This window comes from Actinosynnema sp. NPDC050801 (assembly GCF_040673975.1).
In the GTDB taxonomy this organism is placed as follows: domain Bacteria; phylum Actinomycetota; class Actinomycetes; order Mycobacteriales; family Pseudonocardiaceae; genus Actinosynnema.
In genome coordinates this window covers 451,414-565,647 of the sequence record NZ_JBFAQZ010000002.1, presented here as the reverse complement: position 1 = coordinate 565,647, position 114,234 = coordinate 451,414, and the positions used below count along the sequence as shown (strand labels likewise).

General features: G+C 73.0%; 104 protein-coding genes and 1 riboswitch (2 of these 105 cut by a window edge). Of the genes, 58 read left to right on the top strand and 46 right to left on the bottom strand.

Annotated features, from left to right (window positions below; genetic code table 11):
* Positions 1-1,997 carry the 3' portion of an NHL repeat-containing protein gene (locus tag AB0K14_RS07095; protein WP_360463786.1) on the top strand. The gene continues 1,141 nt to the left of window position 1, outside the view, so the window shows 1,997 of its 3,138 coding nt (coding positions 1,142-3,138); its start codon lies off the left edge, out of view; its stop codon occupies positions 1,995-1,997.
* Positions 1,998-2,251: 254 nt separating this feature from the next.
* Positions 2,252-3,082 carry a methyltransferase domain-containing protein gene (locus tag AB0K14_RS07090; protein ID WP_360463783.1) on the top strand — a complete coding sequence of 277 codons (831 nt, stop codon included), beginning with the start codon at positions 2,252-2,254 and terminating at the stop codon, positions 3,080-3,082.
* 177 nt (positions 3,083-3,259) lie between these two features.
* Here AB0K14_RS07090 and AB0K14_RS07085 read toward each other — a convergent pair whose 3' ends face one another.
* Both AB0K14_RS07085 and AB0K14_RS07080 read right to left on the bottom strand, forming a co-directional pair.
* A complete protein-coding gene (locus AB0K14_RS07085; RefSeq protein ID WP_360463811.1) occupies positions 3,260-4,687 on the bottom strand; it encodes an ATP-binding protein in 1,428 nt (475 codons plus the stop codon).
* A gap of 5 nt (positions 4,688-4,692) precedes the next feature.
* Positions 4,693-6,372, bottom strand: a complete 1,680-nt coding sequence (locus AB0K14_RS07080; protein ID WP_360463780.1) for an FAD-dependent oxidoreductase — start codon at positions 6,370-6,372, stop codon at positions 4,693-4,695.
* A gap of 45 nt (positions 6,373-6,417) precedes the next feature.
* Between AB0K14_RS07080 and AB0K14_RS07075 the strand changes: the two genes are divergently transcribed.
* The 7 genes from AB0K14_RS07075 (at position 6,418) to AB0K14_RS07045 (ending at position 18,278) form a co-directional block, all read left to right on the top strand.
* A complete protein-coding gene (locus AB0K14_RS07075) occupies positions 6,418-9,393 on the top strand; it encodes a BTAD domain-containing putative transcriptional regulator (RefSeq protein WP_360463777.1) in 2,976 nt (991 codons plus the stop codon).
* Between the two features lie 58 nt (positions 9,394-9,451).
* A complete protein-coding gene (locus AB0K14_RS07070; RefSeq protein ID WP_360463774.1) occupies positions 9,452-10,933 on the top strand; it encodes a bifunctional 3-(3-hydroxy-phenyl)propionate/3-hydroxycinnamic acid hydroxylase in 1,482 nt (493 codons plus the stop codon).
* Positions 10,934-11,098: 165 nt separating this feature from the next.
* Entirely contained in the window at positions 11,099-11,872 is a 774-nt protein-coding gene (locus AB0K14_RS07065; protein ID WP_360463771.1) for an AfsR/SARP family transcriptional regulator, read from the top strand.
* Between the two features lie 83 nt (positions 11,873-11,955).
* Complete coding sequence (locus tag AB0K14_RS07060) at positions 11,956-12,147, top strand: DUF6229 family protein (protein WP_360463768.1); 192 nt, start codon at positions 11,956-11,958, stop codon at positions 12,145-12,147.
* Positions 12,084-14,969, top strand: a complete 2,886-nt coding sequence (locus AB0K14_RS07055) for a type 2 lanthipeptide synthetase LanM family protein (protein WP_360463765.1) — start codon at positions 12,084-12,086, stop codon at positions 14,967-14,969. The genes AB0K14_RS07060 and AB0K14_RS07055 overlap by 64 nt, the downstream gene beginning before the upstream one ends.
* Before the next feature lie 65 nt (positions 14,970-15,034).
* Positions 15,035-16,909, top strand: a complete 1,875-nt coding sequence (locus tag AB0K14_RS07050; protein ID WP_360463762.1) for an ABC transporter ATP-binding protein — start codon at positions 15,035-15,037, stop codon at positions 16,907-16,909.
* A complete protein-coding gene (locus AB0K14_RS07045) occupies positions 16,902-18,278 on the top strand; it encodes an FAD-binding oxidoreductase (RefSeq protein ID WP_360463759.1) in 1,377 nt (458 codons plus the stop codon). Before AB0K14_RS07050 ends, AB0K14_RS07045 begins: the two co-directional genes overlap by 8 nt.
* A gap of 110 nt (positions 18,279-18,388) precedes the next feature.
* Here the strand turns inward: AB0K14_RS07045 and AB0K14_RS07040 are convergent, their stop codons facing one another.
* A complete protein-coding gene (locus AB0K14_RS07040; RefSeq protein WP_360463757.1) occupies positions 18,389-18,802 on the bottom strand; it encodes a hypothetical protein in 414 nt (137 codons plus the stop codon).
* 189 nt (positions 18,803-18,991) lie between these two features.
* On the opposite strand from AB0K14_RS07040, the gene AB0K14_RS07035 reads away from it, so the two are divergent.
* Positions 18,992-22,057 (top strand): discoidin domain-containing protein, encoded by a 3,066-nt coding sequence (locus tag AB0K14_RS07035; RefSeq protein WP_360463754.1) that lies wholly within the window; start codon positions 18,992-18,994, stop codon positions 22,055-22,057.
* A gap of 211 nt (positions 22,058-22,268) precedes the next feature.
* Here AB0K14_RS07035 and AB0K14_RS07030 read toward each other — a convergent pair whose 3' ends face one another.
* From AB0K14_RS07030 to AB0K14_RS07015, 4 genes are read right to left on the bottom strand one after another with little or no spacing between them, the layout of a single operon-like run.
* Positions 22,269-22,742 carry a hypothetical protein gene (locus AB0K14_RS07030; protein WP_360465289.1) on the bottom strand — a complete coding sequence of 158 codons (474 nt, stop codon included), beginning with the start codon at positions 22,740-22,742 and terminating at the stop codon, positions 22,269-22,271.
* 45 nt (positions 22,743-22,787) lie between these two features.
* Positions 22,788-23,489 (bottom strand): response regulator transcription factor, encoded by a 702-nt coding sequence (locus tag AB0K14_RS07025; RefSeq protein ID WP_360465291.1) that lies wholly within the window; start codon positions 23,487-23,489, stop codon positions 22,788-22,790.
* A complete protein-coding gene (locus tag AB0K14_RS07020; protein WP_360465294.1) occupies positions 23,486-24,691 on the bottom strand; it encodes a histidine kinase in 1,206 nt (401 codons plus the stop codon). The genes AB0K14_RS07025 and AB0K14_RS07020 overlap by 4 nt, the downstream gene beginning before the upstream one ends.
* A 35-nt stretch (positions 24,692-24,726) precedes the next feature.
* Complete coding sequence (locus AB0K14_RS07015; protein ID WP_360465297.1) at positions 24,727-25,275, bottom strand: hypothetical protein; 549 nt, start codon at positions 25,273-25,275, stop codon at positions 24,727-24,729.
* 309 nt (positions 25,276-25,584) lie between these two features.
* Here AB0K14_RS07015 and AB0K14_RS07010 point away from each other — a divergent pair, with 309 nt between their 5' ends.
* The 4 genes from AB0K14_RS07010 to AB0K14_RS06995 all read left to right on the top strand — a co-directional run bounded on the left by AB0K14_RS07010 (position 25,585) and on the right by AB0K14_RS06995 (position 29,917).
* Positions 25,585-26,724 carry a 3-deoxy-7-phosphoheptulonate synthase gene (locus tag AB0K14_RS07010; protein WP_360465300.1) on the top strand — a complete coding sequence of 380 codons (1,140 nt, stop codon included), beginning with the start codon at positions 25,585-25,587 and terminating at the stop codon, positions 26,722-26,724.
* Positions 26,725-26,739: 15 nt separating this feature from the next.
* Positions 26,740-27,738 carry an FkbO/Hyg5 family chorismatase gene (locus tag AB0K14_RS07005; protein ID WP_360465303.1) on the top strand — a complete coding sequence of 333 codons (999 nt, stop codon included), beginning with the start codon at positions 26,740-26,742 and terminating at the stop codon, positions 27,736-27,738.
* The gene (locus AB0K14_RS07000) at positions 27,735-29,357 is read left to right on the top strand and encodes a hypothetical protein (RefSeq protein WP_360465306.1); all 1,623 of its coding nucleotides are present in this window, start codon (positions 27,735-27,737) and stop codon (positions 29,355-29,357) included. Before AB0K14_RS07005 ends, AB0K14_RS07000 begins: the two co-directional genes overlap by 4 nt.
* 68 nt (positions 29,358-29,425) lie before the next feature.
* The gene (locus AB0K14_RS06995; protein WP_360465309.1) at positions 29,426-29,917 is read left to right on the top strand and encodes a DoxX family protein; all 492 of its coding nucleotides are present in this window, start codon (positions 29,426-29,428) and stop codon (positions 29,915-29,917) included.
* An 82-nt stretch (positions 29,918-29,999) separates the two neighbouring features.
* On the opposite strand, the gene AB0K14_RS06990 is transcribed toward AB0K14_RS06995, so the two are convergent.
* Together AB0K14_RS06990 and AB0K14_RS06985 are read right to left on the bottom strand one after the other, a co-directional pair.
* Positions 30,000-30,326, bottom strand: coding sequence for a DUF1540 domain-containing protein (locus tag AB0K14_RS06990; RefSeq protein ID WP_360465313.1), 327 nt, complete (start codon positions 30,324-30,326; stop codon positions 30,000-30,002).
* Between the two features lie 195 nt (positions 30,327-30,521).
* Positions 30,522-30,980 carry an SRPBCC family protein gene (locus AB0K14_RS06985; protein WP_360465316.1) on the bottom strand — a complete coding sequence of 153 codons (459 nt, stop codon included), beginning with the start codon at positions 30,978-30,980 and terminating at the stop codon, positions 30,522-30,524.
* A 102-nt stretch (positions 30,981-31,082) separates the two neighbouring features.
* On the opposite strand from AB0K14_RS06985, the gene AB0K14_RS06980 reads away from it, so the two are divergent.
* The 4 genes from AB0K14_RS06980 (at position 31,083) to AB0K14_RS06965 (ending at position 35,941) form a co-directional block, all read left to right on the top strand.
* Positions 31,083-31,976, top strand: coding sequence for a sigma-70 family RNA polymerase sigma factor (locus AB0K14_RS06980; protein ID WP_360465319.1), 894 nt, complete (start codon positions 31,083-31,085; stop codon positions 31,974-31,976).
* A gap of 109 nt (positions 31,977-32,085) precedes the next feature.
* Positions 32,086-33,474: a glycosyl hydrolase family 18 protein gene (locus tag AB0K14_RS06975; RefSeq protein WP_360465322.1), complete on the top strand. Its 1,389-nt coding sequence runs from the start codon at positions 32,086-32,088 to the stop codon at positions 33,472-33,474.
* Positions 33,475-33,562: 88 nt separating this feature from the next.
* Positions 33,563-34,507, top strand: a complete 945-nt coding sequence (locus tag AB0K14_RS06970; protein ID WP_360465325.1) for an ATP-dependent DNA ligase — start codon at positions 33,563-33,565, stop codon at positions 34,505-34,507.
* A gap of 165 nt (positions 34,508-34,672) precedes the next feature.
* A complete protein-coding gene (locus AB0K14_RS06965) occupies positions 34,673-35,941 on the top strand; it encodes a M28 family metallopeptidase (RefSeq protein WP_360465327.1) in 1,269 nt (422 codons plus the stop codon).
* A gap of 63 nt (positions 35,942-36,004) precedes the next feature.
* On the opposite strand, the gene AB0K14_RS06960 is transcribed toward AB0K14_RS06965, so the two are convergent.
* Complete coding sequence (locus AB0K14_RS06960) at positions 36,005-36,409, bottom strand: VOC family protein (protein WP_360465330.1); 405 nt, start codon at positions 36,407-36,409, stop codon at positions 36,005-36,007.
* Positions 36,410-36,566: 157 nt separating this feature from the next.
* Between AB0K14_RS06960 and AB0K14_RS06955 the strand changes: the two genes are divergently transcribed.
* Complete coding sequence (locus tag AB0K14_RS06955) at positions 36,567-37,256, top strand: TetR/AcrR family transcriptional regulator (RefSeq protein ID WP_360465332.1); 690 nt, start codon at positions 36,567-36,569, stop codon at positions 37,254-37,256.
* A 9-nt stretch (positions 37,257-37,265) separates the two neighbouring features.
* Here the strand turns inward: AB0K14_RS06955 and AB0K14_RS06950 are convergent, their stop codons facing one another.
* Positions 37,266-37,976 carry a hypothetical protein gene (locus AB0K14_RS06950; RefSeq protein WP_360465335.1) on the bottom strand — a complete coding sequence of 237 codons (711 nt, stop codon included), beginning with the start codon at positions 37,974-37,976 and terminating at the stop codon, positions 37,266-37,268.
* Between the two features lie 156 nt (positions 37,977-38,132).
* On the opposite strand from AB0K14_RS06950, the gene AB0K14_RS06945 reads away from it, so the two are divergent.
* Genes AB0K14_RS06945 through AB0K14_RS06935 form a run of 3 tightly spaced genes read left to right on the top strand, consistent with a single transcriptional unit; the run spans position 38,133 to position 41,090 of the window.
* Positions 38,133-38,678, top strand: a complete 546-nt coding sequence (locus AB0K14_RS06945) for a PadR family transcriptional regulator (RefSeq protein WP_360465337.1) — start codon at positions 38,133-38,135, stop codon at positions 38,676-38,678.
* Positions 38,675-40,690, top strand: a complete 2,016-nt coding sequence (locus AB0K14_RS06940) for an NADPH-dependent 2,4-dienoyl-CoA reductase (protein WP_360465340.1) — start codon at positions 38,675-38,677, stop codon at positions 40,688-40,690. Before AB0K14_RS06945 ends, AB0K14_RS06940 begins: the two co-directional genes overlap by 4 nt.
* A gap of 13 nt (positions 40,691-40,703) precedes the next feature.
* Positions 40,704-41,090: a nuclear transport factor 2 family protein gene (locus AB0K14_RS06935; RefSeq protein ID WP_360465343.1), complete on the top strand. Its 387-nt coding sequence runs from the start codon at positions 40,704-40,706 to the stop codon at positions 41,088-41,090.
* A gap of 4 nt (positions 41,091-41,094) precedes the next feature.
* Here AB0K14_RS06935 and AB0K14_RS06930 read toward each other — a convergent pair whose 3' ends face one another.
* Entirely contained in the window at positions 41,095-41,961 is an 867-nt protein-coding gene (locus AB0K14_RS06930) for a DUF4082 domain-containing protein (protein ID WP_360465345.1), read from the bottom strand.
* Between the two features lie 145 nt (positions 41,962-42,106).
* Between AB0K14_RS06930 and AB0K14_RS06925 the strand changes: the two genes are divergently transcribed.
* Positions 42,107-42,709 carry an HD domain-containing protein gene (locus tag AB0K14_RS06925; protein WP_360465348.1) on the top strand — a complete coding sequence of 201 codons (603 nt, stop codon included), beginning with the start codon at positions 42,107-42,109 and terminating at the stop codon, positions 42,707-42,709.
* Positions 42,710-42,743: 34 nt separating this feature from the next.
* Here AB0K14_RS06925 and AB0K14_RS06920 read toward each other — a convergent pair whose 3' ends face one another.
* Complete coding sequence (locus AB0K14_RS06920) at positions 42,744-45,968, bottom strand: S8 family serine peptidase (protein ID WP_360465350.1); 3,225 nt, start codon at positions 45,966-45,968, stop codon at positions 42,744-42,746.
* Between the two features lie 121 nt (positions 45,969-46,089).
* Positions 46,090-46,950, bottom strand: coding sequence for a fructosamine kinase family protein (locus tag AB0K14_RS06915; RefSeq protein WP_360465352.1), 861 nt, complete (start codon positions 46,948-46,950; stop codon positions 46,090-46,092).
* A 109-nt stretch (positions 46,951-47,059) separates the two neighbouring features.
* Between AB0K14_RS06915 and AB0K14_RS06910 the strand changes: the two genes are divergently transcribed.
* The 3 genes from AB0K14_RS06910 (at position 47,060) to AB0K14_RS06900 (ending at position 50,810) form a co-directional block, all read left to right on the top strand.
* A complete protein-coding gene (locus AB0K14_RS06910) occupies positions 47,060-48,193 on the top strand; it encodes a hypothetical protein (RefSeq protein ID WP_360465355.1) in 1,134 nt (377 codons plus the stop codon).
* A 371-nt stretch (positions 48,194-48,564) separates the two neighbouring features.
* Positions 48,565-50,259 carry a PHP domain-containing protein gene (locus tag AB0K14_RS06905; RefSeq protein ID WP_360458490.1) on the top strand — a complete coding sequence of 565 codons (1,695 nt, stop codon included), beginning with the start codon at positions 48,565-48,567 and terminating at the stop codon, positions 50,257-50,259.
* A complete protein-coding gene (locus tag AB0K14_RS06900) occupies positions 50,259-50,810 on the top strand; it encodes a hypothetical protein (protein ID WP_360458493.1) in 552 nt (183 codons plus the stop codon). Before AB0K14_RS06905 ends, AB0K14_RS06900 begins: the two co-directional genes overlap by 1 nt.
* On the opposite strand, the gene AB0K14_RS06895 is transcribed toward AB0K14_RS06900, so the two are convergent.
* The 3 genes from AB0K14_RS06895 to AB0K14_RS06885 all read right to left on the bottom strand — a co-directional run bounded on the left by AB0K14_RS06895 (position 50,730) and on the right by AB0K14_RS06885 (position 53,290).
* Positions 50,730-51,176: a DUF6010 family protein gene (locus AB0K14_RS06895; protein ID WP_360458496.1), complete on the bottom strand. Its 447-nt coding sequence runs from the start codon at positions 51,174-51,176 to the stop codon at positions 50,730-50,732. The two genes, AB0K14_RS06900 and AB0K14_RS06895, sit on opposite strands and share 81 nt — an antisense overlap.
* Positions 51,177-51,293: 117 nt before the next feature.
* Positions 51,294-52,835 (bottom strand): MDR family MFS transporter, encoded by a 1,542-nt coding sequence (locus tag AB0K14_RS06890; protein ID WP_360458499.1) that lies wholly within the window; start codon positions 52,833-52,835, stop codon positions 51,294-51,296.
* Positions 52,832-53,290 carry a MarR family winged helix-turn-helix transcriptional regulator gene (locus AB0K14_RS06885; RefSeq protein ID WP_360458502.1) on the bottom strand — a complete coding sequence of 153 codons (459 nt, stop codon included), beginning with the start codon at positions 53,288-53,290 and terminating at the stop codon, positions 52,832-52,834. Before AB0K14_RS06885 ends, AB0K14_RS06890 begins: the two co-directional genes overlap by 4 nt.
* Before the next feature lie 292 nt (positions 53,291-53,582).
* Between AB0K14_RS06885 and AB0K14_RS06880 the strand changes: the two genes are divergently transcribed.
* Positions 53,583-54,371: an MBL fold metallo-hydrolase gene (locus AB0K14_RS06880; protein WP_360458505.1), complete on the top strand. Its 789-nt coding sequence runs from the start codon at positions 53,583-53,585 to the stop codon at positions 54,369-54,371.
* A gap of 5 nt (positions 54,372-54,376) precedes the next feature.
* Here the strand turns inward: AB0K14_RS06880 and AB0K14_RS06875 are convergent, their stop codons facing one another.
* The 5 genes from AB0K14_RS06875 to AB0K14_RS06855 all read right to left on the bottom strand — a co-directional run bounded on the left by AB0K14_RS06875 (position 54,377) and on the right by AB0K14_RS06855 (position 59,671).
* The gene (locus AB0K14_RS06875; RefSeq protein WP_360458508.1) at positions 54,377-54,976 is read right to left on the bottom strand and encodes a TetR/AcrR family transcriptional regulator; all 600 of its coding nucleotides are present in this window, start codon (positions 54,974-54,976) and stop codon (positions 54,377-54,379) included.
* Between the two features lie 174 nt (positions 54,977-55,150).
* Entirely contained in the window at positions 55,151-56,686 is a 1,536-nt protein-coding gene (locus tag AB0K14_RS06870; protein ID WP_360458511.1) for an MDR family MFS transporter, read from the bottom strand.
* Between the two features lie 71 nt (positions 56,687-56,757).
* Entirely contained in the window at positions 56,758-57,360 is a 603-nt protein-coding gene (locus tag AB0K14_RS06865; RefSeq protein WP_360458513.1) for a TetR family transcriptional regulator, read from the bottom strand.
* Between the two features lie 97 nt (positions 57,361-57,457).
* A complete protein-coding gene (locus AB0K14_RS06860) occupies positions 57,458-58,699 on the bottom strand; it encodes a glycosyltransferase (protein ID WP_360458516.1) in 1,242 nt (413 codons plus the stop codon).
* 156 nt (positions 58,700-58,855) lie between these two features.
* The gene (locus AB0K14_RS06855; protein ID WP_360458519.1) at positions 58,856-59,671 is read right to left on the bottom strand and encodes a metalloregulator ArsR/SmtB family transcription factor; all 816 of its coding nucleotides are present in this window, start codon (positions 59,669-59,671) and stop codon (positions 58,856-58,858) included.
* Between the two features lie 296 nt (positions 59,672-59,967).
* Between AB0K14_RS06855 and AB0K14_RS06850 the strand changes: the two genes are divergently transcribed.
* Positions 59,968-60,252, top strand: coding sequence for an isoamylase early set domain-containing protein (locus AB0K14_RS06850; RefSeq protein WP_360458522.1), 285 nt, complete (start codon positions 59,968-59,970; stop codon positions 60,250-60,252).
* Here AB0K14_RS06850 and AB0K14_RS06845 read toward each other — a convergent pair.
* Both AB0K14_RS06845 and AB0K14_RS06840 read right to left on the bottom strand, forming a co-directional pair.
* On the bottom strand, positions 60,233-61,633 hold the full coding sequence (locus AB0K14_RS06845; RefSeq protein ID WP_360458526.1) for a carotenoid oxygenase family protein: 1,401 nt from the start codon (positions 61,631-61,633) through the stop codon (positions 60,233-60,235). The two genes, AB0K14_RS06850 and AB0K14_RS06845, sit on opposite strands and share 20 nt — an antisense overlap.
* 56 nt (positions 61,634-61,689) lie before the next feature.
* Positions 61,690-62,007 carry a helix-turn-helix domain-containing protein gene (locus AB0K14_RS06840; RefSeq protein ID WP_360458529.1) on the bottom strand — a complete coding sequence of 106 codons (318 nt, stop codon included), beginning with the start codon at positions 62,005-62,007 and terminating at the stop codon, positions 61,690-61,692.
* Positions 62,008-62,101: 94 nt separating this feature from the next.
* Between AB0K14_RS06840 and AB0K14_RS06835 the strand changes: the two genes are divergently transcribed.
* From AB0K14_RS06835 to AB0K14_RS06825, 3 genes are all read left to right on the top strand, one after another.
* Positions 62,102-62,713 (top strand): NAD(P)-binding domain-containing protein, encoded by a 612-nt coding sequence (locus tag AB0K14_RS06835; protein ID WP_360458532.1) that lies wholly within the window; start codon positions 62,102-62,104, stop codon positions 62,711-62,713.
* A gap of 45 nt (positions 62,714-62,758) precedes the next feature.
* The gene (pip, locus tag AB0K14_RS06830; RefSeq protein WP_360458535.1) at positions 62,759-63,682 is read left to right on the top strand and encodes a prolyl aminopeptidase; all 924 of its coding nucleotides are present in this window, start codon (positions 62,759-62,761) and stop codon (positions 63,680-63,682) included.
* Between the two features lie 71 nt (positions 63,683-63,753).
* Positions 63,754-64,557: a Clp protease N-terminal domain-containing protein gene (locus tag AB0K14_RS06825; protein WP_360458538.1), complete on the top strand. Its 804-nt coding sequence runs from the start codon at positions 63,754-63,756 to the stop codon at positions 64,555-64,557.
* Here the strand turns inward: AB0K14_RS06825 and glyA are convergent.
* Together glyA and AB0K14_RS06815 are read right to left on the bottom strand one after the other, a co-directional pair.
* A complete protein-coding gene (glyA, locus tag AB0K14_RS06820; RefSeq protein WP_360458542.1) occupies positions 64,533-65,789 on the bottom strand; it encodes a serine hydroxymethyltransferase in 1,257 nt (418 codons plus the stop codon). The genes AB0K14_RS06825 and glyA overlap by 25 nt on opposite strands.
* 28 nt (positions 65,790-65,817) lie before the next feature.
* Positions 65,818-65,904, bottom strand: a riboswitch (ZMP/ZTP riboswitch).
* A gap of 9 nt (positions 65,905-65,913) precedes the next feature.
* Positions 65,914-66,489, bottom strand: a complete 576-nt coding sequence (locus AB0K14_RS06815) for a hypothetical protein (RefSeq protein ID WP_360458545.1) — start codon at positions 66,487-66,489, stop codon at positions 65,914-65,916.
* 200 nt (positions 66,490-66,689) lie between these two features.
* On the opposite strand from AB0K14_RS06815, the gene AB0K14_RS06810 reads away from it, so the two are divergent.
* From AB0K14_RS06810 to AB0K14_RS06800, 3 genes are all read left to right on the top strand, one after another.
* Positions 66,690-67,541 (top strand): hypothetical protein, encoded by an 852-nt coding sequence (locus AB0K14_RS06810; RefSeq protein ID WP_360458548.1) that lies wholly within the window; start codon positions 66,690-66,692, stop codon positions 67,539-67,541.
* The gene (locus AB0K14_RS06805) at positions 67,538-68,197 is read left to right on the top strand and encodes a hypothetical protein (RefSeq protein ID WP_360458551.1); all 660 of its coding nucleotides are present in this window, start codon (positions 67,538-67,540) and stop codon (positions 68,195-68,197) included. The genes AB0K14_RS06810 and AB0K14_RS06805 overlap by 4 nt, the downstream gene beginning before the upstream one ends.
* Before the next feature lie 269 nt (positions 68,198-68,466).
* Positions 68,467-69,987 (top strand): acyl-CoA carboxylase subunit beta, encoded by a 1,521-nt coding sequence (locus AB0K14_RS06800; protein WP_360458601.1) that lies wholly within the window; start codon positions 68,467-68,469, stop codon positions 69,985-69,987.
* A gap of 81 nt (positions 69,988-70,068) precedes the next feature.
* On the opposite strand, the gene AB0K14_RS06795 is transcribed toward AB0K14_RS06800, so the two are convergent.
* The 3 genes from AB0K14_RS06795 to AB0K14_RS06785 are packed head-to-tail and all read right to left on the bottom strand — an operon-like array spanning position 70,069 to position 71,878.
* Complete coding sequence (locus AB0K14_RS06795; protein WP_360458554.1) at positions 70,069-70,458, bottom strand: VOC family protein; 390 nt, start codon at positions 70,456-70,458, stop codon at positions 70,069-70,071.
* Positions 70,455-70,751 (bottom strand): metalloregulator ArsR/SmtB family transcription factor, encoded by a 297-nt coding sequence (locus tag AB0K14_RS06790; protein WP_360458556.1) that lies wholly within the window; start codon positions 70,749-70,751, stop codon positions 70,455-70,457. Before AB0K14_RS06790 ends, AB0K14_RS06795 begins: the two co-directional genes overlap by 4 nt.
* Positions 70,752-70,783: 32 nt before the next feature.
* Positions 70,784-71,878, bottom strand: a complete 1,095-nt coding sequence (locus tag AB0K14_RS06785) for a VanZ family protein (RefSeq protein WP_360458559.1) — start codon at positions 71,876-71,878, stop codon at positions 70,784-70,786.
* Positions 71,879-72,001: 123 nt separating this feature from the next.
* Here AB0K14_RS06785 and AB0K14_RS06780 point away from each other — a divergent pair, with 123 nt between their 5' ends.
* A complete protein-coding gene (locus tag AB0K14_RS06780; RefSeq protein ID WP_360458562.1) occupies positions 72,002-72,451 on the top strand; it encodes a hypothetical protein in 450 nt (149 codons plus the stop codon).
* Here AB0K14_RS06780 and AB0K14_RS06775 read toward each other — a convergent pair whose 3' ends face one another.
* Both AB0K14_RS06775 and ligD read right to left on the bottom strand, forming a co-directional pair.
* Entirely contained in the window at positions 72,452-72,928 is a 477-nt protein-coding gene (locus tag AB0K14_RS06775) for a DinB family protein (protein ID WP_360458565.1), read from the bottom strand.
* Between the two features lie 64 nt (positions 72,929-72,992).
* Positions 72,993-73,985: a non-homologous end-joining DNA ligase gene (gene ligD, locus AB0K14_RS06770; protein ID WP_360458568.1), complete on the bottom strand. Its 993-nt coding sequence runs from the start codon at positions 73,983-73,985 to the stop codon at positions 72,993-72,995.
* Positions 73,986-74,191: 206 nt separating this feature from the next.
* Between ligD and AB0K14_RS06765 the strand changes: the two genes are divergently transcribed.
* From AB0K14_RS06765 to AB0K14_RS06740, 6 genes are read left to right on the top strand one after another with little or no spacing between them, the layout of a single operon-like run.
* The gene (locus AB0K14_RS06765) at positions 74,192-74,554 is read left to right on the top strand and encodes an MmcQ/YjbR family DNA-binding protein (RefSeq protein WP_360458604.1); all 363 of its coding nucleotides are present in this window, start codon (positions 74,192-74,194) and stop codon (positions 74,552-74,554) included.
* A 33-nt stretch (positions 74,555-74,587) separates the two neighbouring features.
* Positions 74,588-75,277 carry a helix-turn-helix domain-containing protein gene (locus AB0K14_RS06760; RefSeq protein ID WP_360458570.1) on the top strand — a complete coding sequence of 230 codons (690 nt, stop codon included), beginning with the start codon at positions 74,588-74,590 and terminating at the stop codon, positions 75,275-75,277.
* Positions 75,278-75,988 carry an MIP/aquaporin family protein gene (locus AB0K14_RS06755; RefSeq protein ID WP_360458573.1) on the top strand — a complete coding sequence of 237 codons (711 nt, stop codon included), beginning with the start codon at positions 75,278-75,280 and terminating at the stop codon, positions 75,986-75,988.
* Complete coding sequence (locus AB0K14_RS06750; protein ID WP_360458576.1) at positions 75,985-76,398, top strand: arsenate reductase ArsC; 414 nt, start codon at positions 75,985-75,987, stop codon at positions 76,396-76,398. The genes AB0K14_RS06755 and AB0K14_RS06750 overlap by 4 nt, the downstream gene beginning before the upstream one ends.
* Before the next feature lie 9 nt (positions 76,399-76,407).
* Positions 76,408-77,139 carry a spermidine synthase gene (locus AB0K14_RS06745; protein WP_360458579.1) on the top strand — a complete coding sequence of 244 codons (732 nt, stop codon included), beginning with the start codon at positions 76,408-76,410 and terminating at the stop codon, positions 77,137-77,139.
* Positions 77,139-78,716 carry a protein kinase gene (locus tag AB0K14_RS06740; protein ID WP_360458583.1) on the top strand — a complete coding sequence of 526 codons (1,578 nt, stop codon included), beginning with the start codon at positions 77,139-77,141 and terminating at the stop codon, positions 78,714-78,716. The genes AB0K14_RS06745 and AB0K14_RS06740 overlap by 1 nt, the downstream gene beginning before the upstream one ends.
* A gap of 13 nt (positions 78,717-78,729) precedes the next feature.
* On the opposite strand, the gene AB0K14_RS06735 is transcribed toward AB0K14_RS06740, so the two are convergent.
* Both AB0K14_RS06735 and AB0K14_RS06730 read right to left on the bottom strand, forming a co-directional pair.
* Positions 78,730-79,125: an ATP-binding protein gene (locus AB0K14_RS06735; protein ID WP_360458586.1), complete on the bottom strand. Its 396-nt coding sequence runs from the start codon at positions 79,123-79,125 to the stop codon at positions 78,730-78,732.
* A 150-nt stretch (positions 79,126-79,275) separates the two neighbouring features.
* Positions 79,276-80,928 (bottom strand): sigma-70 family RNA polymerase sigma factor, encoded by a 1,653-nt coding sequence (locus tag AB0K14_RS06730; protein ID WP_364337608.1) that lies wholly within the window; start codon positions 80,926-80,928, stop codon positions 79,276-79,278.
* A 244-nt stretch (positions 80,929-81,172) separates the two neighbouring features.
* On the opposite strand from AB0K14_RS06730, the gene AB0K14_RS06725 reads away from it, so the two are divergent.
* A complete protein-coding gene (locus tag AB0K14_RS06725; protein WP_360466573.1) occupies positions 81,173-82,210 on the top strand; it encodes a LacI family DNA-binding transcriptional regulator in 1,038 nt (345 codons plus the stop codon).
* A 134-nt stretch (positions 82,211-82,344) separates the two neighbouring features.
* On the opposite strand, the gene AB0K14_RS06720 is transcribed toward AB0K14_RS06725, so the two are convergent.
* Positions 82,345-83,502, bottom strand: a complete 1,158-nt coding sequence (locus tag AB0K14_RS06720) for an aminotransferase class I/II-fold pyridoxal phosphate-dependent enzyme (protein WP_360466570.1) — start codon at positions 83,500-83,502, stop codon at positions 82,345-82,347.
* Positions 83,503-83,565: 63 nt separating this feature from the next.
* Here AB0K14_RS06720 and AB0K14_RS06715 point away from each other — a divergent pair, with 63 nt between their 5' ends.
* The 4 genes from AB0K14_RS06715 (at position 83,566) to AB0K14_RS06700 (ending at position 87,901) form a co-directional block, all read left to right on the top strand.
* Positions 83,566-84,966, top strand: a complete 1,401-nt coding sequence (locus tag AB0K14_RS06715; protein WP_360466568.1) for a PLP-dependent aminotransferase family protein — start codon at positions 83,566-83,568, stop codon at positions 84,964-84,966.
* A 283-nt stretch (positions 84,967-85,249) separates the two neighbouring features.
* The gene (locus tag AB0K14_RS06710; RefSeq protein WP_360466565.1) at positions 85,250-86,389 is read left to right on the top strand and encodes a sensor histidine kinase; all 1,140 of its coding nucleotides are present in this window, start codon (positions 85,250-85,252) and stop codon (positions 86,387-86,389) included.
* Entirely contained in the window at positions 86,386-87,054 is a 669-nt protein-coding gene (locus AB0K14_RS06705; RefSeq protein WP_360466562.1) for a response regulator transcription factor, read from the top strand. Before AB0K14_RS06710 ends, AB0K14_RS06705 begins: the two co-directional genes overlap by 4 nt.
* Positions 87,055-87,229: 175 nt before the next feature.
* On the top strand, positions 87,230-87,901 hold the full coding sequence (locus AB0K14_RS06700) for a DUF2306 domain-containing protein (RefSeq protein WP_360466559.1): 672 nt from the start codon (positions 87,230-87,232) through the stop codon (positions 87,899-87,901).
* A gap of 224 nt (positions 87,902-88,125) precedes the next feature.
* Here AB0K14_RS06700 and AB0K14_RS06695 read toward each other — a convergent pair whose 3' ends face one another.
* The 3 genes from AB0K14_RS06695 to AB0K14_RS06685 form a co-directional block, all read right to left on the bottom strand.
* Positions 88,126-89,394 (bottom strand): SGNH/GDSL hydrolase family protein, encoded by a 1,269-nt coding sequence (locus AB0K14_RS06695; RefSeq protein ID WP_360466556.1) that lies wholly within the window; start codon positions 89,392-89,394, stop codon positions 88,126-88,128.
* An 18-nt stretch (positions 89,395-89,412) separates the two neighbouring features.
* Entirely contained in the window at positions 89,413-90,081 is a 669-nt protein-coding gene (locus AB0K14_RS06690) for a polysaccharide deacetylase family protein (RefSeq protein ID WP_360466553.1), read from the bottom strand.
* A gap of 197 nt (positions 90,082-90,278) precedes the next feature.
* Positions 90,279-94,001, bottom strand: coding sequence for a S8 family serine peptidase (locus AB0K14_RS06685; RefSeq protein ID WP_360466551.1), 3,723 nt, complete (start codon positions 93,999-94,001; stop codon positions 90,279-90,281).
* Between the two features lie 148 nt (positions 94,002-94,149).
* Here AB0K14_RS06685 and AB0K14_RS06680 point away from each other — a divergent pair, with 148 nt between their 5' ends.
* On the top strand, positions 94,150-95,988 hold the full coding sequence (locus AB0K14_RS06680; protein WP_360466548.1) for an ABC transporter ATP-binding protein: 1,839 nt from the start codon (positions 94,150-94,152) through the stop codon (positions 95,986-95,988).
* 204 nt (positions 95,989-96,192) lie between these two features.
* Here the strand turns inward: AB0K14_RS06680 and AB0K14_RS06675 are convergent, their stop codons facing one another.
* A complete protein-coding gene (locus AB0K14_RS06675; protein WP_360466651.1) occupies positions 96,193-97,212 on the bottom strand; it encodes a carbohydrate-binding protein in 1,020 nt (339 codons plus the stop codon).
* A gap of 471 nt (positions 97,213-97,683) precedes the next feature.
* On the opposite strand from AB0K14_RS06675, the gene AB0K14_RS06670 reads away from it, so the two are divergent.
* Positions 97,684-98,298: an RICIN domain-containing protein gene (locus AB0K14_RS06670; protein ID WP_360466648.1), complete on the top strand. Its 615-nt coding sequence runs from the start codon at positions 97,684-97,686 to the stop codon at positions 98,296-98,298.
* A gap of 149 nt (positions 98,299-98,447) precedes the next feature.
* Complete coding sequence (locus tag AB0K14_RS06665) at positions 98,448-99,605, top strand: oxygenase MpaB family protein (protein WP_360466645.1); 1,158 nt, start codon at positions 98,448-98,450, stop codon at positions 99,603-99,605.
* 6 nt (positions 99,606-99,611) lie between these two features.
* On the opposite strand, the gene AB0K14_RS06660 is transcribed toward AB0K14_RS06665, so the two are convergent.
* Together AB0K14_RS06660 and AB0K14_RS06655 are read right to left on the bottom strand one after the other, a co-directional pair.
* A complete protein-coding gene (locus AB0K14_RS06660) occupies positions 99,612-99,950 on the bottom strand; it encodes a hypothetical protein (protein ID WP_360466642.1) in 339 nt (112 codons plus the stop codon).
* Positions 99,951-100,098: 148 nt separating this feature from the next.
* Positions 100,099-101,127 (bottom strand): hypothetical protein, encoded by a 1,029-nt coding sequence (locus AB0K14_RS06655; protein ID WP_360466639.1) that lies wholly within the window; start codon positions 101,125-101,127, stop codon positions 100,099-100,101.
* A 195-nt stretch (positions 101,128-101,322) separates the two neighbouring features.
* Here AB0K14_RS06655 and AB0K14_RS06650 point away from each other — a divergent pair, with 195 nt between their 5' ends.
* Positions 101,323-102,282 (top strand): lamin tail domain-containing protein, encoded by a 960-nt coding sequence (locus AB0K14_RS06650; protein ID WP_360466637.1) that lies wholly within the window; start codon positions 101,323-101,325, stop codon positions 102,280-102,282.
* 232 nt (positions 102,283-102,514) lie between these two features.
* On the opposite strand, the gene AB0K14_RS06645 is transcribed toward AB0K14_RS06650, so the two are convergent.
* Positions 102,515-102,730 (bottom strand): DUF2945 domain-containing protein, encoded by a 216-nt coding sequence (locus AB0K14_RS06645; protein ID WP_360465084.1) that lies wholly within the window; start codon positions 102,728-102,730, stop codon positions 102,515-102,517.
* A gap of 141 nt (positions 102,731-102,871) precedes the next feature.
* Here AB0K14_RS06645 and AB0K14_RS06640 point away from each other — a divergent pair, with 141 nt between their 5' ends.
* From AB0K14_RS06640 to AB0K14_RS06615, 6 genes are all read left to right on the top strand, one after another.
* Entirely contained in the window at positions 102,872-103,387 is a 516-nt protein-coding gene (locus AB0K14_RS06640; RefSeq protein ID WP_360465081.1) for a DUF664 domain-containing protein, read from the top strand.
* Positions 103,388-103,518: 131 nt separating this feature from the next.
* Positions 103,519-104,634: an ATP-binding protein gene (locus AB0K14_RS06635; RefSeq protein WP_360465078.1), complete on the top strand. Its 1,116-nt coding sequence runs from the start codon at positions 103,519-103,521 to the stop codon at positions 104,632-104,634.
* The gene (locus tag AB0K14_RS06630) at positions 104,627-105,724 is read left to right on the top strand and encodes a hypothetical protein (RefSeq protein WP_360465075.1); all 1,098 of its coding nucleotides are present in this window, start codon (positions 104,627-104,629) and stop codon (positions 105,722-105,724) included. The genes AB0K14_RS06635 and AB0K14_RS06630 overlap by 8 nt, the downstream gene beginning before the upstream one ends.
* Positions 105,709-106,377, top strand: a complete 669-nt coding sequence (locus tag AB0K14_RS06625) for a response regulator transcription factor (protein ID WP_360465072.1) — start codon at positions 105,709-105,711, stop codon at positions 106,375-106,377. Before AB0K14_RS06630 ends, AB0K14_RS06625 begins: the two co-directional genes overlap by 16 nt.
* A gap of 125 nt (positions 106,378-106,502) precedes the next feature.
* Positions 106,503-107,351, top strand: coding sequence for a polysaccharide lyase (locus AB0K14_RS06620; RefSeq protein ID WP_360465087.1), 849 nt, complete (start codon positions 106,503-106,505; stop codon positions 107,349-107,351).
* Between the two features lie 198 nt (positions 107,352-107,549).
* Positions 107,550-108,281, top strand: coding sequence for a hypothetical protein (locus tag AB0K14_RS06615; protein WP_360465069.1), 732 nt, complete (start codon positions 107,550-107,552; stop codon positions 108,279-108,281).
* 69 nt (positions 108,282-108,350) lie between these two features.
* Here AB0K14_RS06615 and AB0K14_RS06610 read toward each other — a convergent pair whose 3' ends face one another.
* From AB0K14_RS06610 to AB0K14_RS06590, 5 genes are all read right to left on the bottom strand, one after another.
* A complete protein-coding gene (locus AB0K14_RS06610) occupies positions 108,351-108,857 on the bottom strand; it encodes a M15 family metallopeptidase (protein ID WP_360465066.1) in 507 nt (168 codons plus the stop codon).
* A 207-nt stretch (positions 108,858-109,064) separates the two neighbouring features.
* Positions 109,065-110,531, bottom strand: a complete 1,467-nt coding sequence (locus tag AB0K14_RS06605) for a HAMP domain-containing sensor histidine kinase (protein WP_360465062.1) — start codon at positions 110,529-110,531, stop codon at positions 109,065-109,067.
* A 62-nt stretch (positions 110,532-110,593) separates the two neighbouring features.
* Positions 110,594-111,283 carry a response regulator transcription factor gene (locus AB0K14_RS06600; protein ID WP_360465059.1) on the bottom strand — a complete coding sequence of 230 codons (690 nt, stop codon included), beginning with the start codon at positions 111,281-111,283 and terminating at the stop codon, positions 110,594-110,596.
* Positions 111,284-111,350: 67 nt separating this feature from the next.
* On the bottom strand, positions 111,351-112,040 hold the full coding sequence (locus AB0K14_RS06595) for a class I SAM-dependent methyltransferase (protein WP_360465056.1): 690 nt from the start codon (positions 112,038-112,040) through the stop codon (positions 111,351-111,353).
* A complete protein-coding gene (locus AB0K14_RS06590) occupies positions 112,037-113,179 on the bottom strand; it encodes an ABC transporter substrate-binding protein (protein ID WP_360465053.1) in 1,143 nt (380 codons plus the stop codon). Before AB0K14_RS06590 ends, AB0K14_RS06595 begins: the two co-directional genes overlap by 4 nt.
* Positions 113,180-113,293: 114 nt before the next feature.
* Between AB0K14_RS06590 and AB0K14_RS06585 the strand changes: the two genes are divergently transcribed.
* Both AB0K14_RS06585 and AB0K14_RS06580 read left to right on the top strand, forming a co-directional pair.
* On the top strand, positions 113,294-114,043 hold the full coding sequence (locus tag AB0K14_RS06585) for an ABC transporter ATP-binding protein (RefSeq protein WP_360465050.1): 750 nt from the start codon (positions 113,294-113,296) through the stop codon (positions 114,041-114,043).
* Positions 114,040-114,234: the beginning of an ABC transporter permease subunit gene (locus AB0K14_RS06580; RefSeq protein WP_360465047.1), read on the top strand. It continues 579 nt past the right edge of the window; only the first 195 of its 774 coding nucleotides appear in the window; the start codon lies at positions 114,040-114,042; its stop codon lies beyond the right edge, outside the window. Before AB0K14_RS06585 ends, AB0K14_RS06580 begins: the two co-directional genes overlap by 4 nt.

The window sequence follows — 114,234 nt, the reverse complement described above, 5'->3', positions numbered from 1 at the left end:
TCCCGGCGACGCGGCCGCTCCCGGCGCGGACCCCCGGCGCGTCGGGCATCGCGGTCGGCCCGGACGGCGCCGTCTACGTCGCCGAGCCGAGCCGGAAACGGGTGCGGCGGATCGACCGCGACGGCCGGGTCCACGAGTTCGCCGGAACCGGCGGAAGTGGTGTCCACGGCGACGGCGGGCCGGCCGGGCAGGCCGAGCTGCGGCACCCGCAGGCGGTCGCGGCCGACGCCGCGGGCAACGTCTACATCGCCGACACCGCCAAGGGCCAGATCCGCCGGGTCGACCCGGGCGGCGTCATCAGCACCTTCGCGACGATCGCCGAACCGCGGGGGGTGGGCGTCGGACCGGCGGGCACGGTGTTCGTCACCGCCGGCGAGGTGGTGCACAGGTTCGACGCGCAGGGGAACGCGGTCGTGGTCGCCGGCGGCGGCGAGCTGTGGGCGGACCGCGCGGACGACGCGCCCGCCGGCCAGGCGCAGCTGTGGAAGCCGGAGTCCGTGGCGGTCGGCCCGGACTCGACGGTGTACTTCGTCGAGCAGAGCACACCCGCGGTCCGGGCGATCCGCCCGGACGGGATCCTGGCCACCGTCGCGGGCAGCAGCTACCGCCGCGACGACGAGGGCGGTTTCGCCGGCGACGGCGGTCCCGCACCCCTGGCGGAGCTGAACACCCCGAGCGGGCTCGCCGTCGGCCCGGACGGTTCCCGCTACGTCGCCGACACCTTCAACAACCGGATCCGCCGGGTCGCTCCGGACGGCACGATCTCGACGGTGGCCGGCACCGGGGAGCGGGCCGACAACGGTGACGGCGGACCCGCGACCAAGGCCGCGGTGAAGGAGCCGACCGGGGTCGCGGTCGGCGCGGACAACACGCTGTACGTGACCGGGTCGTCGACGAGCCTGGTCCGCCGGATCACCCCGGACGGCACGATCTCCACCCTCGCCGACCTGGCGTCCGCGGACGAGCGGGAACAGCCCGCCGCCGCACTCGGCGCGGTCGGCTCCTTCGCGGTCAGCCCGGACGGCGCCGTCCACCTCTCGGACGCGAACGGGGCCGTGCACAGGATCGCCCCCGACGGGGCCCTCGCCCCGGTGGACATGAACCCGCTGGGCGAGAGCGTGCGGCCCGGCGTCCTCGCCAGCGGTCCGGACGGGTCGCTCTACCTGGCCGCGAACGAGGTCGTCCGGGTGACCCCCGACGGCGCCGAGGTGGTGGTCGCGGGCAGCCGGTCCGCCCAACAACCGCCGTCCCCCGACCAGCCCGCCACCAACGCCGCGCTCCGCGTCGAGGACCTCGCGGTCGGCCCGACCGGCGAGCTGCACCTGACCAGCAGGGGTTCCGTCTACACCCTGCGCGACGACCGGTTGGTGGAGGTGCTCGGCGCCGGCGGCGAGGACGAGCGGCCCGGCCGGATCACGGTCGGCCCGGACGGCGTGCTCTACGTGGTGGCCGGGCACCGGGTGCTCGCCGTGCGCGACGGCAGGGCCGAACCGGTGGCGGGCAACGGCCAGTCGACCTCGCCGAGTTCCGCGGAGGAGGACGAGGACGGCGGGCCGGCGCTGGAGGCGTCACTGAGCCACCCGACCGACGTGGCGGTCACCGCGGACGGCACGCTGTTCGTCAGCACCTCCGACGGCATCCGCCGGGTGACCACCGACGGCGACATCGACACCGTCCTGCCGCCACGCTCCGACGGCCAACCACCCGCGTCCACCCTGGCCGTCGGCCCCGGCGAGGACCTGTACTTCCTCGACCGGAACCGCAACGAACTCGGCGTCCTGGTCCGCCCCGCGGAACTCGACACCCCGTTCCGCTTCCCGTGGGTCGTGCTGTGGATCGCCGTCGCGGCGGTCGTGCTCGCGGCGGCCGCGGTGCTGGTGATCCGGCGACGCTCGCGGAAGCAGGCGCAGGAGCAGGCGCAGGAGCAGGCGCAGTCTGGAGAGCGGTCCGAGGAGCAGCCGCAGGACCATGGAGAAGCCCCTGCCCCGCAGGCGTGACTGCGGGGTATCGACACTCTGCACCAGGCCACCGGAATGCGGAGATCCTGCACCGTGGACCATGTACCCGGAAGGGTTGTTCAGCTGGCCCGAAGCCGCGAGCAGTGCCGTGATCCGGCTTCGTGTGCCTCGCTCATAGCCGAAGTCGACCCATTGCCTGGCACCGGTCGGCGCTCGGCGGCCCCAGGGAGCGCGGGACGGAGTGGCCGGGGTGGCGGGAACGCGGTCGCCGGGGCGGCGGTAGCGTCCGGTGGATGACCGTGCGGGTGGATCCGACCAACTCCGACCAGCTCACCGCGTGGGACGGCGACCAGGGCGCGTTCTGGGCCGACCACGCCGACCGCTTCGACGAAGGTGCCGCCCGGTACCACGAACGGCTGCTCGACGCCGCCCGGGTGGACCCCGCCGACCGCGTCCTGGACATCGGGTGCGGCACCGGCAAGTCCACGCGCGACGCCGCCCGGCGCGCCGCCCACGCCCTCGGTGTGGACCTGTCGTCCAGGATGATCGAAGAGGCACGGCGGCGGGCCGGGCTCGACGGGATCACCAACATCGCGTTCGAGCAGGCCGACGCCCAGGTGCACCCGTTCCCCGAGGCCGCGTTCGACCTCGTGATCAGCCGCCACGGGGTGATGTTCTTCGGCGACCCGGACAAGGCCTTCGCCAACATCGCGACCGCCCTGCGACCCGGCGGCCGGATGGCGCTGCTGACGTGGCAACCGTTGGCGCGCAACGAGTTCGCGTCCACGTTCCGCACGCTGTTCGCCGCCGGCAAGCCCCTGCCCACAGGGGCGCACCCGTTCTCGCTCAGCGACCCCGACCGGGTGCGCGCGCTGCTGACCGGCGCGGGCATGACCGACGTCGAGCTGCACCCCGTCAGCGAACCGGTGTGGCTCGGCCACGACGTGGAGGACGCGTTGACGTTCATCACCGCCCGGCAGGCCTCTCAACTGGCCGAACTCGACGAGGACGGGCGCGCACGGGTCGTCCAGGCCGCACGGCAGGACATCGCCCGGCACCTGGACAAACACGGCGTGCGCTACGCCTCCGCCGCGTGGATCGTGCAGGCCGTCAAGCAGCCGTAGCCAGATCAGATGGCTCCGCACGAGCGAGAACGCCGGTGAACGGATCGGAACAGGACGACCACGGACGGCCCACCCGCTCCCCCCGCAGCGCGTCGACCGCCTCCCGCCGAAACGTTCGGCGAACTCCCTCCTCTTGTGGTCGTGCCCCAGGAGCAACCCCGACGGGCAGCAAGTCCGTCACCGCTCCGCAGGCGGCAGCAACGGTAGGTGGACCAGGAAGCGGGTGTCGCCGGGTTCGGACACCACGCGGATGTCGCCGTGGTGGCGTTCGACCACGATCCGCCACGAGATGTCCAGGCCGAGGCCGGTGCCCTCGCCGACCGCCTTGGTGGTGAAGAACGGTTCGAAGATCCGCCCCTTCACCTCGGCCGGGATGCCCGTGCCGGTGTCGGCGACCTCCACCACGAGGTCGTCGCCGGCGCGGGACGTGCGCACGGTCAGCGTGCCGGTGCCGTCCATCGCGGCCACCGCGTTGTCGACCAGGTTGGTCCACACCTGGTTGAGCTCGGCCGGGTACGCGGGCAGTGGCGGCAGTGAGCGGTCGTAGTCCTTGACCACGCGCACGCCGTCGCGCAGCTTGCCGCCGAGCATCACGAGGGTGGAGTCGAGCAGTTCGTGCACGTCGACCACCTGGAACGGCGCGCGGTCGACCTGCGAGTACTGCTTGGCCGCGCCCACCAGCGTGGACACCCGCGTGGTGGCGTCCTCGATCTCGTTCATCAACGTCTCGGTCTCGACCGTGTAGGCCAGCCAGCGCACGGCCGCCTCGGTGGCCGTCTCCGGGCACACCGCGGCCGCCCGGTCCAGCCAGTCGACGTCCAGCCCTCCGGCGACCAGCACCGGCGCCAGGTCCCAGCCGCCGCCGACGCCGTGCGCGTCCAGCCAGTCGGTGACCTCGTCCTCCAGGTCGGCGGTCTCCATCGGACCGAGCTTCGGCGCTTTCGCGACCCGTTCGACGGCGCTCTCCTGGAGCTTCACCAGCACGGGCAGGGTGGCCGGGTCGAGCGAACCGCTCGCCAACAGCGCCAGCTTGTGCCGCATCCCGGCGACCCGCTCGCGCAGCGCCCCGGTGGCCCGCACCGCCGCCGCGGCGGGGTTGTTCAGCTCGTGGGTCAGCCCGGCCGACAGCGAGCCGAGCGCGAGCAGCCGTTCCCGCTGGCTCACGATCCGCTCGGTGTTGCGCATGCCGAAGAACAGGCCCTCCAGCAGGTGGATGGCCATCGGGAACCACGAGCGGAACATCGCGCCGAAGTCGTGCGCGGGCAGCTGGTACAGCCGCACGTCGGTCACCGCGTCGGCGGTCATCTGGTAGACCGTCCTGGCTTCCACGTCGGCGCCCAGGTACGCCTGCGTGGCACCGAAGTACGCGCCGCGGTGGTCGGTGCGGTGGGTCTCCACGCGTTGGCCGCCGATGACGCGGCTGAGCGTCACCGTGCCGGCCAGCAGCACGTAGAAGCAGGTCGCGGGCTGTCCCTCGCGCAACACCTGCGCGCCCGCGTGGTGCGTCTCCACCTGGCCGTGCGCGACGAGCCACGCCAGCTGGTCCTCGGACAGGTGCTCGAACAGGAACAGCCCGCGCAGGTCCTCGACCGTCAGGTTCTCCACGTCCGTCACGACCTCTCCAGGTACCGGTGCACGAGTGACACGGCCATCGCGCCGTCGCCGACCGCCGAGGCGACCCGCTTGACCGAGTCCGCGCGCACGTCACCGGCCACGAACACCCCCGGCAGGCTGGTCTCCAGGTGGTACGGCGGCCGGTCGAGCCGCCAGCCGTCGGGCAGCCGGCCGTCGGCGACCAGGTCCGGCCCGGCCAGCACGAACCCGCGCTCGTCACGGGCGAGCGTGCCCGCGAGCCAGTCCGTGTGCGGCGCGGCGCCGATGAACGCGAACAGCCACGACGTCGGCACGGTCGTCGTCCCACCGGTCTGGTTGTGCCGCAACGTCACCGTCTCCAGGTGCTGCTCCCCCGTGCCGCCGACGACCTCGGTGCAGGTGAGGACCTCGATGTTGGGCACCCTGGCGAGCTGCTCGACCAGGTAGTGCGACATCGACCGCTCCAGCGAGTCGCCGCGCACCACCAGCACGACGCGGCGGGCGTGCGCGGCGAAGTAGAGCGCCGCCTGGCCCGCCGAGTTGGCGCCACCGACCAGGTAGACGTCCTCGCCCGCGCAACCGGGGCCTTCCGTGGTGGCCGCGCCGTAGAACACGCCCCGGCCGGTCAACGCGCCGAGACCGGGCGCGTCGAGCATCCGGTAGGACACGCCGGTGGAGAGGATGACGGTGTGCGCGGCCAGCTCCGTGCCGTCGCCGAGCCGCACCACCCGTGCCGCGCCGCGCGCTTCCAGCCCGACCACGTCGCAGGCGGTCAGCACCTCGACGTCGAACTTCAGCGCCTGTCTGCGGGCGCGGTCGGTCAACTGCTCGCCGGACACGCCGTCGGGGAAGCCGAGGTAGTTCTCGATCCGACTGCTGGTGCCCGCCTGACCGCCGGTGGCGCGCCGCTCCACCAGCACCGTGCGCAGGCCTTCCGAGCCGCCGTAGACGGCCGCGCCGAGCCCGGCGGGACCGCCGCCGACCACGATCAGGTCGTAGAAGTCGGTGGACGGCCGCGTGGTCAGGCCGACCCGGGCGGCGAGCTCCGCGTCGGACGGCTCGACCAGCGGCTCGCCGTCGGCCGTGATGACCACGGGCAGCCGTGCGCCGTCCTGGCCGCACGCGGTGAGCAGCCGACCGGCCTCGGTGTCGCCGTCGTCCAGCGCGTGCCAGCGGAACGGGACGGAGTTGCGGGCCAGGAAGTCGCGCACCTCGTAGGACCGCGACGACCAGCGGTGCCCGACCACCCTGACCTGGCGCGCCGGGCCGCGATCGGCCGCCGACCAGGCGCGCAGCAGCTCGTCCAGCACCGGGTACAGCTTCTCCTCCGGCGGGTCCCACGGTTTGAGCAGGTAGTGGTCCAGGTCCACGACGTTGATGGCGCGGATCGCGGCGTCGGTGTCGGCGTAGGCGGTCAGCAGCACCCGACGGGCCGCGGGGAACAGGTCCATCGCGGCCTCCAGGAACTCGATCCCGCTCATCCCGGGCATCCGGTAGTCGGCCAGCAGCACCGCGACCTCCTCGCCGCGCAGCTTGATCTCGCGCACCGCGTCGAGGGCCTGCGGGCCGGACTCGGCCCGCACGATCCGGTAGGTCTCGCCGTACTTGCGGCGCAGGTCGCGCGCCACGGACCGGGACACGCCCGGGTCGTCGTCCACGGTCAGGATCGAGGGCCGCGCGACCTGAGGAGTCGTCATGTCCACAGTGAACCAGCATCACCCGGACTGGTTAGGCTCCTGCGGGTGCGTTGGGAGATCCTCGGGCCGATGCGGGTGGTGCGCGCCGGCGAGCCGGTGGCGTTGGGCGGGCCCAGGCAGCGCGACCTGCTGGCGCTGCTGGTGCTGCGGCACAACCGGGTCGTCACGGCGGACTGGCTGGTCGAGGCGCTGTGGGACAGGCGGCCGCCCGCCGGTGCGCACACCACGTTGCGGTCCTACGTGGTCGGTCTGCGCCGTGCCCTCGAACCGGGGCGCGGACGCCGGGCGCCCGCCGAGGTGCTGCGCGGCCACACCGGCGGGTACGAGCTGAGCGTGTTACCGGGCACCGTCGACGCCGTCCGCTTCACCACGCTCGCCGAGACCGGTGCGCGGGCGCTGGCCGACGGTGACCCGGGCGCCGCCGAGCGGCACTTCGCCGAGGCGCTGGCCCTGTGGCGGGGCGAGGTCGCCGCCGCCGACCTGACCGCTGTCCGCCCCGACGCGGCGAGGTTGACGGAGGCCCGGTCCGCCGCGACCGAGGGGCGCTTCACCGCCGCGGTCGCCGCCGGCCGCCACGCGGCCGTGCTGCCGGAGCTGCGCCAGTTCGTCGACGCCCACCCCGAGCGCGAGAACGCCCGCGCGCAGCTGATGCTCGCGCTCTACCGGGCGGGCAGGCAGACCGACGCGCTGGCCGTCTACGACGAGGGTCGCCGGGTGCTGGCCGACGAGTTCGGCGTGCGACCGGGCAGACACCTGCACGAGCTGCGCCGGCGGATCCTGGCCCACGACGTCCCACCGGCCACCGGGACGGCCCGACCGGACCGCGTCACCGCCCACCCGGACCACCGGTACCACCTCGTCGGCCGCGAAGCGGAACTCGCCGTCCTCACCGAACTGCTCGCCGCGTCGGGACGGACCGGCGGCCGGTTCGCCGCGATCGTCGGCGAGGCGGGCATCGGCAAGACGAGCCTGGCCGACGCCGTCGCCCGCCGGGCCGCCGCCGCGGGTGTTCCCGTCGTGTGGGGTCGCTGTCCCGACATCGGCCAAGCCCCGCCGTTCTGGCTCTGGGCGCAGGTGGTGCGCGCTCTCGTGCCCCTGGCGGGCGACGCGGGTACCGCCCGCGCGCTGGCGGTCTTCGGCGCCGGACCTCCCGCCGAGGCCGACACCGACGTCGACCCCGCCGCCCGGTTCCGCGCCTACGACGCGGTCTCGACGCTCGTGCACGCGGTCTCCCGCCCGGCCGGGCTGGTGCTGGTGCTGGACGACCTGCACGCCGCCGACGCCGACTCGCTGCTCCTGCTGCGCTACCTGGCCACCACCGTCCACACGTCCCGTGCGCTGGTGATCGCCACCCTGCGCCCCTACGAGCACGACCCCGACCTGGTCGCGACCCTGGTCGACCTGGCCCGCGCGCCCGGCCACCGCCGGTTGCGCCCCGCCGGGCTGGACGACGACGCGGTGGCCGACCTGGTGCACGGGCACACCGGCACGCGCCCGCCCGCCGACGTCGTACGCGACCTCGTCACCCGCACCGGCGGCAACCCGTTCTTCCTCACCGAACTGCTCGCCTCCCCCGACGGCGCGCCGCCGCCGAGCGTGCGCGACACCGTCCGCCTCCGGCTGCACGCCCTGGACCGCGCCACCCGCGACTGGCTCGACGTGCTGAGCGTCGCCGGTCGGGAGCTGGACGTGGACCTGCTGGCGGGCGTCACCTCGACCGAGGTGCGGCTCGACCACCCGGTGACGCACCTGGTCACGGAGGTGGACCCGGGCGTGGTCCGGTTCCGGCACCCGCTGTTCGCCGAGGCCGCCTACGCCGACCTCACCCCGACCCGCCGCGCCGACCTGCACGCCCGCCTCGCGGACGCGGGCCGGCACACCCTCACCCCGGCGGAACTGGCCCACCACTACGGCCGGGCCCGCGGCCGATCGGACGACCACCTGCGCTGGACCCTCGAAGCCGCCGACGACGCCACCCGCCGCCTCGCCTACGAGGACGCCCTGGCGCACCTCGACCGGGCCGCCGCCCTGCTCACCACGCCCGACCGGGAGCTGGCCGTGCACCTGCACCGCACGTCGCTGCTCCAGATCACCGTCGGCATCGGCAGTGACGCCGTCGAGTCGGCCGCCTCCCGCGCCCGCGAGCTGCTCACCCGGGTCGACGACGACGCGGACGTGCGCCCCGCGTTGTGGACGCTCGGCGAGCTGGCCTGCAACCGCGCCGAGTTCGGCATCGCCGAAGACCTCGCCGGCCGGCTCGCGGCGGACGACGGCGTGATCGGTGCCGCGGGCCACTACCTGCTGGGCGCGGTCGGCTACTTCACCGGCCGCCTGGCCGAGGCCGACGACCACCTGACCGCCGCCATCGACCGGCTCAACGAGCTGGACCCGCCCGAGCTCGTCGGGCGGGTCGGTCGCACGCCCACGCTCGCGACCTACGACTTCCGCGCCCTGGTGCGTTCCCTGCGCGGTGACGCGGCGGCGGCCCGAGCCGACATCGACGCCGCGCACGCCCTCGCCGAACGCGCCGACGACCCGTACGGGCGGGCCAACGCCGCGCTGTTCGCCGCGTGGACCGCCATGCAGGAGCACGACGTGGCCACCGCCCTCGCCGCCGCCCGCCGCTGCCGCGAGATCGGCCTGAGCCGACAGATGCCGCACTTCGTCACGACCGGCGACTTCTTCGCCGAATGGGCCGCTGTGCGCGGTGGGGACGGCGACCGCCTCACCGCCATGCGTGCCGCCCGGGAGGGCATCCACCGGCTCGGCCTGCGCTCGACCCGCACGATCACCCTCGCCGCGATGGCCGACGCCCACCTGGTCGCCGGGCACCGCGCCGCGGCGGGGGCGTTGGCCGACGAGGGCCTCGCCGTCGCCGAGGAGGTCGGCGAACGGGTCCTCGCCGCCGAACTGCTGCGGGTGCGCGGCCTGGCCAACGACGACCCGGCCGACCTGGACGCCGGCGCACGACTGGCCGAACGGCAGGGCGCCCACCTGCTGCGGTCCCGGTTCCCACGCTAGTTCCACAGAACTCCAACAGCCGTGCGCTGGCATGTGTCCCTCACCCGGAGGAGGACGCATGGAGTTCGACGTCGTAGTGGTCGGTTGCGGGCCGGTCGGCGCGCTGACCGCCAACCTGCTCGGCGCCAGGGGCGTGCGCACCCTGGTCGTGGAACGCGACACCGCGCCGCACCGGCAACCACGCGCGTTCTCCTGCGACGACGAGGCGTTGCGGATCTACCAGCAGGCAGGTCTGCTGGACGAGGTCGCGAAGGACATGTACCCGCCCGACCGCGCCGAGTACGTCAACGCCAAGGGCCGGGTGTTCGCCACCATCGCCCTGGACGAGGTCGACTTCGGCCTGGGCAGCGGTCCCCTGCACTTCTTCGACCAACCACGCCTCGAAGCGGCCCTACGCGCCGGGCTCGACCGGTTCCCGCACGTCACCCTGCGCACCGGTGTCGAGCTGGTGCGGCTCACCCAGGACGAGGAGGCCGCCACCGTCGTCCTGCGCGACCTCGGCAGCGGCGAGGAGTCGCACGTGCGCGCGAGGTACGTGCTGGGGTGCGACGGCGCCCGCAGCACCACCCGGGTCGCGGCCGGCATCGCGCTCACCGGCACGTCCTACGCCGAACCGTGGCTGGCGGTCTCCGGCGACGTCGCCCCCGGCGCGGTGCGGGTGCCGCGGACCACGTTCGTGTGCGACTGGCGGCGGCCCGCGTTCGTCTCCCCCGGCGCGTTCGACACCTACCGGCTGGAGTTCATGCTGCGCCCGGACGAGGTGCCCGCGGACATGACCGACCCCGGTACGGTCGCCCGGCTGGTCGCGCCCTACGTCGACCCGGACCGGTTCACCGTCACGCGTGCGATCGTCTACACGTTCCACCACCTGGTCGCCGAGCGCTGGCGCGACCGGAGGGTGTTCCTGCTCGGCGACGCCGCCCACCAGATGCCGCCGTTCCTGGGCCAGGGCCTGTGCAGCGGGCTGCGCGACGCGGCCAACCTGACCTGGAAGCTCGCCCTGGCACTGGGATCGGACGCCCCCGACGCTCTGCTGGACACCTACGAGGCCGAACGCCGCCCGCACACCGAGGCGATGGCCCTGACCAGCGTGCGGCTCGGCCGGGTGTTCCTGGTGCGCAACAGGTTCGGCGCGTTCCTGCGGGACGTGGTGCTGCGCGCCGTGCAGACCGTGCCGCGGGTGCGGCGCCTGGTGCGCCACTTCGAGTTCAAGCCGCTGCCCGCGCTGCCGGACGGGCGCGTCATGTTCCCCCAGCCCGAGGTGGTGGTCGGCGGGGTGCGGCGGTTGCTCGACGACGTGCTCGGGCCCGACTTCGCGGTCATCGGACCGGGTGTGGGCGCGAGCACGGCGCGGGGCTGGTCGGGTCCACGCGCGCGGTTCCTCCGGGTGATGGCCGACGGCGAACCCCACGCCGAGGACGACCTGGTGGACGTCACCGGCGTGCTCACCACCTGGTTCGCCCGCCACCGCACCGACGTCGTCGTGCTGCGCCCCGACCGGTTCGTGCACGCCGATCGGACTCCCGCGGCAGCCCCGTGACCCGACGACCGACCCTCCGGCACCGCCGTGCGGACGCGGCGGCCGACGCGGTGCCGACGCGGTGCCGAACGCTGCGGCCGAAGCGGTGCGAACGTGCGGCAACGTCGGTGTTCGCGGCCTCGACCTCCTGGTATATCGGGGGGTTCTGCCGCGAAGGGGTGTCGGATGGCGGTCTTGGTGCTGGGACGGCCCGTGGTGCGGACCGGCGGGGTGTCGCGGCACCCGGCGCGACGGATGGCGCGGATCCTGCTCGGCGTGCTGGCGTTGCGGGCCAACCGGGCCCTGCCGCTGGAGTGGATCGTCGAGGCATTGTGGCCGGGCCGGCCGCCCACGTCGGCGGCGGCGAACGTCCGCAACCACGTGGCCGACCTGCGCCGGCTGTTGCGCGAGGCCGGGCCCGGTCAGCCGGGCATCGTCACCTCACGCGACGGGTACGTGCTGGTCACGCCGCCGGACGGGGTGGACGTGACGTTGTTCCAACGGCTCCTGGTCGAGGGGCACGAGTTGCGCGGCCGTGGCGGCGACTTCGCCGCGGCCGGGTGCCTGGCGCGGGCCGTGGGCCTGTGGCGGGGGCCGGTGATGGCCGGCGTGCCGGTGCCCGAGGCGGTCCGGCCCGACGTCACGGTGCTGGACGAGCAGCGGCTCGGCGCGATCGAGGACCTGGTCGGCGTGCGGCTCGCGCTCGGGCTGCACGACGGGCTGGTGCCCGCGTTGGCCGGTCTGGTGGTCGAGCACCCGTTGCGGGAACGGCTCTGGCGGCACCTGGTCGCCGCGTTGGCCGCGGCGGGCCGCCGCACGGAGGCCGTCGCCGTCTACCGGCGGCTGGTCGAGGTGCTGGACTCCGAACTCGGCGTCACCCCCAGCGCGGCCACGACCGCGCTGTACGAGTCCGTTCGGCGCAACGAACCGGCCGCGCCGGAACTGGGTGGGCAGAACTGAACGGCGGAACGCCGCCTTTCGTGTGCGCGCCCGTGTGCACGGCATTTTTACACTCCACGCCCCCGCCAAGGAAGGGAGCGTTCATGACCACCGCAATGCTGCTCGACGCCGAGGAGACGGTGGCGCGCTGGCGCGCCGGGCTCGACGAGTGGGACAACCCGGCCGGTCCGCTGTTCGCCAACGGCGAGTTCGCCGAGGGCGACATCGTGGCGTGCAACCCGCCGGGCAGCCGCTGCTCGTCGTGCACGGCGTCCCGACCGGTGTACTGCTGCTGACGATGGCACCCGACGAGGTCGGCGAGCTCGACCGAACCCTGGACTGGCTGCTCGGTCCCGCACTGGACCGGCTGGCCCGCTGTTTGGCCGAGGTCGCCGACCTCGGCGCCGCCGAGGCGGACGCCGTGCTCGACGCCGCCCGCGACGCGCTGCTGGACACCGTGCGTCGCAAGGTGATCCGCGTGATCGTGCTGGAGCTGAACGCGGCCCGCGTGACGGGCAGGCTGGTCGCCGACGACCCGGCGGGCCGCTGGGCGGAGTTCCTCGCGCAGGCCGCCGCACCGGCGTTCTGGCACGACCTGACCCGCCACTACCCGCACCTCGTGACCCGGCTGCACGCCGTGGTGGACAACCGGGTGAGCGCCGTGCACGCGATGGCGTCGCGGTTCGCCGCCGACCGGCACCGGCTGCGCGAGCTGCTCGGCGCGGACGCGGGCGAGCTGCGCGAGGTGGAGTTCGGCGCGGGCGACAGCCACCGCGGCGGCCACACCGTCACGCTGCTGCACTGCACCGGCGGCACGGTGGTCTACAAGCCGCGTCCCATGCGGGTGGACCAGCGGTTGGCCGACCTCCTCACCGTGCTGACCGACGGTGAGCACGCCATCCGGGTGCCGCGCGCGATCGTGGCCGACGGCTACGGCTGGGCCGAGCACGTGGTTCACCGGTACTGCGAGACCGACGCCGAGCTGGACGCCTTCTACCGCAACCTGGGCCACTGGCTGGCGGTGATGCGGCTGGTGTCCGGCACGGACCTGCACGCGGAGAACATCATCGCCTGCGGCCCGGTGCCGGTGGTCGTGGACTGCGAGAGCGTCTTCACGCCGCGGCCGCCGCACCCGCCGACCGGCGCGGGCGAGGCCACCGACCTTATCGCCGAGCAGCTCAACGGGACCGTGCTGCGGACCGGTCTGCTGCCCGGCCGGGGCGCGGGCCTGGGTTGGCGCGGCGTGGACGGTTCGGCCATGGGCGGGTTGCCCGGCGAGCAGCCCGACATCGGGTTGCCGGACCTGGTGGGCGCTGGCACCGACACCGCGCGCGTCGCGATCGTGCCGCAGCAGTTGCCGCCCACGCGGAACCTGCCCAGCCCGCAGCCCCGACTGGCCCGCCACTGGCCGCGGGTCGTCGCCGGGTTCGACGAGATGGCCGACCGGATCACGCGCCTGGACCGCGAAGGGCGGCTCGCGCCGCTGCTCGCGACCTTCGCCGACTGCGTGGTGCGGGTGATCGTGCGCGACACCGAGTCCTACACCGAGCTGGCGCGGATGCTGTGGCACCCGGCGGGTCTGCACGACCAGGACGCGGCGGAGCGCAAGGCGCGCGCGTTGCTGGCGCGGCACTCGATGAACACGCGCGGGCCGGGCGACCCGGACGTGCACGCCGCCGAGGTGGCCGAGCTGCTCGACGGCGACATCCCGGTGTTCACCACGACACCCGCCGAGGGGTGGCTGCACACACCCGGTGGTCTGGTCTGCGGGCCCCGGGTCGACCAGGTCGAGCTGGCGCTGCGCAACTGGCGCACGGCCGACCTCGCGCTGGAACGCCGCGTCACGCACGCCGCGCTCGTCAGCGCCTACCTGAACCAGGGCGCGGAACCCGATCTCCGCCGGATGACCGCACCACCGCCCGATCCGTCCTCTGTGGATGGTCGACGCCGGGCGCTGGCCGCGCGGCTGGTGCGTGAGCTGGCGCAGGAGGCGGTGCGCGGCGGTGACGGCACGGCCACCTGGTTCGCGCCGATCCTGGACCGCTCCGGGTGGCAGACCACTCCCCTGACCCCCGACCTGTACGGCGGCACGTTGGGGGTCGCCGTGCTGCTCGCGGCCTACCGCCGGGAGGTGGCGGCGGGACGTGCCGACTCGGTCGACGGCGTGTCGGACCTGCTGGACGCGACCGTGCGGACGGCCGGGCTGACCCAGCGGTGGTGGGCCGCGCAGGCAGAGCACACCCGCCGTCGCCCCGATCCGGTCGGCGGGTACATCGGCCTCGGCTCGCAGGTCTGGTGCTGGCTCACCCTGCACCGACTGGGCCTGGACTGCCTGGCGGACGCGGAGTTCCTGGCCGCGCAGATGCCCGCCGCGATCGCCGCGAGCGAAGGCCCGGACCTCGTGGTGGGCACGGCGGGCGCGATCGTGCCGCTGCTGGTGCTCGCGTCCCGCGCCGGCGAGGCGCGGTGGGTGGACCTCGCGCTCGAAGCGGGCAACCGGCTGGCCGCCGAGGCCCGCACCGACGGCGGCCGGACCCGGTGGGCCGCGCCGAACTGGCCCGACGGCATCGGCGGGTTCGCCCACGGCGCCACCGGCATCGGCTGGGCGTTGGGCAGGCTGGCCGAGGTCACCGGCGAACGCCGGTTCGCCGCGCTGGCCGAGGGCGCGGCGGCGTACGAGGAGACCTGGTACGACCCGGCGCGCGAAGCCTGGGTGGACCCGCGCGAGCCGGACACGATCGCCGCCGCCTGGTGTCACGGCGCGATCGGCGTCGGCCTGGCCACCGACGACCCGGACGTGCTGCGGCGGGCGGCGGCGTCGGGGCTGCGCGACGGCACCGGTTGGACCCACACCCTGTGCCACGGCGACCTGGGCACGTGGGAGCTGCTGGCGAAGGCGCTCGACGCGGGCGTCGCGCCGGCGGGGCTCGACCGGGCGACGGTGGACGCGATGGCGATCGGCAGCCTGGAGGCCAACGGCCCCACCACGGGGCTGGCGCGCGAGGTGTACTCGCCGAGCATCATGTCCGGCTCGGGCGGCATCGCCTACCAGCTGCTGCGGCTGCACCCGGACTGCGACCTGCCGTCCGTGCTGCTCCTGGCCGACGGCCCGTCATGACCTCGACCGGGGCGGCCGGGGCAACGGGGGTGGCGGGGGCAACGGGGGTGGCGGGGGCAACGGGGGTGGCGGGGGAACCGGACCCGCGCGACGGCGCGCTCGTCACCCCGCACTGGCAGCTCGACGACACCGCCGCCACCGCGCCCCGCCGCGTCCTGCGCGGCCTGCCGTCGGCGACCTGGCCCGTCCTGCGCATGATCCGCCAAGCCGCGCCCGTGCCCGCCGTGGCCGTCGTGGTGATGCAGGTCGTGTCCGGGCTCGCGGCGGCGTTCGGGTTGTTCGCCACGACCGGTGTGCTCACCGAGCTGCTGGCCAGTGGCGCGGCGACCGAACGCGTGCTGGCCGCGTTGCCGGACCTGCTGCTGGTCGGCGCGGCGTTCGGGCTGCGCGGCGCGATGGACGTCGGCGTCTCGCTGGCCCACGCGCGGATCACGCCCGCCGTGCGGCGGTTGGCCGAGGAACGGCTGTACGCGGCCAGCCTCGCCGCCGACCTGGCCGCGTTCGACGACGCCCGGTTCCACGACCGGATGCACCGCGCCCGCGACCGCGGTCTGTTCTTCCTCGAACGCGCGGCGGACAACCTGGTCGAGCTGATCGGCGCGGTGCTCGGCATCGTCGCCGCGACCGGCAGCCTGGCCGTGCTCCACCCGGTCCTGGTGCCCGTGCTGCTGCTGGCCGTGCTGCCGGACGGGTGGGCGGTGCAGCGGGCGGCGAAGCTCGCCTACGCCAGCGTCGGCCGGACCGTGGCGCTGGACCGGCGCGTGCAGATGGTGTCCGACCTGGCCACCGAGCGCGAACCCGCCGCCGAGATCCGCGCCTACCAGGCGGAGCCGTTCGTGCTGCACGAGTACCGGGTGGCCGCGGACCCGTTGCGGGACGAGGACGTGCGGCTCGCCGTCGCGCAGGCGCGCGTGCGGGGCATCGGCCGTGCGTTCGCCGGGCTCGGCCTCGCCCTCACCTACGTGGTGCTGGGCGGCCTGGTGCGCTACGGCTGGGTGCCGCTGGCCGTCGCGGGCACGGCGGTGATCGCCATCCGGGTCGCCACGACCGCGTTGAACCGGCTGGTGCTGGCCGCCAACCAGCTCGTGGAGCAGGGCATGTACGTCGCCGACTACCAGGGGTTCCTGGCCTCCGCCGAACGCTCCACCCACCGTGACGGCCTCGACTCCCCGATCGACCCCGGCCGGGTGGCGCTGGACCGCGTCACGTTCCACTACCCCGGCAGCGCGCGACCGGCCGTGCGGGACGTCTCGCTGGCCGTCCGGCCCGGCGAGACGATCGCCCTGGTCGGTGAGAACGGCTCGGGCAAGACGACGTTGGCCAAGCTCATCGCCGGTCTCTACGCGCCGACGTCGGGCGCGGTCCGGTGGGGCGACCACGACATCGCGCTGGTCGACCGAAGCCGCCTCGCCGACCGGGTCATGATGGTGCTCCAGGACCCGGTCCGCTGGCCGCACACCGCCCGGGTGAACGTCCGGGTCGGCCGGCACGACCGGCTCGACCCGGACGGGCTGGCGCTGCGGGACGCGGCGGCGCAGGCGGGCGCGCACGAGGTGGTCGACCAGTTGCCGGACGGCTGGCACACGTTGTTGTCGAAGCAGTTCCGGGGCGGGGTGGAGCTGTCCGGCGGCCAGTGGCAGCGGCTCGCCGTCGCCCGCGGCCTGTACCGGGACGCGCCGCTGCTGATCTGGGACGAGCCGACCGCGCCGTTGGACGCCAAGGCCGAGTTCGCCGTCTACGAGTCGTTGCGCGCGCTCGCCGAGGACCGGACGGTCGTGCTCATCACGCACCGGCTGGCCAGCGTGCGGCACGCGGATCGGATCCTCCTGCTGCACGACGGAGAGCTGACCGAGCAGGGCACGCACGCCGAGCTGCTCGCCCTGGGCGGTCGGTACGCGGACCTGTACGAGTTGCAGAGCCGGATGTACGCCGATGCTTGAGCTGGTCGGGCCGGCCGACCCCCGGTACGGGTGGTCGCGGAGCCAGTTCATCGGACGCTCGCACGAGGTGTTGCCGCGCGAGGTGGCCCGCTGCTCCTCGGCCGCCGACGTGGTCGCCGCGCTCGCGCTGGCCCGTGACCGCGGGTGGCCGTTCGCCGTCCGGGCCGGCGGGCACAGCAACGCCGGTCACTCCAGCACCACCGGCCTGCTGCTCGACCTCACGCCGTGCGATCGGATCCAAGTGGCGGATGACCTGGTCACGGTCGGTGGTGGTGTCCGGATCGGTCGGTTGTCCGCGGCGTTGGCGGCGGTGGGCAGGCTGGTCCCGGTCGGGTCGTGCCCGTCGGTCGGCGTGGTCGGCGCGGCGCTGGGCGGCGGGTTCGGCAGTCACGGCCGCCTGCACGGGCTCACGTGCGACGCCCTGGTGTCCGCCGAGGTCGTGTTGGCGTCGGGGCGGGTCGTGACGGCGTCCGAGCCCGAGGAGCCCGACCTGTTCTGGGCGTTGCGCGGCGCGGGCGGCGGCAACTTCGGCGTGGTGACCCGCGCGACGTTCCGCACCGTGCCCGCCCGGCCTCGCACGCACCTGCGCCTGGCCTGGGACTTCGGCCACGCCGCCGCGCTCGTCCGGTGGTGGCAGCGGTGGGCTCCGGACGCGCCGGACGCGGTGTCGGTCGAGCTGGTCGCGCTCGGCCCCGAGTTCCCGGACGAGGAACCGGTCGCGATGCTGGTCGGTGCCGCACCCGACCGTGCCGCGGTGGATGCGCTGGTCGCTTCCTTCGGCGTGGCACCGGCGTTCGCCGAGGTGGTCGACGTGTCCGCCGCCGACGCCGTGCTGCGGCACGCCACCCCGCACTCGGCCGTCGCCCTCGACCCGGACGGCATCCCGCTCGTGCACGACCGGCCCGGCATGTCCACCGCCAAGACCGAGTTCTTCGACCGACCGCTGCCCGACGACGTGGTGGCGGACCTGCTGGCGCACTTCGTCGCCGACCGCGAGCACGGCGAACTGCGGGAGATCGCGTTCACGCCGTGGCGCGGCGCCTACGGTCGGATCGCGCCCGACGCGACCGCGTTCGCGCACCGCGACCCGGCGTTCCTGATCAAGCACACCGTGCTGGTCGGTCCGAACGGCGCGGCCCGGCGCGGGCCGGAGGTGCTGGACCGGCTCGCCGCCGCGTGGGCCATCACGCACCCTTGGGGCACGGGTCGGGTGTACCCGAACTTCCCCGACCCCGCTCAAGTCGACTGGCTGACCGCCTACTACGGCGCCAACGCGGACCGCCTGCGTGCCGTGAAAGCCCACTACGACCCGGACGACGTGTTCCGGTTCGCCCAATCCGTCCCGGGCGCCCCGGCGACCCGCCGCTGACACTCCGGCGTGGCGGTCAGGTCACCGGACCGCCGTCGCCCGGGTCACCGGACCGCCGACGTACCGCCGCCGGCCCGGTCGTCGGCTCAGTTGTCGGCTCAGTCGTCGGCTCAGTCGTCGGAGAGGTCGATGTCGGCGAGGTCGTCCACGCCGACCACGTCCTTGTCGTTGAACACGACCACCACGCCCAGCTCCGTCAGACCGGGCACGCGGCACTCGGCGAACCGGACCAGCCAGTCGCGGCCGGGGTGGAAGGTGAACTCGGGGTCGGCGACGGCGTCGGGACCGTAGCCGGGGCGTTCGCGGAGGTGGTCGTCCACGGCCTCGCGGGCGGTGGCGAGCAGGCGTTCGCGGTCGTCCAGGACCGACCCGATGAACGCCAGGTCGAGGTCGGCGGTGGTCGCCGGTTCCTCCACCAGCACGCTGACCGCCGTCCCGGCGGCGGTCGTGTTCCAGCACAACACGCCGTAGGGGGTGTCGTCCACCGGGGACAGCTCGCCGAAACCGGGAATCGTGATCGTCACCCCGCGATCCTATGCGCCGCTCCCGGGCCGGACCGGAACCGGGCCGCCGACCGCGCGAGAACCGGTCGCCCGCTCCCTTGACGGCGGCACGACAGGTGAAGTTCGCTGTGGGAGAGCGCTCTCCCACAGTTTGTCGACGACCCGCGGCCGGGGCACACCGGCCGCGGGCCACCCCTGCCTGGAGTCGCCATGCCCGAAGCGCTCGCCCGGCACCGCCGCCGGGTCCTGCCCCTGCTCGCCGTCCTCGTCGCCCTGACCGCCGGGCAGCTCGCCGCGACCTCGCCACAGGCGCGGGCGGCCGGGGTCCTGCTGTCGCAGGGCAAACCCACCACCGCCTCCTCCACCGAGAACGCGGGCACCGCCGCGTCCGCCGCCACCGACGGCAACACCGGCACCCGCTGGTCCAGCGCGTTCACCGACCCCCAGTGGTTGAGCGTCGACCTGGGCGCCACCGCGGCGCTGGACCGCGTGGTGCTCACCTGGGAGGCCGCCCACGCGACCGCGTTCCAGTTGCAGACCTCGGCCGACGGCGTCACGTGGACCACGATCCACACCACGGCCAACGGCGCCGGCGGCACGCAGGACATCCCCGTCACCGGCACCGGTCGGCACGTGCGCCTGTTCGGCACGGCCCGGGCCACCGGCTACGGCTACTCGTTGTGGGAGTTCCAGGTCTACGGCACGACCGGCACCGCCGCGGGCACGCCGATCTCCCAGTACAAGCAGGTCACGGCCTCCACCTGGGAGGGCGGCAACGCGCCCGCCGCGGCGCTCGACGGTCGCACGAACACCCGGTGGTCCAGCCAGTTCGCCGACAACCAGTGGCTGCGCGTCGACTTCGGCGGCGTCGCCACCGTCAACCAGGTCGTGCTGAACTGGGAGGGCGCGTACGCCAAGGGCTACCGGATCGAGCTGTCGAACGACGCCGTGACCTGGACCCAGGTCTACGCCACCACCACCGGCGCGGGCGGCACCGAACGGCTCGCGGTCGGCGGCACCGGCCGTTACCTGCGGTTGTTCGCCACCGCACGCGCCACCGGCTACGGCGTGTCGCTCTGGGAGTTCCAGGTCTTCGGCACCGTGGACACCTCCGCCGCCACGCCGCCGTTGCTGTCGCCGCCGACCAAGGCGCCCGCGGTGACGGGCCGGTTCGCCCTGTCCGCGCCCGCCGACCAGGCGATGATCACCGGCACCCGGCGTCCCGCGTTCTCGTGGGCGGCCGTGCCGGGTGCGGTGCGGTACCAGGTGTGGCTGAACGTCAGCCGCACCGACTACGACTTCACCGCGTCCGGCAACCTGATCGACCTCTACACCAAGGTCGCCGAGCCGACGGGCACCGGTTACACGCCGTCGTGGGACATCGCCGACCGGTGGACGTACAAGTGGTTCGTGGTCGCGGTGGACGGGTCCGGGGCGACCAGCGCGTCGAACATCCGCACGTTCAGCGTGTACCTGCCCGCGGTGACGGCCGTGGCCGACGGTGTGCGGGTGGTGAACGGCAGCCGTGACCTGAACAAGAACGGCTCGGTCGAGCCGTACGAGGACTGGCGGCAGCCCGTGGAGACGCGGGTGAACGACCTGCTCGGTCGGATGACGATCGAGGAGAAGGCGTACCAGATGTTCTACAACGCGCAGGTGTTCCCACGATCGGGGTGGCACTTCGGGCCAGCGGAGGCGCAGGACCTGCACACCGCGCTGCTCGGGTCGAGCGGGACGCGGCTCGGCATCCCGTTCGTGTCGGCCGGTGACACGATCGCCGGGTACAAGACGACGTACCCGTTGCAGAGCGCGTTGGCCGCGGCGCGGAACTACCCGTTGGACTACAAGCTCGGCGACATGCAGCGGCGTGAGCAGCTGGAGGTCGGCACGCGCGGTGTGCTGGGGCCGTTGGCCGAGGTGGGCACGAAGGTGCTGTACCCGCGCATCCAGGAGGGCAACGGCGAGAGTTCCGAGGTCGCCTCGGCTCAGGTGCGGGCGCTGGTGGCGGGTCTGCAGGGCGGGCCGGAGCTGAACCCGGCGTCGGTGCTGGCGACCGTGAAGCACTGGCCGGGTGAGGGTGCGGGCGGTGAGGCGTTGATCGTGTACGACGCCGTGACGATCAAGTACCACCTGGCGCCGTTCCGGGCCGCGATGGAGGCGGGCGCGGTCAACATCATGCCGGGGTACGCGGGCAGTTCGCTGCTCGATCCCGGCGGTCCGGGCGCGGGTGACAGCGCGAAGATCCTCGCGTACCTGCGGCAGAACCTCGGGTACACCGGTCTGATCACCACCGACTGGTTGCCGTCCGGCTCGTGGGTCGGTGCGGCGAACGCCGGTTCGGACGTGATGGGCGGCGCCGACCCGGGTGCGCCGGGTTTCACCATCGGCGGGTTCACCTCGGCGGTGCCGGCGGCGCGGATCGACGACGCGGTGCGGCGCGTGCTGCGGCTGAAGTTCAAGCTCGGCATCTTCGAGAACCCGTACGGCGACCCGGTCAACGGGCCGTACCGGTTCCACAAGCCCGAGTACGCGGCGTTGGCCAACCAGGCGTCGCGTGAGGCGATGACGTTGCTGAAGAACACCAACGGCGTGCTGCCGGTGCGGCTCAACCGGGGTGACAACATCGTGGTGGCCGGACCGCGTGCCGACGACACGGCCGCGTGCTGCATCTGGACCAGCTACTTCCACCAGGAGTACGGCTCGCAGACGATGTTGGAGGCGATCCACACCCGTGCCGCGCAGGCCGGGGTGAACGTGCACAAGGACACCGGCCCGTCGCCGAAGCTGGCGATCGTCGCGGTGGGCGAGACGTCGTACACCCACGCGACGAGCTGGCCCAAGGAACAGCCCTACCTGCCGCCGGACCAGTTGGCCCTGATCCGGGACTTCCACCGGCAGGGCATCCCGGTCGTGGTCGCACTGGTCCTGCCCCGCCCGTACGAGATCACGGAGTGGCACGACCTGGCGAGCGCGATCGTCGTGACCTACCGGGGCGGCGAGGAGATGGGTCCGGCCCTGGCGTCCCTGCTGTTCGGCGACTACACCCCCACGGGCAAGCTGCCGTGGCAACTGCCCCGCGCCCTGACCGACGTCCTGCGCCCCGGCGGCACCGACGTCCCGGCCGATGCCGTCGAGCACTGGGACGTCCCGTACGACCTGGGCGCGACAGCCGCCGAACGTGCCGACATCCGCGCCCGCATCGACTCGGGCGCACCCGTCCCGTCCACCTACGGCACCCCGCTCTACCCCTTCGCCTCGGGCCGGACCACCTTCTAACCCGCGAGTCGAACACTCAGGTCCCGCGAGTCCTACGTTCGCGTCGCGCGTGTCCTACGTTCAGAACACCCGAGTTCAACGCTCAGAACACGACCGGCTGTTCTGAGCGTTGAACTCGGGGTACGCGAACGTAGGACACGCGCGTTCTGAACGTAGGACACGCGCGTTCTGAACGTAGGACACGCGCGGGGTGGAGGTAGGACTCTCGGGGTTAGGTGGAGAGGGTGGCGATGCGGGTGCGGAGGGTGGATTCGGCGTCGCGGAGTTCGCGGGCCGGGGTGCCCAGGCCCGTCATGGCCAGGCGGCGGCGTTCCAGGCGGTCGGAGCGGTAGCGGGGGAAGGCGAGTTTCAACGCGCAGTCGAGCATGCCCAGGTGGTAGCGGAGGAGTTCCACGATCCGCTGCGGCGGTGGTGGTCGGTCGGTCTGCCACACGAGGTCCGCCGCCCAGCCGCACAGCCTGCCGTACTGGGCCGCGACGGCACGGCCGCTGCGCGCGACCTCCCACGGCGTGTCACCCGGCTGGGCGCAGTCGACGATGATCGCCTCCGCCCGCTCCTGCAACGCCACGGCCTGGACCACGACCTCCAGCAACGCACCCAGCCGCACGAGTTCCGCCGTTGCCGGGTCGAGCACCACGCTCGTCGGTTCGGCACGGCCGTGTGCCCTGCGCAGGCGTATGCGCACGCCTCACGGTACCGCGCACACCGGCCGGCCGACCCACCGTAACGATCAAGACGCCCGCCCGGCCGGCGGTGGCGGGTGGCTGCCCGGCGTGACCAGGCCGCTGTGGAACGCGGCGGCGATCGCCTGGGCGCGGTCGCGCAGCCCGAGCTTCATCAGGATCCGCCCCAGGTGCGTCTTCACCGTCGCCTCGCCCACCACGAGGTGCACGGCGATCTCCGGGTTCGACAACCCGTGCGCCACGAGCACCAGCACCTCCCGCTCCCGCGCCGTCAGCTCGCCCATCTCCGCCGACGTCGGCAGCTGGTGGCGCGGCCGGGCGGCGAACTCGCGGATCAGTCCTTTCGCGACGGTCGGGTCCAGCCACGCCTCGCCGGACGCCACCGCGCGCACCGCGTCGACCAGTTCCCGCGGCACCGCGTCCTTGAGCAGGAACCCGGACGCGCCCGCGCGCAACGCCGCGTACACGGCCTCGTCCACGTTGTAGGTCGTCAGAATGATGATCCTGGTGGCGTGGTCCTCGCCCGCCGGGTCGGCGTCGATGATCCGGCGGGTCGCCTCCACCCCGTCCACGCCCGGCATGCGCACGTCCATCAGCACCACATCGGGGTGCAGCTCACCGGCCCGGGCCACGGCGCCCGCGCCCTCGTCGGCCTCGGCCACCACCTCGATGTCCGGCTCGGCGGCGAGCAGCATCGCCAGACCGGCGCGCACCAACGGCTGGTCGTCCACCAGCATCACCCGGATCACCGGTGTTCCCGCACGACCTCGCCGGTGGCCGGACCGGCAACCGGGCCGGCCACCGGCAGCACGGCTGTCACCCGGAACCCGCCCGCCGACGACCGCTCCGCCGCCAACCGCCCGCCCACGATCGCCAGCCGCTCCCGCAGCCCCGCCAGACCGTGGTTGGTGGACAGCGCCCGCTCGGGCCTGCGCCCCCGGCCGTCGTCGCTGACCTCCACGGTCAACTCCTCCGCCGCCCACCTCAGCCGCACGTCCGCCTCCGCGCCCGTGCCGACGTGCTTGGTCACGTTGGTCAACGCCTCCTGCACGACCCGGTACGCGGCGAGGTCCACACTGGCCGCCAGCCGACGCGGCTCCCCCTCCACCCGCGTGTGGACGCGCACCCCGGCCGCCGCGATCGTGCCGATCAGGTGCTCCACGTCGGCCAGGCCGGGCTGCGGCCGTCCGGTCACGCCGCCGGCCGCCTCCTCGTCCTCGTCGCTCAGCTGCAACGCGGTCAGCATCCGGCGCAGCTCGCCCATCGCCTGTTCGCCGGCGTCCTCGATGTGGCCCAGCGCGTGCCCGACGCGCACCGGGTCGCTGTCGAGCACCCGCCGCGCGCCCGCCGCCTGGAGCACCATCACGGTCACCGCGTGCGCCACGATGTCGTGCAGTTCGCGCGCGATGCGGGTGCGCTCGCCCATGACCGCCTCGTGCGCCTCGACGCGGCGGCGGAACTCCAGGTCATCCGCGTGCTGCCGGCTCAGCCGGGCCCACCGCCCGCCGGCCCACACGCAGCCGTACACCAGCAGGTAGAACACGAGCGTGGCGTAGGTGGCGACCATCCACGCGTCGGGCGGCCGGGACGCGGCCTCGCGCAGGCCGGCCAGCACGGCGAGCACGGCGCACGCGAGCAGCGCGCCGGCCGACACCCGCGCCTGGCCGTAGAGGGCGACGGTGAACAGGGCGACGCACGGGATCGCGGTCGGCTGGAACTCCAGCTCGCTCGTCGGCGTGACGAGCACCGCCCACACCCACACGGCCCCGAACACCACCACCGGGTGACGGCGGCGCACGAGGAGCGCCGCGAACCCGATCACGACCAGGGCGACGAAGAACCACATCCCCGCGCCCACCGGTTTGCGGCTGCTCACCGCGGAGAACAAGAAGACGTCCACCGCGGCGGCCGACGCCGCCAGGGCGACGTCGACCACCGCGGCGCGGGACAACCACCGAGGCCGCCCCTCCCGGAGCACGCGCCCGGCTACTTCCGGCACGTCGGCAGGAGGTCGCACGGGTCGCCCGGCACGAGACCGTCCTCCGGCTCGTCGAACACCGGCCTGCGCTGGTCGGCCTCCACCTCGGGCACCAGCCGCAGCAGTTCCGGGGTGACGGCGTCACGCGAGCCGGCCGGGACGGCGCCCAGCGACTCCAGGGCGGCCCACAGGTCGCCCTCGTGCTCCTTGAGCGCCTCCTCCAGCCGGCACTCGGTGAACTCGCCGACGGTCGGCTCGTGCCGCGAGTCGTTCGCCGTCCGGATCAGGGCGAACCGATGGCCCCTCCCGCCGGGCAGCGTGCCGATCACCACGTGTTCGGCGACGAGCCGTTCGACCCGGCCGCCCTTGCCCAGCGGCAGCGGCAGGACCAGGAGGTCGATGCCCTCGATCGCCTCGGCGATGCCGTCGGTCGAGAGCGGGACGAGCACGCAGGCCGGTTCGGTGAGCAGCCCGGTGGCCAGGTGGCCCTCCCCGGGCTTCTCCTCGAAACCGCGTGCCTGGACCGACACCACGAGACGCACGTTGGAACTGGTCACTATTCCTCCCCTTGGTCACGCGTTCCCGCGTTCGACGCGCACCCATTTCCCCACGCGCCGCGAACAAGGGAACCACCCCCTCCCACGGATATCGTCCACCCTGCGTCGGAGCTTGACGATCCCCCTCCCGGCTTACCTCGATCGGGCGACGCAGCACGGGAAAGCGGACCCGGTGAATCCACCCGGGGACCGACGAAATACCCCTGCCGGAATCGGAACCATTGCCGTCGAAAGCCACTGGGGGAAAGCGGATCACCAACGGAGGTCCATGTGTCCACGGAACCTGTTCCGCGCGGTCGTGCGAGGGCGTTGTCCGAATGGGAGACGGCGCACTGGAAATCACTGCCCGCCGCGCAGCAGCCGCCGTGGCCCGATCGCCGGGCGCGGGCATTCCGCGCTCGGCTGGCACGGCTGGACGGTCTGGTCACGGTGGCCGAGGTGGCGGCGCTGCGCGCGGACCTGGCCGAGGTGGCGGCGGGTCGGCGGCTCGTCGTGCAGGCGGGCGACTGCGCCGAGCCGTTCGCCGAGTGCGGGCCGGCGCACGTGACGCGCAAGGCGGCGCTGGTCGACCGGTTGGCCGAGGCCCTGGGCGGGGACCGGCCGGTGGTGCGGGTCGGCCGGTTTGCGGGGCAGTTCGCCAAGCCGCGGTCCCGGCCGACCGAGGTGGTCGACGGGGTGGAGCTGCCGGTCTACCGGGGCGACCTGGTCAACGCGCCGCAGCCGGACGCGCGGGCCCGGCGGGCGGACCCGGCGCGGCTGGTCGCGGGCTACCACGCGGCGCGGACGGTGACGGAGTTCCTGCGCCGCGCGCACCGGGGAGTGTGGACCAGCCACGAGGCGCTGGTCCTGGACTACGAGCTGCCGATGGTGCGGCGGGACGAGAGGGGCGTCCCGCTGCTCACCACGACGCACTGGCCGTGGGTCGGCGACCGCACCCGTGCCGTCGACGGCGCGCACGTGCGGTTGCTGGCGTCGGTGGCGAACCCGGTGGCCTGCAAGGTCGGCCCCGGCACGGGCCCGGACGAGCTGCGCGCGCTGTGCGAGCGGCTCGACCCGGAGCGCGAGCCGGGTCGGCTGACGCTGATCGCCCGCCTCGGCGCGGACCGGGTGTCCGCGCTGCTGCCGCCGCTGGTGGCCGCGGTCCGGGCGGCGGGCCACCCGGTGATCTGGCTGTGCGACCCGTTGCACGGCAACACGGTCACCGGTGCCGGTGGTCGCAAGACCCGGTTGGTCGACACGGTCGTCCGCGAGGTGGCGGACTTCCTGGCGGCCGTGCACGTCGCCGGCGGTGTGGCGGGCGGACTGCACCTGGAGACCACGCCGGACGAGGTCGCGGAGTGCGGTTGGGACGACTTCCCGACCGGCTCGTACACGAGTCTCTGCGACCCCCGGCTCAACCCCGGACAGGCGCTCGCCGTGATCGCGGCGTGGCGGTCGGTCCGGCTCTGAGGGGGGAGAACAACCATGCGCAACAACGTGATCGTGACGCCGCCGTGCACGTTCCGCACGGCGGAGGACTTCGCCGACCTGGCCGGCGACACCGTGCTGGGCGCGGTCCGCTACGCGAACCGGGCCGGTCCACCGCGCTGGGAGCACGGCCGCCCGGTCCTGCGACTGCACATGGCGCGGCCGGGTGAGCCCGAGGTGGTGGAGGTGTGGTCCACCGAGGGGCGGCAGGTGCGGGCCGGCGAGCACAAGGGCCTGCTCTACGCGCACGACGACGAGGTGCTGTTCTGCGCCGGGTGGATCGGCCCGTCGGAGAACTGCGGCGAGGCGGCGCACGCGGCGTACCTGGCGGCGTTCGAGCTGGTCGAGCGCCTGGGCTACCGGAACGTGTTCCGGATGTGGAACGTGCTCGAAGGCATCACCGACCTCGGCGCCGACGGCACCGAGGTGTACCGGGAGTTCTGCGCCGGCCGGGGGCGGGCGTTCGACGAGCGCGGCCACGCCATGCCGGCGTCCACCGGCATCGGCGCGCTCGGCGGCGGTGTCGCCTTCTACTTCCTGGCGCACCGGTCGCACGAGGCCGTGCACCTGGAGAACCCGCTCCAGGTGCCCGCGCACGAGTACCCGGCGGAGTACGGGCCGAGGTCGCCGAGCTTCGCCCGGGCCACGTACCTGAGGCCCGCGCACGGCCGGGGCCCGCTGTACGTGTCGGGCACCGCGAGCATCCTCGACCACGCCACCGTCAGCCCCGGTGACGTGGCCCGCCAGGTCCAGGTGACGCTGGCCAACATCGCCGCCCTCATCGGCGCGGACAACCTCGCCGCGCACGGGATCGAGGGCGGTCACCGCCTCGACGACCTGCGCGCGATCAAGGTCTACGTCAAGCGCCCCGAGGACGTGCCGACCGTGCTGCGGCTGTGCCGCGACGAGTTCTCCCGGCGCGCGGACCTCGCCGTCTTCACCGTCGACGTCTGCCGCCCGGACCTGCTGGTCGAGATCGAAGGGATGACGCCGTGAACCGAGAGGAACACCCCATGCCGACCGACCCGCCCGCCGTCCGGATCCTGGTGGTCACCGACGGCACGGCGAGCTTCGACCGGGCCGACTTCGGCCTGGCCGCGCTCGTGGACGTGCTGCTGACACCGCCCGGGCCCTGGGCCCGGTTCGAGGTGACCAGGGCGCACCGCGAGGACAACCTGCCCGCGCTGTCCGCCGACATCGCGGAGTTCCGGTTCGACGCGCACGACCTGGCCGAGTACGACCAGATCTGGCTGTTCGGCGTGGCCAGGGCACCGCGGCCGCCGTTGGACGAGACCGAGCTGCGGGCGATCGCGGAGTTCATGGACGGCGGTGGCGGCGTGTTCGCCACCGGCGACCACGAGGACCTGGGCGTGTCGATGTGCGGCGACGTGCCGCGGGTGCGGAGCATGCGCAAGTGGCACTGGCCGGACCCCGGGCCGAACGGCGAACCGGTCGCGCCGTCGATCGACGGTCCGGACCGCAACGACACGCTGTCGGCGGGCCACGACCCGCTGTTCCGGCTCAACGACCAGTCCGACGACATCCCGCAGGTCATCACGCCCCGGATGTACGCCACGTCGGACTCGCCGAGGTGGGCTCACCGGGCCTTCCCGCACCCGCTGCTGTGCGGGCCGCGAGGCACGATCCGCGTGCTGCCGGACCACCCGCACGAGGGCGAGTGCTACGTCCCGGACGACCTGACCCGGTCGTTCACCTTCGCCGGGTACGAGACGACCGAGTACCCGGCGGGTCTGGCGCCGGAGGTCGTGGCGTGGTCCACGCTCAACGCCCGGGCCGCGGAGCTGGACCCGCGCAAGGGCCGGTTGAACGCGGGCACGTTCGGCGCGATCGGCGCCTACGACGGGCACCAGGTCGGCGTGGGCCGGGTGGCGGTGGACGCCACGTGGCACCACTTCTTCAACGTCAACCTGGTCGGCGACCCCACGGTGCCGCAGGACCCGGTCAAGAGCGTCGGGTTCGCCGCGTCGGAGGCGGGCCGGGCCGCGTACGAGGAGATCAAGGCCTACTTCCGCAACATCGCGGTGTGGTTGGCCCGGCCCGCCACCCAGGAGGCCATGTGGTGGCGCGCGGCGCTGGCCACCCGGTGGCACCACCAGGTGGCGATGGACATCCGGCCCGCCCTGGTGGGCGCTCCGGAGAACCTGGACCTGGCGGAGCTGCTGAGGATCGGCGCGGACGCCCGCGAGGTGCTGGCGGCCACCGTCACCAGGGCGGACACGTTGCAGTGGGCCGGCCGGTACGGCGTGGGCGCGGTCGACGCGGGTCTGTGGGAGACGGTCCGGCCGCATCTGGACCCGTGGCGGCCGCGGGCCGGTGAGGAGCAGGCGGGCCACCTGCCGAACCTGGTGACGTCGATGTTGCCGGAGCTCGTGCTGGACGCGGTGCTCGGCGCGGTCGTGTACGCGGTGGCCGCGGCGTTCCCGGAGCCGACCCGGGAGGCCCGCGACCGGGCGGCCGACGTCGACTGGGCCGCGACGGTGCGCCCGCACCTGGACCGGGCGCTCGACGTGGTCGCCGAGCAGGTGGCCCGCACCGACGAGCGGTTGCGGTCGCTGGGCGACGCGCTCACGACCGCGCGGCGTTCCGGCGCCTGATTGCGGCGCCTGATTGCGGCGCCCGACCTGAAGGTCTTGTTCCAGGGGTTCGACTAGGGGGATGACCGATGAGCAGGGAACTGACCAGCCCACCGGAGGCCGACCACGCACCGCCCACCGGGTCGCGTGCGACGTGGCGGGGCACGGCGTCGCGTGCGGTGGACGTCGTGCTGGACCTGGGCGTCCCGCTGCTGCGGGTCGCGTTGGGGGTGGTGTTCGTGTGGTTCGGCGTGCTCAAGGTCGCGGGCACGTCGCCGGTGGCCGAGCTCGTCGCCGACACCGTGCCGTTCCTGCCCGCGTCCTGGTTCGTGCCCGCGGTGGGCGTGTTCGAGGTGCTGGCGGGCATGGCGCTGATCGTGGCGGTCGCGTTGCGGCCGGTCGGGGCGCTCGTGGCGCTGCACCTGCTCGGCACGTTCCTCGTGCTGGTGGTGCAGCCGGAGGTGGCGTTCCGGCACGGCAACCCGTTGCTGCTCAGCACCACCGGCGAGTTCGTGCTGAAGAACCTGGTGCTGCTGGCCGCCGCGCTCGTGGTGGCACGGCACCACCGCCGACGGCGCTGAGACGCCGTGCCCGGGCCGCCGGCCGGTCAGCTCTGAGGGGTGCTGACCGGCCGGCTGCGGTCACTGCCCGGGCCGGACGTGCTCAGGAGACCGTGGGGGTCGCGGCGTTCCGCTCCGGCGTGTAGGTGAGGCAGTTGGCGGCGTGGTCGCCCTGCCCGGGTCCGACCCGCACGCCGGAGGCGGTGCACTCCAGTTCGCGGTTGTAGGTGCAGTCGGTGCGCGAGCACGCGCCGACCTGCGCGACGACCTTGGGCAGGCCGCCCTTGCGGGCGAGAGGGATGAACGTTCCGCAGTCGGCGGCGCCGTTGACACCGCTCACGGTGATCGCGAAAGCGTGACAACCGTCGTGGTTGTACGAACAACCCGTCACCGTGCACTCGTTGACGGCCGGCATTTCCGTGGTGGTCATGACCGCTCCTCTGGGCAGCAGTTTTCTACCCGGGACGGTGCCACCGACCACCGGACCCCGCAACACGAAATCATTGAGGCGAGCCTAACCTAAAAGCAGGAAAACGATTCGGATCAACGACCGGAAATGCGTTTTCCCGGTTTACCCCGGGATGGCGGTCGGGGTGTCCGGGGAGATGCCCCCACCGTCCGGGCGTCACCGCTCGGCGGCGGACTTCACCCGGGCCAGGGTGCGCTCGATGTTGCGCTGGTTCCAGGAGTCCCGGTCGCGCACACCGGTCGCCAGCACGGTCAGCGGCCGGAACCACGCCGGGCGCCGGTCCCACGTGCTCTCGGTGACGCGGCAGCCGGTCGCGGTCGGCTCGATGTCGTACTGCCAGCGCGACACCGGCAGCCCGAGCGAGCGGACCTCGAAGGCGAACCGGGTCGGCCCCGCGTCGGTCACCGTGGAGACCGTGCGCCAGACCCTGGGGCCACGCCGGTTCGCCCCGACGAAGCGCGCGCCCACCGCGGGCCCGGACGCCGGGGGCAGCCACCGACCACCCGAGTACTCCTCGGCCAGGTCCGCCAGCCCCCGCAGATCGCTCACCAGGGCGTACACCCGGTCGACGGAGGCGTCGACGTCGACGTGCGCCCGCACGTTCGGTTCGGTCACCGGAACCTAGCCGATCAAGCTACCCACCGGTAGCCCGCGTCACGGCGGAGCGGCCCGTCACCTTTCCGGCGCCCGGTTCGTCCTCCCGGCAGGAGGGGATGGATGCACGAACGACTGGCGGAACGATTCGAGGCGCACCGCCCGCACCTGCGCGCGGTGGCCCACCGGATGCTGGGCTCGCTGCCCGAAGCCGAGGACGCGGTCCAGGAGACCTGGTTGCGGCTGTGCCGGGTCGACGCCGACGAGGTCGACAACCTCGCCGCCTGGCTGCGCACCGTCGTCTCCCGCGTCTGCCTGGACGTGCTGCGCCACCGCCGTGCCCGCCGCGAGGACGCCCTCGACCAGGTGCCCGACACCGCCGCCGACGACGACCCCGAGGCGGAGGCCGTGCTGGTCGACTCGGTCGGGCGCGCCCTGCTCGTCGTCCTCGACACCCTCGGACCCGCCGAACGCGTCGCGTTCGTCCTGCACGACGCGTTCGCCCTGCCGTTCGACCGCATCGCGCCGATCGTCGGCCGCAGCACCGCCACCACCAAGAAACTCGCCAGCCGCGCCCGGCACAAGGTCCGCGGCGCCACCGCGCTCCCCGACACCGGACTCACGCGCGACCGGCACGTCGTGGACGCGTTCCTGGCCGCCGCACGCGCGGGCGACTTCGACGCCCTGCTCGCCGTGCTCGACCCCGACGTCGTCCGCCGCGCCGACCCCGCCACCGTCCCGCCCGGCACGGCCGCCGAGGTGCGCGGCGCCCACGCGGTCGCCACCGAGGCCGTCCTCCTCACCGCGAACGCACGCCACGCCGAACCGGCGCTGGTCAACGGGAGCGTGGGCATCGTCGTCGCACCGCGCGGACGGCTCCGGCTGGCCCTCACCGTCACCGTCCGGGACGACCGCATCGCCGCCTACGAGGTCATCGCCGACCCCGCCAGGCTGCGACAACTCACCATCACGGCACCCGCCAGCTTTTATCGTGACTTGAATCAAGTTCGCCAGTAAGGTCGGCCCCGGCTGCCGAACCTTCCCGACGCGTCCACGACCGCCCGGACCCCGCCGCCATCCGCGCGTGAGCGACACCTCGGGCAATCCCTGCGAAAGGACCACGTCCATGCAGTCCCCCGCACGACCAAGGCGCGCATCGACGAGGTGGGGCGCCGCGGGCCTCGCCCTCGCCACCACCGCGGCCGGCCTCGCGGTCGCCGTCGCCACCGCACCGGCGGCACAGGCCACCGTCCTGCCCAACGGCTTCAAGAGCGTCGGCTACCTGCCGTCCTGGGCCGGCAGCGTCAACTCCGTCCAGTACACCAAGCTCACCCACATCAACTACGCGTTCGCCCTGCCCAACCCGAACGGCACGCTCCAGGCCATCCCCGACCCGGGCAAGCTCTCCTCCCTGGTCACCCTGGCCCACAACAACGGCGTGCGCGTCTCCCTCGCCATCGGCGGCTGGAACGACGGCAACGACTCCGCGTTCGAGGCGCTGGCGGGCAACGCCACCAGCCGCACCACGTTCGTCAACGCCGTCGTCAACGCGGTCAACCAGTACAACCTCGACGGCGTCGACATCGACTGGGAGTACCCCGACCCCGGCACGTCGGCGAACAACTTCACCGCCCTCATGGGACAGCTCAGCACCGCCATGCACAGCCGCGGCAAGCTCCTCACCGCGGCCGTCGTCTCCGGCGGCGGCACCGCCGAAGGCGTCCAGGCCGCCGTGTTCGGCCAGGTCGACTGGCTGAACATCATGGCCTACGACGGTGGCAGCCCCCACGCCAACCACGACTGGTCCACCGGCACGGTCAACTACTGGAAGTCGCGCGGCCTGCCCGCCGCCAAGGCCGTGCTCGGCGTGCCGTTCTACAGCCGGCCCGACTACTACACCTACGCACAACTGGTCGCCATGGACCCGGCCAACGCCAACCGCGACTGCGTCACCGTCAACGGCGTGCAGCAGTGCTACAACGGCGTGCCCACGATCAAGCGCAAGACCCAGTGGGCCGTGGCCAACGCGGGCGGCGTGATGAACTGGGAGCTCTCCCAGGACACCACCGGCAGCACCTCCCTGCTCAGCGCCATCTACGACACCGTCACGGGCGGCACCACCCCGCCCGGTCGCACCGGCCCCGTCACCGGCATCGCGGGCAAGTGCGTCGACGTGGCGAGCGCGTCCTCGGCCAACGGCACCGCGATCCAGCTGTGGACCTGCAACGGCACCACCGCGCAGAGCTGGACCGTCGGCGGTGACGCCACGCTGCGCGCACTCGGCAAGTGCATGGACGTGGCCGGCGCCGGCACCGCCAACGGCACCGTCGTGCAGCTGTGGGACTGCAACGGCACCGGCGCGCAGAAGTGGCAGGCCGGCTCCGACGGCACGCTGCGCAACCCCGCCTCGGGCCGCTGCCTCGACGCCACCGGCCCCAGCTCGGCCGACGGCACCCGGCTCCAGATCTGGGACTGCTCCGCCACCACCAACCAGGTGTGGCGACTCCCCGCCTGAGCGCCCGACCGGGACACGGTCCCGTTCCCTCGTGGAGCGGGGCCGTGTCCCGCTTGCCTGCGGCACCACCACGAGGAAGGGTGGTGCGATGGGTGAAGAGCGCGACGGCGTGGCGTTGACCAACCTCGACCAGCCGCTGTTCGACGGCGCCGACGCGACCAAGGGCGACCTGGTCGACTACCTCGACGCGGTGCGGGACCGGATCCTCCCCGGCCTGGCCGGTCGACCGCTGTCGGTGGTGCGGGTGCGACCCGGCCAGGAACCCTTCACCCAGAAGAACCTGCCCAAGTACACGCCGTCGTGGGTGCCGTCGGTGTCCCTGTGGGCCGAGACCTCCAAGCGCGAGATCCGGTACGCGGTGTGCGAGGACCGGCGCACGCTGCTGTGGTTCGCCAACCAGCGGGCGGTCGAGTACCACGTCACGTTGGCGCACGCCGGCGCGTTCGACCGGCCCACCCACCTCGTGCTCGACCTCGACCCGCCGGAGGGCGCGGGGTTCGACGTGGTCGTGGCGGCGGCGAAGCTGGTGCGGCGGGCGTTGGCCGACGACGGGCTGACGGGCGTGCTGAAGACCAGTGGTTCCAAGGGCGTGCACGTGTTCGTGCCGGTCGAGGGCGCCGATCACGACGTGGCCGCCGCGACCCGGGCGTTGGCGGCGCGGGCCGAACGGCTGGACCCGGACCTGGCCACGACGGCGTTCATCAAGGACGACCGCGGCGGGCGGGTGTTCCTGGACTCCACCCGCGCGTACGGCGCGACCGTCGCCGCCGCGTACAGCCCGCGGATCCGGCCCGGCGCCACCGTGTCGTTCCCGGTCGACTGGGACGACCTCGACGCCGTGACGCCCGCCGACTTCACCGTCCGGACCGCCGCGGCGCTGCTCGGCGACGACGACCCGTGGAACTCCCGGATGCCCGCGCCGCAGCGGCTGCCGGACGACCTGGTCGCCGAGGGTCACACCATCCCGGTGGCCCGCGTCCAGGCCATGCACGAGGGCAAGCGGCGGGCACGCGCCCAGCGCGCCGGACAATGATTTTCGGACAACACTGAAGTTGTCGAGCGGACAAAACTGTCCGCTCTGCGTCCGAACGTGTTACGACGAAAGTCGCTACCGCGGTGGTGTCGCAGCCCGCACGCTCGTGCGTGGCTTTCCCTACACCCTGCGGAGGCAGCCATGTCCTTGCGAAGGACGACACCCGTGGCGAGCGCCCTGTTGCTCGCCGCGACCCTGCTCAGCCCACCCGTCGCCACCGCGACGCCGGTGGCCCTGGCCGTGCCCGACATCTCGCTGGCCAACGTGCAGGCGCACCTGAACGACTTCCAGACGATCGCCAACAACAACGGCGGCAACCGGGCGCACGGCCGGCCGGGCTACCTGGCGTCGGTCAACCACGTCAAGGCGAAGCTGGACGCGGCCGGCTACCAGACGTCCGTGCAGCAGTTCACCAGCAGCGGCGCGACCGGCTACAACCTCATCGCGGACTGGCCGGGCGGCGACCCGAACGACGTGCTGATGCTCGGCGGCCACCTCGACAGCGTCAGCGCGGGCCCGGGCATCAACGACAACGGCACCGGCTCGGCGGGCCTGCTGGAGGTCGCGCTGACCGTGGCGCGGCAGGGCCTGGCGCCGCGCAAGCACATCCGGTTCGGCTGGTGGGGCGCGGAGGAGCTGGGCCTGATCGGCTCCACCCACTACGTGAACAACCTGCCCACGACCGAGCGCTCGAAGGTCAAGGCGTACCTGAACTTCGACATGATCGGCTCGCCGAACGCGGGCTACTTCGTCTACAGCGCCTCGGGTCAGCCGACGGGGTCGTTGCAGTTGCAGCAGGCGTTGCAGGCGGGGTTCAGCGTGCCGACCGAGCTGACGGCGGTGGGCGGGCGGTCCGACCACGCCGCGTTCGCGCGGGCGGGCATCCCCATCGGCGGCACGTTCACCGGCGCCGAGGTCACCAAGACCGCGGCGCAGGCGCAGAAGTGGGGCGGCACGGCGGGCGTCGCCTTCGACCGCTGCTACCACCGCTCGTGCGACACGACGGCGAACGTGGACGCCACCGCGTTGGACCGCAACAGCGACGCCATCGCCCACGCCCTGTGGACGCTGGCCGGCACGGGCACCTCACCGGGGCCGCGCTTCGAGAACCCGACCGACGTGGCCATCCCCGACCTGAGCACGGTGGAGAGCCCGATCACGGTGTCCGGGGTGACGGGCAACGCGCCGTCGGCGTTGGCGGTGGGCGTGGACATCACCCACACCTACCGGGGTGACCTGGTGATCGACCTGATCGCGCCGGACGGCACGGCGTACCGGGTGAAGACCTCCGGCAACGACAGCGCGGACAACGTCGTGACGACGTACTCGGTGAACGCCTCCGCCGAGGTGGCCAACGGCACGTGGAAGCTGCGCGTGCAGGACGTCGCGTCGGCGGACACCGGCCGGATCAACGGCTGGTCCTTGCAGTTCTGATCCTCGCCGATCCCCGGTGCGCGGTGGCGGAGCTTCCTGCGGCTCCGCCACCGCGCGGTCGGCTCAGCCCTGGGCCGCGGCCTCGTCCATCCAGAACACGTTCCACACGTGGCCGTCGAGGTCCTCGAAGCTGCGGCCGTACATGAAGCCGTGGTCCTCCGGCTCCCGGACGAACCCGCCGCCCGCGGCCAGCGCCTTGTCGGCCAGCTCGTCGACCTGCCCGCGGCTGTCGAGGGACAGCGCCACGATCGCCTCCGTGGTGGTGCGCGCGTCGGCGATCTCCTTGGTGGTGAACGTCTTGAAGAACGGCTCGGTCACCAGCATCGCGTAGACGGTGTCGCTGAACACGACGCAGGACGCGTTCTCGTCGGTGAACGCCGGGTTGTGCGCGAAGCCGAGCGAGGCGAAGAACTCGATCGACTTGGTCAGGTCGGTCACCGGCAGGTTCACGAAGATCTTCACGGACATGGTTCGAGGCCCCCATTTGCCACGATCGGACACCGGTGTGTCCTTCGGATACTTGAGTGTCCGGTGGACACTGGGTGTACGGTAGACACAGATCGACAAGGTGAGCAACCCCCGATTTTTCGAGAGCGGTGAGCGGATGGCGAGCGAGGACCGAGGCGTGGACTTGCTGTGGGGTTCGCGGGACAAGCCCGCACGGCCGGCCAGGCTCGCGCTCACCGTCGACCGCATCGCCGCCGCGGCCATCGAGGTGGCCGACGCGGAAGGCATGGCCGCGGTGTCCATGCAGCAGGTCGCGGCCCGGTTGGACGTCACGAAGATGGCGCTCTACCGGCACGTGGCGAGCAAGGCCGAGCTGGTCGCGGTGATGATCGAGTCGGCCGTCGGCGAGCCGCCGGACCTGCGGTCGACGCCGGGCGGCTGGCGGCCGAGGCTGGTCCGCTGGTGCGACCTGATGCGCGAGACCTGGCAACGCCACCCGTGGCTGCCCGCCGCCACCACGGGCGAACGCATGACCGGCCCGCGCGAAGTGGGGTGGACGGAATCCGCGGTGGCCGCGCTGGCCGACACCGGACTCGACGGCGGTGAGCGGATGGACGCCGTGTTCCTGCTCAGCGGCCACATCCGCAACACCCAGTCGGCCGTGACGGCGGGCACCCAACCGTGGACGGCGGAGAAGCAGCTGCGCACGGTCCTGCACGACCACCACCACCGCTTCCCCGCGCTGCACGAGGCGGCGCAGTCGACCAACGGCGGCCCCCGGGACAACGGCTGGCAGTTCGGCCTGGACCGCATCCTGGACGGCCTGACAGTGCTGATCGAGGAGCGCCGCTCCGGCTCGCCCCGCTGACCCGCCCGGTCAGCGGCGGGGCAGGTAGGCGGCGACCTCGGCGATCGCGTCCAGGGTGTCGTGGTCGAACTGCCCGCCGGGCGCGTTCTCGGCCTCCGCGACGGTGACGGCCGCGCCGTCGCGATCGCTGCCGTAGCGCAGCCCGGTGAACGTGATCTCGCCCAGTTCGAGCAGCTGTCCGCCCAGCGGCGTGATGTCACCACTGCCGTGCACGTCCATCAGGTCCTGGAACCGACGTGCGTCGCCGGCGTTGGTCAAGCCGACCCGGACGATCGACACCACCGCCGTGTTGCCGGCCTCGTCGGCGACCGGGAACAGCTCCCGTTCCAGGTAGGTGCAGCGGTGAGCGGTGAAGAACTCCTGGACCTGGCCGAAGGAGACCGCGAGGCACTCGGCCTGCTGCTTGACGGTGCGCTTCACCTGCCGCAGCCCCATGCGCTGCCACGCCGCCTCGGGCTCCCCGCGCCGCGCGGCCTTCTGCCCGTCGCTCTTGCGGGCCCGCAACTGCCCTGACGATCCGCCCAGCCGCACCGATCCCACGCCGACCTCGGCCGCCCCAACCTGCCCCGCCGCGCTCACCGCAGTGCCCGCCGCACCCGCACCCCCTCCCGCGGCGAAGATCCCCAGCGCGGCCATCCCGGCCACGACCGCACCGGTCCCGCCCTTGCCCGGGATCCGCCTGACCCGCCCTTGCTTGTCGGTGTAGAAACGGTCAGCCATATTCCACCCCTTGTGTACTACTCCGATCGGCCTAATCGACAGCCGCGGACGCAGGGTAGCGACGGGGACCGACAGCTCGGCGGCCCCCGACAGGGTGACACGACTGCATATGCAACTAGTTGCACTGCACCGCGTTGCACAGCTACGGTCACGGCCATGGCGTTGGAGCACGCGATCCTCGTGTCGCTGGACGAGCGCTCGGGCTCCGGCTACGAGCTGGCCCAGCGGTTCGAGAAGTCCATCGGCTTCTTCTGGGCCGCCACCCACCAGCAGATCTACCGCACGCTCAAGCGCATGGTGGAGCTCGGCTGGGTGTCGTGCCACGAGGTCGCCCAGGACGGCCGGCCGGACAAGAAGGTCTACGAGGTCGCCGAGGCCGGCCGCGGGGAGCTGGCCCGCTGGCTGGCCTCCCCCGGCGAGCCGGAGACGATCCGGCACGACCTGTCGGTCAAGATCCGCGGCGCGTCGTTGGGCGACGCGGCCGCGTTGACCGGCGAGATCGCCCGGCACCGCGACCTGCACGCCGAACGCCTCGACGTCTACCTCGCCATCGAGAAGAAGGACTTCCCGGACCCGTCGGCCCTGTCCGGCCGGCGGCTGCACCAGTACCTGGTCCTGCGCGGCGGGATCCGGGCCGAGCGGGCGCTGGTCGAGTGGTGCGACGAGGTGCTGGCCGCGATGCGAGAGGACGACCGGCGATGACCGCCTACCCCACCCTGCTCCAGCCCCTGGACCTGGGCTTCACGACCCTGCGCAACCGGGTGCTGATGGGCTCGATGCACACCGGCATGGAGGACCGCGCCAAGGACTTCGACGCGCTGGCCGCCTACTTCGCCGAACGGGCGCGCGGCGGCGTCGGCCTCATCGTCACCGGCGGTTTCGCGCCCAACCGGACGGGTTCGCTCTACCCGTTCGCCTCCAAGCTCACCACGCACCGCGAAGCGCGCGACCACCGCGTCATCACGCAGGCCGTGCACGAGCACGACGGCAAGATCGCCCTCCAACTGCTGCACGCCGGCCGCTACGCCTACCACCCGTTCAGCGTGTCCGCGTCCGCGCTCAAGGCGCCGATCGGCAAGTTCCGCCCACGCGCGCTGTCGGACCGGGGCGTGCGGGCGCAGGTCGACGCGTTCGCCCGCGCCACCGCACTGGCCCGCGAGGCCGGCTACGACGGCGTCGAGATCATGGGTTCCGAGGGCTACTTCATCAACCAGTTCCTCGCGCCGCGCACCAACAAGCGCACCGACCGCTGGGGCGGCAGCCCGGAGAACCGGCGGCGCATCGCGGTCGAGATCGTGCGCCGCTGCCGCGAGGCCGCCGGCCCGGACTTCGTCATCGTCTACCGGCTGTCGATGCTCGACCTGGTCGAGGACGGCCAGACGTGGGACGAGGTGGTCGCGCTCGGCCAGGAGGTCGAGGCGGCCGGCGCGACGATCATCAACACCGGCATCGGCTGGCACGAGGCACGCGTGCCGACGATCGTCACGTCGGTGCCGCGCGCGGCGTTCGCGAACGTCACCGCCAAGCTGCGCCCGCACGTCGGCATCCCGGTGGTGACCTCGAACCGGATCAACATGCCGGAGGTCGCCGAGGAGGTGCTGGCGCGCGGTGACGCGGACATGGTGTCGATGGCCCGGCCGTTCCTCGCCGACCCGGACTGGGTGCGCAAGGCCGAGACCGGCCGCGCCGACGAGATCAACACGTGCATCGCGTGCAACCAGGCGTGCCTGGACCACACGTTCGCGCTGAAGAAGGCGTCCTGCATGGTCAACCCGCGTGCGGGCAACGAGACCACGCTCCGGCTGCTGCCGACCCGGCGCGCCAAGAGGGTGGCGGTGGTCGGCGCGGGTCCGGCGGGGCTGGCGGCGGCGACCGCCCTGGCCGAACGCGGGCACGAGGTGGAGCTGTTCGAGGCCGACGACGACATCGGCGGCCAGTTCGCCATCGCCCGCCGCATCCCGGGCAAGGAGGAGTTCGCCGAGACGATCCGCTACTACCGGCGGCGGGTCGAGCTGACCGGGGTGGAGCTGCACCTGGGCGCCCGGGTCACGGCGGACGACGTGGCCGACTTCGACGAGGTCGTGATCGCCACCGGCGTCGCGCCGCGCGTGCCCGCCATCCCCGGCGTGGAGCGCGCGCTGTCCTACGTGGACGTGGTCCGCCACGGCGCGCCCGTGGGCGACCGGGTCGCGGTGATCGGCGCGGGCGGGATCGGGGTGGACGTCACCGAGTTCCTCACCCACGCCTCCTCCCCCGCCCTCGACGTGGACGAGTGGCGGGCCGAGTGGGGCGTCACCGACCCCGAACAGGTGCGCGGCGGTATCACCGAGCCGAAGCCCGCCAAGCCCGCGCGGCAGGTGTACCTGTTGCAGCGCAAGACGTCGCGGATCGGCAAGGGCCTGGGCAAGACCACCGGCTGGGTGCACCGGGCGGCGCTGGCCGCCAAGGGCGTCGAGCAGCTGACCGGCGTGAACTACGAGCGGATCGACGACGAGGGCCTGCACATCACGTTCGGGCCGAAGCGGGAACGGCCGCAGGTGCTCGACGTGGACACCGTGGTGGTGTGCGCGGGTCAGGAGTCCGTGCGCGACCTGGTCGACGAGCTGACCGGACGCGGCGTCGTCACGCACGTGATCGGCGGCGCGGACGTGGCCGCGGAGCTCGACGCCAAGCGCGCCATCGACCAGGGCACGCGACTCGCGGCCACGATCTGACCAGGAGGCACGGATGAACGCGGCACTGCGGTTCAAGGCGGCCGTCGAGGCGGGCGACATCGTCGGCGCGACGGAGTTCTTCAGCGACGACATCAGGTTCCACAGCCCGGTGAAGTTTCAGCCGTTCGAGGGAATCGACGCCGTGCGCGCCCTGTTCAAGGTGCTCCAGCGGACGTTCGAGGACTTCCGGTACGTGGGCCGGTACGACGGGCCGAACGGCCACGTCCTGCACTTCCGCACCGCGGTGGGCGGAAAGCAGGTCGAGGGCATCGACCTGATCGAGCTGGACGACGACGGCCGGATCGGCACGTTCACCGTGATGATCCGGCCGCAGTCGGCGCTGACCGCGGTCGGCGAGGCGATCTGGGCGGGCCTCGTCGCCGACGGCGTCGTGTCGTGACGACCTACTCGTAGAACGTCGGGCTCACCCAGTAGTTGCTGTCGTGCCACGTCTCGGTCGGGAAGCCGCCGCCGACGCCGTAGCGGTACACACCGGCACCGGACACACCGTTGTGCGGCGCGATGAACGGCGCGGAGACCACGGTCCCGGTGTAGTAGTGCTCCGTCGACCGGTAGCCGCCCTCCGGCGTGTAGTAGGACACGACGTAGTCGACGCCGGGCTGCACGGGAACGGCCTGGTCGAACCCGACGATCTGCCACGTGACCGGGTCGCCCCGGCCGGTCTGCTCCGCGAGCAGCGTCCCGTCGCCGCGCCACAGGTGGACGACGACCGGCCCCTGGTACGCGCCGCGCTTGAGGTAGATCCCGGTCACCCGGCCCGGGCGGTCGAAGCGGATCCGCGTGCCGACCTCCACCGGGTCGGGGTCCGGGTCGAAGCCGCCGCGCCAGGCGAAGGAGTCGAGGATGCACAGGCACGCCACCGGGGACAGGGGCGCGGGCACGTCGACGTGGATGAGCAGGTCCGGGGAGGACACCTTGCCGACGTCGGTCGCGGTGTGCGCCCGCGCCCCGGTGACGTGGATGCCGGGCTCGGTCGGGGTGAACAGGTAGCGCCACTCGGTCGTGCCCTCGGCGTCGTGCCACGTCTCACCGTTGTCGGTGGTGACCTCGACACGCGTGATGGGGGTCGTCCACGTGCCCTGGACGTCGCCGGTGATCAGCAGCGGAATGCCGATCTCGGCCTGCGGGGTCCAGCTCGGGAGCAGGACGCGGGCCCGGAAGTCGTCTTCGGCCGCCTGCGCGGGCGCCGTGCCGGCGAGGACCACCGCGACCGCGGTGAGCACCCCCGCGAGCCCGGTTGATCGGGACATGGGTTCTCCTGGTCGATCACGAGCGCGGTGCGGGACATCCACGATCTCCCCTGCCACAAGGGCAATCGCCGGGTGCGGGCCGGGCGCTACACGCCCGCTTCGGGGTTCCCGCACCCGCGGTGCCCGCCGGCCTACGCTCGCCGACGTGGACTTCATCTTCGCCCGGCCCGACTCGAAGGCCGCCGCGGCGGCGCTCGACGTGTGCCACGAGTACGCCGAACCCTGGTTGCTGAACCACTCGCTGCGCGCCTACTCGTGGGCCGTCGCGTACGCCGCCGACGTGGACATCGCCCACGACGGCGAGCTGCTGTACGTCGCCGCGCTCCTGCACGACCTCGCGCTCACCGCGCCGTTCGACAGCCACACGCTGCCGTTCGAGGAGGCGGGCGGGCACGTGGCGTGGGTGTTCGCGGCGGGAGCCGGGTGGGGCCGGGTGCGACGCGACCGGCTGGCCGAGGTCATCGTGCTGCACATGCGCGACGACGTCTCCGCCGAGGACGACCCGGAGGGCCACCTGTTGCAGGTCGCGGTCAGCGCCGACGTGTCGGGACGCGGGCTCGACCGGTTCACCGACCAGGTCCAGGACGACGTGGTGACCCGGTACCCGCGCCTCGGGTTCGCCGACGCGTTCCTGGCCCTGGCCGAGGACCAGGCCGAGCGCAAACCCCGCTGCGCGGTCGCCGAGCTGGTGCGCGACGGCTGGGCGCAGCGGGTGTCGGGCAACCCGTTGGACGCGCCAGGCCGGTGACCGGGCGCGTCCAAAGGGTCATCCCCTCAGCGGCTCACCTCAGCCCGTAGGCCCGGATGATGGTCTGGTCGACCGCGTTGCCCGCGGCGTCGCGCGCCTGGGCCTTGAGCGAGACGAACTTCGCGCCGGCCGGGTGGACCACCGCCGCGAGCCAGCGCTGCCCGACCTTGACCAGGGGCGCGGGCCGCCACGTCCTGCCGTCGTCGAACGAGACCTGCACCGCGGGCTTGGCGACACCCTCGGCGCCGGTCTCGCCGTTGCGCTGCACGTACACCGGGAACGCGAACGGCCGCCCGGCCGCCGCGCGGTTCTCGGCGTCCAACGACGGCGCGAACCGCACCGCGAGCAGCGGCAGGGCCGCCGGCTGCGCGCCGGCCACGTGCTCCGAGGTGAACGACCAGTCCGCCACCACCCGCGTGGACAGCTCGGCCACGCCGGACCGCTCGGCCTCGGTGTGCAGCTGGTAGGTGCCCTTGCCCGCGGGCACGACGCCCGACACGGACCCGTCGTAGGGCGACTCGGCGAGCAGCACGCCGTCGCGGTGCAACGTGGTCCTGCCCGCCGTGACCTCCGAGAACCCGTAGTGGTTCGAGTCCTGGTCGGTGAACACCGGCACCGAGACCGAGACCTCGTCACCGAGTCGCCCGGCCCACTCGTAGGCCCGCCTCATGGTCGGGAACGCCGGTCCGAACACGGCGGCGTTCCACTTCTCGGTCACCGGGCGACCCGCGGTGAACCGGCGCGGCTGCGCGGTCGCCTGCGAGCTCTGCGGCGGGAACGCCTGGGGTTCCGGCAGCTGGAGGAAGTCGCCGTACCAGTCGTGGCCCGGGGAGTAGTGCTCGGCGACCTCCAGCGGCAGCGGACCGCCCGCCATCTGGTCGCGGAACCCCGTCGTCCCCGGTCCGGCTGAGGCGACCAGCGACGTGACCTTGGCCAGGTCGCGGCGGTGGAACGCCCGGTCGAGCCGCTCGGGCACCGCGCCGTCGTGCTGCCAGGCGACCGAGTACTGGTAGGGGCTGCCGACGTAGGTGCCGTTGCCGTCGGGCTTGGCCAGCCGTCCGGCCACGCTGAAGCTCGCCGCGCCGGGCGCGGAGGTCTTCGACGGCGCGAACAGCACGTCGCCCGGTCTGAACCCGATGAAGCCGGTGCCGGTTTCGCCCCAGGACGCCGTGCGGCGGAAGTACACCTCGGTGTAGCCGACCTCGGCTCCCCGCTCGTCCACCGACAGCGCGACCGGCTTGCCCGCGCGGGCGTCGAACACGACCTCGGTGGGACCGGTGACGGTGAAGCTGGGCTCCAGCACCTGGGTCAGCTGCCTGGTCTGAACGGTCTGGATGAACGCGTCGGCGTAGAACGTGCCCTTGGGCACCCGTGCGACGACCGTGCCGGACGGGTCGTGGTGCAGGTACGCCTTGCGGTGGTCCATGTCGACCAGCCGGTAGAAGTAGTCCGGCGTGGGCGCGCCGGTGTGGTCGAGGAACGTGAACCTCACCTCGTAGCTCTCGACCTCCTTGGTCACCGCGATCGGCGTGCGCAACGGCGTGGCACCGCCGGTGGCCACGACGGCACCGCTGTACCGGCCGTCCGGCGAGTCCAGCGAGGTGTCGACGGTGACGGCGACGGACGCCTCGCCGCCCGGCGGCACGGTGACCGACGACGGTGACAGCGTGACCATGCCCGCGGGCACGGGGTTGCCGTCCGGGTCGCGCAGGTCGGCGGTCGGCACCAGGGTGACCGGGGTGGCGCCGCTGTTGCGGTAGGCGACCTTCGCCTCGATCGGCTGGTCGTCGTCGTGCGGCCACTCGGCCAGGCCCAGGCTCAGCGAGGCGGGTTCGGCCGCCAGCGACTGCGTGACGGCCGCGGCCACGTCGACCCGGCCCGCGCCCTGCTCGTCCGCGGTGAGGTCGGCGTGGGGCTTCGCGCTCGCCATGAGCGCGCGCTTGATCTGCCCGGCGGTCCAGTCCGGGTGCTGACCGGCCAGGATCGCGGCGGCGCCGGCCACGTGCGGCGCGGCCATCGACGTGCCGGACAGCGCGACGTGCGCGTCGCCGACCGGGGTGCCGATGCGGCCGTTCGCCGCCTTGGCCGCGACGATGTCCACGCCCGGCGCGGTGATGTCCGGCTTGATCGCGTCGTCGAACCAGCGCGGTCCGCGCGAGGAGAACTCGGCCAGCCGGTCCTCCCGGTCCACCGCGCCCACGGTGAGCGCCGAGTCCGCCGCCGCCGGGCTGCCGATGGTCTGCTCGCTGGGCCCACTGTTGCCCGCCGAGACGACGAACAGCGCGCCGCTGCTCGCGGTGAGCCGGTCGACGGCCTGCGACATCGGGTCGGTGCCGTCGGTGCGCATGGCCGCGCCGAGGCTCATGTTGACCACGTCGGCGCCCGCCGCCACGGCCCACTCCATGCCCGCGATGATGTCGGACTCGTAACCGCCGCCGAAGTCGCCGAGCACCTTGCCGTTGAGCACCGCGCTGTCCGGCGCCACGCCCTGGTACCGGCCGGAGCCGGTGATGGTGGCGGCGACGTGCGTGCCGTGGCCGATGCGGTCGTCGGTGTCGGGGCTGTCGCTGAAGTTGCGGGACTCCACGACCGCGCCCGCGAGGTCCGGGTGCGTCGCGTCGATGCCGGTGTCGAGCACCGCGACCTTCGCGCCGGCGCCGGTGTGCCCGGCCTGCCACGCCCGCGGCGCGCCGACCTGCGGGACGCTGCGGTCGAGGGTGGCCCGGACCGGCCCGTCCAGCCACACCTCGTCCACGCCCGAGGCCCGCGCGCCCGCCCAGAACGCCGTGTCCTTCGGCGCCCGCACCGCGTACCCGCCGATGCTGGGCAACGGCTGCCCGGCCACCGCGGGGCCGGACGACGTCACGATCAGCGGCGTGACGCGGGTCGACCGGTCGTCGTAGCCCGCCCGGATCAGGCCGGTGACGTCGAACAGCCGCTCGTCCAACCGGCCGGACCGCAGGTCCGCCAGCACGTCGGTCGGCCGCACGTGCAGGTCGCCATGCTCGTCGAGCTGCTGCACGAACCTCACGTCGGCGCGTCCGCGACCGGGGCGCACGTCGGCACGACCCGCGCGGACGGTGACGACGTCGCCGGTCACCAGGGTGATCGTGCCCTCCGGTAACGCGCCGGCCTGCCGCCCACCGCCCGGTCGTGGCGGCTCGGCGGCGGACGGGACGCTCACGGCGGTCATCACCACCGCCGTGACCAGCCCCAACGCCAGTGGTGCCCGTGTTCTGCGGGACATTCTGCGGGACATGTGGAACTCCCCTCGCCGTGGCGGTACCTCACCGACCGCCACTGCCCTCCGTAAGTAAGACACCTCGGAGAGCTACCGCGTTGCTTCGGGGACTCGTATTCGCCGACGCGGTGCCGGACGATCACGTGCGCCGGAACGGCCCCAGCACCTCGCGGAGGTAGGCGAGCGCACCCCACCGGTCGCCCTCGTGCGCCAAGGTGCTGAGCACCTCCCGGAGGAACACCACGGGCATCCGGTCGCGCCAGTCGCGGTCCAGCGGTCGGACCTCGTGGTAGGCGTCGAAGAACCGGGCGGGCGAGTCGGCGCCGCAGAACATCATGCTCAGGTCCACGTCGGGCCACGTCCACGACACCGCCGGGTCGATGAACACCGGCTCGCCCGCCGCCGTGGCCACCACGTTGTTGTGCCACAGGTCCCCGTGGGTCAACGCGGGCGGTGCGGCGGGCACGATCTCCGGGAGCCGCGCGCACAGCCGCTCCAGCGCGGCGCGGTCGTCCGCCGTCAGCACGGCGTCGGCCTTCGGCTCCTCGACGTAGCGCAGCAGCCGGTGCTCGATGAAGAACGCGTGCCCGTCGTCGTGCCACGCGTTGTGCTGCGGCAGCACGCCCAGCCACCCGTCGTGCTCCCAGCCGAACCGCGGGCCGCGCACGTCGTGCAGCGCGGCGATCGCCCGTCCGGCGCTCTCCCAGAACGCGTCGGTCTCGCGCGGCCGCGGTGTCAACGCCTCCAGCAGCAGCCAGTCCTCGCCGACGTCGAGCACGTCGGGCGTGCGCAGGCTGTGTTCGCGCAGCACCGCCAGCCCCTCGGCCTCGACCTCGAACAACGACCGCGGCGCGTTCTCGGCCGTCTTGAGCACGACCTCGCGGCCGGCGCCGCGGATCAGCCACACCGTGTTGACCACGCCACCGGTCAACCGGACGACCTCGGCGTCCGCACCCAGCCGGGCCAGCACCTGCTCGGCCGAAACTCCTTGTGCGGTCAACGGTTCCCCCTGATTCCGCTGTCCGGCCGACGCCGGCGGGATGCGGTCGAGACTACCGTTCGGATCGATTCAGCGGACATCTCGCAGGACATCTCGCAATGGAGCGATCATGCCCAAGTCACGCACGCCCGCGGCCGTCCTCGCCCTCGCCGTCGCCCTGCCGCTGGTGGCCGCGCCCGCCGCGCAGGCCGCGCAGCTCACCGCCTTCGTCACCGAGTTGCCCGGTCTGCCGGGCTACCCCACCCACCGCACCGTCGCGGTCAACGACCTCGGCCAGATCATCGGTGTCACGTCCGGCAACGGCGCGCCGCGCACGGTCCAGTGGGCCCGCGGCAGCACGGGCACCGACCTCGGCCCGGGCATACCGTCCGGCCTCAACCAGATCGGCCAGGTGGTCATCCAGGAGGCGGTCAACGGCGCGGGCCCCTACGTGCAGCGGCCGCGGATCTGGCACGCGGGCAAGGTCACCGACCTCACGCCGAGCGGCTCCGGCTGGGTCATCGCGGCGGCGATCAACAACAGCGGCGTGGTGCCGATGACCTACTCCACGTCCCCGTCCGGGTACCACCAGGAACGCGCGGCGGTGTGGCGGGACGGCAAGCACTCGTCGTTGCCGGTGTCCGGGTCGCACCTGTCGCTCAGCGCGATCAACGACGCCGGTGTGATCGCCGGGTCGAAGCTGCCGATGTTCGGCCCGGAGGCGTTCGCGTTCCGGTGCGTCGACACCACGAAGTGCGAGCCCCTGGCCACCGTGCCCGGATCCGGCTCCTACTCGGTCGAGGCGATCAACGAGGCCGGGGTCGTCGTCGGCAACAAGGACACGCAGGCGCTGCGCTGGGACGGCGCCGGCGTCACCGTGCTGTCGACGGCCGGCCGCGTGGCGAACGGCCCGCAGGCGATCAACGAACGCGGCGACGTCGTGGGCTGGACGACGGAGTTCAGCGGCACCAGCAAGGCGACGCTGTGGCCGGCCGGCGGCAAACCGGTGGACCTGGGCGTGCCCGGCCCGTCCGAGGCGGTCGCGATCAACGAGCGCGGCGACGTGATCGGCTGGACCTCGGCCGACAACCCCGACGCACCCCGCGCTTTCCTTTGGCGCGCCGGGAAGGTGGTCTACCTGGGCTCCCTCGGCGGCGCCCACAGCCTCCCGACCGCGTTGAACGACCGGGGCACGATCGTCGGCGAGAGCACCACGCCGGACGGCACGCTGAAAGCGGTGAAGTGGAACCTGATTGGTGTCTGATTGCCGCTGCTCCGCAGACGGCAGGCTCGGTCGCCCGGAAGTCGGTCGTTCGCGCCTGTGTTGGATTGCCGCTGCTCCGCAGACGGCGGGCGAGGTCGCCCGGAAGTCGGTCGTTCGCGCCCTGATTCCCCGACGATCGAAGAGCGTGATCGCCGGGGAATGAGGACGCGAACGACCGACGCGACCTCGCGGGATGGGTTACCCGGTGAGGTGGGGGTGAGGTGGGCTGGTCAGCCTGCTTGGTGGGGTGGACAGGCGGTGTTCTGAGGTGCCGAAGTGTTCACCGGGTGTTCGACTCCGCGCACCACGCGACGCAGGGCCGGAAAACGATACTTCGGCCTGCCGCCGTCCGGGTGATGATCGGAGTTCCCATGTCGCACGACCACAGCCACGACCACAGCCACGAGGAAGTGGAGGGCAGCTGGCGCGACGCGCAGGACGACCGGCCGCTCTCGGTGGCACGGCGCCGTTTCCTGGCCGGTCTGGGCACGGCCGGTGTGGCCGGCACGCTGGGCACGGCGCTGGGCGCGACACCGGCCCACGCGCACGGCGACCGGCCGGCCACGCCGGTGAACCCGTGGCGCGGGCGTGGGCGCTGGTTCGCGGGCGACCACCACATCCACACCAAGTACTCCTCCGACGCCCAGTACGAGGTCGCCCAGCAGGTGGCCAAGGCCCGCGAGCACGGGCTGGACTGGGTCGTGATCACCGACCACGGCGGCGTGGCGCACGAGAAGTTCTCCATCGACCAGGTCGCGCCGGACATCGAGCGGGCCCGCAGGTCGCACCGGGACGTGCTGGTCTACCAAGGCCTGGAGTGGAACATCCCGGGCGCCGAGCACGCCACCGTGTTCCTGCCGCCCGGCCGGTCCACGGTGGACATCCTGCGGGCGTTCGAGGCCGGCTACGACGGTGGGGTCCTGTCGACCCCGGTCGCGAACGGCGGCAAGGGGCTGATCACCCGCTCGACCTCGGCCGACGGCGAGCCGTACGCGTTGGCGGCCCTGCGGTACCTGGAGGCGCAGGTGCTGTCCGGCCGCACCGAGATCGCGCTGATGTTCGCCAACCACCCGGCACGGCGCGGCGTGGACAGCCCGCACGAGTTCCGCGGCTGGCGCGACGCCGCTCCCGGCGTGGCGGTGGGCATGGAGGGCGCACCCGGTCACCAGGCCGCGGGCATCAAGGCGGCGGACGGCGGCCGCGGCGGGGGTCGTGGCGGCTACGACGCCTCACCGAACCAGGACAGCTTCCCCGGCTACGCGCCCACCGCCGCGGAGAACCCCTACCGCACCTACGGCGGGTTCGACTGGATGACCGCCAAGGTCGGCGGCCTGTGGGACTCGCTGCTCGCCGAGGGCAGGCCGTGGTGGGTCACCGCCACCTCCGACGCGCACGGGGTGCACAAGGACACGCACAAGCAGGGCACCGGCGACCACGCCACGACCGGCAGCCGCGGCGCGCCCATCGACACCGGCGTCCCGCAGGTCAACAGCGACTACTGGCCCGGTTTCTACAGCTCGACCCTGGTCGGCGCCGACTCGAAGTCCTACGTGGACGTGATGCGCGGCATGCAGGGCGGCAAGGTCGTCGCGGTGCACGGCCGGATCATCGACGGGCTCGACCTGCGGGTGCGGTCGCTCGGCGAGGGCGACAACCGGGGCGTCACCATCGGCGGCCGCACGTTCGTGCGGCGCGGTGACGACGTCGAGGTGGTGGTCGAGGTCGACCTGACCCGTGGCGCGAACTTCGCGGGCGTGGTGCCGCGGCTGGCCAAGGTCGACCTGATCGCCGGTCCGGTCACCGGTCCGGTGGCGGACCGCGACGCGTTGTCCGCGCCCGCGACGAGGGTGGTCGAGCAGTTCGAGGTGGCCCGCTCCGCGCGCGGCACGGTGCGGTTCACGCACACGTTCCGCGGCGTGGACCGCGCGTTCTACCTGCGGCTGCGCGGGTCGGACGGCAACCGGCTGACGTCGGACGGCAACCCGGTGATGGACGTGGTCGGTGACGCCGACCCGTGGTCGGACCTGTGGTTCTACGCGAACCCGGTGTTCGTGGACGTCATCTGATGTGGCTGGGCGCGGTGCCCGCCGTGCCGGGCGAGCACCGCGCGGCGCACGTGGACGCGTTGCTGCTGGACGCGTTCGACGGTGTGGCGGCGGACTTCGTGTGCACGCACGTCGACCGGCTCGGCCCGGTCGCCGTCACCACGCTGTCCGCGCACGTGCCGGGCGAGGTGGACGTCGACCGGCTGGCGGAGGCGTTGGGCGGCCCGGTGGTGGTGCTCGACGACTCCGACGGCGCCGACGACTCCGACGGCCCCGCCGTTCGCGCGGCCAGGGCGGGCCGCGACCGCGCCGACGGCCGTTGTGTCCGGTTCCCCGGCCAGGACGCGCTCACCGGCACGCACCCGGCGGCCGAGGTGGTGGCGAGGTCGGCGATCGACCGGGTGGTCGGCATCGGTGTCGAGGTCGCGCCGACCGACCCGGTGGAAACGCTGGGCTTCCTGCGCCCGGTGTGCCGGGAGGGTGAGCTGGTGCTACTCGTGGAGCCCGCCGTCGGCGGCGTGCTGCGCCCGGCGGAGGCGGAGACCCCGCACGAGTGCTGCGGGGGTCATTGACCGGATGCCGGGACCGCCCGCGAACGCCCACAGGGCGATCACCGGGTCGCAGATCGCGCAGCCGAGCGACGAGTGCTCGGCGAACGGCACGATCGGGTTGCCGTGCACGTGGTGCGCCACGTCCGCGGCCGTGTGCACGAGCCACCCGATGCCGATGAACGTCCACGACGTCAGGCCACGGTAGGCGCAGCAGGTGATCACGGTGGTGATGGCGAACTCCCACGCCCCCAGTCCCCCGCCGCTGAGGTACGCCGCCCCGGCACCACCGACCATGATCGCGTTGAACGGTCGGCGGTGCCGGTCGGGGACGAGTGAGTTCAGGAGCACGTACAGCACGCCGATGAGCAGTGCCGAGACCACGACCATGCCGGCGGTCCTTGTCGTCGCAGGAGAACGGTTCGCCCCGGACGTTAGGAGCGCCGCGCCCGGCGCGGCAGTGGCCGCAGCGCCAGACTCCAACGGGTTCTCGCCAACTCCCGGCTCTCAGGCCACCGGGGGCGTCTCGGGCAGGTCGAGGCTCGTGCGCAGGGTGATCGGCTTGAGCAGCAGCGCCGCGACCACTCCCACCACGGCGATGGCCGCCGAGATCAGGAAGATGTGGCCGGTGGCGTCGCCGTACGCGGCGCGGACGATGTGCTGCACGGTGTCCGGGAGCACGGCCAGGTTCAGGCTGCCGCCGCCCGCGCCAGACACCGGGATGCCGGCCGCGGTCAGGTCGCGGGTGATGGCGTCCTCGACCCGGCGCGCGAGCACGGCGCCGAGCACCGACACGCCGACCGTGCCGCCGAGGGACCGGAAGAACGCGATGGTCGAGCTGGCCGCGCCGATGTCCTTCAACGGCACCGTGTTCTGCACCGCGAGCACGAGGTTCTGCATGCTCAGGCCGACACCGGCGCCGACGAGCAGCATCGCGCCGCCGACCAGGACCAGCGACGTGTCGTGGTCGATCTGCCCCAGCGCGAGGAACCCGACGACGAGCGTCGCGGCGCCCGCCACGATGTAGGGCTTGACCTTGCCGGTCTTGGTGATCAGCCGCCCGGACACGATGGACGTGCCCAGCACGCCCACCATCATCGGGATGGTCAGCAACCCCGCCTCGGTCGGGCTGTAGCCGCGGCCGATCTGGAAGTACTGGCCGAGGAACACCGCGCCGCCGAACATGGCCATGCCGACCGCCACGCTGGCCAGGATCGCCAACGCGGTGGTGCGCTGCCGGACGATGCCCAGCGGCACCACCGGTTCCGCGGCACGTGCCTCGACCGCGACCGCCGCGCCGAGCAGCACCACCGACGCGCCCACCATCGCGAAGCTCTGCCACGACAGCCACGCGAACGAGCCGTCCACGAACGAGATCCAGACCAGCAGCACGCTCACGCCCACCGCGATCAGGCTCGCGCCAAGGTAGTCGATCCGCACGTCGTCCCGCCGGGTGGTCCGCACCTTCAACGTGGCCTGGAGCACGAACAACGCGACCACCGCGACCGGCACGCCGATGAAGAAGCACCAGCGCCACCCGAGCCACGGGGTGTCCACGATCAGGCCGCCGAGCAGCGGCCCGCCGACCGTGGCCAACGCCATCACGCCGCCGAGGTAGCCGTTGTACCGACCGCGTTCGCGCGGCGGGATCATCGCCGCGATCACCACCTGCACCAACGCCTGCAGGCCGCCGACGCCGATGCCCTGGAACGCGCGCGCGGCGATGAGCTGGCCCGCGCTCTGCGCGAAGCCGCTGACCGCCGAACCGACCACGAAGATCACGATGGCGACCTGGACCAGGGTCTTCTTGTCGAACAGGTCCGCGAGCTTGCCCCACACGGGGGTGGTGGCGGTCGCGGTCAGCAGGGTGGCGGTGACCACCCAGGTGTACTGGGTCTGCGAGCCGTTGAGCGCGCCGATGATCTGCGGCAGGGCCGTGGACACGACGGTGCCGCTGAGCATCGCGACGAACAGCACCAGCAGCAGCCCGCTCAGAGCCTCCAGGACTTGCCGGTGGCTCATCGTGCCGGTGGTGGTGGGTGCGCTCATCGCGCGGCCTCCAAGGTGGAGCCGAGGGCTCCTTCGACGTCGGTGGTCAAGCGCCCCAGGGATTCGGTCAGCGCCTCGACCTCTTCAGGGCTCCAGCGGGCGAGCGAGCGGCACAGCAGTTCGTCGTACCAGTCGCGGGCGGCCGCCAGCTCGGCGTGACCGCGCTCGGTCACCACGAGGATGCTGGCGCGGCCGTCGCAGGGGTCGACGCGCCGTTCCACCAGGCCGTTGGCGACCAGCGCGGCCACCGTGCGGCTGACCGTGGACGGGTCGAGCCCGGCGCGGGCGGCCAGTTCCTTGGCGTGGCAGCCGGAGGGGGTCGCACCGGTGCGGTCGATCAGCGAGAGCGCGCCGATCAGGCCGGGAGGCAGTCGCTGGCGGCGCTGCTTGACCATCCGCACGACCCTGAGCAGGTCACGGACCCGGTCTTCGAGCTGCCGCGCGACGGCGTCCATGCCGCACCCCTGTCTCCCCGGATTGCTTGTCGCATACAACTATCACCCAAACTTGCACGACGTGCAAGTTTGCTCGGTGTGCAATGAGTTACACCGACCCCGAACGGCGGCGTTTGACCGCCGCCGGCTACGGGCATTTGAGAAGAGCGACCATTCGAATTCGAGCTCATGCACGATGAGGTCGACAATCGAGCGGTGGCGACCACAAAGGACATTCCCGATCGCTCACCGCGGCCATTCGGCCGGTTCGGTCGGGAATACAAACACATCGTCGTCCGAATAGAGGATTTCTATGACGACCGACATTCACATGACAACCCTCGGCCACTGGTCGAATTCCAGTGCGGGCCCGACCACGTCGTTCCACCTGGCCGTGGACGACGCCGTGGTGATGCTCGACGTCGGCATCGACCCGATCGGCAGGCTCCAGGCCAACGGGCTGTCGCCGACCGACGTGACCCACGTGTACGTGTCGCACCTGCACTCCGACCACGTGGGCGGATTCGCCAACTTCGCGTTCACCCGCTCCCTGCTCAACCGGGAGGGTGACGTCCCGCTGCTCAAGCTGACCGTGGTGGGACACCCGACGATCCTGGCCGGGCTCAAGGAACTGCTGCACCTGCAGTACCCGGAGCGGACGTTCGACCTGGCGTGGGTCGAGTGCACCGACCAGCCCGTGGCACTGGGCGGGCAGCTGCGGATGCGGCTCGTGGAGACCGACCACCCGGTGCCGTGCTACGGCGTCGTGGTCGAGACCGGCCGGGCGAGGATCGGGTTCACCGCCGACACCGGACCGGTGCCCTCGCACGAGCGCGATTTCGCCGACTGCGACATCCTCATCGGTGAGGCGTTCGGCCTGACGACCGACGTCGGCGAGAGCATCCACCGCCGCGGCCACATGACCGCCGAGGACCTCGGCGCCCTGGTCGCGGCCACGCGGCCGAAGTTCGTGGTGCCATTCCACTTCGGCCAGGAATACGCCGACGCGGGTCGGCGCGCCGAATTGTTGAACGCCTGCGGCGCGGCGGAGGTCACGACGATCGACCCGGTCGACGCCAAGCCGATCACGCTCGGCGACTGACCTGGCTAGTCGCGGCCCGGGCGCACGGCGGCGAAGCCGACGTCCAGCCGGTCGATCATCACGTCGATCAGGTCGGACAGCTCGGGCCGCTCGGCGGCGTCCAGCCACCAGCCGACGACCACCCGCAGGGTCGCCATGACGGTGGCCGCGAACATCGCCGGGTAGAGGTCGGTGGCCGGGTCGACGCCGACCCGCGCGGCCACGGCGGCGGCGAGTTCCCGCTCCTGGGCGGAGAAGGCGGCGATCTGGTGCGGCAGCAGGGCCGGGGTCCGGCGCAGGGCGCGCAGCTGCGCCACCCGCTGCGGGTCGATCCGGTCGGGCACGACCTCGACCAGGGCCGCGCGCAGGGCCGACAACACCGGCTCGGCGACCGGTCGGTCGGCGAACGCCCGGACGAACGCGGCCGCGGTGGCCACGTCACCCGCGACCACGGCCTCCTCTTTGGACGAGAAGTAGTTGAAGAACGTGCGCAGTGAGACGCCGGCCTCGTTGGCCACCTGTTCGACGGTCACCCCGTCGAGGCCGTGCGCCTCGCACAGCCGCAGGGCGGCATCGGCCAACGCCGTCCGCGTGGCGAGCTTCTTGCGTTCGCGCAGTCCTGACACGCGCGAAAGTGTCGCACCTGTCCGACCGGGAGCCGGACAAGTGCGACACCGTGTCTCCGATGCCAGACGCCTCACGACCGACGCCCGACGCCCGACGCCCGACGCCTGGTGATCGACGCCTGACGCCCGACGACCGGACATCCGACGTCGAGGGCCGGGCGCCGGGCGGCCGGCCTAGTGGCCCGACGCCATCTCCGCCGCCAACCGCTCGTCACCGCTGAGCGTCTTGAGCGGCTTCTCCTTGATGAACAGCACCGCGACCAGGGCCAGCACCGCGATCGGCGCGCCGATCAGGAACAGCTCCGCGGTGGCCGTCGCGTAGATCTCGCGCACGACCACCCGCACCGGCTCGGGCAGCAGCGACAGGTCCGGCACCGCGTTCTCCGCGCCGTCGGGCGCCGGGCCGAACTTCTCCTCGCTCAACGCGGTCACCCGGTTCGCGAGCACCGCACCCAACGCGCTCACGCCGATCGCCCCGCCGAGGCTGCGGAAGAACGTGAGGGTCGAGGTGGTCGCGCCGAGGTCGCGCGCGGGCACGTCGTTCTGCGCGGCCAGCACCAGGTTCTGCATGAGCAGACCGACGCCGACGCCCAGCACCGCCATGTGCACGCTGACCACGAACACGCTCGTGTTCGCGTCGATCGTGGCCAGCAACAGCATCCCGCCGACCATGATCACGCCACCGGCGACCAGGAACGCCTTCCACCGGCCCCACTTGGTGATCAGCTGACCGGCGACGGTCGAGGACACCAGCAGGCCGAAGATCAGCGGCAGGCTCATCAGGCCCGCCTGCGTGGGCGTCTTGCCCAGGCCGATCTGGAAGTACTGGGACAGGAACACCGTGCCGCCGAACATCGCCACGCCCACCAGCGCGCTGGCCAGCGTCGTCATCGCCACCGTGCGGTTGGCGAAGATCGTCAGCGGCACGATCGGGTCGGCCGCCCGGGACTCCACCCACACCGCGAGGCCCAGCAGCGCCACGCCGACGGCCACCAGCAGCACCGTCCACGCCGAGGCCCACTCGAACTGGTGGCCCGCCAGCGTCGACCACACCAGCAGCGTGGACACGCCGCCGACGATCAGCGCCGCACCAAGGTAGTCGATCTTGACTTCCTTGCGCACCACGGGCAGGTTCAGCGTGCGCTGGAGCAGCAGGATCGCGGCGAGCGTGAACGGCACGCCGATGAAGAAGCACCAGCGCCAGCCCAGCCACGAGGTGTCCACCATGACACCGCCGATGAGCGGACCGGCGACCGTGCCGACGCCGAACACCGCGCCGAAGATGCCCGCGTAGCGGCCCATCTCGCGCGGCGGGATCATCGCCGCCATCACGATCGTGGCCAGCGCCGTCATGCCACCGGCGCCGAGGCCCTGCACGATGCGGCTGGCGATGAGCACCTCGACGTTCGGGGAGAACCCGGCGATGAGCGAGCCCACCACGAACAGGCCCAGCGAGAGCTGGATGAGCAGCTTGCGGCTGTACAGGTCGGCGAGCTTGCCCCACAGCGGCACGGTCGCCGTCATGGCCAGCAGCTCGGTCGTGACGACCCAGGTGTAGACCGACTGCGAGCCGTGCAGGTCGGCGATGATGCGCGGTAGCGCGTTCGACACGATGGTCGAGGCCAGGATGGCCATGAACATGCCCAGCATGAGGCCGGACATCGCTTGCATGACGTCCCGGCGCGAGGTCGTGCCGGTTTCGGTGGACATCTGATCCCCCAGGTTGTCGCGATGTGTCAAGACGGTGGACTCGTGGCCCCGACGCCGGTCCCGGTCCGGGTTCACGGCGGGTCGGCGAGTCCGGCGCCGAGCAGGTCGAACGCCTCGGCGAGCAGGTCGTGCAGCGGTGCGGCGGTGGTCGACCAGCGGGCCACCGCCACCCGGAACGCCGCGCCCGCCGCTGCGGCGAGCAGCAACGGGTAGGTGTCGTCGGCGGGCAGGCCGACGCGTTCGGCGACGGCCGCGACCAGGTCGCGCTCGACGGCCTCGCCGCCGGAGAACACCTTCGCCAGCAGCACGGGGTGCTGCTGCACCACGCGCATCCGCCGCAACCAGAGGTCGCGGTCGTCGGCCAGTTCCGCGGCGACCTCCGCCAGCAACGCCTCGCGCACCGCCGCGACGGCGGACAGGTCCGCCGGTTCGGCGAGCACGCGGGCGCGCATGCGGGGACCCGCTCCCGGGTCGGGCCCGAGGACGGCGTCTTCCTTGCTCGCGAAGTAGTTGAAGAACGTCCGAGGTGAGACGTCGGCGGCGGCGCTGATGTCCTCGACGGTCACGTGGTCGAGGCCGTGCTCGGCGACCAGCCGGACGGCGGCGTGGCCCAGGGCCTTCCGGGTCTGCCGCTTCTTGCGGTCGCGCAGCCCCTCGGCCCCCTCCGTCGTCACCCGATCAGCGTAAGAAAAACATGCACGCACTGCAACTTTGCACTGACTGCACTATTGTGATCCCCCTCTCCCCCTCGGGTCGTCGACACCGCGCGGCTCACGCGAAGGCGGACGCCCCTCCCCGGTCGACCACGTCGAGCAGCAGCTTCGCGGCCACCTCCGCCCCGTCGGTGCGGACCTCACCGGCCACGGCGGTCGCCCGGGCACGGGTCCCGGGTTCCAGCGCGACCTTGAGCGCGGCGGACAGCGACTCGGTGGTCGGCACCGGACCGTCGTGCGCCACGCCGACGCCCAGGTCGGCCACCCGACCCGCCCAGTACGGCTGGTCGGCCAACTGCGGCACCACCACCTGGGGCGCGCCGGCACGCGCGGCGGTCGTCGTGGTGCCCGCGCCGCCGTGGTGCACGACCGCGGCCACCCGGCCGAACAGCACCTGGTGGTTGGCCTCGCCGACGACGAAGCAGTCGTCGGCGTCGTCGATCAGCCCCAGGTCGGCCCACCCGCGCGAGACGAGCGCACGGCGACCCTGCGCGCGGACCGCCTCGACGACCACGCCCGCGAGGTCCTCGGAACCGCGCATGGGCATGCTGCCGAAGCCCACGTACACCGGTGGCTCGCCGGCCTCCAGGAACGCCTCCAACTCGGCCGGGAGCGGGCGGGGGTCGGGCAGGACCCACGCGCCGGTCTGCACGACGTCGAAGTACGCGGGCTCCCGCCACGGGTCCAGGGTCGGGTCCGTGGCCAGCCACGGCCGGTCGCCGATGACGTAGTCGCGGACGTTGTCCACCGGCGGCAGGCCGACCGACGTCCGCCGGGTGTTGAGCGCCGCGCCGAACAGCTCGTCGATGCTCCGCGCGTCCAGGTCCCACAGGACCCGGTTGTCGGTCACCTCCGGCGGGAACGGCCGGCCCGGGTAGGCCAGCGGCGAGTGGTGCGGTGAGGGCAGGGTGAGCTGCTGGAAGGTCACCGACACCGAGCGGATGCCCAGCGCCTCGGCCACCGACCGCGCCCCGGCCGCGGCGGGCATCGCCCCGGTCGCCACCACCACGTCGCAGCCCTGCGCCGCCGCGGTGAGGCCCTCGAACTGGGCGGCGATCACCGCGGCCGCGCGCTCGGGCAGGTTCGACGCCGACGGCGGCGGCGCCTCGGACGTGAGCGCCCGGGCCGACGGGCCGACCGGCGTCATCGGCACGCCGACACCGGCCAACCGCTGCGCGAAGTCCTCGTCGGGCGGCGCGCAGACCCGCACCTCCGCACCGAGTCCCCGCAACCGCACCGCGAGCGCGACCAGCGGTTCGACGTCCCCCCGTGATCCGTACGTCGACAACAACACGCGCATTCGCGACTCCCGATTTTCTGCGGCTTCCGGCTTCGAGCGGCGATTCTGCGGCATCACCGGGGTCTTGCCGCAAGACCCCCTGTGCGCTATAAGTTGAGAGTGGCGGGAAGCCGGTCCTCCCCGCGCTCCCCCTTTCGTCCGCTGTAGACGGACATCTCAGGCGCGGCGCTCCAGCATGATCGTGTCCCGCCAGACCCCCCGGTGGACCGCGATCCGCTCCCGGAACCCGACGGTCCGGAACCCGCCCGACCGGTGCAACGCGATGCTCGCCCGGTTCTCCGGGAACACGACGGCCTGCAACGTCCACAACCCGCCCGCGTCCGCCGCCGTGACCTGCCGGTGCAACAGCGCCTTGCCCACCCCGCGCCCCCGGAACCGCGCGTCGACGTACAGCGAGGTCTCGGCGACCCCGGCGTAGCACTCGCGCGGCGACACGGGCGTGGCCGCCGCCCACCCCGCGACCCGCCCGTCGGCCACCGCGACCCACCGGTGGCCGGGCAGCCACTTGACCTCCAGCGTGCGCCGGCTCGGTGCCTCGGTGTCGAACGTGGCGTTGCCCGTCGCGATGCCCTCGCCGTAGATGCGCCGCACGTCGGCCCAGTCGGCGTCCACCATCGCGCGCACCGCGACGTCCGCGGGCGGGTCGAGCGGTGCGGCGGGGATCGCGCCCAGCACCGCGTCGACGGCGTGCGGCAGCACGACGCGACCGGAGGGGTCGACCGAGGCGAAGGTCGCGGTGCCGTCGCGGCGGAGCTGGACGAAGCCGGCGGCGGCCAGCTTGCGCAGGTGGTGCGAGCAGGTGGGCTGGCTCACGCCGAGCACGGCGGCCAGCGCGCCGACGGTGGTCTCGCGGGCGGCCACCGCGTGCAGCAGCCGGACCCTGGTCGGGTCGGCGAGGCAGGCGAACCGCTCGGCGTAGGCGGCGGCCTGGTCGACCGGCAGGACCGCTGAAGGTGTCACGGCGGAGCTCATGCCACGGATTGTCAGCCGCCCGAGAGCGCCCGGTCAATCGAAACTGGTCGATGCAGTACGCCTCACTTCATAGACGGTCGTCTATGGTTGACGTCGCACGCCGCTCCCTCGTGAAGATCGTCCCCGGATCCGGGACGGCACCCGACCGCCGGGTCGCCGGTCGGGTCGGGTGGCGCGCTTCACCCGGACAGGTGACCGTCCACTTCGAACACCGGCGCGCCGCTTGAAACACCGGCACGGCACCGGAACGCTGGTGCCCCCGAAGGCATCGCAAGATCGACTCGCGAGGGAGAACGATGCTCCGCAGCACTCGCCTGTTCGGCCCGAAGCGCCGCGTGACCTTCTCGCTGCCCCTCGACCAGCCGAGCGGGCCGGTGAGCGTGGTCGGCACGTTCAACGACTGGACCCCCGGCGTGCACGAGCTGGTGCCCCGCCGCGACGGGACGCGCACGGTGACCGTGGTCCTCCCGCCGGGCACGCACCGCTTCCGCTACCTCGCCGACGGCGGCCTCTGGTTCGACGAGCCCGACGTCCCCACCGTCGGCCCGGACGGGTGCGTGCTCACGATCGACGCGACGTGAACTGACCGTGGAAGCCGAACGGAATGGCGTGCGGCACGTCGGCCCGGGCGATCTCCCGGAACGTCGCCGCGTCGAGGACCAGCAGGCCGGACCGCCCGGCGTCGGCGTCGAGCACCACGGACAGGAGCACGCCGTCGTCCTCCGCCCGGGCCCCCGGCGCGGGCACGAACACCGGCTCGCCCGGGTAGCGGCCCGGTTCGTGCCACCGGCTGGTCCGTCCACTCCGGACGTCCAGCTTGACCAGCTGGTTGATGAAGTCGTGCGTGCCGTTGTCGTGGGCGCCGACGCCGTAGGCGTAGCGGTAGTCACGGCCGTTGTGCGACCCGTAGGCGATGCGCGGCAGCTCCAGCGAGTCCTCGGAAAGCCGCCGTGACGTGACACCGCCGCCCGCGAGGTCCACCTCGTAGCGGGTGGGGAACGCCAGCGGCAGCTCGGCGTCGCCGCGCAGGTTGTCCAGGTACAGCGCGTCGACCACGGTGGCGTCCGGGTAGGCGGAGATGTCCACGACCACGCGCCCGTCCGCGTCGAAGGCGTTGATGTGGTGGAAGCCGAAGAACGCGTCGGTGCGCTCGTCGGCGACCACGGAGCCGTCCTCCAGGTCGAACACCACGAACCGGGTGCCCAGCTCCGGCCGCCACCGGTAGTTCTCGATGAACGGCTTGGCGCGCAGCAGCAGCGACAGCGGATTGACCACGAACGGGAACACGGCCAGGACCACGTGCCGCTCGGTGACGGCGAAGCTGTGCATGTAGCCGGGGCGGTCCGCGGGCAGGGTGGCGAGCAGCTCGCGGGTGCCGCCGCGCTGCCGGTAGATCTGGTAGACGCTGCGCCTGCCGAACCGCAGCACGTAGTTGACCAGGTCGCCGGTGCGCGGCGCGCGGTGCGGGTGCGCCGTGGTGACGTGGCCGGTGATCGCGTCGTCGTAGTCGGTGAGGCCGACGGTCGCGAGGGTCTCGCGGTCGAACTCCACCGCCATGGGCGTCTCGGTGAGCGCCCAGTCCCGGTCGCCGTCGGACAGCACGTTGACGTTGGTGTTCGACGTGCGGCGCAGGCTCGGGTGGGTGAAGAAGCGGTTGAAGAGCGATCGGCACGGGTCCGTGGCGAACTCGCCGAACGCGATGTGCCCCTCCTCGCGCGTCGCGCGGAAGCTGGGCGTCTCCAGGTACCGGTTGCGGTAGTCGACGGCGCCGTCGGCGAAGCCGAAGCGGTGCAGCATCGCCTGGCCGTCGAACCAGTGGCGGAACGAGCCCTTCCCGGTCTCGAACTTGGCGGGCCCGTTGCGCACCAAGGTGCCGGACAGCCACCGCGGCAGCTCACCGCGCACCTCCAAGTCCACGACGACCTCGCGGTCGAGGGTCTGGAACCCGGCCTCAACGCCCATCACGCCACCTCCACACAACGGTGTTATGCAACATCGTTATAAAACATCGTTTTGATTCATTCGTCAAGTCTGACCCCGTCACCGTGCTCGTGCGCCCACCGGCCGAGCGCGTCCAGGGGCCCGAGCAGGCCGCGGCCGAGATCGGTGAGCCGGTACTCCACCCGGTCGGGCCGGGCGTCGCGTGCCACCAGCCCGGCGGCCTCCAGCCGGCGCACCGTCTCGGTGAGCACCTTCGGGCGGATGCCGCCGATGGAACGCCGCAGGTCGGAGGGCCTGCGCGGGCCGTGCCGCAACGCGTGCAGGACCACCGGGTTCCAGGTGTTGGCCAGCAGGTCGAACGCCTGCCGGGCGCGGCAGTCGGCGAGGAAGGTCATCGGCGGCGCTCCCCTCTGTCGTGGACACCGTTCGGTACCCGTCGGGCTTCCTACTCTCGGTTCCGGCCAAGCATTTCGAGCAAGGGAGAAGAACGTGCGGGCGGGGTTGCGGATCGGCGTGCTGGGGTCGGGCGGGATGGCCGAGGCGTTGGGCGACCGGTGGGCCGCGGCGGGGCACGAGGTGATGATCGGCGGTCGGTCGCCGCGACGGTCGGCGGAAGTGGCCGCGCGCGTCGGGGCCGTCGCCGGGTCACCGGCCGACGCGGTGGCGTTCGGGGACGCGGTGCTGCTCGCCGTGCCGGCGGCGGTGGCGGCCGAGGTGCTGGGGCACGCGCCGGGACGGGTGGTGGTCGACTGCACCAACTCGGTGGTGGCGGGCCGGTTCGTGCTGGACGAGCCGCGTGCCGCCGCACGGTTGGCGTCGACGTCGGGGGCGCACGTGGTGAAGGGGTTCAACCTCTGCCACGTGGACGTCTGGCGTCGACCGTCGCTGGTGTTCGAGGGGCGACCGCTCGGGGTGCCGCTGTGCGGCGACTCGGCCGAGGCGCTGGAGGTCGTCCGGGCGCTGGTGCGGTCGATCGGTTGCGTGCCGGTGGACGGCGGGCCGCTGGAGCGGGCCGAGCTGCTGGAGGCCACGACCGCGTTCGCCATCGGGCTCTGGGTCGGTGGCGCGGACGTCAGGTCGATGTTCCCGTCAATTCCGTAAGCGCTAATATAACAGCACTGTTACTTCTGTTCGAGGGGGTAGATCGTGCTGTACCCGGAGATCGAGCCGTACGACCACGGGATGCTGGACGTCGGCGACGGGCACCACCTGTACTGGGAGGTGTGCGGCAACCCGGACGGGAAACCGGCGGTGGTGCTGCACGGCGGGCCGGGTTCGGGGTCCTCGCCCCGGGCCCGCCGCTACTTCGACCCGCGGGCGTACCGGGTCGTGCTGTTCGACCAGCGCGGGTGCGGGCGGAGCACGCCGCACGCGGGCCGACCGGTGGTGGACCTGTCCACCAACACCACCGACCACCTGATCGGCGACCTGGAGCGGTTGCGCGGGTTCCTGGGCATCGACCGGTGGCTGGTGTTCGCCGCGTCGTGGGGCTCGGTGCTCGGCCTGGTGTACGCGCAGCGGTTCCCGCACCGGGTCTCGGAGATGGTGCACGCGGGCGTGGCGACCGGGCGGCGGGCGGAGACCGACCTGCTGACCACGGGCTTGGCGCCGATGTTCCCGCAGGCCCACGCCCGGTTCCGCGCACTGGCGCCGTCCGGCGACCCGGCCGCCGGGTACCTGGAGCTGCTCCTGTCACCGGACCCGGCCGTGCACAATCGGGCGGCGCGGGAGTGGTGCGCGTGGGAGGACGCGTTGCAGCCCCTGTCATCCGGCGGACTGCGGTTCGACCACCCGGAGCACGGGCTGGCGTTCGCCCGGCTGGTCACGCACTACTGGGCGCACGGGTCGTGGCTGCGGGAGGGCGTCGTGCTGGAGGAGGCGTGGAAGCTCGCGGGCATCCCGGGCGTGATCGTGCAAGGGGTGCTGGACCTGGGCAACCTCATCGGCACCCCGTTCGACCTCGCCCACGCCTGGCCGGACGCCGAGCTGCTGCTCGTCCCCGAGACCGCCCACGGCGGCAGTGACGCGATGACCGAAGCGAGGCGTGCGGCTACTGACAAATTCCGGTAACACCCGGAAACTCGGTGCGATGCACTGATCGCAGCCCGATGCCGGGCTGGTCCACGTCGGCGAAGGACTTGATGTTGGAAAGGTTCACCGAGAGCGCGCGCCGGGTGTCCGTCGTGGCCCTCCAGGAGGCGCGGGGGTTCAACCACACCGCCATCGGCACCGAGCACCTGCTCCTGGGGCTGATCGGCGAGGGCGGCGCGGCGGCGTCGGTGCTGGCGTCGGCCGGGCTGTCCCTGCACGCGTGCCGGGCGCACGTGCTGGCGGTGGACGGGCGGGGCAGCCTGCCGGTGCGCGGGTACCTGCCGTTCACACCGGGCGCGAAGCGGGCGTTGGCGGCGGCGGTGCGGGAGTCCCTGGCGTTGGGGCACCGGCACGTCGACACCGGGCACCTGCTGCTCGGTGTGCTGGCCGAGGACGAGGGCGTGGCGGTCGACGTGCTGGCCCGGTGCGGCGTGGAGCGGGCCGACGTGCGCGACCGGGCGTTCGCCGCGTTGGCCGGGATCGACCTCTCCCCCGGGCAGCGGGCCGCGCGGCTGTTCCTCAGCTACCGGCGCCCGCAGGACCTGCACCTCGCGGGGCGCATCGCGGACCGGCTGGACGACATCGGCCGGTCGGTGGTCGGCGACGTCGGCGACTGCGACGTGCTGCTCGCCGTGGTCGGACCCGACTGGGCGCCGACAGAGCTGATGCGCGTGGAGGTGGAACGCGCGTCGCTGCGTTCGGTGCCGGTGATCCCGGTGCTGGTCGACGGGGCGGTGCTGCCCGTCGACCAGCTGCCGGGAACCGATCACGTCACCGTCCGGCACGAGACGTTCCGGGCGGACGTGGCGCGGTTGGCCGACGTGGTCCGCTACGCCCAGCCGGGCATCGGGTAGCCCGCCATCACGTCGGCGACCTCGGCGGCGATGCGGTCCAGCGCCTGCTCGTCGTCCGCCGCGCCGACGGCCCGGTCGATCCACTCGGCGATCTGCGGCATGTGCTCCTCGGTGAGGCCGCGGGTGGTGATCGCGGCCGTGCCCAGGCGCACCCCGGACGGGTCGAACGGCTTGCGCGGGTCGAACGGGACGGTGTTGTAGTTCGCCTCGACGCCCGCCCGGTCCAGCGCCTTGGCCGCGGGCTTGCCGCCGATGCCCTTGTTGGTCAGGTCGAGCAGGATGAGGTGGTTGTCGGTGCCGCCGGAGACCAGGTCGAAGCCCCGGTCGAGCAGGGCGGCGGCCAGGGCGCGGGCGTTCTGCACGACGGCGTGGGCGTAGAGGCCGAACGACGGCTCCGCCGCCTCGCCGAGCGCGACCGCGATGGCGGCGGTGGTGTGGTTGTGCGGGCCGCCCTGCAGGCCGGGGAACACCGCCTTGTCGATCGCCTTCGCGTGGTCGGCGTCGGTGAGGATCATCGCGCCGCGCGGCCCGCGCAGCGTCTTGTGGGTGGTCGTGGTGATCACCTGGGCGTACCCGACCGGTGACGGGTGCGCGCCACCCGCCACCAGGCCCGCGATGTGCGCGATGTCGGCCGCCAGCACCGCGCCGACCTCGGCCGCGATCTCGGCGAACGCGGGGAAGTCGATGGTGCGCGGGATGGCCGTGCCGCCGCAGAAGATCACCTTCGGGCGTTCGGCCCTGGCCAGGTCGCGGACCTGGTCGAGGTCGACCACGCCGGTCTCCTTGGTCACGCCGTACTGGACGCTGCGGAACCACTTGCCGGTGGCCGAGACGCTCCAGCCGTGGGTGAGGTGCCCGCCGGCGGGCAGGGCCATGCCCATGACGGTGTCACCGGGGTTCAGGAACGCCAGGTAGACGGCGAGGTTGGCCGGGGAGCCGGAGTAGGGCTGGACGTTGGCGTGGTCGACGCCGAACAGGGCCTCGGCCCGGGCGACCGCGAGCCGCTCGACCGGGTCGACCACCTGCTGGCCCTCGTAGTACCGGCGGCCCGCGTAGCCCTCGGAGTACTTGTTGGTCAGCACGGAGCCGGTGGCTTCGAGGACGGCGGTGGAGACGTAGTTCTCCGAGGCGATCAGGCGGACCTTCTCGAACTGCCGGCGGGCCTCGGCCTGGACCAGGCGGGCGACCTCGGGGTCGGCTCCGGTCAACGACGGGATTGCGGGTTCGTGCACGACGACCTCCACGCGCGCGGGAGCGCTGCCGTGGCACCCAGGCGCGCGGTGCGGATCGGCTCAACGCTCCCCGGTGGTCGTTCCCACCCTCGGCACGCCAGTCGCGAACACCCGCGAGCCTACCTCAGTCGTGCTTGTCCGCCAGCGTTTTCAAGCGGTGCAGGACCGCGACGACGGCCAGCACCGCGGAGGTCGCGAGATCCGCTTCGAGCTCGGGCCGCTGGTTCTCCGCCGGGTGGACCTCGTCGCCGACGGGCTGACCGGTGGTGGTCCTGGGCGCTTCGTCGTCGACCGCGTCCGCCGCGTCGATCATCGCGCCCGCCGCGCCGCCCACCGCCTCGTGGAAGTCCTCGTGCCACAACGCGCCGGTGGCCGCGTCGGGCCTGGACGGCAGCCGTTCGTCGGGCTGCCTCACCCGGTCCGGCGCGTCACCCGGTGGCGGGGCGTCCGAGCCCTGGTCGGGCGGCGATTCCCACGGGCGCTTCCACGCGTCGTCCCCGGCGGGTTCGACCGTGAACTCGACGGCGGACGACGGCGATTCTTCCGGCGGCTCCGCGGCGTCCGGAGACCGGGAGGCGTCCGGGGGCTCTGTGGCGTCCGGCGGCTGGGAAGCGTCCGAGGGTTGCGAGGCCTCCGGGGGTTGCGAGGCGCTGGGTTCGCCGTCGTCGCCGGACGGGTCGTCGGCCGCTTCCAGTGCCATCGGTCCTCATCGCCTCCTCGTGCGGTCAAGTCAACACCACCACGGGTCACGGTGGCGGTGAACGGTGGTAGTGGCAGTGAACGGTTTGGGCGGAACGGGCCATTGCCGCAACGGGCGGCCACCCATACTTTGTGGGTTGGAAAACTTCCAACCGGCCCTGTGCCACGTCAGCACTTCCCCCTGCCCCCGAAAGGACTGACGTGCTCGATCGGCGAACGTTCGTGCTGGGTGCCGCCGCGACAGCGGCACTCACCAGCGCACTACCGGCCCACGCGGCTGCCGCGGCACCCGCGTCGGGCGCCACCGACAACCCCCGCAAGACCGCGGGCGTGTTCCTCGCGGCCGACGGCGCACCCTCCATGTTGACCCACCAGGACGGTCATTGGGTCCTCGTCGACGAAGGCGGTTCGGTGCGCATCACCGACGGCCTCGTCGGCGCGGACCTGGTCGACGTCACCGGCGACGGCACCACCTTCCACGCGGTCGGCGCGCTCAGCGGCGACCCGATCGCCACGATCTGGGAGTCCACCGACGGTCTCGCGTGGCGCGAGGCACGCCGCCTGCACGGCGTGCGCTCGGAGTTCACCGCGGTCGGCGGCGGTCTGGCCTTCGGCTCCGTGCTCAAGCACGAGCGCGCTTCGGTGGTCCGCATCGCCGCCCGCCGCACCCCGTCGGGCTGGAACACCGTGCCGGTCCGCGGCCTGGAGTGGACCGACGGCCTGTCCGCCACCGCCGTCGCGGCGACCGGCGACGGGTGGGTCGTGGCGGCCGTCGACATCTCCGGCACCGTCCTGCACACCTCGCGCGACGGCGTCACGTGGACCTCCCGCCCCCGCCTGGACGGTGTCGCCGTGCGCGGCCTGGCCTCGGTGGACGGCCGCGTGCACTGGGTCGGCAACGAAATGGTCGACGCCACGCCGCTCACCGGCGTGCTGGACGCCGACCGGACCCGCCCGGCCGTGCCGCAGGACGCGAAGGCACTGGGCGTGGCCGGTACCCGTTCCGGCTGGCTCACCGGCGGCCGGCTGATCACCGCGGAGGCGACCCGATGATCACGTTCCAGCGGATCGACGGCACGCCCGTCTACTACTGGCGGTCCAGCCGCGGCAACACGACGCTGCGCAACTGGCAGGCCACCCAGGGCTTCTACGACTCCCTGGTGCTGTGGATCCGCGACCTGCGGTCGTTGTCCTCGGCGTACGGCAGCATCACCTACCTGGTGTCGGCGGGCTTCTACGTGAACAAGCCCGGCCAGCACGGCGCGGGCACCGCGATGGACCTCGACCACGTGCGGTGGAGCGGCGGCCAGGTGTCCTCGCCGCTGGACCGCGACCACGCGTCCGGCACGCTCGCCGTCCGCCGCCGCTACCTGGCGGTGGACGCGGTGTGCCGCAGGCGGTTCCGGTACGCGTTGGACGGGTGGTACAACGCCGACCACGCCGACCACATCCACTCCGACTTCGGCGGCCTGCCGGTCCGCTGCGTGACGGGGTCCGAGAGCGACGCGAAGTTCGTCCAGTCGCTGTGCAACAACTTCATGAGCTCGGGCCTGGTGGTGGACGGCATCTGGGGTCCGAAGACGCAGAGCGCGTTCACCACGGCCAAGTCCCGGCTCGGCACCACCGGCGACCCGCACACCAGCAGCGCGGCGTGGCAGTCGTTCCTGTCCGCGGCCGCGCGGAAGGGGTTCGCGAACCAGGCGTTCTGACCGGCTGACGCGTCACCGGTCGACGGGCCCGCGAGTCGTCTTCGGCTCGCGGGCCCGTTCGTGCGCGCGGGACCTCGGTCCGACCCCGTGCCCGCGGTGACGTCGACATTGCTCGATCATGGCTGCCGTATAGACGCCCCTGACTACATTCGGCGGCATCCCGACCGACGCCAGGGGGTGTCCGGATGAGCACTTCGGAACTCGACTTCGTGCCGGTCCGGCAGGCCGAGGACGAGGAGACCGGGGACGCCGGGCAGGCGCCGCGGTCGATGGCGGCGCTGCGGGAGGAGCACGGCAGGCAGCGGTCGCGGATCGCGGCGGGCCGGCCGGAGGCGGTGGCCAGGCAGCACGGGCTGGGCAAGCTCACCGCCCGGGAGCGGTTGGACCTGCTGCTGGACGTCGGGTCGTTCGTCGAGGTCGACCTGTACCGGCGGGGCGCCGGCGCGGGACCGCACACCGACGGCGTGGTCGCCGGGTCCGGCACCGTGGACGGCAGGCGCGTGTTCGTCTACGCGCAGGACTTCACCATCTCCGGCGGTTCGCTCGGCGCGGCGCACGCGGCCAAGATCCAGAAGGTGCTCGACCTGGCGGTGTCCACCGGTTCGCCGGTCGTCGGGCTGAACGACAGCGGCGGGGCCCGCATCCAGGAAGGCGTGCTCGCCCTGCACGGCTACGGCGGCATCTTCCGCCGCCAGGTCGCCGCGTCCGGCGTGGTACCGCAGATCGCCGTCGTGCTCGGGCCGTCCGCGGGCGGTGCGGCCTACTCCCCCGCGCTGGCCGACTTCACGTTCATGGTCCGCGAGACCGCGCGGATGTACCTGACCGGACCGGACGTCGTCGCGCAGGTGACCGGTGAGCGGGTCGGCCACGACGAGCTGGGCGGCGCGGACGTGCACGGCTCGCGTTCCGGTGTGGCGTCGTTCGTGTACGACGACGAGAAGAGCTGCCTGGAGGGCGTGCGGGAACTGCTGGCGCTGCTGCCGTCGAACAACATGGAACCGCCGCCGGCGCTGCCCGCCCGCAACGCGTCCACCGACTACCGGCCCCGGCTGGCGGAGATCGTGCCGGTGGAGCCGAACAAGCCCTACGACATCCGCTCGGTGCTGGCGGAGGTCGTGGACGACGGCGACTACTTCGAGGTGCACGAGCACTGGGCGCCCAACGTGGTGTGCGCGTTGGCGCGGGTCGACGGGCGCGTGGTCGGCGTGGTGGGCAACCAGCCGATCGTGCTGGCCGGCGTGCTCGACGTCGCCGCGGCGCAGAAGGCCGCGCGGTTCGTGCGCTTCTGCGACGCGTTCGGCATCCCGCTGGTGTCCTTGGTGGACGTGCCGGGGTTCCTGCCGGGGACCGAGCAGGAGTCGGGCGGCGTGATCCGGCACGGGGCGAAGCTGCTGTACGCCTACTGCGAGGCGACCGTGCCGCGGGTGCAGGTGATCCTGCGCAAGGCGTACGGCGGCGCGTACATCGTGATGGACTCGCGCTCGGTGGGCACGGACCTGTCGCTGGCGTGGCCGACCAACGAGATCGCGGTGATGGGCGCCGAGGGTGCGGTGAACCTGCTGTACCGGCGCGAGCTGGCCGCCGCGGAGGATCCGGCACGGCTGCGCGCGGCGTTGGTCGCCGAGTACGCGTCGGAGCTGATGCACCCCTACCACGCGGCCGAGCACGGGCTGGTGGACGACGTGATCGACCCGGTGGAGACCAGGGCGGCGATCGCGCGCGGCCTGACCATGCTGCGGGACAAGCGGACCGAGCCGCCCCGCCGCAAGCACGGCAACGCGCCGCTCTGAGCGCCCGCGCCGCCGGGCGGGCGTCCGGCCTCGACCGGCCCACCCGACCCGCGTGGTCGAGGCCGGGCGGGCCGGGGCCGACTACTTCATGGCGGCGAGCTGGATCAGGTTGCCGCAGGTGTCGTCGAACACGGCGGTGACCACCGGACCCAGGTCGGTCGCCTCCTGGGTGAACTCGACGCCGAGCCCCTTGAGCCGCTCGACCTCGGCGTGCACGTCCTCCACCGCGAACTGGGTGAACGGGATGCCGTCGGCGACCAAGGCCTCCTTGAACGGCCGCGCCGCCGGGTGGCCGTCCGGCTCCAGCAGCAGCTCGACGCCGTCCGGGTCGGCGGGCGAGACCACGGTGAGCCAGCGGTACTCGCCGGCGGGCACGTCGGTCTTCTTGGTGAACCCCAGCTTCCCGGTGTAGAAGGCCAGCGCCTTCGCCTGGTCGTCGACGAACACGCTGGTGATGTTGATGCGGATCACTGGTTCGGTGCCTCTCGGTCGATGGGCCACCGCTCGACGATCGAGCGCAACGGGCTCGTGTCGATGTGGTGGAACTTGTACCGGCCCTGACGCCGGGTGTGCACCAGACCGGCCTGTTCGAGCACCGCGAGGTGCTGCGAGATGGCCTGGCGCGAGGAGGCCAGGCCGTGCTTCGTGGTCAGCCTGCCGCAGATCTCGAACAGCGTCTGACCGTCCCTTTCGGTCAGCTCGTCCAGGATGGTGCGTCGCGTCGCGTCACCGAGTGCCTTGAACAGGTCGGGGTCTGCGTCCACGGCACAGTTATAGGCAAGTGGCGACTTGCCTGTCAAGTCGGTGACCGCACGGTCGGCGTGAGCGAGTCGCGGGTGGTGGTCGTGGTGCCGGAGACGAGGCCGAGCGGACTCCGCCGGTCACCGCGCGACCTGGCCGCCAAGCCGAGCACGACGACGGCGAGCAGCACCAGACCGCCGTGTCCGGCCGAGATCAGCAGCAACACCGGCAGCCACCACAGGGTGAACCTGAGCAGCACCGCCCGCGGTGGCGCCGCCCCGCCGGTGCCCGCGTCGACCAGGGCCAGGCTGAACGCCACCTGTCCCGGCGTGGCCCGGTCGGCGCGCAGCAGCGGCACGACGACCGCGGCGACCACCGGCACCAGCACGCCCAGCGTCGCCCCGAACCGGTCGGAGGTGGCGAGTTCGGTCAACCGGGGCGTCCCCGTCCCCTCACCCACCAGCACCAGCACCGCGCGGCAGGCGAACTGCGTCAGCGACAGGGTGAGCAGGTCGCCCGCGAACGCCAACCCGCGGCGCGCCAGACCGGGCGGTCCGGTGTCCGCCACGGGCTCCGGCACGGCTGCGGGCAGCCGTCGCCCGACCGACCGCGCGAGCAGCCACCCCAGGACCGCGCCCGCCGTGTTGGTCATCAGGTCGTCCACGTCGGCGATCCGGTACGGGCACGGGTAGAGGCCGAACACCGCGGTGCCCTGCGTCGTCTCCACGGCCAGCGACACCAGCAACCCGATCGCGGTCGCCGCCAGCGGACCGCGCCGGAACCGGTAGCACAGCAGGAAACCCAGCGGCACGAACAGCACCACGTTCAACGCCACCTGGACGAACGCCGGGCTCGTCGGCGAGTACCCGGCGGCGGCGATGTCGTCCAGCGACGCGAACGGCCGGGTCTGCCAGTAGGCGCGCGCCGACCGACCCGTGCAGAACCCGTCGGTCACGTCCGGCAACGGGAACAGCGTGAACGCCACCAACGCGCACCCGTACAGCGCGCTCGCCGCCGCCACGACCGCCGACCAGCCGCGCAGCCGGCCGTGGCGCCGGTACTGCCGGTGCACCCACGGCAGCACCGCCACCGGCACCAGCAGCGCGAACAGCACCAGCGTGATGATCGACTCGCTCACCCGAACCGACACGGCGGCCACGCTAGGCCGCAGCACCAAGATCCGCTCGCCGGTCACCTGATCGGGCGGCCGAACCGACCGGGGCCCAGCCGACGAACTCCTGTCGCGGGGCTTCCGCCAAGGGATGGGGGATCCATGGACGACTCAGCGGCCTGCGCCGCCACTCGTTACGCCAACCAGGTCCACGCGACCGTGGAACGCCTGGCCATCGGCCGCCGCTGGCCGCTGGTGTTGGCCGACGGCAACGTGCACCTGCCGACCGGGCACGGCATCGGCGGTCTGCTCGTGAGCGCCCGGATCGGCGCGCACGTCGACGCGGCGCTGCCCGCGCTCGCGCTGTCGGCGGACCTGTGGGCGTTCCTGGTCGACACCGCGGACGCCCTCGACGCCGGGCCGCCCGTGCTGCCGCCGCAGGTGCGGCTGGTGGACGACGGCCGGTACCTGCCGCTGCCGCCGAGCGTCACCGCCGACGGCCCGGTGCGGTGGGTCCGCGAACCCGGCGACCACCTGCCCCGGTTGGCCACCGTGCTGCGGCTGCTGGGACCGGTCACGCCCGCGGTGGCACCGCGGTGGGCGACGCGCTAGTTAGCGCGGGCCGAGCCCCGTGGTGCCGTCGAGCAGTTCCCGCGCGGCGTCGAGGTGGCCGGCGTGGCGGGCGGTTTCCTCGATCACGTGCAGGACGATCCGGCGCAGGTCGGTGGTCTCGGCGCCGAGCGGGTCGGGGTGACGGCCGATCGGGCGCGTCGACAGCGGTGTGGCGGCGAGGATGGCGTCGGACCGCTCGCACTGGCGCCGGTAGAACGCGAAGACCTCCTCCGCCGACCGCGGCGTGGTGAACGGCGGTGGGTCCTCCCACGGCAGCGGTTCGGCGTGGCCGAGCAGGATCACCTCGAACCAGTGCCGCTCGGCGTAACCGAGGTGCTCGACCATGGCCAGCGGCGTCCACCCCGACGGCAGGACCGGGGTCGCCAGGGCCGCCGGGTCGAGCCCTTCGAGGATCGCCAGCACGACACCGCGCTGCGCCTCCAAGAACGTCGACAGAGCCTGCTTCTCGTCGTCCACCGGTGCGCTCCCCCTGTCCGTCGGATCGTTGCCGGACGCTAACAGTCGGCACCGACAATCCCGATCAGGACAGGGGCGGCACGGGCGCCCGGACGTCGTCGGGGTCCTTGTCCGGCCGCAGCCCGCGCCACGACGAGTGCCGCAGCCTGCCGTCGGTGGTCCAGGTGCGGTACTCGACCTCGCCGACCAGTTCGGGTCGGACCCAGTGCGCGCGGCGGGCGTGCTCGGCGGGCACCGGGCCGACGAACGGCGACGCCGTGCGGGCCAGCGGCCGCAGTCGTTCCTGCAGGTCGAGCAGCGTCGAGTGGGTGAACCCGGTGCCGACCTTGCCCACGTAGCGCAACCCGGCGTCGGACGGCACGCCGAGCAGCAGCGACCCGATCGTGCCCGCCCGCCGGCCGTCACCCGGCCGCCAGCCGCCGATCAGCACCTCCTGCGTGCGCACCAGCGGTGCCTTCACCCACCCCGCCGAGCGGCGTCCCGGCTCGTAGCGGGAGGTGACCCGTTTGGCGACCACGCCTTCGAGCCCGTAGTCCGCGGCCACCGCGAGCACGTCCCGGCCGTCGACGTCGGTGAAGGACGGCGGCACGCGCACCTCCGCCAGGTCGCCGAGCCCGAGGGCCGCCAGCTCCGCGCGTCGTTCGGAGTAGGGCACGCCGAGCAGCGACCGGCCGTCGAGGTGCACGAGGTCGAAGGCGTAGTACACGACCGGGACGCGGGCCAGCAGGTCGTCACCGGGTCGGGCGACGTGCATCCGGGACTGCAACAGGCCGAAGTCCGGTTGCCTACGGGTGCCCAGAGCGACGATCTCACCGTCGAGCACGGCCTCGCGGTCACCCAGGAGCGCGGACAGCGCCCGGACCTCAGGGTAGGTCGCGGACACCTCCAGGTCGTTGCGCGTCATCGCCCGCACCCGTCCACCGCGGACGTAGGTGACCGCCCGGACACCGTCCCACTTGAACTCGAACGCCCAGCCGGACCCGGTGGGGAGCTGCCCCGACGAGGCCAGCATGGGCCGGATCAGCTCGGGGAACCCGGACTCGGCGCGCAACGGCATGCGACCGTCCCTTGTAGACGGATCACGGCCGGCCCAGTGTCGCCCGCGTCGCCCGGAGCCGCACGTCGACACCTCGATCGTGGACGGCGGCGCGGTCGCGGCGTGCTCGCGGCCGGAGCACCTCCGCCGCGGTCGCCCTCACCGCCGCCGTCACGCCGAGGGGTGAGACCTACACTGGGGATCCAGGACTTCCCGTGGGGGCTGCGGTGGCGGTGAGCAGTGACGAGTTCAACCGGATGGTGAACGCGCTCGTCGACGTCGAGCGCGCGGAGAGCGGGCAGTACAGCTCGTTCAGCGTGCGCGGCAAGCGGTTCGGCTACTACTGGCCGCGCACGAACACGGCGGGGTTGAAGCAGCTGCTGTCCGAGCAGCAGGCGTTGGTGGCCGAACGGCCGGACGTCTTCGAGGAGCAGTTCACCTCCGGCGGCTTCGGCTGGGTCGTCGTCTACCTGGCGGGCATCGAGGCCGACGAGCTGGCCGAACTGGTGTTCGAGGCCTGGCGCCTGACCGCCCCGGAGGAGCTGGTCGAGCAGGCGCCCGATCCGGCGCGGGGTGCCTCGCCGCGTTGACAGCCGGGTCATGACTCAATCATCATTGAGTCAATGACTACTGACTGGCCTTCCGGCACGGTGGCGCGTGCCCGCGTGCACGCGGCCCTCGGCGAGCCCGCCCGGCTCGCCCTGGTCGACCTGCTCGTGCTCGGCGACGCCTCGCCCGGCGAGGTCGGCCGCGCGCTCGGGCTGCCCAGCAACCTGCTCGCCCACCACGTCAAGCTGCTCGAACAGGCCGGGATCGTGGAGCGCTCCCGCTCGGAGGGCGACCACCGGCGCACCTACCTGCGCCTGCGCACCGCCGCGCTCACCGACCTCGTGCCCAGCGGCCTGCGGCAGGCGCCACGGGTGGTGTTCGTGTGCAGCCACAACTCCGCCCGCTCCCAGCTGGCCGCCGCGTTGTGGCAGCGCAGCAGTCCCGTGCCGGCGGCGAGCGCGGGCACCCGGCCGGCCGAGCGCGTGCACCCGCTGGCCGTCGCCACCGCCCGCGAGCACGGGCTGTCCCTGACCCGCGCCCGTCCCCACCACCTGGACGACGTGCTGCGGCCCGACGACCTCGTGGTGGCGGTGTGCGACAACGCGCACGAAGAGCTGACCGACCACGACGACCGGCTGCACTGGTCCGTGCCCGACCCGGCCGCCATCGGCACCCCGGACGCCTTCGACGCCGCCTACCGCGACCTCGCCGACCGCGTCGACCGCCTCGTGCCCGCCGTCCGCCCCGCCACCGAGGGATCCTGAATGCCCCGCCCGCTCCCCCACCGGCTGCTCGCCGAGTACCTGGGCAGCCTGCTGCTCGCCGCCCTGGTCATCGGCTCCGGCATCACCGCCCAACGCCTGTCCCCCGACGATGTCGGCCTGCAACTGCTGGAGAACGCCGCCGCCACCGCCGTCGGCCTCTACGCCATCATCCTGATCTTCGGCCCCGTCAGCGGCGGCCACTTCAACCCCGCCGTGTCCATCACCGACGCCGTCCTCGGCGGACTCGCCTGGCGCGACGTCCCCGCCTACGCACTCGCCCAAATCCTCGGGTGCACCACCGGCGCCGTGCTGGCCAACGTCATGTTCGAGGCGTCGCCGGTCAGCATCAGCACCACCGACCGCGCCACGGTCGCGCACGGCGTCGCCGAGGTCGTGGCCACCGTCGGCCTGCTGCTGGTGATCTTCTCGCTCGTCCGCTCCGGCCGGGCCGCCCTCGCACCGGCCGCCGTGGGCGCCTACATCGGCGCCGCCTACTTCTTCACCAGCTCCACCAGCTTCGCCAACCCCGCCATCACCGTCGGCCGCGTGTTCAGCGACACCTTCGCCGGCATCGCCCCCTCCTCCGTGCCGGTCTACGTGCTGGCGCAGCTCGTCGGCGTCGCGGTGGCCATCCCGCTGCTGCGCCTGCTCTACCCCACCCAGGCACCCGCCGACAGCACCGCACCCGTCACCGAAGGGCAAGTCCGTTGACCAGCAAGCCCGAAGTCCTGTTCGTCTGCGTCCACAACGCCGGCCGCTCCCAGATGGCCGCCGCCCTCCTCCAGCACTACGCGATGGGCCGCGTCACCGTCCGCTCGGCCGGCTCCGCCCCTGCCGACACCGTCAACCCCGCCGCCGCCCAGGCGCTGGCCGAACTCGGCCTCGACATCACCGCCGAAGTGCCCTCCAAGCTCACCACCGAGGACGTCGAAGCCTCCGACGTCGTCATCACCATGGGCTGCGGCGACACCTGCCCCGTCTTCCCCGGCAAGCGCTACCTCGACTGGGAACTCGAAGACCCCGCCGGACAGGGCGTGGACGCCGTCCGACCCATCCGCGACGACATCGACCGCCGCGTCCGCGGCCTCCTCGCCGAGCTGCTCGACGGGGCACCCGCGTAGGTTGTCCGGATGAGCGCACGTTTCCAGGAACTCGACTGGCGTCAGACACCGCTGGGTGAACTCGTCCTGCGACGCCGGTGGGACCCGGTGTTCGACCGCGAGGTCCACGAGATCAAGCTCAACGACGAGTTCCTGATGTCGAGCCTGTTCACGGTGTCCGAAGTGGAACTGGCACGCCTGGCGCTCGCCGACCTGCCCGGGCCGCTGGACGTCGTCGTGGGCGGCCTCGGCTTGGGCTACACCGCCCGGACCGTGCTGGAGAACTCCGACGTGCGGTCGGTGCTCGTGATCGACGCGCTCGGCGAGGTGATCGAGTGGCACCGGCGCGGACTGCTGCCGGGCGGTCTGGCGTTGGCGTCCGACCCGCGCTGCCGACTGGTGCACGGCGACTTCTTCGCCCTGTCGCGTGCCGATCGGGGCCTCGACCCGGCCGACCCCGACCGGCTGTTCCACGCGATCATCGTGGACATCGACCACTCGCCCCGCCACCTGCTGCACCCCGACAACGCCGACTTCTACGAACCGGAGGGCCTGCGCCGCCTGGCCGCCCGCCTCCACCCCGGCGGCGTGTTCGCCCTGTGGTCCAACGAGCCGCCGGACGACGACTACACCGCCGCGCTCGCCGACCGGTTCGCCCACGTCACCGCCGAGGTCGTCCGCTTCCACAACCCGCTGCAACAACGTGACGCGACCAGCACGGTCTACGTGGCGACCGTGCCGGGAGGGCGGGATCGCCGGTGATGGACGAGGGGCGCTTGGTGGCCGGTCGGTACCGGCTGCGCGGGCGGCTGGGTGCCGGTGCGATGGGCGTGGTGTGGCAGGCGCTGGACGAGCGGCTGGACCGCGTGGTGGCCCTCAAGCAGCTCGTGGTGCCCGAGGGCGCGGACCCGGTCGAGGCGGTGAACCGCGCGGCGCGGGAAGGGCGCATCGCCGCCCGGTTGCAGCACCCCAACGCGGTGACCGTGCACGACGTCGTCGAGGACGACGGCAGGCCGGTGCTGGTCATGGAGTACCTGCCCGCGCGGACCCTGGACGACCTGATCGCGCGCGGTCCGCTGCCCGCCGAGCAGGTGATGCGCGTCGGGGCGCAGGTCGCCGGCGCGCTGGCGGCGGCGCACGCGGCGGGTGTCGTGCACAGGGACGTCAAGCCGGGCAACATCCTGCTGACCGATGACGGGACCGCGAAGATCACCGACTTCGGCATCGCCCGCGCGGTCGGTGACGTCACCGTCACGAAGACCGGCCTGCTCGCCGGCACGCCCGCGTTCCTCTCGCCCGAGGTGGCGCGGGGCGGCGAGCCGGGGCCCGCGTCGGACGTGTTCGCGCTGGGCGCCACGCTCTACGCGGCGGTGGAGGGACGGCCGCCGTTCGGTGACGGGGACAACGCCATCGCGCTGCTGCACGCCGTCGCCGCGGGCCGCTACGCCCCGCCGACCAAGGCGGGTCCGCTGACCGACGTGCTGCTGGACGTGCTGCGCACGGACCCGGCGACCCGGCCGACCATGGCGCAGGCCGCCGAACGGCTGCGCACGCCGGACGCGGACCGGCCGACACCGATCCGACCCGCACCGACCCGACTGGACCTGCACCCGGCCACCCCGCCGCCGACCACGACAGGCCCGCACCCGGCCGCCACCGCACCCCACTCGACCGGGCCGAACGCCACCGGACCGCACGCCACCGGGCCGAACCCGACCGGGCCGCGCTCTACCGGGCCGAACGCCACCGCCCTGGCACCACACCCGACGGCACCCGAGCCCCGGCGGGCACGGGGTGCGCGGGCCGGGCTCGTCGCGGTGGCCGCCGCCGCGCTCGTCGGCGTCGTCGTGCTGGTTCTCGTGGTGACGAACGGGAGCAGGTCCACCGACCGCGCGGGCGGCCCGGTCCCGTCCACGTCCACACCCACGTCCGGCGCGCCCGCCCCGGCAGAGCTGGAACGGGCGGTGGCGGAGTACTACGCGTTGCTGCCCCAGGACACCGCCCGTGCGTGGGAACGGCTCGGGCCAGGTCTGCGGGCGCAGGGTCGCGAGCAGTACGAGAAGTCCTGGCGTGACGTCAAGAACCTCACCGTCAGCACGCCACCCGCGGCTTCCGGAGCCGACACCGTGACGGTCGGCATCGACTTCACCGGTGCGGAGGGCAGGAAGTTCCGCGAGTCGCACCGCCTGCGCCTGGTCGTCCGGGACGGAACACCGCTGATCGACTCCGTCGAAGTCCTGTCTTCCCAACGCATCGACGAGAAGAAGCACGGCGACGAGGACGACGGCGACAAGAAGGACGACCGGAAACGCGGTGGTGGCAAGAGCGGCGAAGGCTGACCCGGGTCCGGGTTCAGGCGGTGACCTCGCCCCACACCGACTTGTAGCCGGCCCGCGGGTCGACGCCCCACCGCGAGGCCACCCGGTTGACCAGCAGCAGACCTCGGTGCCCCAGCCCGAGCTCACCCGGTTTGCCGAGCACCGGCAGCAGTTCCGGGCTGGCGTCGTGGACCTCCACCCGGACCACGTGCCCGCCGCTCTGGCGGCTCAGCCACAACCGGCGGGGCGACCTGGCGTGCTCAAGCGCGTTGGTCAACAGCGCGTCGGCGATCAGCAGCAGGTCGAGCAGGGTCGGCGCGTCCAGTTCCGGCACGTTCTCGGTTATCCACCTCCGTGCCCGGCGCACGGGTGGGAAGTTCTCCTCCAGATCGAAGTCGACGTGGTCGAGGGACCGTTCGACGACGTTCACAACACGAGCCTTCCAGCGATCGACGCTCCCCTTGGCGCTCGGGGCGTAGGAGCCGGGTTCCCCACGGACATGCCCGCAAACAGTGACGCCGACCTCAGCACGGGCGACTTGCCGCACGTGACCGATTCAGCCACCGGCCGTGTCGTAGCTCTACTTCGGCGTGACCACGACGGTCACCACCACCGGCACCGGCCGCCCGGCACCGGCGGTGACCGTGCCGCTGATCGTGCCGCCGACCGCCTTGGGGCCGGCGAGCAGCCGGAAGACGAACGTCACCGAGCCACCGGCGGGCAGCTCCGCCTCGGCCGTGCACGTCACCGTGCCCTTGCCCGCCGGACACCCGACCGACTGCCGCGCCGCGCCGTCGAACCCCACCCGCGGCCCGCGCCGCAGGTTGTCGCCCGGACCCACCACGTGGACGCCCTCGGGCAGGGACAGCACCAGCGTGGCGGGTTCGACGGGTGTCGAACCGGTGTTGCGGATGGTGACGGGCAGCTCGACGGGCGGGCCACCGGTGGTCATGGCGAACCGGTCCGGCACCACCGGCACCAACGGCTCCGCCGCCGGATCCGCGACCGTGGTGGTCGTGGTCGGACCCGGCAGGCCCGGGACGGACGAAGTGTCGACGGGTGCGGTGGCGGTCACCGACGGCGCACCGGACCCCGTGACGGCGGCGGACGACGTCCCCGAGACCACCATCGACGTGTGCTGGTCCACCTTCACCGTGGGCGGCCGGTCCTCGGCCGGCGGCGCGACCGCCTGCCGCTCGGCGTTCAGGCCCAGCACCACGGCCCCGACCACCACCACCGTCGAGGCGGCCACGCCGAGCCACTGCGTCGTCGTCGTGACCGAGTTGGCGGCCGCACCCGCGGCCGCCACGCCGGCTTCCGCCGTACCCCCGGTCGAGGCGAGGTAACCGGAAACGCCCGCGCCGAGCACCAGGGGCGCGACGACCGCGCGCAGGGTGCCGTTGACGTCGGCCAGCTCGGCGGCCATCGCGCGGCACGACTCGCACTCGTCCAGGTGCACCTCGACCTGGGCGGTCTCCCGCTTGGTCAGGCCGCCTCGCGTCCACGCGGCCAACTTCGCCACGGTGGCGCGGCAGCGGGTGGTCGGGTTGTGGGCCAGGTGCGCCTGGAGGTAGGCGGTCTTGAGGCCTTCGCGGGCCCGGTAGGCCAACGCCGACGCGCCGTTGGCGGTCAACCCCAGCAGCTTCGCCAACTCGCGGGCCGACTGGCCCTCGATCTCGGTCTGCCACAACACCGTCTGCCACCGCTCGGGCAGGCTGGCGAACGCCTTGGTGGCCAGCGTCCGCTCCAGCGTCGCCACCGCCGGGTCGTGGAACGGCACGGTGGTGACCTTCTCGACGCCCGACACGGCCTCCACGTCGTCGGCCAGCCGCAGCTTGCGGTCCCGCCGGGTCTTGTCGTAGGCGGTGTGGCGCAGCGCGGTGAGCAGGTAGGCCCGGAACGCCGAGTCCGGGCCGCCGCCCGCGCGCACCGTGTCGAGCACCTTCGCGAACGCGTCCGACACCAGGTCGTCGGCCTCGGCGCTCGACCAGGCCAGGTGCCGCGCCAGGTTGCGGGCCGCGCGCACGTGGCGCTCGAACAACTGCCCGTACGCCTGGATCTGGCCACCGCGCACGGCTTCGATCAGCTCGGCGTCCGACGGCGGCCGGGACCGCGGCGTCACACCCGACGAACCGGCGTCGGAGTTGAGCGCGTGGTCGAGGTCGTCGCGCAGGGCGGCCAGGTCCGCGGTCGCCCACCGCTCCAGGTCGCGCTCATCGGGCTGTCCGATCACCGGACGTCTACCTCCCCAGCACGTAATGTGAGCGGTTCCGATCGGACCATATAGAAGACCCCCACCCACGGTCGCACCGATACACCCCTATGGCGCAACCTCCAGCCTCACGGTTCGCGTGTTTCGCCCACACGGACGACCCGGTTCGGCGCCGACGACACTTCGGCAACCCGAACGGCGGAGGTGGACACGGGTCCGTCGATCATGATCCATCCGGTGGTACCCCATCCGTACACTGCGGACCGTGACGGGGAGCATCGCGGACGGTCAGCGGCGTGGGCGTCGACGGGGCGAGCTGACGGTCGCGACGATCGCGCGACTGGCCGGGGTGTCCAAGCCCACCGTGTCCAAGGTGCTCAACGGCCGGGCGGGCGTGGCGTCGGAGACGCGGCAGCGGGTCGAGGCCCTGTTGCGGGAGCACGGCTACCGGCGCCCCGACGCCATCGCGCCCGCCGCCATCGTCGAAGTGGTCTTCTACGGGCTCGAACGGCACATGGCGATCGAGATCATGCGCGGTGTGGAACCGGTGGCGCGCGAGCACGAGCTGGCCGTGGCGTTCACCGAGGTGGTCGAGCCGACGTCGTCGGGCCGCTCGTGGGCCGAGCAGCTGCTGGCCCGCCACCCGCTGGGCGTGATCGCGGTGTACTCGGCGTTCACCCCGGAGCAGCACGCCCTGCTGGACGCCAGCGCGATCCCGCTGGTGGCGCTGGACCCGTCCGGGGAACCGCTGCACACCACGCCTTCCGTCGGGGCTACGAACTGGAGCGGCGGCATCGCCGCGGCCCGGCACCTGCTCGACCTGGGACACCGTCGGATCGGGGTGATCACCGGACCACTGCACTCGCTCGGCGCCCGTGCCCGGTTGGAGGGGTGCCGGGCCGCGATGGACGCCGTCGGCGCCCGACTCGACCACGCGCTGGTGCGCACCGGCGAGTTCACCTTCGAGCAAGGCCGCGACCTGGGCCGTGAGTTGTTGGAGCGGTCCGACCGGCCGACCGCGGTGTTGTGCGGCAACGACTTGCAGGCGCTGGGCGTCTACGCGGCCGCGTGGCGGCTCGGCCTGCGCATCCCGCACGACCTCAGCGTGGTCGGCTTCGACGACATCGACAACACCCGCTGGTGCAGCCCGCCGATGACCACCGTGCGGCAGCCGCTTGCCGAGATGGGCGCGACGGCGGCCAGGATGCTGCTGACCCTCGCCGGTGGCGGCCGGCCCGCCCAGCCCCGCGTGGAACTGGCCACCACGCTGGTCGTGCGCGAGAGCACCGCGCCACCGGCCTGAACCACGGCGCGTCGCACACCGAACCCCGTGCGCCCCTGCGGGTCTTGCCTTCCGGACCGTTCACTCCCCGTGGCCCGGCTGTCCACTGTGGACGCTCCGGATACCTCAGAGCGCACGACGTTGTCCGTGCCGGGTCAGCGGTCCAGTGCGCGGGAGAGGTCGTGCCACAGGTCGTCGACGTCCTCGATGCCCACCGACAGCCGGATCGTGCCGCCGGTGATGCCGCTCGCGTTCAGCTGCACCTCGTCCAGCTGCCGGTGCGAGGTGCTGGCGGGGTGCAGCACCAACGTCTCCGTGCCGCCCAACGACGGCGCGAGCCGCACCAGCTCCAGCGCGGTGACGAACCGGCGGCCCGTCGCCACGTCCGCCAGGTCGAACGAGAACGTGCTGCCGTAACCGTCGAGGACGCGGCGCGCCACGGCGTGGCTGGGGTGGGTGTCCAGACCGGGCCAGTGCACCACGCGCACCGCCGGGTGCGCGGCCAGTCGCCGGGCGAGCACCTCGGCGTTCTCCTCGTGCTTGCGGACGCGCAACGCCAGCGTGCGCAGGCCGCGGATGGCGAGCCAGGCGGCGAACGGGTCCGCGGTGACGCCCAGCTCGATCGAGTGGTGCCACGTCGTGCGGTAGCGGGCATCGTCGGCGAAGACCGCCACGCCGCCGGTGACGTCGCTGTGCCCGCCGAGGTACTTGGTGGTCGAGTGCACGACGACGTCCGCGCCCTGCTCGATCGGGCGGCACAGCAGGGGTGAGGCGAAGGTGTTGTCCACGACCACGAGCACGTCGTCGCCCACCGCGGCGCCCAGCGCGGGCAGGTCGCTCACGTGGCCGGTGGGGTTGGCGATGGTCTCCAGGTACAGCACCCTGGTCTCCGGCCGCAGCGCCGCGCGGACCTCGTCCGGGTCGTGGCCGCCGACGTAGGTGACCGCGACGCCCCAGCGCTGCTCCAGGTCGTGCAGCAGGGCCAGCGTGCCGCCGTAGAGCGCGTGCTGGGCGATCAGGTGGTCGCCGGACTTGAGGTTCGCGAGCAGCACCGCGTTGATCGCGCCCATCCCCGAAGCGGTGGCCAGCGCCGCCGTGCCGCCTTCGAGCGCGGCGACGGCGTCCTCCAACGCCCGGACGGTCGGGTTGCCCAGCCGGGTGTACACGAACGCGCCGTCCGGCCTGGTCATCCCGTCGGCGAAGGCGTCGAGGTCGGCGAAGGAGAACCCGGTGGTCTGGTAGAGCGGGACGGACAGGGGCGTGCTGGTCAGCGCGGGCGCCTCGGTGTGCACGACGCGGGTGTCAGGCTTCATGGACCGAGCGTCGTTCATGAAGTGGTATCGCTGTAGGTCCAATTCGATTAGATTGGTCCCATCATGAAGCCAATTGCCGTGGACGACCTGGCCGGACGGCTCGGGCGCTGGTCGGCGGGCCGCGGCTCGCTGTACCTGCTGCTGGCCGCGCGCCTGCGGGAGCTGATCGACGGAGGGCTGTTGCCGTCGGGGACGGTGCTGCCGCCCGACCGCTCCCTGGCCTCGGGTCTCGCGGTCGGGCGGACGACCGTGATCGCGGCCTACGACCTGCTGCGGCAGGAGGGGCGGCTGACGCGGCGGCGCGGCAGCGGCACGTGGGTGTCGCCGGGCGGACGTGCGGCGGCGGCCCGCGCGGAGACCGCCAACCCGATGTTCGTGAACCTGCTGGAGCCGCCCGACGGCGTGCTCCAGTTCGCCTGCGCCGGGCCGCTGTCCCCGCCCGCGGCGCTGGTCGAGGCGCACCGGCGGGCGGCGGACCGCCTCGGCGGAGTCGACCTGGGCTACCACCCGTCGGGGCACCCGGCGCTGCGGGCGGCGCTGGCCGCGCGCTACCGCGAACTCGGCGTGCCGACCACCGAGGGGCAGATCCTGGTGACGACCGGGGCTCAGCAGGCGTTGGCGCTGCTGACGCGCGCGCTCGTGCGGCCGGGTGACGAGGTGCTGGTGCAGGCGCCGACCTACTCGGGCGCCCTGGACCTGTTCCGGGAGGTCGGTGCGGTGGTCCGGGCGGACGACGACCTCGCGGGCGCGCTGGGCGGGCGCAAGCCGGCGTTGGTGTACGCGATGCCCGCGTTCCGCAACCCCACCGGCACGTCGATGAGCCCGTTGGAGCGCTCGCGCCTGATCCGGTCGGCCGAGGACGTGCCGCTCGTGCTGGACGAGGTGCTGGCGGAGCTGGACCTCACCGGTGCGCCGGCGGCACCGCCCGCCGCGCGGGCGATCACCGTGGGGTCGTTGAGCAAGGTCGTGTGGGGCGGGCTGCGGGTCGGCTGGGTGCGGGCCGACGCGGCGCTGGTCGCCCGGCTGGCCCGGTTCAAGGCGGTGCAGGACCTGGGCAGCGGTGTGCTGGACCAGCTGGCCGCGGTGGAGCTGCTGGCCGACTTCACCGCCGTCCGGGCCGCCCGCGTCACGGCGTTGCGCCGGCAGCACGACCACCTCTGCGCACGGCTGCGCGAAGAGCTGCCGGAGTGGGAGTTCACGCCCGCCGCGGGTGGCCAGACGCTGTGGGTGCGGTTGCCCGACGCGGACTCCGCGTCCTACGCCCAGGTCGCGCTGCGGCACGGGGTGGCCGTGCTGCCCGGCGGCTCGCTCGACCCGACGGGCGGCAGCGCCGACCGGCTGCGGCTGCCGTTCACCGCCGAGCCACCGGTGATCAGCGCCGCCGTCGCCGCACTCGCGAACGCGTGGCGCGCATTCGCCGCCGAGTCGACCCGCCGGCCACTCGTGCCGTCGATGTCGGTCTAACGCCCCAGCGGCGCCCTCCCGTTGTCCCCCAAGTCGACCTCCTCACCGGTGTTCTTCGACCAGACCGACCCCCGGTGACGGGAACGCCGACTCGCCCGCGGGCACGCCCGGCTGGAACGCGCAGCTGTTCGGCGCGGATCGCAGCTCGACGACGACATCCGGGGCTTCTCCGGGGCTTCTTCCGCGCCCCGCGCTGACGGTGGCCCGCGGCTCCGGCGGCGTGCGGCTCGGGGGCGGCGTGCGGGTGGCTTCGGCGCGGGTCGGGCTCTCGTACCATCGCCGGGTGCAGGATCTTCTCCGCTCGACGTGGGACGAGCCGCGGCCCGGCCACGCCCCACCGCGCGTGTGGCGGGACTGGGCGCTCGTGGCGGTGCTCGTGCCGGCCGCGGTGCTCGAAGGGGCACTGCGGCCGGAACTGCCGTGGCGGGTCCTCTCGGTGGTGGTCGTGGTCGGGCTGGTGCCCACGGTGCTGTGGCGCCGGGTCCGGCCGCTGGCGGTGGTCGCGGTCGCGTTCGGCACGACCGGTCTGCTCCCGCTGGTGACGGGCGGGGAGCAGGTCGAGCCCTACTCCGCGGCGTTCCTGCTGATCCTGGTGTACTCCCTGGTCAGGTGGGGTTCCGGGCGCGAGGTCGTGATCGGTCTGGCGATCGTGCTCGGCGGCGCGGTCCTCTCGATGATCTCGCGCCACGTCGGACTCGCCGACGCGATCGGCGGGCTCACCGTGGTGTTCTCGGCCGTCGCGCTCGGTGCGGCGGCGCGGTACCGGGTCCGGGCCAGGACGCGCGAACTCGACCAGGCCAAGCTGCTGGAACGGGAACGGCTGGCCCGGGACCTGCACGACACGGTCGCACACCACGTGTCCGCGATCGCGATCCGCGCCCAGGCGGGCCTGGCGACGGCGGCGTCCCGGCCGGCAGCCGCGGCCGACGCGCTGCGCGTGATCGAGGCCGAGGCCTCACGCGCCCTCGCCGAGATGCGGGCGATGGTGCGCGTCCTGCGCCGGGACCACCCGGCCGACCTGACGCCGACACCCAGCCCGCGCATCACCGACCTCGGTGACCTGGCGACCCGGGCCCGCACCGGACCGTCGGTCGAGGTAGGCCTCGTCGGCGACCTCGACGACGTGCACCCGTCGGTCGGCGCCGCGATCTACCGGCTGGCCCAGGAATCGATCACCAACGCGCGGCGGCACGCCCGGCACGCCACCCGCATCGAGGTCCACGTCGCCGCCGACGACACGTCCGTGCACCTGCGCGTGAGCGACGACGGTGACGGGGCGCGGTCGACCTCGCCGCCGGGGTACGGGCTCATCGGCATGTTCGAACGCGTCGACCTGCTCGGGGGCACCTGCGCGGCGGGCCCCGACCCGGAACGGGGCTGGACCGTGACCGCCACGCTGCCCCGGACGGGGACGGCGTCGTGAGCATCCGCGTGGTCGTCGCGGACGACCAGGAGATCGTGCGCACCGGGCTCACGATGATCCTCGACGCCCAGCCGGGCATCGAGGTCGTGGGGTCGGCCGGAGACGGGCGACGCGCCGTGGAGCTCGCCGGACGGCTGCGCCCCGACGTGTGCCTGTTCGACATCCGGATGCCCGGCGTGGACGGCATCGAGGCCACCCGGCTGCTGGCCGGACCGGGGGTGGACGACCCGCTGGCCGTCGTCGTCATCACGACCTTCGACCTCGACGAGTACGTCTACGCCGCACTCAGGGCGGGCGCCCTGGGGTTCCTGCTCAAGGACGCGGGGCCGGCCCTGCTGACCCAGGCCGTCCACGCGGCGGCCGCGGGCGACGCGCTCATCGCCCCGAACATCACCGCGCGCCTGCTCAGGACGTTCGCCGCCGCCGGACCCGCCGCGCCGCCGCGACAACCCGTCGAACCGCTCACCGACCGGGAGGAGCAGGTCCTCGTCACCGTCGCACGGGGACGGACCAACAGCGAGATCGCCGACGAGCTGCACATCACCTTGAGCACCGTCAAGACGCACATCGCGAGCCTGATGGCCAAGCTGGGCGCCCGCAACCGCGTCGAGATCGCCATGTGGGCCTACGAGACCGACCGCGTGCGCCACGGTCTCGGCCGCTGACGCGTGGTCTCGGCCGGGGTGTGTCGGGCCTGGCAGATGTCCCGGCCGGCAGCCGAAAGTACGAGGCCGTCCCCGCCCGATAGGACGGCTCGGTTCGAGCCCTTCTTCCGATGATCGGCACCACGCCGGTCGTCAGACTCGGATCACCCGACCGAGACGAAGAAGGGCCTGCCTCGTGACCTCCTCCACCAGGGCCGAGTGGCTGATACCCACCGGGCTGATCGCGCTCACCCTCGTTCCCATGGGCGGCGGCGTCGTCCGCCTCGCCGACCTGGCCGGCGGGGAGGTCACCGAGGACAACGCGCGGTTCTTCGCCGCGCCGCTCCCGGTGGTGGCGCACATCATCGCCGCCGTCCTGTTCTGCGTTGTGGGTGCGTTCCAGTTCGCACCCCGGTTCCGCAGGCGACGGCCCGGCAGGCACCGCGCGCTCGGCAAACTCCTGGTGCCCAGCGGGCTCGTCATGGGCCTGTCGGGTGTGTGGATGGCGCTGTTCTACCCCTATCCGGAAGGCGACGGCCACCTCCTCGCCGCCTTCCGGCTGGTGTTCGGTTCGGCCATGATCGCGGCCATCGCCCTCGGCTTCGCCGCGATCCGGCGGCGCGACATCGTCCGCCACCGGGCGTGGATGATCCGCGGCTACGCGATCGCCCAGGGCGCGGGCACGCAGGCGGTCGTCACGGTCGTGTGGATGGTGTTCGCCGGCGATCCCGGCCCGCTGACCAGGACACTGCTGCTCGGCGCGGGCTGGGTGATCAACGTCGCGGTCGCGGAGTGGCTGATCCGCAGGCGACCGACCAAACGCGCCCGCCCCACCACCAAAGCCGCCGCCGTCGCTCCAGCGGCCTAACGGAACGGAGGCCGGGGCACGTCTGCGTTGCAGCGCCAGCGCCGGTGCCGGTCCTGGTGCTGGCGCCGGGAGTCAGCCACACGCCCGCGAGGTCGCGTCGGTCGTTCGCGTCCTCATTTCCCGAAGATCACGCTTTTCGATCTTCGGGAAATCAGGACGCGAACGACCGACTTCCCGGCGACCGAGCCGCCGTCTGCGGAGCAGCGGCAATCCAACACAGGCAATTAGAAAGAGCGCACCTTCACGGCTGCGGCCATGGCGGCCATGCCCGCGTCGTTCGGGTGCAGGTGGTCGCCGCTGTCGTAGGCAGGCAGCAGGCGGTCGGGTTGGGCCGGGTCGCGGATCGCGCGGTCGAAGTCGATCACGGCGTCGTACTCGCCGCCGGTGCGGATCCAGTGGTTGACGGCTTGGCGCGCGGCCTCGTTCTCGGGGCTGTAGAAGCCGAACGTGTCGCCGCGGAACGGCGTGATGGTGCCGCCGTGGATGCGCAGGCCCTGAGCGTGGGCACGGGCGATCAGCTGCCGGTGGGCGCCGATGATGTCCTGCGCGGTCACCTTCTCCGTCAACGGCGCGCTCGTGCCGGGGTGGCCGAGGTCGTTGACGCCGAGGAGCACGATCACGTGCCCGACCCCCGGCTGCGCCAGCACGTCCCGGTCGAAGCGGCGCAGCGCCGACTGCCCGAAGTAGGCCGCGTAGGCCTCCGCCGGGTGACCCGCGGGCGGGTTGGGGTCGTGCAGCAGCCGGTTGCCGCTGATCCCCGCGTTGACCACGCCCAGGTGCCGCAGGCGCGGCTCGGCGGCGAAGCGGCGGGCCAGGACGTCGGGCCAGCGCCGGTTCGCGCCGCGCGTGGTCTCCGCGCCGTCGGTGATGGAGTCGCCGAACGCCACCACGGTCGACCCGGGCCTGCCCCTGCCCGACACGCTGACGCCGGTGAGGAAGTGCCACTTGCCCAGCACGGCGGTCGGCGTGATGTCGGCCCGACCGGTGACGTTGCCCGCCGCGACGTACCCGTCCTGGTACGGGAAGGCGTGCACCGTGGTCGCGGGCGTGCGCTGCGGCAGGTGGATGCTGATGACGAGGTCGGAGTCGGCCGCCACGCGCAGCGCGACCGGGTCGCTGAGCAACGGGGTGCCGGGCGGCAGCGTGGCCGACGTGCGACCGCCGAACGTCAGCCGCCGGTCGCTGCCGGGTTGGATCGCCGCACCCGTGCCCGCCCGCCGGGCGACGCGGGCCTCGCCCACCACCAGCGGCCGCGTGCCGAACTCGTTGGACAGCCGCACCCGGACCGCGTCACCGCCGACGCTCAGGTGCACGACCTGGCGCAGCGTCTGGTCCTCGAACGACGTGGTGTCCGAGGCGGGCACGGTCGTGGGGGACGTCGCCCACGTGCCCACCCAGGTGGACCGCGCCGACGCGGAGGCCGCGGTCGGCAGCAGGAGCAGCAGGGCGGCCAACGCCGCCGTCGTCGAGCGCTTCACCTCGGAACCCTTCACCTCGCCGGTCCTTCCCGTTCAGCCGCGTGCGGGCCGGTCGAAGCGCCAGCCCTCGGCGCGCAGTTCGGGGATCAGCCGGGCCACCGCGTCGACCGTCTGGCCGCGGTCGTCCGGGCCGTCGTGCATCAGGACCACGGCGCCCTCGGTGAGGCCGTCCTTGACCCGGCGCACCAGCTCGTCCACGCCCGGCGGCTCCCAGTCGCCGATCGCGAGCTTCCAGCCCAGCGGCGTCATGCCCATCTTGGCCGCGACCTGCGGCGACTGCCCCCAGCTGCCGTAGGGCGCGCGGAAGTAGCGGATCGGCACGCCGGGTGCGGCGCGGTGGATGGCGGCGCTGGTCCGGCGCAGGTCCGCCTCGATCTGCTCGGGCGTCCACCCGCCCATGTCGTCGTGGTGCATGCTGTGGTTGCACAGGAGGTGCCCGCCCGCGACGATCTTGCGGACCAGCCGCGGGTTGGCCTCGACGTAGTCGCCCCACAGGCAGAACACCGCCTTGACGTGGTGTCGGCGCAGCACTTCGAGCAGCCGCGGCGTGTCCTCCGGGTTGGGGCCGTCGTCGAAGGTGAACGCGACCGTCCGCCCGCCGTGCCGGGTGGAGTCGACGATCACCGGTTCGGCCGCGCCGGCCGGCGCCGAACTCAGACCGAGCACCAGGCCGGTCGTCAGCAGGACCGTTCTCCACCGCATCGTGAAACCCCTTCCGTCGGACGAGCGCTGACCACTATCAGGTCGCGATCAAGCGCCCTACCAGACATTTCGCGGAAGTTTCGGGTCTCAACTGGCCGACACCCGCGTGGTGTCACCCACCACCGGGCCCCGGCACGGCGAGCGTGCGGGCGGGCCGTCCGCCTCACGGACGGCCCGCCCGGGCCGGGAACCGTCGATCAGCCGATCCGGTACGCCCGGATCACGGTCTGCTCCACCGCGTTGCCCTCGGTGTCCGACGCCTTGGCGCGCAGCGACGCGAACGCGCCCGTCGGGTTGGTGACCTTCGCGGTCCACCGGGCGCCGTCGCGGCCGACCGGAACGGCCGCCCAGGTGCCGCCGTCGTCGAAGGAGACCTCCAGCTCCAACGACCTCACCTCGGGTGCCTTGTCCTGCCTGTTCACCGTGACCGGGAAGGAGAAGTCGCCGGCCGGTGCGACGTTGTGCAGGTCGACGGCCGGCGCGAAGCCCACCGACAGCAGCGGCAGCGCGCCGCCCGGGCCTTGGCGGAACCCGGACCGGAACGTCCAGCTCCCGCTGACCTTCGTGGACAGCGGCCACCACGGCTGGTCCTCGCGGCTGACGTCGGCGGTCAGCCGGTACTCCCCCTCCTCCTGCGACACCACGAACACGCCGCGCCCCGGCTGGTCCTGGCTGCCCACCAGCCGACCGTCGAGGTGCAGCGCGGTCGACCCCTTGTCGTAGCCGAAGAACGGCTCGGCCGCCCTGGGGTGCCCGGCGGCGTCGGTGAAGAACGGCACCGTGATGTCGAGCAGGTCGCCCGTGCGCCACGCCCACGGGTGGTCTTCGCCCAGCTCGTTCGCGGTCGTGCCGGCGAACCCCGGCGCGGCCACCGCCGCGTGCCACTGCATCCGGTAGGACTTGCCGCCCTCCAGCACCGCCCGTTCGTGCGCGGTGCCCGCGGCGCCCCACCAGCCGCCGACCCCGATGCGCCACCGGCCTGGGGTGAAGTGCTCCACGCGTTCGGCGTGCGGCACGCCGGGCAGGCCCCACTGGGTGCCGATCTCGGCGCCCAGCGCCTCGACCCACGCCGACGTGATCGGTGGCTCCTCCTCGGTGCCCCCGTGGTAGACCATGCGCACGGCGGCGAGGTCGGCGGTCTTCGCCACCGTGGTCAGCCGCTGGGGCAGGAGTCCGGCCGACGGGTAGGACAACTCGTACCGGTGGGCGCTGCCGGACCGGGCCGTGACGCTGGTCGTCACCCCGCCCGCCTCGACCAGGTCGGCGAACCTCTTGCCCGGCTCGTCGTACAGCCGCAACGTCGGCAGCACGGCCGGGAACTCCTCGTCCGATCGTGCCGTCGCCGCCTCCTCCTCCAGCACGCGCACGGCCACCGCCTTGCCGCCCACGTCCCTCACCGCACGGATGCGCGCGTAGACCTCCTCGTAGGTCAGCTCACCGGGTAGCTCCAGCACCACGAGCTTGCCCTGGGCATCGATGCCCGCCAGGTCCTCTGGCGTGCCGAGTCCACCGTGGACGGTCGCGAGCCGTTGGTTGCCGCTGGGCGAGGGCGATCCGCGCAGCCAGCCCGCGGGCACCTCGAACCGCTGCGGCCCCTCGGCGAACACCTCCAGCTCCGGCTCCTCCAGCCGGACGTTGTCCGCGTAACCGAACCAGGGCACGAACCTGCGTTCCTCCGACTGCGCGTACAACTCCCCGAACCGGGGGTCGACCGCGTACGAGAAGACGGTCGGGTACTGCTCGCGGTCGGTGATCGCGGTGCGGAACTGCGTGTGCGCCACGCCGCCGCGGGCCGCCGGTTGGTCGGTGGTGTGCGCGATCCGCTTGCCCTTGCGCGCGTCGAAGTTCACGGTCGTGCTCCGAGACACCCGCACGTCCGGGTCGACGAACGTGCTCTCCAGGGGCAACGCGCCCGGTCTGGGTGTGCTGACCGCGCCGACGACCGAGTACTTGCCCGCCGGCACGCGGACGCGCTCCCCCGCCGCGCCGAACCACGTGTCACCGGTGTCCACGTTGATCACCATCGCGACCGAGCGGTCCTGCGGGCCCGGTGCGACGCCGTCGCGGTTCTTCACCGTCACGGTCAGGTCGTGCATCTCCGGCTCGTCGTGGACGCTGACCGGTGTGCGGAGCCGGACCTCGCCGTCCGCCGAGGTCGCGCTGAGCACGCCGCCGTACACGCCCGGCTTGCCCGAGCGGGGCGTCAGGGTCAGCGCGACGTCCGCCTTGCCCCCGGCCGGGACCGTCACCGCGGACGCGGACAGCGTCGACAACCCGGCCGGAGGAGCCTGCCCCGGGCCGTCGGCGAGCCTGAGGTCCAGCGCCAGGGTGATCGGCGTCGAGCCGGGGTTGGTGTAGGTGACCGTGCGCTTGTCCGGCTGGGTGCCGGGCCACTTCAGGTACGAGCCGATCGTGCCGGGCGAGGCCTGGACCGGCTGGGTGGTCGCCCTCGCCAGGTCGACCAGGCCGCCGCCGACGGCGAACACGCCCGCGTCCGCCACCGGTGCGGCCGTGCCCACCAGCGCGGCCTTGAGGCGGTCGCCGGTCCAGTCCGGGTGCTGCTGGGCCAGGATGGCCGCGGCGCCCGCGGTGTGCGGCGTGGCCATCGACGTGCCGGACAGCTTGGTGTAGCTCTCGTCCACCGGCTCGCCGAGCTGCGTGCCCGCGGCCCTGGCCGCGACGATGTCCGAGCCTGGCGCGGCGATCTCCGGCTTGACGGCGGCGTCGACCAGGCGCGGGCCGCGGCTGGAGAACACCGACAGCGCGCCCGACTTGGTGACGCTGCCGACCGCGAGCGCCGCGTCGGCGGCGGCCGGGCTGGACACCGACTCCGATTGGCCGAAGTTGCCCGCCGCCACCACGAACAGCGTGCCGTACTGGGCGCTGAGGGCGTTGACGGCCTGCGACGCCGGGTCGGTGCCGTCGGTCGGGCCCGAGCCCAGGCTCAGGTTGACCACCTTGGCCCCGGCTTCGGCGGCCGCCCAGCGCATCCCGGCGATGACGTCGTCGAGCTGACCGGAGCCGGAGTCGTCCAGCACCTTGCCGATGGCCAGCTTCGCCCCCGGCGCGACGCCCTTGTACTTGCCGCCCGACGCCGCGCCGGAGCCCGCGATGGTGGACGCGACGTGGGTGCCGTGCCCGTTGCCGTCCCGCGCGCTGCCGGTGCCGCTGAAGTCCTGGCTCACCACCACCCGGCCCGCCAGGTCGGGGTGGTCGCCGTCGTACCCGGTGTCCAGCACGGCCACCGTGACGTCCTGGCCGGTCAGGCCCCCGGCCCAGGCGGCGGGGGCGCCCACCTGCGGCACGCTCGTGTCCAGCGACGCCTCCACCCGCGCGTTCAGCCAGATCCGCCGCGGACCGCCCGCCAACGCACCGGGCCCGCCCGCCGTGATCGCCGACCAGAACCGGCGCGCGTCGGCCTTGCGCTCGGCGACGGCGGCCAGGCGCAGGTCGGGTAACCGCCGTTCGACCCGGGCGCCCTCCGGTGCGGTGGCCGCGGCCACGTCCGGGTGCTCGACCAGCAGCGGCACGGTGTCGCTGCGCGCGTCGTCGTAGCGCTGCCGGACGAGCCCGGAGACGTTGAACAGCTCCTCGTCCAGCGTGCCGGCCCGCACCAGCGCCGCGGCCACCTGCGGCACGACGTACAGGTCGGTCCCGGCGCCCCGGCGCTTGCCGTACTGGATGAACCCGCCGGCCCGGCCACCCGGCTCCGGCTCGGTGAGCACCGACCACCGGCCCTGCGCGGTGCGCGAGGCGTGCACGCGGTGGCCGGTGACCAGCGTCACCCACCGCCCGTCGGACGCGGTCGCGGTCGGGGCGCCGGGTGACAGCGGGATCGCCGTGCCGCCCGCCGGCGGAGCCACCGCCATCGCGGCGGACAGCGCCGCCACGCCCGCGAGCAGCCGCACTCGTCGTTTCATTCGCACTCCCGTGGATGGGGGAATTCGTCTCACCACACTGACGCCTGCGACCGGCTCTGCGGTTGTGCGTTCGTGCGTTATTCGATCGCCCTCACGGGGTGCACTACGGCAACATCGACCCGGCCAAGGTGCCTCCGAAGGGAGTCGGATGGTCGCGCCAAGGTCCGAAAAACCCGTCAACAACCGCAAGAGAGCGGTGCTGCTCGCCCTGCGCCTGTACGGCCGGGAACTGCGGCGCCACCGCTTGCTCGGCGTGGGCGCGGTCGTGCTGCCCGCGCTGGGCAACACGTGCCTGCTCTACCTCGCGCCGCTGGCCGTCGGCGCCCTCGCGGGTCGTCTCGCGGCGGACGGTGACACCGATTTCGCCGCGGTGCTGCCGTACCTGCTGACGTTCGCCGGCCTGATGCTGTTCGCGGAACTGCTGTGGCGCATCGGCGTCCACTGCCTCAACCGCACCGACAGCCGCGGTATCGAGCACCTGTCCGTCTACGGCATGGACGCGCTGCTCGGCAAGGACGCGGCGTTCTTCCACGACAACTTCGCCGGTTCGCTCACCAAGCGGGTGCTGAGCTTCGCCTCCCGCTTCGAGGAGTTCGTGGACACGGTCGCGTTCAAGGTCGTGGCCAACATCATCCCGCTCGGCTTCGCCTGCGTCGTGCTGTGGAGCTACGACCCGCTGCTGGTCGTGGTGCTGCTGGGCCTGATCCTCGTCACGGGATTCGTGGTCGCGCCGCTCATCCGCCGCCGCCAGCAGTTGGTCGACGAGCGGGAAGCCGCCTACGCGCGGGTGTCCGGCCACGTCGCCGACACGCTGATGAACATGGAGACGGTGCGGGCGTTCTCCGCCGAGCGGCGCGAGGGCGCGGAGCACCGGGACCGGACGGCCGAGAGCCGGGTGCTGGCGCTGCGGTCGTGGGACTACGGCAACCTGCGCATCGACACCGTGGTCGCGCCGCTGTCCGTGCTCACCAACGTGCTCGGCCTGGCGGTCGCCGTCGGGGTCAGCGGCGGGTTGGGCGTGGAGGCGATCGTGGTGACGTTCGCCTACTTCGGCAACGCGACGCGGATCATGTTCGAGTTCAACCAGATCTACCGGCGGCTGGAGAGCGCCCTGACCGAGGCGGCCCAGTTCACCGAGCTGCTGCTCGACCCGCCGACCGTGCTCGACCCGCCGGACCCGCAGCCGTTGCGGGTGAAGGATTCGCGGGTCACGTTCGACGGTGTGGTGTTCGCGCACGGCGGCGGCAAGCCGCTGTTCACCGGGCTGGACCTGGACGTCGCGCCGGGCACCCGGATCGGGCTCGTCGGCCGCTCCGGTGGCGGCAAGACCACGCTCACCCGGTTGCTGCTGCGGCTGATGGACGTCGACGCCGGTCGCATCCTCATCGGTGGCCAGGACATCGCGCGCCTGCGCCAGGCCGACCTGCGCAGCCTGATCGCGTACGTGCCCCAGGACCCGGCCATGTTCCACCGGACGCTGCGGGAGAACATCGCGTTCGCGCGGCCCGGCGCGACCGACGCCGAGATCCGGCGCGCCGCGAACGCCGCGCACGTGACGGAGTTCGCGGACGCGCTGCCCGACGGGTTCGACACGATGGTCGGCGAACGCGGCATCAAGCTGTCCGGCGGGCAGCGGCAGCGGGTCGCGCTGGCCCGCGCGATCCTGCGCGACGCGCCGGTGCTGCTGCTGGACGAGGCGACCAGCGCGTTGGACTCGGAGAGCGAGGTGCTGGTGCAGCAGGCGCTGTGGCGGCTCATGGAAGGTCGCACGGCGCTGGTCGTGGCGCACCGGCTGAGCACCGTGGTGCGGATGGATCGGCTGGTCGTGCTCGACCGGGGCCGGATCGTCGAGCAGGGCACGCACGCCGAACTGCTCGACACCGACGGCATGTACGCGAAGCTGTGGCGTCACCAGTCCGGTGGTTTCCTGGACGAGACAGCGGCCGACGAGGTCGTCACGGACGCGGTGGGTGCGAAACCCTTGTGAGAGCGCCGCAGTACGGGTGTTCCTTCCAGGGATCCTCAATGGACCGCCCAGAGGTGGCGCACCACATGTGTAGCCGGCGCCCGGGTTGTCCGTCCAGCGTGACCGTCACGCTGGACGGACAACCCGGGACGACCGGCGTGGGGCGGTGTGGTGCCCGTGCAGGGGCGGGCACCACACCGCGGTCAGGCGAACGGGCTCAGCAGCTCAGTGCGACACCTGCCAGTGGCTGTTCGCCGTCGGCAGCGTGAACGACAGGCTGTAGCAGCCGAAGTCCGTGCTGGACACGCTGCCGGGCGGCGTCACCGAGGAGTTGGCCGTGGTCAGCGTGCTCCACGTGCCGCCGACCTTGATCCGGATGTCGGCGGCGTGGAACTGGGTGCCGTAGGTCTCCGTGCAGTAGTAGCCCTCACCGGTGGCGGGGTTGTACTCGGTGTAGACCTCGAACATGCTCCAACCACCGTGGGTGATGCCGAGCTTGGCCGGGTCGGCGCTGGTGAACAGCGCGTCCCAGGCCCCGGTGGTGTGGTTGTACAGGTAGGCGGTCCAGGAGTTGGCGACCGCGTCGGTCTGCACGTCCAGCACCGTGTAGGCGGGCAGCCCCTGGAACGGCGCGGTGTACGTGCTGACGAAGGTGGCGTCGATCCAGGCCACCGCGGCGAAGCCGGGCGAGGCCGCGCACCAGTCCCACGCACCGACGCCGTTGCCGCCCTGCCAGTAGAACGTGGTCACCTCGATGCACGTCTTGCCGCTCGGGTCGAGCGTCGGCGCGTACACCACGTCCGGGTTGCCCGCCGACATCCGGATGCCCGGGTTGATGGTGTGGGTGGCCTGCGCGCCGTCCGAGGCGACGTTCGGGAACGCGCCCCAGACGGTGTGCAGCGAGCCGCTCCACGGCGGGAGGTCGGCGGTACCGGACGCGCCGACCCGATCGGTGCGCTGCTCCGCGCCGGCCCGGTCGGTGTGCCGGGCCGCGCCGAGCGCCTGGAACTTCTCGCTGACCGCACCGCCCGCGGCGGCTCTCGCGGCGTCACCGCGCACCGCCGGCACGAGTCTCCCGCTCACGGGCGAATCCGGTGACGGCGCGGCGACCGGGGCGCCCTTGTCCGCGGCGGCGCCCTCGGCGGACGCCGACACCGGCGCACCCGCCGCGAACACCACGCCGAAGGCGAGCAGGGCGACCGCCACCCGGCGTACCGGGTGGCGGCGCGCTGACGATGATGACATTGCCACCAGTGGTCCTCTCACTAGGCGAATTCGACTCACCGCAGGCGAAGAGGACGCAGGTGACACATTTCGACTCCCCCCGGCACACTGCGACACCTGAAGCCTGCACGGCGCCGGTGAATACGGCTATAGGTCAACCGGCCGTCACGCGTTGCGCCGGGTGCGACCGATCCGGAGACGTGATTCGGAGAACCGAACCGGGCGGCCCGTTGCGAATTCCCGAACGCAGCTCCGCCACTGTTGCAGAACCGTGTTACGTTGGCCTGAGCCTGTCCCGGAGGAAGCCACGACCAGCGCCTTCGGTGCGAATGGCGAGTTCGACAGGGTTGTCGGGCAGGTCAAGGCGGGCGGCACGCCGGTAATGCCACAAGAGCATTCCACCTCATGCGGCCAACCTGTCCGGAAATCGGCCGGATCCCACGACTCTGCTCCCGGAGTGACTTCACCTATCGACCACGATGGAGCAAGCTCATGTCCTTGCGGAAAGTGGCCGCGATAGCGGCAGCGCTACTCACCATCGGCGCGGTGAACCTCGCGGGCGCCCCGGCGCACGCGGGCGATTCCGGTCCGGTCGCCGCGTCGGGGTCCGAGGTGCGCCAGGCCCAGGTCGAGGCGAGACGGGCCGACGTCGCCCGACGGGCCGGCGTGTCCGCCGACATGCTCGACGGGCCCTGGCACATCGTCAACCGCCACAGCGGCAAGTGCCTGGCCGTCAACTGGGCCAGTCACGACGAGCGCGCGTGGGTCGTCCAGCACACCTGCGAGTACTCGGCGCCGTACAACGAGGAGTGGTACTTCGACGGCGCGCACATCGTCAACGGGCACACCGGCAAGTGCATGGCCGTCAACTGGGCGAGCCACGACGAGCGCGCCTGGGTCGTGCAGCACACCTGCGAGAGCTCCGCGCCGTACAACGAGAACTGGAACCGCGAGCACCTGGCGAGCGGGTACTCGCACTTCGTCAACCAGCACACCGGCAAGTGCTTGGCGGTCAACTGGGCCAGCCATGACGAGCGCGCCTGGGCGGTCCAGCACACCTGCGAGTACTCCGCCCCGTACAACGAGGAATGGCTCGTCACCTACTGACGAACCTGACTGCACGAACAGGTGGCGTTGGCCGTCGCGGACCGTGACGGCCGACGTCATACGCCGGGGATCTTCACCGGATCGTGTGCTGGCATGTTCCGCGTCGGAGGAGTGGGGTGGAATTACCCACAAGTGAAGGGGTGGTCCCCGTGACCGACCCGGCCGCCTTCGAGGCACTGAAGTTCCAGGGCGATCCGCTCGCCGACGCCGTGATCGCCCACCTGGTCGCCACCGACCGGGTCGGCGCGGTGAACGAGGTGCTGGAGCACTTCCGCGCCAACGACCAACCGATCCCGGAGCAGTTGCCCGAGGTCGTGCGCGAGTTCCTCGTCGCCACCGACAACCCGCCCGCCTGGGTGGATCCCGACCGGATCGCGCGGGCCTACGAGTTCTTCCTCGACGACGGGGTGCACGTCGCCTCGGTGCTCACCTTCGGCGCGATGGTCAACTGCTACGCCCAGCCGCGCCCCTCGCGGGTGCTGAGCCTCACCCACGGCCTCGCCCAGCCCCACCGGCGGCTGTCGGAGACGTCCCAGTTCGTCCTGAACATGATGGGCCGCGACGCTTTCGGCTCCGGTGGCGCGTTCGTGCCCACCATCCAGAAGACCCGCCTCATCCACGCCGCCGTCCGCCACTTCCTCACCGCGTCGGGCCGCTGGGACGTCGAAGCCGAGGGCGTCCCGGTGTGCCAGCAGGACATGGTCGGCTCCCTGCTCATCTTCTCCGTCCAGGTGATCGAGGGGATGCGGCGCATCGGCATCTCCGTCACCGAGGAGGAGGCCTCCGACTTCTACTACGTGTGGCGGGTCACCGGCGCCATGCTCGGCATCCCCGAAGAGGCACTCCCCCGGACGCTGGCGGAGGCACGGGAGCTGAGCACCGCCGTGGTCGAAGCGTCCTACGGCCCCTCCCCGGAGGGCGTGGTGCTCACCCGCCACCTGCTCGACCTCTACGAGAAGCTGTTCCCCGGCAAGGTGTTCGACGGCATCGTGGCCGCCGTGATCCGGCAGGTGGTCGACCCCGACGTGGCCGACTGGATGCAGGTGCCGAACTCCCGGGGCTGGGGCGGCGTGGTGCGCGTCGGCACCCGCCTGGTGCGGGCGCTGGAACGCTCCGAGGACACCAGCGCGCTGGCCACCACCATCCTCGACCGGGCGGGCGCGCTCCTGCTCGGCGGCAGCGTCCGCAACCTCACCAACGGCCAGTCGACCACCCTCAGCATCCCCGCCGACCTGCGTGAACGGTGGGAGGCCGCGGGCCGGTCACCGCTGCCCGCCGAGGAGGGGACGGCCGCCGAGCCGGTGTGACGGTCCCTAGGCACGCCGCGGCCGAGGTCGGTGGGACGTGGGGCCGAGCTCGTCGTCGAGCCGCAACGACTCCAGGAACGCGACCGCGGCCCGGTGCGCCTGCCCGTCCGGTGGCACGACCTCCAGCAGCGCGACCAGTTCGAGCAGTCGGTCCTTGTCCACGGCCTCGAAGTACCGGGTCAGGTACGGGTTCCACCGGCTGTCCAGCCGGAGCACCAGGCCACCGCCGTCCAGCGCGTCGACCAACACCGACGTCCCGTCGTGCTCCTCGATGCGCCAGGCCGGCAGCGGCGCCACCAGGCGCCGGAACCGGTCGACCATCCGCTCATACCCGCGCCGATCCACGCCAACCACCCCTGATCACCGACGACATCGCCCTCATTCCGCTGGGCACTGGCACGGCGGCCGGGGAAGAACCGCGTCCCGATCATCGCACACGCGTTCGAATCCATGTCAAGTGGAATCACACGTTCGAGACCGCCGCCACCTCGGCTCAGGGCAGCGGCCAGATCGAGGTCCACGCGCCGCAAGTGTCCTCTGGGTAGGTCTTCTCGCGGTTGCGGTCGCCGACGCAGACCCGGAACTCGGCGACGTCTTCGGGGCGGAACGACACCGGGATGCGCTGGGGAGGGTTGACCGTCACCTGGCTGCCGTCGGGGCTGCGGGTCGCGTGGCGGCAGCTGTTGAACCAGGCGGGCCACTCCTCGCCGTTCACCCGGACGACCAGGATCGCGGACTTCCCGTCGGGGTTGTCGTCGAACAGCAGGAACTCGACCCGGTCGGCGCAGAACGTCGCGTGGGCGCGCTTGCCGTTCCGACTGGTCGCCTCGACGGTCGGCGTCGGGCACGGCGGGTCGTCGTCCGCCGAGGCACCGGAACCCGCCGGGTCGGGTGATCTCCCCGGTGTCGACCCGGTGCCGGACGGGTCGCCGGACGACACGGCCAGCCAGATCAGGGCACCGAGGAGCACGACCGCCGCGGCGGCGGCGTGCCAGGGCCGCACGAACCGGCTCAACCTCCGCCGGACGACCGCGGGCTCGCCAGGGCCGTCCGGCGGGGCTGAGACCGGCGAGGGTGGGACCGGCAGAGGTGAGACCGGCGAGGGTGCGTCCGACGGAGGTGAGACCGGCGAGGGTGGGACCGGCGAGGGTCGGACCGGCAGAGGTGCGTCCGGCGAGGGCACGTCCGGCGGAGGTATGTCCGGCGGAGGCGAGTCCGGTGGTGTCCGGTCGCCCCGCTTCCGGTCTGCTCGTCGTGCCGCTCTGAGCAGCGCCACGAGCTCCTCGGTCCGAGTCCTGCCCACGAGGAGCAGGCACATCTCGGCGAAGTCGTCCTCATTGCGCGGCAGGCGCTCGTGCTTCAGCCAGCCGCGGATGGTCGAGGCCGACAGGCCGTAGTTGCGATCCCGTTGCAGCTGGGCGCTGATCTCCTCGGCGAGCCGCGAACCGGTGTCGCGCCATGCCGCGTCGAAGCTCTCCCAGAAGACGCCGACCGCACCCTGGTTGTGATCCTCAGCCGCCACGGACCTCATTCTGGCCGCCGGGCGTCGTCGGCGAGGTCGAACCCGCCCCACGCGCGGCGCGAGTCGCGCGACTCACCCGCGACTCGCTGGATCGCCGCAGGCCGGCGCGGCGAACGTGAGGGAGCGACGAAGGACGCGCACCGCGTCCCGCGCTTCCGGAAGGAGACCCCGACCATGGTTCCCAGGCGACGAGCCGTGATCGACGCAGCCGGGCCACGAGCGGCCGCCCCTGCCCAGCCGGCACCGAGGATCCGCGGCGGCAAACGGGTGGCGGCGGTGGTGACGAGCCTGGTGGCCGGCGCGCTGCTGCCGGCGCCGTCCGCATCGGCGGCCCCGGTCGACACGTTCGGCCAAGTGGTCCGCGTGGTGGACGGCGACACCGTCATCGCGAGGATCGCCGGCAAGCAGCACCGCATCCGGATCACCGGGCTGAACGCGATGGAGCTGACCGACTACCGGCCCGGTCACCGGGACGGTGAGTGCCACGCACGGCAGGCCACCCGTCGGCTCGAATCGCTCGTCCTGGACAAGCGGGTGCGCGTCACCGCCCGCGAGGAGGACAGCCACAGCGGCAAGCGGAAGCGGTTGCGGCGCAGCCTCGCGGTCCAGGACGCGGGCGGGACGTGGGTCGACCCGGCCGGCGTCCTGATCCGGGAGGGCCTCGCGCTGTGGATGCCGAACGAGGTGGAACACCTGCCCAACTCCACCTACCCCGTCCTGGCGGCGCAGGCGGCCGCCGACGGCAAGGGGCTGTGGAACACCGACGCGTGCGGCGTGGGCCCCAGCCGCAACGCCTCGTTGCGGGTCACCGTGCAGTGGCAGGGCGCGGAGACCGCCTCGGTGCACAACACCGGCGCGAAGCCGGTCAGCCTCGCCGGCTGGTGGCTGCGCGACAGCTCGTACCACGGCAAGCGCGGCCGCGGCTACACGTTCCCCGCCGCCACGGTGGTTCCCGCCGGTGGAGCCGTCGTCCTGCACACCGGCAAGGGCTCGGACACCGGCGGCCACTACTACTGGAACCTCAAGAACCCGGTGTTCGACGACGTGACCGGCGCGCCCACGCTCATGGCCGACGGCGCCTACCTGTTCGACGTCGACGGTGACCTGCGGGCGGCGCAGCAGTACGCACCGCACGCGCCGATCCAGTTCCCCTGATCGGACCCGGCGATCCGCCAGGGGCGGCCGGGGAGTTCCGCCGAGTCCGCGCGGAGCTCCCCGGCCGCCCCGCCGTGTCAGTCCCGCCGTGTCAGTCCCGCCGTGTCAGTCCCGCCGTGTCAGTCCCGCCGTGTCAGTCCCGCCGTGTCAGTCCCGCCGTGTCCGTCTCTCGGGGGTCCGTCCTCGGTGACGTCGCCCGCCCTCCGCGACGGCTCCACGATCCGACTGCGGCTCACGAGTCGTCCCGCAGGGCTCCCGGCTTGTGCACCGCGTCCTTGCCGCTCTTGTCGCTGCGCACGCGGTACTGCGGCTCGTCCTCCGACGCGCGGACCTGCCTGCCGGCGGCTTCGGTGTCCTCGGTGATCTCCTCGACCACCTCGCCGGGCACCTCCTGCCCGTGGCTGGACCAGGTGACGTGGTCGCCCTTGTGGAGCTTCTTCTCGCCCATAGGAGGATTCTGTGTCGCCACGTCGTGCCGCGCAGGCAGGTCGCCCGCCGACCAGGCGCACGACCGGCTACTTTCACCCGACGGAGTGCTCGGCGGCCACCACGGTCCCGAGCCCCCAGGAGCATCGGAGGACGGGCGTTCATGAACAGGGTCACCGCGGTGGACGTGTTGCTGGACGGGTTCGGCCGCGTCCGCGAGTCCGTCGAACGAGTGCTGGACGGCTTGCCGCCGCACGGGGCGGCCCACCGGGTCGGCGGCACGGGCAACTCCATCGCCTGGCTGGTCTGGCACCTCACCCGCGTCCAGGACGACCACGTGGCCGAGGTGGCGGGCACCGACCAGGTGTGGACCGCCGACGGCTGGGCCGAGCGCTTCGACCTGCCGGTGCCGGACGACGACACCGGTTACGGCCACGACAGCGCGCGGGTCGCCGCGATCACCGCCCCGGCCGACCTGCTGCTCGGCTACCACCGGGCCGTGCACGACCGCACCACGGCCTACTTGCGCGGGCTGGGCGCCGAAGACCTGACGCGGGTCGTGGACGAGTCCTGGGACCCGCCCGTGACCCTGGCCGTGCGGCTGGTCAGCGTGCTGGACGACGACCTCCAGCACGTCGGCCAGGCCGCCTTCGTGCGCGGTGTGCTGCCCGCGAGCTGACCTCGGCGAACCCGGCGCGGCCGGGTCGTCGGCCGGTCCGCAATCCTGCGGCGAACCCACCCCGCGTGATCATCCCGACCGCTACCATCGCGGCGCGACAGTGGACCTGTTCGGACCGATGGGGTGGCGGGGTGACGGGCGAGGCCGTGCGGCTGCTCGGCGGCTTCGGTCGCCGGTACGCCGTCGCCGTGCGCCTCGCGATCCTGCCCCTCCTCACGGCGATCGCCCTGCTCAGGGCCTCGTCCGAGGGGTTCGCGGGCACGGCGCTGGTGGTCGCCCTCACAGTGGCCTGGACGTGCGGCCAAGCGTGGTGGCTGCGGCGGGGCGGCGGGGTCCTCGCGGTCGCGCTGGACGTGGTGGTCCTGTTGGGCCTGTGCCTGACCGTGTTCTGGACCGACGCGGTGGCGACGACCAACTCCGGGTGGCTCCGGCTCCTGGTGACCTTCGCGTGCGTGACCTGGCAGTGGCACACCACGCCGGTGACCGGCGCGGTCGCCGCGGTGACCGCCGGCGTGGGCATGTTCCTGATCTTCACGGCGGCCGACCTGCCCGTGGACGTGGTGCAGCTGTGGATGTTGGCGATGGCCGGGATGTCCAGGGCAGCCTGGGTGCTCGTCACCCGCGCCGCCGAGCGCGCCGACCGCACGGCGGCCGAGGCCGAACGGGCGCGTCGCGAGGCCGCGGTCGCCGAGGCGGAACGGGCCGCGGAGCGCGAGCTCGCGAACTCGCTGCACGACACCGCGGCCACCACGCTGCTGATGGTCGGCACCGGGCAGGTGCCGACCGGCGCGAGCTGGTTGGCCCCGCAGGCCCGGCGTGACCTGGCGCGGCTGCGTTCCTCCGGCCGGGGCACGCCGGACCGGGCCGACCTCGTCGACCTGCTGCGCGCCGATCTCGACGCCGGTCACCTGACCGTCGAGCTCGACGCGCCGCCGCGGCTGCCGCTGCCGTTCGACGCGGCGGGCGCGATCGCCGGCGCGGTCCGCGAAGCGCTCAACAACGTGCGACGCCACGCCGGCACGGATCGGGCGACGGTGCGGCTGCACGGCGACCCGACCGCGCTGCGCGTCGAGATCGCCGACGAGGGCCGGGGGTTCGCGGTCGACGACGCGTCGGGGGTCGCCCGGCGCGGGCTGCGCGAGTCCGTGCACGGCCGGATGAGCCGGATCGGCGGCACGGCGGCGGTCACCTCCGCAGCGGGAGCCGGCACGGTGGTGCGGTTGACCTGGCCGGCCGATCGTGGGTGACGAGGAGGCACGGGCGCAGCTCGGACGCGGCCTGCGGATCGCCACGCTGATGCTCGCCGTGCTGACGGTCGACGTGCTGGGCCTGGTCAACCTGGTGCGGCACCTGGGTTCGCACGACGTGCCCGCCGCCCAGTTCGGCGCGCTGGCGACGTTGACCGCGGTGCTGGCGACCGAAGCGGTGCTGGTGGTGCGCCGCCGGCCGTGGGGTGCGCTGCGGTGGCCGGCCGTCGCCGTGGTGCTCGTCGCGGCCGCGTCGTCGTACCTGACCCTGCCGGACGCCAGGGTGGCGACCACGGTGGACTGGCTGTTCGGCGCGGCCGGCTGGCCGATCCTGGTCGTGCTGCTCGACCGCCCGTTCCGCACGACGCTGCTGTTCCTGGTGGCGCACGAGCTGCTCGCGCTGGCGAACCTGTTGCTGTTCCACGACGTGAGCCGGGGCGTGCTCGCGCGGTTCGTCACCGGCTCGGTCACGGTGTTCGGCCTGCCGCTGTGCGTGGCCGTGGTGGCGGCCGTGCTGGGGCGGATCGGCACGCGGGCCGCCGAGTCCACCCGGGAGCTCGAACGGCTGCGCACCGCGCGAGCCGTCGCGGAGGCCGCGCACCGCCGCCGCACCCAGCGGTTCGCCGAGCTGAACGGCACGGCCGTGCCGCTGCTGGCCGGGCTGGCCGACGGTTCGCTCGCGCCGTCGGATCCGGCCGTGCGGCGTGACTGCGCGATCGAGGCGGCCCGGATGCGCCGGCTGTTCGCGGAGACCGACCAGGTCGAGAACCCGCTGCTGCACGAACTGCGCCACTGCGCGGACGTCGCCGACCGCAAGGGCGTCGAGGTGGAACTCGACGCGCGCGGCCAGTGGCCCGTGCCGCCGGTCGCCGTGCGGCGCGACCTCACCGACGCCGCGCTCACCGCGCTCGCGACGGCCGACTCGTGGGCGCGGATCACCGTCGTCGGCAGTGCCGAGCTGGTGTCGGTCAGCGTGGTCGCGGACTGCGCGGTGCGGGTCGCGCCGCCGCCGGCCGGCACCGACGTGCGGGTCGAGACCTTCGGCGGCGACGGGACCGTGTGGATGGAGGCCCGATGGCAGCCGAGCTGATCACGGCGGTGATCGTGGACGATCACGCGGCGATCGCGGCGGGAGTGGAGCACTGGTGCCGGCAGGCCGAGCCGCCGATCGAGGTCGTCGACGCCGGTGACCGCCTGGCCGACGTGTGGACCGGCCGGGGCGCCGAGGCCGACGTGGTGATCTTCGACCTGGAACTGGTGCCCGGCAAGCCGGATTTCGCCGGGCTGCGCAGGCTGGTCGACAGCGGACGACGGGTGGTCGTGTACTCGCAGCACACCGACGACGCCACCGCGATCAGGTGCGTCGACCTGGGCGCGCTGGCGTACCTGACCAAGCGGGAAGGCCCGCAACACCTCGTGCCCGCCATCAGGGCAGCGGCCGACGGCCGGGAGTACACCGCGCCGTCCCTGTCGGGCGCGTTCGCCGCCGACCGCACCCCCGGCCGACCGCGCCTGTCGCCCCGGGAGGTCGAGGTGCTGCGGGCGTGGTTCGCCTCCTCCTCCAAGGAACTCGTCGCCGCGAAGCTCCACATCACCGTCAAGACGGTCGACACCCACATCGCCCGGGTGCGGGTGAAGTACGCCAACGTCGGCCGGGCGGCACGCACCAAGAGCGAACTCGTCACCCGCTCGCTCGACGACGGCGTCATCACGCTGGCCGAGCTCAACGAGGACGCGCTGTAGGGCGTTCACCCGACATCACGACCCGCCACGTCCCGCCTAGGTTGATCCTGACGGGACCACTTCCCGCACCGTCCCGCTCGCTGCGAGCGAGTCGCAGCGAGCCCGACAACGATCCTGGAACAGTGATGTCCTACTTCCGCAAGGCGCTGCGCGCGCTCTCCGTACCGCTCGTGGTCGCCGCTCTCACGACGGCCGCGGACACCGACGCGGGCGCGGTGACGATCCTCCGTGCCGACTACGAGGACGGCACCACGTCGTCCGGCACCGACATCGGGCTCAACGAGTGCTGCCCGCACTCGATCGGCGTCACCACCAGCGTGTCGAGGACCGGGAACCACGCGATCCGGAGCCGACTGCGGTACGGCGATCCGGAGGTCGAGGTCGGCGGCACCAGGGCGGAGAGCCACACGCTCGGCATGGAGGACACCTACTTCCGGTCCGGTGGATCCGCCTACTACGGGTTCAGCGTCTACATCCCGAGCACGTGGCGCAACGACCGCGCCGAGGACATCGTCTTCCAGTGGAAGCCCTGGCCCGACGCGTGCGAGACCGACAAGGCGCCCAGCGCGTTCCTCACCACGCGGCCCTCGGGCGTGTGGCGGCTCCGCGTGAACTCCGACGGCGGCCGCTGCTCGACACCGGGCTCCACCACCAGCACGAGCTCCGACTTCGCCGACGTACGACCGGGGCGGTGGCACGACTTCGTGTTCCGGTTCAAGTGGAGCCACGGCGACGACGGGATCACCGAGGTCTGGCACCAGACGCACGAGAACCCCGGCTGGCGGCAGGTCGTGGCCAAGACCGGGCCGAACACCTTCAACGACGACGAGACCACGTACGGCTACCTTAAGTGGGGGATCTACAAGCCGGCGTGGAACACCGGGCCGACCGACGTCACCGACCGCACGGTCGCGCACGACAACGTCGCGATCGGCACGTCGTTCAGCGCGGTGGACCCGTCGGTGGCCCGCTGAGTTCGGCTGCCCGAGGAGGTGACGATCCCGGACGAGGCCGGAGGGTCGCGCCGGGCGACGGTTGAGGGTCGCGTCGGCGAGCAGGACCGGGCCTTGGCGGCGGTCGACGAGCGGGACTGACAGTCGTGATCGTCGTGGGGGCGGGTTCCCGCAGTGCGGCGACTTGATCGGGCCGGGTCGGCGGGCCACCATCACCGCGTGGCCATCCCATCACCCTTGAGCGAGTCGTTGCGGGATCCGATTTTCTGGGCCAGGTACACGTTCGCCCACGACGACGGTCCCGGCGCCGACCGGCTCGGTGACCTCGCGGAAGTGCTCGACGAGCTCGACGACGAAGAGGACGAGGACGACACTTCGCAAGACGTGGGGTTCGACGTCGGCGCGGGCCACCGCGTGGTGCTGACCGTCGACAACGCGATCGGCTACCACAGCCTGGGCATCGCCGACCCGGGCTCGCCCGACACGGTGGAGCTGGGCTGGGACGACATGGCGCACTGGCACCCGTACGCGCTGCGCTGGTCCGAGCTCGACCTCGTCTGCCGGGCCATCGCCGCCTTCGACCCGCGGCTGCCGCACCCCGGCGCACCGCTGGCGCTGCTCTGCCGGTTCGCCGCCGTCTTCGAGGACGACGACGTGGACCACGCCGTCGCCACCGTGGACGCGGCGTACGCCTCGCTGCGGCCGCAGGAGTGGACCGGCTACTGGCCGTGCGGCGCCGACTGGCTGGCACGCGCCGACTTCCGCGGCGAGAACGTGACCTGGCGGCGTGACGACGACGGCAACCTGTGGGCCCATCAGGACGCCGACCACGGCACGGACTTCTACAGCACCAGGATCGGACCGTCGGACGGCGCGGACCACTTCCCTCACGCCCGTCTGCGCGCCCTGCTGACCGCGGCCGCCACCACGCTGGAGACCGACACTCCCTAGTGCCAGGCCTTTCCGGCCGGCACGCGGGGCGGTTCACGCGCTGACCGGGCGGGTGCGGGCCCCGGTGGATCACTCGGCCGCGTCAGCGCGCGGCACGGGACAGGTGCCTCCGGGGCTGGTCAGGAGTTCGAAGTGCCACATCTCGTTGGCGTAGGCCTGGCACAGGCCGTGGTCCGCGCCGTTCCGGATGAGCCAGTCGGCGGCGTCGGTCGGGCCGATGTCGATGGCCTTGCCGATCACGTGCGCCGACTTCTCCGGCGTGCTGACCAGCCGCCGCGCCTCCTCCGCGCTGCCGTAGCGGACCACGGCTTCGTCGAACAGGCGCTGCTGGTACCGCTTGCTCCGCCAGCCCGACGTGACCCTGAGCTCGACACCGGCGTGACGAGCGTCCTCCGCCGCCGCCCGCACGGCCGCCAGCAGCCCGGCGTCCAGCTTGCGGATCGCGACGTGCTCGGTGTCGAACGGCGAGAGGTCGGTGCCCTCGGGGAGGCTGCCGTCCTCGCTCTCCCCCACCGGCGGGCCCTCCGCGCCGGAACCACCCGCCGTGACGTCCGCCGTGCAGGCGGACAGCGCCACCGCGAGCACCGCGACGACAACCGCCGCGGAGGTCCGTCGAGCCCACCGCGGTCGAACCCGCGGCGCCGCACCGTCCCGGCGTGAGCGCACCGAATCGCCGAACATCGTCACCTCGCTGACAGGGCCGGAGCCGAACAGCTCCGACACTGCCCGCGCGATGTCCGCGTCCCATGCGCGTCGTGTGCGCGTTCTGTAACAGCCGACCGGTCACCCGGCGTCGATCGGCTCGCCTCGCGGCACGGTGAGGGTGAACACCGCGCCGCCGTCGTGGTGGACGTCCAACCGGCCACCGTGCAGCCGGGCGTTCTCCTGCGCGATGGCCAGCCCGAGACCACTGCCCTCCGTGCCGCTGCGGGCGCGGTCGCCGCGCACGAAGCGGTCGAAGACGACCGGGGCCAGGTCGGCGGGCAGGCCGGGGCCGGCGTCGGCGACCACGACGCGCACCCGGCCCGGCTCCGTGCCGTCGACGGTCACGGTGACCGGTGGTTCGCCGTGCCGGACCGCGTTGGTCACCAGGTTGCGCACGATGGTGTGCAGGCGGCGGGGATCGCCGAACGCGGTGGCGTCACCGGTGCGCCGGACCGCGATGGCCGTGCCCGGCGCGCTCACCTGGACCGCGTCCGCGACCAGCGCCTCCAGGTCCACCGCCTCCGGTCGCAGTTCGGCGGCGCCCGCGTCGAACCGCGACATCTCCAGCAGGTCCTCCACCAGGGCGCCGAGCCGCCGCGCCTGGCTGCCGAGCAGTTCCGCCGAACGCGTGCGGTCCTCCTCGTCCGCGCTGTGCAGGCCGTCCGCCGCCGCGACCATCGACGCCAACGGGGTGCGCAGGTCGTGCGCCACGTCGGCGACGAACCGCCGTTGCTGCTGATCTTTGAGCCGCAGCTGCTCGATGGACTCCCCCAGCCGCTCGGCCATCGCGTTGAACGAACCGGCCAGGTCGGCCAGTTCGTCCCGGCCCTGCACCGGCAGCCTGGTGTCCAGCGCACCGTCGCCGAACCTGCGGGCGGCGACGGCCGCAGTCCGCACCCGGCGCTGCACGGTCCGCGCGGCCACCACGCCCAGCGCACCGCCGAGCAGGGCGATGACCGCCGCCACGAGGGCCAGCCGGTCGCGCAGCGCCGTCAGCTCCCCCTCGACGGCGCGCGCGTCGTAGAACTCGGCGAGCAGCAGGCCCGGTTCGACCTCGCCGACGATGACGAGCTGCGGACCGGCCGGGGTGTCCGCGGTGTAGCGCACCGAGCCCCAGCGGTTGCGTGCCTGGTCCACCTCGGACACAGGCAGCTGGCCGGGGAACGATCCGCCCGTGCCGGCGACCGGAACGTACTCGTCGTCGCGGGAGGTGGAGACGGGGCCGGAGGTCGGGGTGAAGTTGACCAGCGCCCAGGTCAGGCCCAGCCGGGCGCGCATGTACTCGGCGACGCCGTCCACCGCGGACCCGAAGGCGGTGCCGCGGACCAGGAACTGGTGCGCCTGCTGGGCGTCGGAGTCGAACGCGGCCTGGGCGGAGGCGGTGAACCGCTGCCGGGTGGACCCCGCCTGGAGCTGGTAGGTCGTCAGCGCCATCGCGACGGTCGTGAGGAGGGTGACGGCCGCGACGGTCAGCACGATGGCCGCACGCAGACCCGGCCGCCACGTCAGACCACCACCGGTCGGCGGACCGGGCCGCCGGGTCACGGCACCACGCCGCGGGTCGGGCCGCCGGGTCACGGCACCAGCCCGCAAGTCGGGCTGCCGGGTCACGGCGCGACCAGGCGGTAGCCGAATCCCCGCACGGTGCGCAGCAGCACGGGGTTGGCCGGTTCGGGCTCGATCTTCGCCCGCAGGCGGGCCACGGCGGCGTCGACCAGGCGTGAGTCGCCCGCGAACCCGTAGTCCCACACCCGCTTCAGCAGCACCTGCCTGCTCAGCACCTGCCCCGCGTGCTCGGCGAACTCGATCAGCAGGCGCAGCTCGGTGGACGTGAGGCTCAGCTCGACCCCGCCCCGGCTGACCACCATGGCGGCGGTGTCGAGTTCGAGGTCGCCGATGGTGTGCACGTGCGGCCTGGGCGGTCGCGCGGGCGCGGCCCGGCGCAGGATCGCCTTCACCCTGGCGTCGAGCACCCGCGGCTCGACCGGCTTCACCACGTAGTCGTCGGCGCCGCCCTCCAGGCCGACCACGACGTCCACCGCGTCACCGCGGGCGGTCAGCAGGATCACCGGGACCGTGTCGGTCGCGCGGATGCGGCGGCACACCTCGAACCCGTCGATGCCGGGCAGCATCACGTCGAGCAGCACCAGGTCCACCGCGCTCCGCCGGTCGGCCAGGGCCTCCAGCGCCGCCTCACCGGTGACCGCCACCGCGACCTCGTGGCCGAGACCGCGCAACGCCCGGGACAACGCCTCGGCCACCATCGCGTCGTCCTCGACGAGCAGCAACCGCGACACCGGTCGGACTCCTCGCTGTCGGCAGCACCGTCCGGACCACGGTATACCAGCGTTTACGCCGAACGGCTCAGCCGCCCGAGGGCGGCGGTGCGGTCCACGTGATGCCGCACAGGTAGCGGTCCATGGTGTCGTCCACGCGGACGCCGGGGAACGCCTCGCGGTACCGCGCGTGGCACTCGCGGCGCGTCGGCGGCCGGTTGCGGGTGACGTGGTCCAGCCACACCGGGTGCAGGCGCAGCCGCAGCACGTCGGCGGCGACCGGCAGGGAGCGGTGGCGGACGGCCATCATCGCGGCCACCCGGAACGCCTGCGCGCGGTGCCACCAGCGGGACCGGCCGGGCGGGTTGACCACCTCGACGGCCACCAGCCGGCCGCCCGGCGCGACCAGGTCGCGGACGTGGGGCAGCACGCGGGGGTAGTCGCCCACGGCGAACAGGGTGTTGACCGAGAGCACCAGGTCGAAGCGGCCGTCCCGGTCGGCCGTGACGTCGAACAGGTCGCGCGCCTGGTAGTCGATGTTCGACCGGCCGCGTTCCGCCCGTGCGATGGCGATCTCCCGCTCGGCGGCGTCCACCGCGAGCACCGAGTCGTACCGGTCGGCGAGCAGACCGCTGTACCGGCCCGAGCCGCACCCCAGGTCGAGCGCGCGGCCGCCGCCGCCCGGCACCGCCGCCCGCAGCCACGGCCGGTACAGCACGTCGGTGATCTCGGCGTACCGCTGGTAGTGCCGCGCCAGCACGTCGAAGTGCGCGGTCACCACGTCACCTCGGAGGAGAGGAACTCGTTGCTCACCACGTCCCCGGACCCCAGGCCGTCCGGGACGGTGCCGCGCTTCGCGGCCGTCAACGGCCGCAGGTCGGCCACCAGCCGGTCGACGCGGGCGAGGTCGAAGTCACCGACGACCGGCGTGACGCCGTCGTGGCTCAACCCCAGCGACCGCATCTGCTCCTGGGCGTACCGCGCGCGTTCGACGCTGTACTGCGTGCCCGCGTTCAGCTCGCGCACCATGCGCACCAGCGCCTCGTTGGTGGGGCCGGGATCGCGGACGTAGGCGACGGTGCTGCGTTGCAGGATCGGCACGAGCCGGCGCAGGCACGGCGCCAGCCGCTCCTGCTCGGTCGCCGCGACCGCCAGCGCCTCCGGGTAGATCGGGTAACCGCTGTCGTGCACCAGGGCGAAGGCCACCGGCCGCTTCCACGGCTCGATCTCGTGCTCGTAGCGGTACGGCTCGTTGGTGGCGTAGCCCTGCTGGGCGATGGCGCCGTCGGCGGCCACGAACCGGGCGGGCGAACCGTCGTACGAACCGTCCACTTGCGACTGTCGCAGCTTGCCGCTGTGCACCAGGTAGTCGACGTAGGAGGCGCCGTTGGCGTGGACGACCGGGGTGTCGGTCCGGCCGATGTCCTCGATGGTGCGCCAGTCCGGGTGGTGCTCCGGCGACCACATGATCATCTGCGGGCTCTTGTCCAGCGGCGCGAACACCGCGCGGGTCGGGAAGGACCCCGCCTCCTGCACCGCTTCGTCGGTGGCGATGCTGCCGAGCGTGATCGCGGGATCGGCGGCCATGAGCGCCGACACCCGTTGGAAACCGGTCACCGGGCCGCCTGCCCGCACCTGCAGCCGCACGCCGGTGTCGCGCCCGTCCTCCAGCAACGGGCCCTCGACGGCCTTGCGCTGGGAGTCCACGGTGAACCCGCTGCCCAGCAACCGGTACAGGCCACCGTGCTCGGCCTGCGGGAACCAGTTCATCTGCACCACGACCGTGTCCGGGCAGGTGCCCGCCAGGGACTCGGCGGCGGGCGGCGGCGCACCGACGCCCGGGTCGGCGGGTGTCGTGCACGCCACGACGGCCGAGGCGATGACGATGATCGACAGCAGGCGGCGCCCGGTTACCATGCGCTAGGTCCCCCTCAGAACCACGACGATCCACAGCGACGGCGGTGGCCTGCCCAGGCTGTCACATCGACACCGCGGCGGTCACGGCCACCGGCAGTCGGAGACGGAGGCGCGATGACGGCACCCGGCCCGGCCGAACCGCTGCTGGACCTCACCGGTGTCACCAGGTCGTTCTCCGGCGGTGTGACCGCGATCACCGACGTGGACCTCACGGTCCGGCGCGGCGAGATCGTCGCGCTGATGGGTCCTTCGGGCTGCGGCAAGAGCACCGTGCTGCAACTGGCGGCCGGGCTCGACCGGCCGACCTCGGGTGCGGTGGCACGGCACACCGGGCGGGTCGGCTACGTCTGGCAGGACCCGACGCTGCTGCCCTGGCGCACCGCGCGGCGCAACGTGGAGCTGTTCGACGAGTTGGACGGCACGCCCAAGGCCGGCCGCCGGCAGCGGGCCGAACGGGCGCTGGCCGCCGTCGGGCTCGCCGAGTTCGTCGACCACCGGCCCGCGCAGCTCTCCGGTGGGATGCGGATGCGGGTGGCGCTGGCCCGTGCGCTGGTGGTGGAACCCGAGCTGTTCCTGTTCGACGAGCCGTTCGCCGCGCTGGACGAGCTGACCAGGCACGAGTTGGGCGACGAGCTGTTGCGGCTGTTCGCCCGGCACGGCTTCGGCGCGCTGTTCGTCACGCACTCGGCGGGTGAGGCCGTGCACCTCGCCGACCGGGTGCTGGTCATGTCGCCGCGGCCGGGTCGGGTGGTGGCGGAGGTCGCGGTGCCGTTCGACCGGCCCCGGTCGCCGGGCGCGCGGACCTCGCCGGAGCACGCCGCGCTGGTGGGCGCGGTGTCGCGGGCCATGGTGGCCGCGTCGTGAAGCGGGTGCTGCCGCCGCTGGTGGTGCTGGTCACGATGCTCGGCGCGTGGACCGCGGTGAGCTACGGCGTGCTGTCGCCGCGCCGGCGGTTCCTGCTGCCACCGGTGGACGAGGTGGTTCGGGTCGGTTTCCTGGACCCGCACAACCGGGCGGAGTTGTTGGCGGGCCTGGCGTTGACCACGCGGGTCGCT

Excerpts from the sequence above, each read along its gene's own strand:
- AB0K14_RS06895 (WP_360458496.1), bottom strand. The coding sequence starts at position 51,176 with ATGGTCGTGGTCTCGGCACTGCTCATCGGCGTGCTGTACGTGCTCCTG.
- AB0K14_RS06860 (WP_360458516.1), bottom strand. The coding sequence starts at position 58,699 with ATGCGCGTGTTGTTGTCGACGTACGGATCACGGGGGGACGTCGAACCG.
- AB0K14_RS06640 (WP_360465081.1), top strand. The coding sequence starts at position 102,872 with ATGAACAGGGTCACCGCGGTGGACGTGTTGCTGGACGGGTTCGGCCGC.
- AB0K14_RS06780 (WP_360458562.1), top strand. The coding sequence starts at position 72,002 with ATGGACGACTCAGCGGCCTGCGCCGCCACTCGTTACGCCAACCAGGTC.
- AB0K14_RS06930 (WP_360465345.1), bottom strand. The coding sequence starts at position 41,961 with ATGTCCCGATCAACCGGGCTCGCGGGGGTGCTCACCGCGGTCGCGGTG.
- AB0K14_RS06975 (WP_360465322.1), top strand. The coding sequence starts at position 32,086 with ATGCAGTCCCCCGCACGACCAAGGCGCGCATCGACGAGGTGGGGCGCC.
- AB0K14_RS06960 (WP_360465330.1), bottom strand. The coding sequence starts at position 36,409 with ATGTCCGTGAAGATCTTCGTGAACCTGCCGGTGACCGACCTGACCAAG.
- ligD (WP_360458568.1), bottom strand. The coding sequence starts at position 73,985 with ATGCCGTTGCGCGCCGAGTCCGGGTTCCCCGAGCTGATCCGGCCCATG.
- AB0K14_RS06935 (WP_360465343.1), top strand. The coding sequence starts at position 40,704 with ATGAACGCGGCACTGCGGTTCAAGGCGGCCGTCGAGGCGGGCGACATC.
- AB0K14_RS06645 (WP_360465084.1), bottom strand. The coding sequence starts at position 102,730 with ATGGGCGAGAAGAAGCTCCACAAGGGCGACCACGTCACCTGGTCCAGC.
- AB0K14_RS06625 (WP_360465072.1), top strand. The coding sequence starts at position 105,709 with ATGGCAGCCGAGCTGATCACGGCGGTGATCGTGGACGATCACGCGGCG.
- AB0K14_RS06800 (WP_360458601.1), top strand. The coding sequence starts at position 68,467 with ATGGCGGCGCTGCGGGAGGAGCACGGCAGGCAGCGGTCGCGGATCGCG.
- AB0K14_RS06880 (WP_360458505.1), top strand. The coding sequence starts at position 53,583 with ATGACGACCGACATTCACATGACAACCCTCGGCCACTGGTCGAATTCC.
- AB0K14_RS06720 (WP_360466570.1), bottom strand. The coding sequence starts at position 83,502 with ATGAAGCCTGACACCCGCGTCGTGCACACCGAGGCGCCCGCGCTGACC.
- AB0K14_RS06890 (WP_360458499.1), bottom strand. The coding sequence starts at position 52,835 with ATGAGCGCACCCACCACCACCGGCACGATGAGCCACCGGCAAGTCCTG.
- AB0K14_RS06905 (WP_360458490.1), top strand. The coding sequence starts at position 48,565 with ATGTCGCACGACCACAGCCACGACCACAGCCACGAGGAAGTGGAGGGC.
- AB0K14_RS07065 (WP_360463771.1), top strand. The coding sequence starts at position 11,099 with ATGGCGGTCTTGGTGCTGGGACGGCCCGTGGTGCGGACCGGCGGGGTG.
- AB0K14_RS06840 (WP_360458529.1), bottom strand. The coding sequence starts at position 62,007 with ATGACCTTCCTCGCCGACTGCCGCGCCCGGCAGGCGTTCGACCTGCTG.
- AB0K14_RS06825 (WP_360458538.1), top strand. The coding sequence starts at position 63,754 with ATGTTGGAAAGGTTCACCGAGAGCGCGCGCCGGGTGTCCGTCGTGGCC.
- AB0K14_RS06855 (WP_360458519.1), bottom strand. The coding sequence starts at position 59,671 with ATGAGCTCCGCCGTGACACCTTCAGCGGTCCTGCCGGTCGACCAGGCC.
- AB0K14_RS06815 (WP_360458545.1), bottom strand. The coding sequence starts at position 66,489 with ATGGCACTGGAAGCGGCCGACGACCCGTCCGGCGACGACGGCGAACCC.
- AB0K14_RS06675 (WP_360466651.1), bottom strand. The coding sequence starts at position 97,212 with ATGTCATCATCGTCAGCGCGCCGCCACCCGGTACGCCGGGTGGCGGTC.
- AB0K14_RS06805 (WP_360458551.1), top strand. The coding sequence starts at position 67,538 with ATGATCACGTTCCAGCGGATCGACGGCACGCCCGTCTACTACTGGCGG.
- AB0K14_RS07090 (WP_360463783.1), top strand. The coding sequence starts at position 2,252 with ATGACCGTGCGGGTGGATCCGACCAACTCCGACCAGCTCACCGCGTGG.
- AB0K14_RS06945 (WP_360465337.1), top strand. The coding sequence starts at position 38,133 with ATGGCGTTGGAGCACGCGATCCTCGTGTCGCTGGACGAGCGCTCGGGC.
- AB0K14_RS06690 (WP_360466553.1), bottom strand. The coding sequence starts at position 90,081 with ATGCGGTGGAGAACGGTCCTGCTGACGACCGGCCTGGTGCTCGGTCTG.
- AB0K14_RS07045 (WP_360463759.1), top strand. The coding sequence starts at position 16,902 with ATGCTTGAGCTGGTCGGGCCGGCCGACCCCCGGTACGGGTGGTCGCGG.
- AB0K14_RS06715 (WP_360466568.1), top strand. The coding sequence starts at position 83,566 with ATGAAGCCAATTGCCGTGGACGACCTGGCCGGACGGCTCGGGCGCTGG.
- AB0K14_RS07080 (WP_360463780.1), bottom strand. The coding sequence starts at position 6,372 with ATGACGACTCCTCAGGTCGCGCGGCCCTCGATCCTGACCGTGGACGAC.
- AB0K14_RS06980 (WP_360465319.1), top strand. The coding sequence starts at position 31,083 with ATGCACGAACGACTGGCGGAACGATTCGAGGCGCACCGCCCGCACCTG.
- AB0K14_RS06620 (WP_360465087.1), top strand. The coding sequence starts at position 106,503 with ATGTCCTACTTCCGCAAGGCGCTGCGCGCGCTCTCCGTACCGCTCGTG.
- AB0K14_RS06680 (WP_360466548.1), top strand. The coding sequence starts at position 94,150 with ATGGTCGCGCCAAGGTCCGAAAAACCCGTCAACAACCGCAAGAGAGCG.
- AB0K14_RS06740 (WP_360458583.1), top strand. The coding sequence starts at position 77,139 with ATGGACGAGGGGCGCTTGGTGGCCGGTCGGTACCGGCTGCGCGGGCGG.
- AB0K14_RS06950 (WP_360465335.1), bottom strand. The coding sequence starts at position 37,976 with ATGGCTGACCGTTTCTACACCGACAAGCAAGGGCGGGTCAGGCGGATC.
- AB0K14_RS06900 (WP_360458493.1), top strand. The coding sequence starts at position 50,259 with ATGTGGCTGGGCGCGGTGCCCGCCGTGCCGGGCGAGCACCGCGCGGCG.
- AB0K14_RS06940 (WP_360465340.1), top strand. The coding sequence starts at position 38,675 with ATGACCGCCTACCCCACCCTGCTCCAGCCCCTGGACCTGGGCTTCACG.
- AB0K14_RS07005 (WP_360465303.1), top strand. The coding sequence starts at position 26,740 with ATGCGCAACAACGTGATCGTGACGCCGCCGTGCACGTTCCGCACGGCG.
- AB0K14_RS06845 (WP_360458526.1), bottom strand. The coding sequence starts at position 61,633 with ATGGGCGTTGAGGCCGGGTTCCAGACCCTCGACCGCGAGGTCGTCGTG.
- AB0K14_RS06590 (WP_360465053.1), bottom strand. The coding sequence starts at position 113,179 with ATGGTAACCGGGCGCCGCCTGCTGTCGATCATCGTCATCGCCTCGGCC.
- AB0K14_RS06885 (WP_360458502.1), bottom strand. The coding sequence starts at position 53,290 with ATGGACGCCGTCGCGCGGCAGCTCGAAGACCGGGTCCGTGACCTGCTC.
- AB0K14_RS06920 (WP_360465350.1), bottom strand. The coding sequence starts at position 45,968 with ATGTCCCGCAGAATGTCCCGCAGAACACGGGCACCACTGGCGTTGGGG.
- AB0K14_RS07035 (WP_360463754.1), top strand. The coding sequence starts at position 18,992 with ATGCCCGAAGCGCTCGCCCGGCACCGCCGCCGGGTCCTGCCCCTGCTC.
- AB0K14_RS06745 (WP_360458579.1), top strand. The coding sequence starts at position 76,408 with ATGAGCGCACGTTTCCAGGAACTCGACTGGCGTCAGACACCGCTGGGT.
- AB0K14_RS06850 (WP_360458522.1), top strand. The coding sequence starts at position 59,968 with ATGCTCCGCAGCACTCGCCTGTTCGGCCCGAAGCGCCGCGTGACCTTC.
- AB0K14_RS06870 (WP_360458511.1), bottom strand. The coding sequence starts at position 56,686 with ATGTCCACCGAAACCGGCACGACCTCGCGCCGGGACGTCATGCAAGCG.
- AB0K14_RS07060 (WP_360463768.1), top strand. The coding sequence starts at position 11,956 with ATGACCACCGCAATGCTGCTCGACGCCGAGGAGACGGTGGCGCGCTGG.
- AB0K14_RS06970 (WP_360465325.1), top strand. The coding sequence starts at position 33,563 with ATGGGTGAAGAGCGCGACGGCGTGGCGTTGACCAACCTCGACCAGCCG.
- AB0K14_RS06755 (WP_360458573.1), top strand. The coding sequence starts at position 75,278 with ATGCCCCGCCCGCTCCCCCACCGGCTGCTCGCCGAGTACCTGGGCAGC.
- AB0K14_RS07070 (WP_360463774.1), top strand. The coding sequence starts at position 9,452 with ATGGAGTTCGACGTCGTAGTGGTCGGTTGCGGGCCGGTCGGCGCGCTG.
- AB0K14_RS06995 (WP_360465309.1), top strand. The coding sequence starts at position 29,426 with ATGAGCAGGGAACTGACCAGCCCACCGGAGGCCGACCACGCACCGCCC.
- AB0K14_RS06990 (WP_360465313.1), bottom strand. The coding sequence starts at position 30,326 with ATGACCACCACGGAAATGCCGGCCGTCAACGAGTGCACGGTGACGGGT.
- AB0K14_RS06585 (WP_360465050.1), top strand. The coding sequence starts at position 113,294 with ATGACGGCACCCGGCCCGGCCGAACCGCTGCTGGACCTCACCGGTGTC.
- AB0K14_RS06910 (WP_360465355.1), top strand. The coding sequence starts at position 47,060 with ATGCCCAAGTCACGCACGCCCGCGGCCGTCCTCGCCCTCGCCGTCGCC.
- AB0K14_RS06685 (WP_360466551.1), bottom strand. The coding sequence starts at position 94,001 with ATGAAACGACGAGTGCGGCTGCTCGCGGGCGTGGCGGCGCTGTCCGCC.
- AB0K14_RS06760 (WP_360458570.1), top strand. The coding sequence starts at position 74,588 with ATGACTACTGACTGGCCTTCCGGCACGGTGGCGCGTGCCCGCGTGCAC.
- AB0K14_RS06670 (WP_360466648.1), top strand. The coding sequence starts at position 97,684 with ATGTCCTTGCGGAAAGTGGCCGCGATAGCGGCAGCGCTACTCACCATC.